The organism is Streptomyces malachitofuscus, from assembly GCF_055571035.1.
In genome coordinates, this window is record NZ_JBVIGA010000017.1 from 39,378 (window position 1) to 152,364 (window position 112,987).

The window sequence follows — 112,987 nt, forward strand, 5'->3', positions numbered from 1 at the left end:
GACGGTCCGACGGCTCCGCGCGGCGACCGCGGGGACGCGGACCGTGGAACCGCTCCGCGCGACGCGGACCGCACCGCGTCCCTCCTCCGCAAGGAGCCCGCGGACACCCCGCGCGGCGCCGCCACGGCTTCCCCTGACGAGGACGCGTCCTCCCCGCGCGACGCCGCGGACGTCGCGGCCCCCCGCGGTGAGCGGGTGTCGGGCCCGTGGAACACGAGCCGGTCCGCGCTGTCCCGCGGTGAGCAGGTGGACGGTCCGACGGCTCCGCGCGGCGACCGCGGGGACGCGGACCGTGGAACCGCTCCGCGCGACGCGGACCGCACCGCGTCCCTCCTCCGCAAGGAGGCCGCGGACGCACCGCGCGGTGAGCGGGCGTCCGGTGTGCGTGACGCGGGCCCGGCCGCCAAGTCGCCGGACGGGGAGCAGACCACGGTGCTGCGCAGCCCCCGTGCCGGTGCCGGGGCGAAGAGCCCCTGGCCCGCTTCGTCCGCGGGCGCCGCCGCCGGGGCCACCGTCCGGGACCCGTGGCAGGAGGAGGAGCCCTCCGGCGAGGCCGTCGCGGTCACGCACGATCCGCACGAGGTGACCGTCCAGCTCGACGCCGTGCAGTTCGGGGACGGTGTGCTGCGCCGGGCGCCCGCCCGTCCGAAGGCGGGTCAGGAAGGCTCCGACGGGCCCGTGTTCGTCGACGAGTCCGGCCGCCGCAGCCGCAGGTACCGCCGTATCGGCATGACCATCGGTCTGGTCTGCGCGGGCTACGCCGTCGTCATCGTCGCCACGCTGCTGTCCGGCAAGTCCGACGCCCCCTGGCTGCCCGTGCCCGGACAGCAGCAGGAGCAGCAGCCCGCGGGGAAGGTGGAGACCACCCCGAAGCCCGGGGAGACGGACGCCACCCCCGGCGCCGGCACCAGCCTCCTCCCGGGCGGCTCCCCGAGCCCGGGCGCCCCCACCCTGCCCGAGCCCGGCGCCAGCATCGCCGCCCCCGGCACGACCGCCGACCCGGACGAGCCCGGCGCGACCGCCGACCCGAAGCCCTCCCAGACCGGGAAGACCCAGAAGCCGGGCACCGGATCCGACGACGGCCCCGCGTCGGAAGCCCCCGTGGAGACGCCGACCACCGCGCCGGCCGACCCGCCGCCGCCCGTCGACGACCCCGCCCCGGAGACGACCGCCCCCACGGACGGCGGTGCGGGCGGCACCGACGCCACCGGTGTCGACACCAACGCCGACGCCCCCGCCGCCGCCCGCCCTCTCGCCGCCGAGAGCCCCGACGCCGAGCCGGAGCCCTCCGCCCCGCCCGCCGCACCGTCCCCGGAGTACGTCCTCTGATGGCATCCCGAACCCGCCGTCGCCGGCTGCCCTTGCGGCTGCTGCTGCCGGTGCTCTTCCTCGTCGCCCTGATGGCGATGCTCATGCTGCGCGGCTACGTGCACAGCGAGATCCTCGCCGACCACCGCGTCCAGTCACCGGCAGCGTCCGACCAGGTGCCGGAGAAGGTCCTGGAGGGCGGCCCGGTCATGGACACCCGCGGCGGCCGCGCGGAGACCCTGCGCGTGCCCGACCGTCATGTCGTGCTCACCTTCGACGACGGCCCCGACCCGGTCTGGACCCCCAAGGTCCTGGACGTCCTGAAGGAGCACGACGCGCACGCCGTCTTCTTCGTCACCGGCACGATGGCCTCCCGCTACCCCGACCTGGTCCGCCGCATGGTCGACGAGGGCCACGAGATCGGTCTGCACACCTTCAACCACCCCGATCTCGCCCTGCAGTCGAGGGACCGCATCGACTGGGAGCTGTCCCAGACCCAGCTCGCCATAACGGGAGCCGCGGGCATCCGCACCTCCCTGTTCCGGCCGCCGTACTCCTCCCAGGCCGGCGCCATGGACAACAACTCCTGGCCGGTCACCCAGTACATCGGCGAACGCGGCTACATCACCGTCGTCAACACCCACGACAGCGAGGACTGGCGCAAGCCGGGCGTCGCCGAGATCATCCGCCGCTCCACGCCCCAGGACGGCAAGGGCGGGGTCGTCCTGATGCACGACTCCGGTGGCGACCGCCACCAGACCGTCCAGGCGCTCGACCGGATGCTGCCCGACCTGAAGGACAAGGGCTACGCGTTCGACAACCTCACCGAGGCCCTCGACGCGCCCAGCGCGCACTCCCCGGTGACCGGCGTCGAGCTGTGGAAGGGCAAGGCCTGGGTCTTCCTCGTCCAGGCCTCCGACAACATCACCGGCGTCCTCGTGGTCGGCCTCGCCGTCATCGGCGGCCTGGTCATCGCGCGCTTCGTGCTCATGCTCGTGCTGTCCGCCGTCCATGCGCGCAAGGTGCGCCGCAAGGGCTTCGCCTGGGGACCGCCGATCACCGAACCGGTGTCGGTGCTGGTGCCGGCGTACAACGAGGCCAAGTGCATCGAGAACACGGTGCGTTCCCTTGTGGCGAGCGACCACCCCATCGAGGTCGTCGTCGTCGACGACGGCTCCAGCGACGGCACCGCGCGGATCGTGGAGTCCCTGGGTCTGCCGGGCGTCCGGGTGGTCCGTCAGCTCAACGCGGGCAAGCCCGCCGCCCTCAACCGCGGTGTGGCCAACGCCCGTCACGACATCATCGTGATGATGGACGGCGACACGGTCTTCGAGCCGACCACCGTCCGCGAACTGGTGCAGCCCTTCGGCGACCCGCGCGTCGGTGCCGTCGCGGGCAACGCCAAGGTCGGCAACAAGGACAAGCTGATCGGCGCCTGGCAGCACATCGAGTACGTGATGGGCTTCAACCTCGACCGCCGGATGTACGACGTCCTGGGGTGCATGCCCACCATCCCCGGCGCCGTCGGTGCCTTCCGCCGCTCCGCGCTGGAGCGGGTCGGCGGCATGAGCGACGACACCCTCGCCGAGGACACCGACATCACCATGGCCATCCACCGCGACGGCTGGAAGGTCGTCTACGCGGAGAACGCCCGCGCCTGGACCGAGGCACCCGAGTCGGTGCAGCAGCTGTGGTCCCAGCGCTACCGCTGGTCCTACGGCACCATGCAGGCGATCTGGAAGCACCGCCGCGCCCTGATCGAACGGGGCCCCTCGGGCCGCTTCGGCCGCGTCGGACTGCCGCTGGTCTCGCTGTTCATGGTCCTCGCCCCGCTGCTGGCCCCGCTGATCGACGTGTTCCTCATCTACGGCCTGATCTTCGGCCCGACCGGCAAGACGATCCTGGCCTGGTTCGCCGTCCTCGCCCTCCAGGCGGCCTGCGCGGCCTACTCCTTCGTCCTCGACAAGGAGAAGTTCACCCCGCTGCTCTCCCTGCCCCTGCAGCAGATCCTCTACCGGCAGCTGATGTACGTCGTGCTGCTGCAGTCCTGGATCACGGCCCTCACCGGCGGCCGGCTGCGCTGGCAGAAGCTGCGGCGCAAGGGCGGCGTCTCCGCCCCGCCCGGAGCCTCCGCCCAGCAGCCGCAGGCCCTGGACGGCAGCCCGGTGGCGTAGACCGCCCCGCCCGCTCACTCCCGCCTGTCCGGCGGCGCACCAGGAAGACCCACGCACGTGACCGCACCCCTCCTGCCGGCACCCGACACGGACGGAACGGACGGAACGGATCATGCGGGCGGCCGGGACGGGTCGAACGACCCGTCCCGCCCCGTACCGTCCGGACCGGCCGTGCGCCCGCCCGCCCGTGACCGCTACTTCGACCTGCTCCGCGCGGTCGCCCTGTTCCGCGTCGTCCTCTACCACCTGATGGGCTGGGCCTGGCTGCCCGTCGTCTTCCCGTCCATGGGCGTGATGTTCGCCCTGGCCGGCCATCTCATGGCCCGCTCCCTGAAGCGGCCCGCCGTCCAGGTCGTACGGGGCAGGATGCGCCGGCTGCTGCCCCCGCTGTGGCTGCTCGGCGCGATCGGTGTGACGGGCATGCTGGCGCAGGGCTGGAGCCCCGACGACGAGGGCCACCCCGGCTGGTGGTTCCTCCACCTGACCTTCTGGGTGCTGCCGCTGAGCGACCCGCCCTACGCCGAGGGCGTCGCCGGGATCCAGGGCGTGCTCGGTGAGGACTGGGCCTCGGAACTCGCGGGCCCGCTCTGGTACATCCGCGCCTACCTCTGGTTCGTCCTGCTCTCCCCGTTGCTGCTGAAGCTGCTGCGGGCCCTGCCGTGGCCGGTGATCGTCGCGCCCCTCGCGCTGTCGGCCGTCCTGGGGTTCGGCTGGCTCTCCCTCCCCAGCGAGCGGATCGACTCGGCGCTCACCGACTTCAGCACCTTCGGTGCCTGCTGGATCCTCGGCATGGCCCACCAGCAGGGCGTGCTCAAACGCCTCCCGCAGTACGTCGTGCCCTCCCTGGCGCCGCTCGTCGCGGCCTTCGGCCTCTGGTACGCCTTCCGGCAGGGCTTCGGGACCGGCCACGACCTCGACTCCATCCCCTTCGCCCAGGCCGTGTGGTCGTTCGCGACCGTACTTCTGCTGCTGCACATCAGCCCCTCGTGGACCGAGTGGCCGCACCGGCTGCGCCGCTGGGACCGGCTGATCACCCTGCTCAACTCCCGCGCGGTGACGATCTACCTGTGGCACAACGTGTGCATCCTGGTCGCCGCCACCCTCTACGACCGGCTGTGGGGCTTCCGGACACTGGAGCTCAACGTGCCGTGGCTGCTGGAGAGCTCCTGGCCGGTGCTGGCCCTGGCGTGGATCCTGATCTCGGGCTGCGTGCTGGCCTTCGGCTGGGCGGAGGACCTGGCGGCCAGACGCAGGCCCCGGCTGTGGCCGGACGGCCGGGCGGGCCGCGGCGGCGGAGGCCGGCGGGCCCGGAAGCGGGCGCGGGTCTGACCCGGCGGGGGCGGGCGGCGACGAGCGGCCCGCCCGCCAGTACCGCGCGGGCGTACACCCGTGCGAGACTGCCCCGGTTGCGAAGGTGAACCGGGCGGCCGGTGACACGGTGGGGAGCGGGTGCGCATGAGCAAGCGGCAGACGCGGAAGATGCTGGGGCTGATGGCGAGCGGGGAGCCGGTCGAGCTCGTCAGCCCGATGGCGTCCGTGAAGAAGCTCGCCCGACTCGCCTTCATCGCCCAGCAGTTCGGCTACGAGTACGCCGACGTACGGCAGGGCGGCGGGAACAACAGCCAGCTCAAGATGGTGATCGTGCCCGACCCCGGCCCGCAGGCGCGGGCCCGGGCCGCGCAGAACTGGGCCCAGTACCCGAACGCGGGCGACGGGATGTCCCTGCCGCCACTCGTGCCGGACGCCGTGGAACTTCTCAAGGCGCGTATCAACTTCGACCTCACCGGCAAGAGCGCCGAGAAGCGGATGGGCTACGGGGCCCTCGGTGTCTCCATCGGCTGCGTGATCCTGGCCTACCGGCTCGGAGGCACGTCCACGGACTTCGTGATCTCGGGCGGGATCTGGCTCGCCCTCATGGCGGTCTTCGGCATCGGTCTCGTCGTCAACCGCAAACGCAACGCGAAGTTCGCGGCCCGGCTCCAGGCGGCCGGGTTCGCGCCGGTGACGGACGAGACCGGCCGGGTGCGCTACCTGCCCCCGGGCGGACAGATGCCGGGCCACGGCAACCCCTTCGGCGGCGTCCCCTACGGCGCCCCGGCACCCGGTTACGGACACCAGCCGCAGCCGCCGGGCCACGGTCACCAGCCGCAGCCCCCGATGCCGTATGCCCAGCCCGCCCCGGGCCCGTACGCCCAGCCTTCCTACGGCACCCCGCCCGCCCCGTACGGCACCCCGCCCGCCCCCGCCCCGTACGGCACCCCGCCTCAGCCTCCCCACCCCCAGCAGAACCCCCACTGGCAGCCCCCGCGCCGCTGACCTCACGGCACCGCCCGTGACCGGTGTCCGACATCTCTCACCCCGCCCCCGGGAGGGGTGAGAGCAACGTTCCCTGCCGGTCACTGTGCGGCACAGTCCGGAAACGCTGCCTCCCTACCTTCGGGACCATCCCCGCGCGGCACCCGTCCGCGCCCCGGAGCACAGTGGAGGCCCCATGACAGCCCCCAGCGGTCGCTGGATCCAGCAGTGGGACCCGGAGGACGAGACCTTCTGGAACCGGACCGGAGAACCGATCGCCCGCCGCAACCTCGTCTTCTCCGTACTGTCCGAGCACATCGGGTTCTCCGTCTGGACGATGTGGTCGGTGCTGGTGCTCTTCATGGGCCCGGAGTACGGGCTCACCCCGGCCGACAAGTTCCTGCTGACGTCGATGGTCACGCTCGTCGGCGCCGTCGTCCGGATCCCGTACACCTTCGCCGTCGCCGTCTTCGGCGGCCGGAACTGGACGGTGATCAGCGCCGCGTTGCTGCTGGTCCCGACCGTCGCCGCGTTCGCCGTGATGGAGCCGGGCACGTCCTTCTCCACGTTCCTGCTGGTCGGGCTGCTGGCCGGGATCGGCGGCGGCAACTTCGCCTCCTCGATGACCAACATCAACGCCTTCTTCCCGATGCGGCAGAAGGGCTGGGCGCTCGGACTGAACGCCGGCGGCGGCAACATCGGCGTCCCGGTGATCCAGCTCGCCGCCCTCGCCATCATCGGCGCGAGCGGCGGACCACGGGTCCTGCTCGGCATCTACATCCCGCTGATCGTCGTGGCCGCCGTGCTCGCCGCCCGCCACATGGACAACCTCGCCTCGGTGCGCAATGACACCGGTGCCGCGAAGGACGCCATGCGGGACGCGCACACCTGGATCATGTCGTTCCTCTACATCGGCACCTTCGGCTCGTTCATCGGCTACAGCTTCGCCTTCGGGATGGTGCTCCAGACCCAGTTCGGCCGTACGCCGCTCCAGGCCGCGTACGTCACCTTCATCGGCCCGCTGCTCGGTTCCCTGATCCGCCCGGTGGGCGGCAGGCTCGCCGACCGGTACGGCGGCTCGCGGATCACCCTGTGGAACTTCGTCGCCATGGGCGCGGCGACCGCCGTGCTGATCGCCGCCTCCATGCAGGCGTCGCTGACGCTCTTCACCGTCGCCTTCGTGGTGCTGTTCGTGCTGACGGGCCTCGGAAACGGGTCGACGTACAAGATGATCCCCGGCATCTTCCACGCGAAGGCGCTGGCACGCGGGCTGGAGGGCGAGGAGGCGGCCGCGTACGGGCGGCGGCTGTCCGGGGCGGCCATGGGTCTGATCGGCGCGGTGGGGGCCCTCGGCGGGGTCGGCATCAACCTGGCCTTCCGCCAGTCCTTCCTCTCCTACGGCTCGGGCACCGGCGCGTTCGTCGCGTTCCTCGCCTGTTACGCGGTCTGCTTCGCGGTCACCTGGGCGGTATACCTTCGCCGCCCCGCGGCCCGCCCGGGTGACACGAGCCCGGCCCCGGAGGAGAAGTCGCAGCTCAGCTACGCCCAGGTGTGACGTAACACTGGTGACATGAAGCCGAACCGAGCCTGTCATGGACCGTTGACAGGCTCGCTCGGCATGGAGGTGGAGCCGCACCTCCATGCGGTACGCCGACTCGAGCGCGGGACGAGAGCCATGTACGACGAACAAGAGCAGCCGGACCACGGGCCCCTGGCCGGGTTCACCGTGGGTGTGACGGCGGCGCGCCGTGCCGACGAACTGGGCACACTGCTGCAGCGGCGCGGCGCCGCCGTGCTGCACGCCCCTGCCCTGCGGATCGTGCCGCTCGCCGACGACAGCGAACTGCTGGCCGCTACCAAGGACATCATCGGGCAGGCCCCTGACATCGCGGTCGCCACCACCGCCATCGGCTTCCGGGGCTGGGTGGAGGCCGCCGACGGCTGGGGGCTGGGCGAGGACCTGCTGGCGCGGCTGCGCGGGGTGCGGATCCTGGCGCGCGGGCCGAAGGTGAAGGGCGCGATCCGGGCCGCCGGGCTGACGGAGGAGTGGTCGCCGGCGTCGGAGTCGATGGCGGAGGTGCTGGACCGGCTCCTGGAGGAGGGAGTCGACGGACTGCGGATCGCCGTACAGCTGCACGGTGAACCGCTGCCCGGGTTCGTGGAGTCGCTGCGGGCCGGGGGAGCGGAGGTGGTGGGCGTGCCGGTCTACCGGTGGCTGCCGCCGGAGGACCTCGGCCCGGTCGATCGCCTCGTCGACGCTGTTGTCGCCCGCACCCTGGACGCGGTGACCTTCACCAGCGCGCCCGCCGCCGTGTCCCTGCTGTCCCGCGCGGAGGACCGCGGGCTGCTCGACGACCTGCTCGCCGCCCTCGGCCACGACGTGCTGACCGCCTGCGTCGGGCCGGTCACCGCGCTGCCGTTGCAGGCCCGCGGCATCGCCACCGTGCAGCCCGAACGCTTCCGGCTCGGCCCGCTGGTCCAGCTGCTCTGCCAGGAACTGCCCGCGCGAGCCCGCGCGTTGCCCGTCGCCGGCCACCGGATGGAGATCCGGGGGCACGCGGTCCTGGTGGACGGCGTGCTCAAGCCCGTGCCGCCGGCCGGGATGTCCCTGCTGCGGGCGCTGGCCCGGCGGCCCGGCTGGGTCGTCTCCCGCGCGGAGCTGCTGCGCGCCCTGCCGGGAGCGGGCCGCGACGAGCACGCGGTGGAGACGGCGATGGCCCGCCTGCGCTCCGCCCTCGGCACACCGAAGCTGATCCAGACGGTCGTCAAGCGCGGCTACCGCCTCGCCCTGGACCCGGCGGCGGAGTCGAAGTACGGGGAGGGCTGACCGCGGCCCGAGGGGTTCCGGGCGCCGGTGCGGGCGGGCACTGTGGGGGGAGAACGGTTTCCCGGATCGCTCACCGGCCCGCGCGCGGGGCCAAGCTAGGCGGTGGCAGGAACATGGCACTGGGTACGGTCACGGCGCCCTACGAGCTGAGGTTCGACACCGGGCGGGTCTGCCTGGATCTGCTCGCGACCACCCATCCCGAGGAACGGCTCGACTCCGTGGCGGTGCTGCGGGCCTGGATCACCGGCTCCGGTCTCGTGCCCGAGGGCACCGCGCTGGCCCACGCGGACCCCTCCTGGCTGGTGGCGTTCCGTGAACTGCGCGGCCGGATCGCCCCCTTGGTGCGCGGCCGCCCGGCGCCCGGCGTCCGCTCCTACGATCTGGCGCTCGCCCGGGTGAACGAGCTCGCCCGCGCGGCGCCCCCGGCCCCCCGCGCGGTGCCCGGCGAGGACGGCTCGCTGGTGCGCCGGCTCGACGGGCCGCCCGGCCGGGCCGCGCTGCTCGCGGCGGTCGCGCGGGACACGGTGGATCTGCTGACCGACCCGGTCGCCCGCGCGAGTCTGCGTCAGTGCGAGGGCGACAACTGCCCCATCGTGTACGTCGACACCTCCCGCGGGCGCAGGCGGCGCTGGTGCTCCAGCGAGGTGTGCGGCAACCGCGAACGCGTGGCCCGCCACCGCCGCCGCGCGGCCCTCGCCCGCGCCTGAGGGGCTGTCCGACTCAACCGCCTTGCTCCCTATGCGGCTTCTGCGCGCCGCCGCGGCCGAAAAATTCCGAAGTGACGTCGGTTACACCCTCGTTCGCCCTCCGCGCGGCGCGAGCGGGCCGGCCGGTCGTGGCGGTGTGTCGGAAATGTAAAGAAGTGGCGGGGGGAATGTGACCTCATGTCCCGGTCGTCGCCTCGTCCCGCAGAAAACTGTCACCTCGCGTTGAACACCCAACCCCTGCCGTCCGTACCGGTTGTCGAGCGACCGACTGGGGGATCCCCCGGACACCGGAGGTGGGCGTGCGCAAGGATGCGGCCGTGGCCAATGAACGTGGAGCGAGGGCCCGACATCGCATGTCCTCACAGCCCTCGGAACCAGACGAGGAGCTGATGCGTGCGCTGTATCGCGAGCACGCCGGGCCTCTGCTGGCCTACGTCCTGCGCCTGGTCGCCGGAGACCGGCAGCGCGCCGAGGACGTCGTGCAGGAGACGCTCATCCGTGCCTGGAAGAACGCCGGTCAGCTCAATCGGGCGACCGGTTCGGTACGCCCCTGGCTGGTGACGGTCGCCCGGCGCATCGTCATCGACGGCCACCGCAGCCGGCAGGCCCGGCCGCAGGAGGTCGATCCGTCGCCGCTGGAGGTCATCCCCGCGGAGGACGAGATCGACAAGGCGCTGTGGCTGATGACGCTGTCGGACGCGCTCGACGACCTGACCCCGGCCCACCGGGAGGTCCTCGTCGAGACGTACTTCAAGGGGCGTACCGTCAATGAGGCGGCACAGACTCTCGGCATACCGAGCGGCACCGTCCGCTCCCGGGTCTTCTACGCCCTGCGGTCGATGAAGCTGGCTCTGGAGGAGCGGGGGGTGACGGCGTGATGAGTGTGTACGGGGGAAACCAGGGATTCGGCACGGGCGGTACGGGTATGTCTGGTGCCATGGAGGGATCACCGGTGCCGAACGAACACGAGACCGTCGGTGCCTACGCCCTCGGCATCCTCGACGACGCCGAGGCGACCGCCTTCGAGGCGCACCTCGCGACCTGCGAGTGGTGCGCCCAGCAGCTCGACGAACTCGCCGGCATGGAACCGATGCTGGCCGCGCTCGCGGACCTTCCCGGCACCGGGACGCCCGCGCTGGGCGAGTCGCTGTCCGCCAAGCCCTCACCGCGCGTGGTGGAGAAGCTGGTCGACGAGGTCGCCGAGCGCCGCGCGCGCAAGCGCCGCCGCAACTTCTACATGGTGGCCGCCGCGGGCGCGCTCATCGTCAGCGGGCCGTTCGTGGCCGTCGCGGCGAGCGGCGGGGACGGCGGAGGGAGCGGCGGGAGCGGTACCAACCGGACGCTCGCGGCCAACCCCGCGAAGGAGGCGTTCGACAAGAGCTCCGAGAAGATCATGGCGACCGACCCCGGCAGCCAGGTGACCGCGACCGTGGCCCTGGAGAAGAAGCTCTGGGGCACCGAGATCGTCACGGAACTGAAGAACGTCAAGGGCGAACAGAAGTGCTCGCTGATCGCCGTCGGCAAGAACGGCGAGCGCGAGACGGTGAACTCCTGGTCCGTGCCCGGCGAGGGCTACGGCCTGCCCGACGCCAAGACGGACAAGGCCAAGCAGCCCCTGTACGTCCAGGGCGGCGCCGCCTTCGCGCCCAACGAGATCGACCACTTCGAGGTCATGACCTTCGAAGGCGACCTGCTGGTCCAGGTCGACGCGTAGCCTCAACGGGCCCCCTTCGCGTACGGTTGACGGCTGCCCAGCACGTCAGAAGGGGGCCCGGTGGCCGCTCAGGCTCAACAGGAAACCGCGGTCGAAGCGGTTCACGACTCCGTTCGGGACCGGGAGATCCGAGTCGAACAGGAACACCTGGACCGGGTGTACCGGCGCCTCGACGAGAAGATCGACGAAGCGGAGTTCCTCATGCGCGACGCCGCCCGGCGCGGCCACGTCGGCACGCCCGGCGCCCTCGCCGAGCGGGACGCCCAGGTCTTCCGGGCCGGCATCCACCTCAACCGGCTGAACAACGAGTACGAGGACTTCCTCTTCGGCCGGATCGACCTGCTGCGGGGAAAGGACGGCAAGAAGGGTCCCGACGGCGCGTACACCGCCGTGGAGCCCGCCGAGGGGGTGATCCGCCCCGACAACACCGCCGACATCGCCGAGACCCTGCACATCGGCCGGATCGGCGTCCTCGACAAGGACTACGCTCCGCTGGTCATCGACTGGCGGGCTCCCGCGGCCGCCCCCTTCTACCGGTCCACCCCGGTCGACCCGGGGCGCGTGGTGCGGCGCCGCGTCATCCGCTCCAAGGGCCGCCGGGTGAGAAGCGTCGAGGACGACCTGATGCGCCCCGAGCTGACCGCGTTCCTCGACGGACGCGAGCTGCCGGTGATCGGCGACGGCGCCCTGATGGCCGCGCTGGGCCAGGCCCGTACGCACACCATGCGGGACATCGTCGCGTCCATCCAGGCCGAGCAGGACCTGGTGATCCGCGCCCCCGCCGCCTCCGTGACCTATGTCGAGGGCGGCCCCGGCACCGGCAAGACCGCCGTCGCCCTGCACCGCGCGGCCTACCTCCTCTACCAGGACCGGCGCCGGTACGCCGGAGGCATCCTGATCGTCTCGCCCACCCCGCTGCTCGTCGCCTACACCGAGGGCGTGCTGCCCTCCCTCGGTGAGGAGGGCCAGGTCGCCGTCCGCGCCGTCGGCTCGCTGGTCGACGGCGCCGAGGCCACGCTGTACGACTCCCCGTCGGTGGCCCGCGTCAAGGGCTCGTACCGCATGCTCAAGGTGCTGCGGAAGGCCGCGCGCGGAGCACTGGAGCTGAACGATTCACCGCAGCGGCTGAGGGTCGTCGCGTTCGGCCGGCGCCTGGAACTGGAGGCGCAGGAGCTCGCGGACGTCCGCCGCACCGCCCTCGGCGGCACCGCCCCGGTCAACCTGCTGCGCCCCCGCGCCCGCAAGCTGCTCCTCGACGCCCTGTGGGAGCGCTCCGGCGCCGGCCACCGGCACACCGACCCGGAGCTGGCCGCCGAGCTGCGCGCCTCCTTCGACGAGGACATCACCGCCGAGGACGACTTCATCGACTTCCTCGACGCCTGGTGGCCGGAGCTGGCCCCGACCGCCGTCCTGGACGCCATGGCGGACGAGAAGCGCCTGGGCCGCTGGGCCCGCCGCGTCCTCAACCCCGGCGAGGTCCGCAAGGTCGCCCGCTCGCTGAAACGGGACGGCCGCTCCGTGCACGACATCGCGATGCTCGACGAGCTCCAGGCCGTCCTCGGCGCCCCCGCCCGGCCCCGCAGGAAGCGCGAGCTCGACCCGCTGGACCAGCTCACCGGCCTGGAGGAGCTGATGCCGGTGCGCGAGGAGACCCAGCGGGAGCGGGCCGAGCGGCTCGCCCAGGAGCGCGTCGAGTACGCGCACGTCATCGTCGACGAGGCACAGGACCTCACGCCGATGCAGTGGCGCATGGTCGGCCGCCGCGGCCGGCACGCCACCTGGACGGTCGTCGGCGACCCGGCCCAGTCCTCCTGGTCCGACCCCGACGAGGCCGCGCAGGCCCGCGACGAGGCCCTCGGCACCCGCCCGCGCCGCCGCTTCGAGCTCACCGTGAACTACCGCAACCCCGCGGAGATCGCCGAGCTGGCGTCCAAGGTGCTCGCCCTCGCCATGCCCGGCTCCGAGGCCCCGAAGGCGGTGCGCTCCACCGGCGTCGAGCCGCGCTTCGCCGTCGCCGGGGACGGGCTGGGGGACACCGTGCGCGCCGAGGCCGCCCGGCTGCTGGACCGCGTGGACGGCACCGTCGGTGTCGTCGTCGCCATGCAGCGCCGCGAGGAGGCCCGGCGCTGGCTCGCCGGGCTCGGCGACCGCGTGGTGGCGCTCGGCAGCCTGGAGGCCAAGGGCCTGGAGTACGACGCGACGATCGTCGTCTCCCCGGCGGAGATCGCCGACGAGTCCCCGGCCGGGCTGCGCGTGCTCTACGTGGCCCTCACCCGGGCCACGCAGCAGCTCACGGTGGTCTCCGCGGACCGCGACGAACCGGACGCGGACGGGGTGCCCGATCTGCTGAGGGACTGAGGATCCCTGGGGGGACAAGGCGTCCGGAAAAAGGGCTTGTGCCACGGGAATGGTCTTACGGGATCCGTTTGTTAGCCTGGACGTGGCACCGGCCCGATCCAAGCCCCCGGGCCCAACCTTCGTCGCTACGAGCGACCACTTGCCGCGAGGCGAGCATGGCGGGTCGGTGTCATGAGCGTGTGAGAGGCCCACGTCACTTCCGAAGTGACGTGGGCCTCTTTCGTTGCCGCATCCACTCTCGTATGGTGGAAACTGTTTTCCGAAACTCGTCACGCCCCGGTGAACAAAACGTCCGCAATCCAAGGCGGCTACCACGTACCCAGGGGTAGGTGCGACGATCGGACGGCACCACTCGCGACACGGTAAAAGCAGAGGAAGTCGGCCATGGCAACGGCGCCCAGCGTCTCCTACTCGATGACCATCCGGCTGGAGGTGCCCGCGGGAGGAACCGCGGTCTCCCAGCTCACCGGGGCTGTCGAGTCCCACGGAGGCTCGGTGACCGGCCTCGACGTCACGGCCTCCGGCCATGAGCGGCTCCGTATCGACGTCACCATCGCGGCCACCTCCACCGCCCACGCCGACGAGATCGTCGAGCAGCTGCGCGGCATCGAGGGCGTCACCCTGGGCAAGGTCTCCGACCGTACGTTCCTGATGCACCTCGGCGGCAAGATCGAGATGGCGTCGAAGCATCCCATCCGCAACCGTGACGACCTCTCCATGGTCTACACGCCGGGCGTGGCCCGGGTCTGCATGGCCATCGCCGAGAACCCCGAGGACGCCCGCCGCCTCACCATCAAGCGCAACTCCGTTGCGGTCGTGACCGACGGCTCCGCCGTGCTGGGCCTGGGCAACATCGGCCCCAAGGCCGCGCTGCCCGTCATGGAGGGCAAGGCCGCCCTGTTCAAGCGGTTCGCCGGCATCGACGCCTGGCCGCTGTGCCTGGACACCCAGGACACGGACGCGATCGTCGAGATCGTCAAGGCCATCGCCCCGGGCTTCGCCGGCATCAATCTGGAGGACATCTCCGCGCCGCGCTGCTTCGAGATCGAGGCCCGGCTGCGCGAGGCCCTCGACATCCCCGTCTTCCACGACGACCAGCACGGCACCGCCATCGTCGTCCTGGCCGCGCTGACCAACGCGCTGCGGGTCACCGGCAAGTCGATCGACACCATCCGCGTGGTGATGTCCGGCGCCGGCGCCGCGGGCACGGCCATCCTCAAGCTGCTGATCGCCGCGGGCGTGAAGAACGCCGTGGTGGCCGACATCCACGGAGTCGTCCACGCGGGCCGCGAGGACCTGGTGGACGCCGCCCCCGGCTCCGCCCTGTGCTGGATCGCCGACAACACCAACCCCGAGAACCTCACCGGCACTCTGAAGGAGGCCGTGCGCGGCGCGGACGTCTTCATCGGCGTCTCCGCCCCGAACGTGCTCGACGGCGAGGACGTCGCCGCGATGGCCGAGGGCGGGATCGTGTTCGCGCTCGCGAACCCGGACCCCGAGGTCGACCCGGCAATCGCCCGCCAGACGGCGGCCGTTGTGGCCACCGGCCGCTCCGACTTCCCCAACCAGATCAACAACGTGCTGGTGTTCCCGGGCGTCTTCCGCGGTCTGCTGGACGCCCAGTCCCGCACCGTCAACACCGAGATGATGCTGGCCGCCGCGAAGGCGCTGGCCGATGTGGTCACCGAGGACGAGCTCAACCCGAACTACATCATCCCCAGCGTCTTCAACGACAAGGTCGCGGGCGCGGTCGCCGGCGCCGTGCGCGACGCGGCGAAGGCCGTGGGGGCGACTGCCCCGTAGGACGCCCGGCGTCAAGAGGGCTGTGAGGATCACCACGACCGGTGTGGAAACGGCGCGTCGCGGGACCCGGAGATCTGACAGCCCTCTATCGTGGCGGCCGGGCCGTGGCGCTCTTCGTGTGACTCCCTGGGGTGTTCTCACGACTCCTGCGGGTGCCGGATTGGCTTTACCGCCGCAGGTAGAGGCAGGATGCGTCCCTGGGCGCGAGGGTCCGACGACGGACCCGGGTCCGGGGACTCACCGAGGAACCTGGCAGCATCGGCTTGGCCGTGCCCAACATGCGGCTCCGCCGCGTGGCACGCCTCAACGGCAAGAAGAACACGGGAGTAAGAACATGAACCGCAGTGAGCTGGTGGCCGCGCTGGCCGACCGCGCCGAGGTGACCCGCAAGGACGCCGACGCCGTGCTGGCCGCGTTCGCCGAGGTCGTCGGCGACATCGTCTCCAAGGGCGACGAGAAGGTCACCGTCCCCGGCTTCCTGACCTTCGAGCGCACGCACCGTGCCGCTCGCACGGCGCGCAACCCGCAGACGGGTGAGCCGATCCAGATCCCCGCGGGGTACTCCGTGAAGGTGTCGGCCGGCTCGAAGCTGAAGGAAGCCGCCAAGGGCAAGTAAGGCCGCGTAAGCGCCGCAACGCCGATGGGGCGGTCACCCGAACCGGGTGACCGCCCCATCGGCGTTCGTGCGAAAGGCCCTAGGCCAGTGCCTTGCCCGGCAGCTCGACCTTGGCACCCAGGTCCGAGAGCTTCTCCATGAAGTTCTCGTAGCCGCGGTTGATCAGGCCGATGCCGTGGACCCGCGAGGGTCCCTGGGCGGCGAGGGCGGCGATGAGGTAGGAGAAACCGCCGCGCAGGTCCGGGATGACCAGGTCGGAGCCCTGCAGACGGGTGGGGCCCGAGACGACCGCTGAGTGCAGGAAGTTGCGCTGGCCGAAGCGGCAGTCCGAGCCGCCCAGGCACTCGCGGTACAGCTGGATGTGGGCGCCCATCTGGTTGAGCGCGGAGGTGAAGCCGAGGCGGGACTCGTAGACCGTCTCGTGGACGATGGACAGGCCCGTCGCCTGGGTCAGCGCGACCACCAGCGGCTGCTGCCAGTCGGTCTGGAAGCCGGGGTGCACGTCCGTCTCCAGCGCGATGGACTTCAACTGCCCGCCGGGGTGCCAGAAGCGGATGCCGTCGTCATCGATCTCGAAGGCGCCGCCGACCTTCCGGAAGGTGTTCAGGAACGTCATCATCGAGCGCTGCTGGGCGCCCCGGACGTAGACGTTGCCCTCGGTCGCCAGCGCGGCGGACGCCCAGGAGGCGGCCTCCAGGCGGTCCGGGACGGCGCGGTGGGTGTAGCCGCCGAGTTTGTCCACACCGGTGATGCGGATCGTCCGGTCGGTGTCCATCGCGATGATCGCGCCCATCTTCTGCAGGACGCAGATCAGGTCCTCGATCTCCGGCTCCACCGCCGCGTTGGACAGGACGGTGACGCCCTCCGCGAGCACCGCCGTCAGCAGCACCTGCTCGGTGGCGCCGACGGACGGGTACGGCAGCCGGATCTTGGTGCCGCGCAGCCGCTGCGGGGCCTCCAGGTACTGGCCGTCCGCCCGCTTCTCGATGGTCGCGCCGAACTGCCGCAGCACGTCGAAGTGGAAGTCGATGGGCCGGCCGCCGATGTCGCAGCCGCCGAGACCCGGGATGAACGCGTGCCCGAGCCGGTGCAGCAGCGGGCCGCAGAACAGGATCGGGATCCGCGAGGAGCCGGCATGGGCATCGATGTCAGCGACGTTCGCGCTCTCCACGGAGGTGGGATCGAGCACCAGTTCGCCCGGTTCCTCCCCCGGACGGACCGTCACGCCGTGCAGCTGCAGCAGGCCCCGAACGACCCGCACGTCGCGGATGTCCGGAACGTTGCCCAGGCGGCTCGGTGCGCTGCCCAGCAGCGCGGCGACCATGGCCTTCGGTACGAGGTTCTTCGCACCGCGGACACGGATCTCGCCCTCCAGCGGGGTTCCGCCGTGGACAAGCAGTACGTCATCAGCGCCGTTGACGGTCATGGATCTCGCGTTCCGTGGGGGAGTGGAGCAGGGCCAGGAAGGAAAGGGTAGTCGCCCCCGGCCCCCCTTCTGTAAGCCCGAGGAGGCTCCGGGAACGTCATGGGTCTGTCACAACACGAACCGTTTCCCGGCGGCCACATGCGGTCACCGCGACCCGTGTGCGCCGGGCGTGCTCTCGTCCGCCCTCGCGTCTCCCACCACCACCCTCAACCGAGGCCTTACCAGGCCGCTCCTTCAATTCATGGCTGCATTCACCCCCATACCCCCATTGCCTCCCCGCGCGGAGGGAAGATGCGGGATCATGTCTGGCATGACCGAGGTGTCCTCGCTCACAGGGCGGCTGCTCGTGGCCACTCCCGCTCTGGCGGACCCGAACTTCGACCGCGCGGTGGTGCTCCTTCTCGACCACGACGAGGAGGGTTCTCTCGGTGTGGTCCTCAACCGTCCGACGCCCGTGGACGTCGGCGACATCCTGGAGGGGTGGGCGGACCTCACCGGCGAACCAGGGGTCGTCTTCCAGGGCGGTCCGGTGTCACTGGACTCGGCGCTCGGTGTCGCCGTCGTCCCGGGTGGGGCGGCCGGGGAGACCGCGCCCCTGGGCTGGCGGCGGGTGCACGGCGCCATCGGGCTGGTCGATCTCGAGGCGCCGCCCGAACTGCTCGCCACGGTCCTCGGCTCGCTGCGCATCTTCGCCGGTTACGCCGGCTGGGGCCCCGGCCAGCTGGAGGACGAGCTGGTGGACGGCGCCTGGTACGTCGTGGAGTCCGAGCCCGGTGACGTCTCCTCCCCGGCCCCTGAGCGGCTCTGGCGCGAGGTGCTGCGCCGCCAGCGCAACGAGCTCGCGATGGTGGCCACGTATCCGGACGACCCGTCGCTCAACTGATGCGTGTGAGCTTCAGTACCCTTGGCTGTTATGAGCACTCTTGAGCCCGAGCGCGGGACTGGTACGGGGACCCTCGTCGAGCCGACGCCGCAGACCTCCCACGGCGACGGTGACCACGAGCGCTTCGCCCACTACGTCCAGAAGGACAAGATCATGGCGAGTGCCCTCGACGGCACTCCCGTCGTGGCGCTGTGCGGCAAGGTCTGGGTGCCCGGCCGTGATCCGAAGAAGTACCCGGTCTGCCCCATGTGCAAGGAGATCTACGAGTCCATGGGCGCCGGCGGCGACGACAAGGGCAAGGGCGACAAGTAGTCCGCCCGGCCCGGCCGCGTCGGCCGGTCACGTCCGTCCTCCGCTGAGGCCCCCGGGGTGCGTTTTGCGCGCCCTGGGGGCCTTTGTGCTGTCCGTGCGTTGCGCAGGGTGCGTCTGCCGGTCACAGAGTGGTTGAGACCTCTTGTGGCGCGGTTCACCCAGTCCTTAGCCTCCGGTGTGTTGTGCACAGCGAAACCGCCATTGCATATGCTGCAACGCGTTCGGAGGAGCAACTCCATGAAGCTGTCCGCCCGCATGGTCGCCGTCGCGGCCGTCCTCGCCACCGCCGCCTGCGCGCCCCAGACCTCCGACAACTCCTCCTCCGACAAGGACGAGAAGACCGGCACCCTGCGCGTCTGGCTCTTCCAGGAGGTCAACAACGGACCCAAGGAACAGGTCGTCGACTCCGTCCTCGCCGGGTTCGAGAAGGCGCACAAGGACACCGAGGTCACCGTCGAGTACATACCCGTCGAGACCCGCGCCCAGCGCATCAAGGCCGCCTTCAACGATCCCGCCTCGGCGCCCGACCTCATCGAGTACGGCAACACCGACACCGCGGGCTATGTGAAGGACGGCGGACTCGCCGACGTCACCGCGGAGTTCAACGCCTGGAAGGAGGCGAAGGACACCGACCCCACCGCCAGACAGTCGGTCACCGTCGACGGCAGGATCTACGGGGCCCCGTACTTCGTCGGCGTCCGCGCCCTGTACTACCGCACCGACGTCTTCGACGACCTCGGCCTCGACGTCCCGAGGACCCAGGCCGAGTTGATCTCCACCGCCAAGGAGATCCGCGACGCCAGGCCCGAGATGTACGGCATCGCGGTCGGCGGTGCCTACACCTACGGCGCGATGCCCTTCATCTGGGCCCACGGCGGTGAACTCGCCACCGGCAAGGGGGGCTCGTACGCCTCCGCCATCGACAGCCCCGAGTCCCGCAAGGGCATCGAGGCGTACACCTCGCTCTTCGGTGACGACAACTGCCCGGCCGCCAAGTGCGCGGGCATGGGCGGCAACGACACGGTGACCGCGTTCGCCTCGGGCAAGGCGGCCATGGCGATCGGCGGCGACTTCAGCCACGCGGCCGTCGAGGCCGGCAAGGTCAAGGGCAAGTACGCCGTGGTGCCGCTGCCGGGCGTCGAGGCGGGCTCCATCGCCCCCGCGTTCGCCGGCGGGAACAACCTCGGCGTGCTGAAGTCCACCTCGCACCGCACCCTCGCCGTCGACCTGATGAAGCGGCTCGCGTCGAAGGAGGCGCAGGGCGCCCTGTTCGAGGGCATGGGCTTCCTGCCGACCTTCTCCGACGTGCGGGAGCAGGTGGCCGCGAAGGAGGCCTTCGTGAAGCCGTTCGTCGAGACGCTCGCCGCCGACACGACGTTCGTGCCGGCATCGCCGGCGTGGGCGCAGATCGACTCGTCCCAGGTGCTGCCGACGATGTTCCAGGAGATCGTCTCCGGTAAGAAGGACGTGGCGAGTGCCTCGGGCGATGCGGCGAAGAAGATGAACGAGGCGTTTGGCTCCGCCGGATGACGGTGCCTACGAGCTCGGGGACCCTGGAGCGTCGGCGGGTGCGGGTGGATCGTGGTCACTCGCGCCGTTCCCCGCGCCCTTTCCGGGGCTCCGGCATCCCCTGGCTTTATCTCGCGCCCGCTCTTGTGGTCCTTGGGGGGTTGCTGGCCTACCCGATCTATCAGCTCGGGCTGATTTCTCTCTTCCACTACACCCAGGCGCAAGTCAGTGGGGGTGAGCCGACCACCTTCGAGGGGTTCGGGAACTATGCCGAGCTCTTCGGGGACGAGCAGTTCTGGCAGGTGCTGCTGGCCACCGTGGTGTTCGCGGCGGCCTGTGTGGTCAGCACGCTGGCCGTGGGGTGTGCGCTCGCCGTGCTGCTCACCCGCGTGCGGGCCGTGCCGCGGCTGGCGCTGATGCTGGCCGCGCTCGGCGCCTGGGCGACCCCGGCGATCACCGGGTCCACGGTGTGGCTGTTCCTGTTCGACGCCGACTTCGGGCCGGTCAACCGGGTGCTGGGTCTCGGGGACCACTCGTGGACGTACGGGCGGTTCAGCGCCTTCTTCCTGGTGCTGCTCGAAGTGGTGTGGTGCTCCTTCCCGTTCGTGATGGTGACGGTCTACGCCGGCATCCGCTCCGTACCGTCCGAGGTGCTGGAGGCCGCCTCCCTGGACGGGGCCTCGCAGTGGCGCATCTGGCGCTCCGTGCTCGCGCCGATGCTCCGGCCGATCCTGGTCGTCGTGACCATCCAGTCCGTCATCTGGGACTTCAAGGTCTTCACCCAGATCTACGTCATGACCAACGGCGGCGGCATCGCGGGCCAGAACATGGTCCTGAACGTCTACGCCTACCAGCAGGCGTTCGCGTCCTCGCAGTACAGCCTCGGCGCGGCGATCGGCGTGGTGATGCTGCTCATCCTGCTCGCCGTCACGCTGGTCTATCTGCGGCTGCTGCGCCGCCAGGGGGAGGAACTGTGACGATCGTGAGCCAGGACCGGGGGCCCCGGGTGAAACCTGTGCGCCGGTTCGTCCGGCGTCCGGGGCGGCTGGCGGCCGAGACGGCGGCGCTGCTGGTCGCCGCCGTGGTGGCCTTCCCGCTGTACTGGATGGTGCTGAGCGCCTTCAAACCGGCCGGGGAGATCGAGTCCACCGAGCCGCGCCCCTGGACGCTCGCCCCCACGCTGGACTCCTTCCGGCGGGTGTTCGGGCAGCAGGAATTCGGCCGGTACTTCCTCAACAGCGTGGTCGTCGCGGTCGCCGTGGTGGTCGCCTCCGCGCTGATCGCCTTTCTCGCCGCGACCGCCGTCACGCGTTTCCGCTTCCGTATGCGGACCACCCTTCTGATCATGTTTCTGGTGGCCCAGATGGTGCCCGTGGAGGCGCTGACGATCCCCCTGTTCTTCGTCATGCGGGACTTCGGTCAGCTGAACACGCTGTGGTCGCTGATCCTGCCGCACATCGCGTTCTCCCTGCCGTTCGCGATCTGGATGCTCAGGGGGTTCGTGAAGGCCGTTCCGGAGGCGCTGGAGGAGGCCGCGTACATCGACGGGGCGAGCCGCGCCCGCTTTCTCTGGCAGATCCTTTTCCCGCTCGTGCTGCCGGGTCTCGTCGCCACCAGCGTGTTTTCCTTCATCTCCACCTGGAACGACTTCCTGTTCGCCAAGTCCTTCATCATCAGCGACATCTCGCAGTCGACCCTGCCGATGGCGCTGCTGGTCTTCTACAAACCCGACGACCCGGACTGGGGCGGGGTCATGGCCGCGTCCACGGTGATGACGATTCCGGTACTGGTCTTCTTCGTACTCGTACAGCGGCGTCTGGTCTCCGGACTGGGCGGCGCGGTAAAGGACTGACGTGACCGAACTGATTCCAGCGCCCCGCAGCGTCGTCGCCGGCACCGGCGAGGTGCGGCTGACGGCCCACTCCCGGCTCCACGCCGGTGAGGGGACCCAGGGCGTGGCCCATTGGCTGCGCACCGTCCTCCGGCAGGCGACCGGACTGCCGCTGCACGAGGGGCGGGAACCCGATGCCGTCGCCGGGGACGGCATCGCGCTCGCGCTCGGCCCCGGGCTCGGTCCCGAGGAGTACCGCCTCGTCAGCGGTCCGACGGGGGTGCGCATCGAGGGAGGTGGCGCGGCCGGTGTCTTCCAGGGCGCCCAGACGCTGCGGCAACTCCTCGGCCCCGACGCCTTCCGCCGGGCCCCGGTCCGCCGCGACGGGGTGTGGGCGGTCCCGTACGTGACGATCGAGGACGCCCCCCGCTTCCGCTGGCGCGGGCTGATGCTGGACGTCGCACGGCACTTCATGCCGAAGGACGGGGTGCTTCGCTACATCGATCTGATGGCGGCGCACAAACTCAACGTCCTGCATCTCCATCTGACGGACGACCAGGGCTGGCGCGTCGAGATCCAGCGGTATCCGAAGCTCACCGAGATCGGCTCCTGGCGCGCGCGGACGAAAGTCGGCCACCGCGCCTCACCGCTGTGGGACGACAAGCCGCACGGCGGTCACTACACCCAGGACGACATCCGCGAGATCGTCGCCTATGCCGCCGAACGGCATATCGGCGTCGTCCCCGAAATCGACGTCCCCGGGCACTCGCAGGCCGCCATCGCGGCGTATCCGGAACTCGGCAACTCCGATGTCGTCGACACCGCCTCCCTGACCGTCTGGGACACCTGGGGGATCAATCCGAACGTCCTCGCCCCCACGGACGACACCCTGCGCTTCTACGAGGGGGTGCTCGAGGAGGTCCTGGACCTGTTCCCCGCGGACGCCGGGCCGTTCTCGTCGTTCGTGCACATCGGCGGCGACGAATGCCTCAAGGACCAGTGGCGCGAGTCGGACACCGCGCAGAAGCAGATCGGCAACCTCGGGCTCGCGGACGAGGACGCCCTTCAGGCCTGGTTCATCGGGCACTTCGACGGCTGGCTCGCCGCGCGGGGACGCCGGCTGATCGGCTGGGACGAGATCCTCGAGGGCGGACTGGCTCCCGGCGCCGCGGTGTCGTCCTGGCGCGGCTACGCGGGCGGGGTCACCGCGGCCCGCGCGGGGCACGACGTGGTCATGTGCCCCGAGCAGCAGGTGTACCTGGACCACCGTCAGGACGCCGGCGCCGACGAGCCGGTGCCGATCGGGTACGTGCGCACCCTGGAGGACGTCTACCGGTTCGAGCCCGTGCCGGCGGAGCTGACGCCGCAGGAGAGCGCACGGGTGCTGGGCACCCAGGCCAACGTGTGGACCGAGGTGATGGAGGACCAGGGGCGCGTCGACTACCAGACGTTCCCCCGGCTCGCCGCGCTCGCCGAGGTCGCCTGGAGCGACCTGCCCGCCCCCGCCGACCGGGACTTCGCCGGGTTCGAGCGGCGGATGGCCGCCCACTACCGGCGCCTGGACGCCCTCGGGGTCGGCTACCGTCCGCCCACCGGCCCGCTGCCCTGGCAGCGGCGCCCGGGCGTGCTGGGACGCCCGATCGACGGTCCGCCGCCGAACCGGTAGCCCGCCGCCCCCGCCCGGCCCGCGGTCCCGGGGCCGCCCGCCCCGGGACGCCGAACGGGTCCCGCGCGGCCGCGCGCCCCGGCCCGAACAGGCCGTGCGATACGGGTACAGGCATCACCGAAGGGTGCCAATCCTCGGCAGACCGGTGATGCCGGGCGAAATCCGCCATGCCCGGGGTGAGGTGGGCGAATGCCTCCTAGCGGACCCCCGTCTTCGGCGCCTGCCAAGATGTGCCAGAGTTGCCACGTCCGCCCTGTGAGCACGTACCGTACGGCGCACGGGTGGGACCAGGTGGGGCAGCGGGAAGGGGCAGCCGGTTTTGAGCACGCACGCACCGCAGGCGGCGCAGGCCGTGACGCTGCCCACGACCCTGGACGAGGCCGTGGCCGCGCTCACGGCCATGCCCGCCGCCGTGCCCGTCGCGGGCGGCACGGACCTGATGGCCGCCGTCAACTCCGGGCAGCTCAGGCCCGCCGCACTGGTCGGCCTCGGCAGGATCAGCGAGATCCGCGGCTGGCAGTACCTGGACGGACACGCGCTGCTCGGCGCCGGACTCACCCACGCGCGCATGGGCCGCCCCGACTTCGCCGCCCTCATCCCGGCGCTCGCCGCCTCCGCGCGGGCCGCCGGACCGCCGCACATCCGCAACGCCGGCACCCTCGGCGGTAACATCGCCTCCGCCGCCCCCACCGGGGACGCGCTGCCCGTGCTGGCCGCGCTGGAGGCGACGCTGGTCGTCGCCGGCCCGGGCGGGGCCCGCCGCGAGGTCCCGGTGTCGCACCTGCTGGCCGGAATGGACCTGCTGCGCCCCGGCGAGCTCATCGGCTACGTGCGCGTGCCGCTGCTGCACGCCCCCCAGGTCTTCCTCAAGGCGACCGGACGCACCGGACCCGGCCGGGCGGTCGCCTCCGTCGCCCTCGTGCTCGACCCCGCGCGGCGCGGGGTGCGCTGCGCGGTGGGCGCCATCGCGCCGATGCCGCTGCGGCCCCTGGACGCCGAGCAGTGGGTCGCGCAGCTCATCGACTGGGACAACAACCGCGCGATCGTGCCCGAGGCACTGACCGCGTTCGGGGAGTACGTCGCCGCGGCCTGCATCCCCGACGCCGCTCCGGGCGAGGACGGCACCGTCCCACCGCTTCCGCCCGCGGTACTGCACCTGCGGCGCACCGTCGCCGCGCTGGCCCGACGAGCACTGGGGAGGGCACTGTCGTGACCGACGACCAGCACGGAGAGGGCACGCCCCCCGGTGGCAGCCGCTGGGACCCGCTGCCCCAGGGCGACTACGACGACGGCGCCACGGCCTTCGTGAACCTCCCCGAGGGGGGCATCGACGCCCTGCTCGACTCCATGGAGAGCCCGCTCGCCGCGCCCGGCCACGGCTATGTGCCGCCGCAGATAACGGTCGCCCCCGCGACCACCGCGGGCACCGACCCGGCGGCCACCGGAAGCTGGGCCGCGCCCGGCGCGCCCGTCGACGGCGCGCAGTGGCACGAGCCGGAGGCCCCCGAGGGGGACGCGGCGCCGGGGGACCGGTTCGCGTACCACCCGGGCGCCACCGGGCAGTGGAACTTCGAGGAGGCCGCGGCCGCGGAGAACCCCGCGCCGGGGCAGGACGTCACCGGCCAGTGGTCCATCCCGGTCGCCGACGGCGACCTGCCGGACGAATCGGGCGAGTTCACCACGTCCTCCCTGGTCGAGCAGTGGGGCGGGGGCACGCCTCCGGCCACCCTCCCGGGCGGTGCCTCGGCCCCCTGGGCCACCACCGAGTCCATCGGCCGGCCGTGGGGCCCCGGCGTGCCCGGTGTCCCGCAGGACCCGGAGCAGCAGGGCGAGCACGACCCCGCGCGGGAGCCGCAGGACGCCGCGACACGGCCGCACGGCGAGCCCGGCGGCGGCGCGGGCCCCCACGCGCCCGGCGATGGTCCCGGCCGGCCCTCGCACGCCGCGGGGCCGTACGGCGGATCCGGCCGGGGTGAGGACCTCGCCGCCCCGCGGCGCTCCGACGGCCCCGGGTACGACGGCCGGCGGCCCGGACCCGCTGAGGGGTGGCCGGACGCGGAGGCACCCGGTACGCCGGACCACGGTCCCGGGCAGCCCGCGCACCCCGACGCGGCCTGGGACCCGGGTCCGGCCGACGGTCCGGCCCACGCCGGACCCCGGTCGTCCGGCACGCCCCGGCCACTGCCCGCCGACGACCAGGCCGAGCCCCGGTGGCGCCCCGGCGCGGAGGCCGCCGACGGTGCCCCCGCCGAGCCCCGGGAACCCGGCCTCCGGGAGCACCCGCGCCCCGGCGCCCAGGACGCCGTACAGGCCGGTTCCGAGGCCGGTGAGGCCTCCGGGACGCCCGAGGGTGCCGACGAGGTCTCCGAGGCCGCCGGAAGCCCGTCAGAGCCCTCCGCCGACCACGCCGGGGACGCCCGGGCGGAGGCCGGGGCGGCCCCCGACGACGGCGCGCCCGCGGAGGACGCCGGCAACACCGGGACGGAGCCTGACACTTCGGGCGAACCGGACGCCGCAGCCGAACCGGCGACGGTGAGCTCCCCGCACGACGACCACCCCCTCGCCTCCTACGTGCTCCGCGTCAACGGCACCGACCGGCCCGTCACCGACGCCTGGATCGGTGAGTCGCTGCTCTACGTGCTGCGCGAGCGGCTCGGCCTGGCCGGTGCCAAGGACGGCTGCTCGCAGGGCGAGTGCGGTGCCTGCAACGTGCAGGTCGACGGGCGGCTCGTGGCGTCCTGCCTGGTCCCGGCCGTCACGGCGGCCGGCAGTGAGGTCCGCACCGTCGAGGGACTGGCCCAGGACGGCCGGCCCTCGGACGTGCAGCGGGCGCTCGCGCGGTGCGGCGCCGTCCAGTGCGGCTTCTGCGTACCGGGCATGGCGATGACCGTGCACGACCTCCTGGAGGGCAACCCGGCGCCCACCGACCTGGAGACCCGCCAGGCCCTGTGCGGCAATCTGTGCCGCTGCTCCGGCTACCGGGGCGTGGTGCAGGCCGTCAAGGAGGTCGTCGCCGAACGCGAGGCGCACGCCGACGACGCCGAGTCCGGCTCCGACGGCGACACCGACGCGCCCCGCATCCCGCACCAGGCGGGCCCCGGCGCGGGCGGCGTCAACCCGACGGCCTTCGGCGGCCCGGGACCCCTTGAACAACCCCATGACCAGCCCTACGGCCAGGACGGAGGCCAGGCGTGAGCAACGAAGCAGCCACCGCACCGGCCGCGCAGGCCGCCGAGGCCGCCCCCGAGCCGGAGCCGCTCCCGCACGGACTCGGCGCCTCCCTCCCGGCCGCCGACGCCCGCGCCAAGACCGAGGGCACCTTCCCGTACGCCGCCGACCTGTGGGCCGAGGGCCTGCTGTGGGCGGCCGTGCTGCGTTCCCCGCACCCGCACGCGCGCATCGTCTCCATCGACACCACCCACGCGCGGGAGATGCCCGGCGTCCGCGCGGTCGTCACCCACGAGGACATCCCCGGCGCCCCGGTGCACGGCCGCGGCAAGGCCGACCGCCCGGTCTTCGCCTCCGAGGTCGTGCGCCATCACGGCGAGCCCATCGCCGCCGTCGCCGCCGACCACCCCGACACCGCGCGGATGGCCGCCGCAGCCGTGATCGTCGAGTACGAGGTGCTCGACCCGGTGACCGACCCCGAGCAGGCCTTCGAGGCCGAACCGCTGCACCCCGACGGCAACCTGATCCGGCACATCCCGCTGCGCCACGGCGACCCCGACGCGGCCGGCGACATCGTCGTGGAGGGCCTGTACCGCATCGGCCGCCAGGACCCGGCCCCCATAGGGGCCGAGGCCGGTCTCGCCGTGCCCCGCCCGGACGGCGGCGTCGAGCTGTACCTGGCGTCCACCGACCCGCACGGCGACCGGGACACCGCCGCCGCCGCGTTCGGCCTGGAACCCGACCGGGTGAAGATCGTCGTCACCGGGGTGCCCGGCGCCACCGCCGACCGCGAGGACCAGAGCTTCCAGCTCCCCCTGGGGCTGCTCGCGCTGAGGACCGGCTGCCCGGTGAAACTCGCCGCCACGCGCGAGGAGTCCTTCCTCGGCCACACCCACCGCCACCCCACCCTGCTGCGCTACCGCCACCACGCCGACGCCGAGGGCCGGCTGGTCAAGGTCGAGGCGCAGATCCTGCTCGACGCGGGCGCCTACGCCGACACCTCCTCCGACGCCCTGGCCGCCGCCGTCGCCTTCGCCTGCGGCCCGTACGTCGTCCCCAACGCCTTCATCGAGGGCTGGGCCGTGCGCACCAACAACCCGCCCTCCGGCCATGTGCGCGGCGAGGGCGCCCTGCAGGTGTGCGCCGCCTACGAGGCGCAGATGGACAAGCTGGCCAAGAAGCTCGGCGTCGACCCGGCGGAACTGCGCCTGCGCAACGTCATGGCCACCGGCGATGTCCTGCCCACCGGCCAGACGGTCACCTGCCCGGCACCGGTCGCCGAACTCCTCCAGGCCGTGCGGGACTTCCCGCTGCCGCCGCTGCCCAAGGACACCCCCGAGGACGAGTGGCTGCTGCCCGGCGGCCCCGAGGGCGCGGGCGAACCGGGCGCGGTGCGCCGGGGCGTCGGCTACGGCCTGGGCATGGTGCACATGCTCGGCGCGGAGGGCGCGGACGAGGTGTCCACGGCCACCGTGCGGGTCCAGGGCGGCGTGGCGACCGTGCTGTGCGCGGCCGTGGAGACCGGACAGGGCTTCTCCACCCTGGCCCGGCAGATCGTCCAGGAGACCCTCGGCATCGACGAGGTGCACGTGGTGCCCGTGGACACCGACCAGCCCCCGGCAGGACCGGGCTGCCGCGGCCGGCACACCTGGGTCTCGGGCGGCGCCGTGGAACGCGCGGCGAAGATGGTCCGCACCCAGCTCCTCCAGCCGCTCGCGCACAAGTTCGGCATGTCCACCGAGCTGCTCCAGATCACCGACGGCAAGATCACCTCGTACGACGGTGTGCTGTCCACGACCGTCACGGAGGCGATGGAGGGCAAGGAACTGTGGGCCACCGCCCAGTGCCGTCCGCATCCGACGGAGCCGCTGGACGAGTCCGGCCAGGGTGACGCCTTCGTCGGCATGTCCTTCTGCGCGATCCGCGCGGTGGTCGACGTCGACATCGAGCTCGGCTCGGTCCGGGTCGTCGAACTGGCGGTCGCCCAGGACGTGGGCCGGGTGCTGAACCCGGCGCAGCTGAACGCCCGGATCGAGGCGGGCGTGACCCAGGGCCTGGGCGCCGCGCTCACCGAGAACCTGCGCACACCGCGCGGCCTCGTCCGCCACCCCGACCTGACCGGCTACGCCCTGCCGACCGCGCTGGACGCGCCGGACATCCACATCGTGAAGCTGGTCGAGGAGCGGGACGTGGTCGCGCCGTTCGGCGCGAAGGCGGTCAGCGCGGTGCCGGTGGTGACCTCGCCGGCGGCCATCGCCTCCGCCGTCCGGGCCGCCACCGGCCGCCCGGTGAACCGGCTGCCGATCCGTCCGCAGGCCGCGGTGGTCACCGGGAACTGAGACCCGTCCGGTCGTTTTCCGGGAGGAAGGCGACTGTTTCCCGCGGGAAAGGCAACGCAAGCGGTTGCCGGCGCGTCTTGTGTGGTGAGGGGCGCCGGATGCGGCGCGCCCTCGGACCGGGGGCGTTGTCAGTGGTGGCGCGTAGTGTTCCGGTCAGTGGGGACGGCCGTCGGGTCCGCAAGGGCAGGCCGTCCAGCCCGGGGCGGGGCGTTCGCGGGCCCGGGACCGAGCACACGTATCGCGGGGGAATCATGAGCAGGACCGACACCGTTGTCGCAGGGGCGATCACACTCGCCGACGCCGACCTCGATCCCTTCATCACGCACGCGTCCACGCGCAGCTGGCTGACGGGCCCCGGACTGCCCGCGGACAGCGGCCTGTTCAGCTTCGCGGAGCTCGCACGGGGCGGCCCGCACACCGTGGCCGACTCGACGGGCGATGCCGACGGCCGGCTCCCGGCCGGGCTGCGGGACCAGCTGGTCATCGGCGGACTGCTCGGCCCCGGGGGCCTGGAGACGGAGTCCGTGCTGCTCGACGGCGCGACCGGCGAGGTCTCGACGACGTACTTCTTCCACGACCGGCCCGATCTGATGGACCGTCGCCCGCTGGCCCCGTCCCTGCCGACACTGGTGCGGTTCGCCGCGGCGACGGACGAGCTGGCCGGGCTGCGCGGCCAGTTCGCCGCCTACGCGGGCCGGTACGGCACCAAGGCGGTCGCGGAGGCCTCCCGGCAGCTGCTGGCGATCTTCGAGGAGGGCGTGGACGGGGCGCCGGCGCCGTTCTGGCGGATGGCCGCGCTGATCCGCCCGCTGGCCCTGGTGGCCGGCCCCGGCACGGCCTCGGGCCTCTCCCTCGACCTCCCCGTCCGCCTCCTGGACGACGCGTTCGGCCGGGGCGCGGTGGTCCGCTTCGAGGAGGTCGACTTCCCCGCGACGCTCACGCACGAGCCGACCCGGCGCTTCCTGCGCGAGACGGGCCTGCCGGAGGACGGCTTCCTCTTCTCCCTGGACACGGACCTGCCGCTGCGCACGCTCGCGGAGTACTACGCCGACGACTGCCGGGGCGCGCTGCCCGCCGGCCTGCCCCCCGCCCGGGCCGACCGCCTGATACGCCTGGGGCACCTGGTCGACGACCACAGCCTGCTCGTCGACGGCACCACCGGCGCGGTGTTCAGCTGGAACGAGCCGGACGCGGTGCTCCACCCCCTGAACACGGACATCTCCACGCTCGCCTTCACGCTCTGGCTGCTGCACCGCGAGCGCTCCATCGACGAGGAGTCGGGCCACACGCTGACCACCGACACCTACGACCAGCTGGCGCTGACGATGATCCAGGTCCTGTCCTCCATCGACCCCACGGGCACGACGGCCGACGCGGACTGGCACTACTGGACCGAGCTCTTCCAGGACGAGGCGGGCGGGGTGCTCTAGCGACCGGGCGGACCCGGTCCTACGACCAAGGTCCCGGTACCGGTCACGACCCCCGACAGGGGTCAAACCATGCCGTGGCCCTTACGCTGGCGAGCATGACCACCCCGAACCCGCGCGACACCGATGTCGCCGAGCCCGCCGACGCCCTCGCCCCGGCCGGCGCCGCCCCCGACGAGACCGTACTGAGCCGCCCCTACCGGGCGCTGAGCATCGGGGTCGTCTCCGTGGTGCTGCTGATCGCCTTCGAGGCGACGGCCGTCGGCACGGCGATGCCGGTGGCGGCGCGGGAGCTGGACGGGGTGGCGCTGTACGCGTTCGCGTTCTCGGGGTACTTCACGACCAGCCTGTTCGGCATGGTGCTGTCCGGCCAGTGGTCCGACCGGCGGGGCCCGCTCGCGCCGCTCACCTGGGGCATCGCCTCCTTCGCGGCCGGACTGCTGCTCGCCGGGACGGCGGGCGCGATGTGGCTGTTCATCCTGGGGCGGGCGGTGCAGGGGCTCGGCGGCGGGCTGGTGATCGTCGCGCTGTACGTCGTCGTCGGGCGCGCCTACCCGGAGCGGCTGCGGCCGGCCATCATGGCGGCGTTCGCGGCGAGCTGGGTGGTGCCGTCGATCGTCGGCCCGCTCGCGTCCGGCGCGGTGACGGAGCACATCGGCTGGCGCTGGGTGTTCCTCGGCATACCGGTGCTCGTGGTGTTCCCGCTGGCGCTCGCGCTGCCCCAGATACGGCGCCTGGCGTCCGGCCCGGTCGACCAGGACCCGGGCGACGCCCCGGCCTCCTTCGACCGCCGCCGCATCCGGCTGGCCCTGGCGATCTCCTTCGGCGCCGGGCTCCTCCAGTACGCGGCGCAGGACCTGCGCTGGGTGTCGCTGCTGCCTGGCGCACTGGGTGCGGCCCTGCTCGTCCCGGCCGTCCTCGGCCTCCTCCCGCGCGGCACGTACCGGGCGGCGCGCGGACTGCCCTCTGTCGTGCTGCTGCGCGGCGTGGCCGCCGGCTCCTTCATCGCGGCCGAGTCCTTCGTCCCGCTGATGCTGGTCACCCAGCGAGGCCTCAGCCCCACCCTCGCCGGCTTCTCGCTCGCGGCGGGCGGCGGCACCTGGGCGCTGGGCTCCTGGGTGCAGTCCCGGCCCCGGCTGGAGCCGTACCGCGAACGCCTGATGACCCTCGGCATGGTGCTGGTGGCGGCGTCCATCGCCGCCGCGCCCAGCGTGCTGATCGACGCCGTGCCGGCCTGGACGGTGGCGGTCGCCTGGGCCTTCGGCTGCTTCGGCATGGGCCTGGTGATCTCCTCCACCAGCGTCCTGCTGCTCCAGCTCTCCGCCCCCGCGGAGGCCGGCACCAACTCCGCCGCCCTGCAGATCTCCGACGGCCTCTCCAACGTGCTGCTGCTGGCCGCCGGGGGAGCGGCCTTCGCGGCCCTGGGCGGCGGCACGGTCAGCCATGCCGCCACGGAGGCCACGGGCTCCCACCCGGCCGCCTTCGTCGCGGTGTTCCTGCCGATGGCGGCGGTGGCCCTGGCGGGGGCGTGGGTGGCGGCGCGGGTGCGGGAGCGTGAGGTGTAAACCGTTCGTAGCCGTGGGGGCGCGGACAGTAGCATTCCGGCATGTCCGAACTCGTCATCCGCCTCGACCCTGCCGTACGGCAGGCTCTCCACGACCTTGCCGACGCGCAGGACCGCGGTCCGGAGGAGGTCGTGCAGGAAGCGCTGCGCCGCCACCTGCACGCCGAGGGCACATGGGTGCGTGCCGTCGCCGAGCACATCGCGCGGGAGCACGCCGAGTTGCTGAGGAGGCTCGGCGCATGACTCGGCACCTCACCGTCGACGAGGTCACCGCGATCGCCGAGGTCGCCTTCGGCGGGCAGCCGCCCGAGACACGGGCGCCGGGCCTGCTGGCCTCGGCCGTGCACCGGCCGCGAGCCCGTATGTTCGGCACCTCGGCGTACGAGGACCGGTACGAGCAGGCTGCCGCCCTGCTCCACGCCATCGCGACGAACCACCCGTTCGTCGACGGCAACAAGCGCACCGCGTGGCTGGCCACCGCCACGTTCCTCGCCGTGAACGGCGTCGACCTCGTCACCGCCGACCAGGACACCGCGTACGCGCTGGTCGTCGACGTGGCCTCCGGTACGGAGGGTGAGGTGCCGAAGATCGCGGAGCGGCTGAGACGGTTGTGATGTGGGTCCCACCCTCGGGCGAGGCGGCCCCGTACCGGCGTTGACACCGCCGGGCCATCGGTAGGGTGGCCCGGTTGTCATACGCACCGCGCCGCCCGACCACCCCACGGAGATCGTGACTACCACCGCCAGCTCCGCGTCCCACTCGCACCACCTCTCCCCGGCCTTTCCCGGACGTGCCCCCTGGGGTACCGCCGGCAAGCTGCGCGCCTGGCAGCAGGGGGCGATGGACAAGTACATCCAGGCGCAGCCCCGGGACTTCCTGGCGGTGGCCACGCCCGGCGCCGGCAAGACGACCTTCGCGCTGACGCTGGCGTCCTGGCTGCTGCACCACCACGTCGTGCAGCAGGTGACGGTCGTCGCGCCCACCGAGCATCTGAAGAAGCAGTGGGCCGAGGCCGCCGCGCGGATAGGCATCAAGCTCGACCCCGAGTACAGCGCGGGCCCGCTCGGCAAGGAGTACGACGGGATCGCCGTGACGTACGCCGGTGTCGGCGTGCGCCCCATGCTGCACCGCAACCGCGTCGAGCAGCGCAAGACCCTCGTCATCCTCGACGAGATCCACCACGCCGGTGACTCCAAGTCCTGGGGCGAGGCCTGTCTGGAGGCGTTCGAGCCGGCCACGCGACGGCTCGCGCTGACCGGTACGCCGTTCCGGTCCGACACCAACCCCATCCCCTTCGTGACGTACGAGGAGGGCGACGACGGCATCCGGCGGTCGTCCGCCGACTACACCTACGGGTACGGCTCCGCGCTCGCGGACGGCGTCGTGCGTCCCGTGATCTTCATGTCGTACAGCGGCAACATGCGCTGGCGCACCAAGGCCGGCGACGAGATCGCGGCCCGCCTCGGTGAGCCCATGACCAAGGACGCCGTCAGCCAGGCCTGGCGCACCGCGCTCGACCCGCGCGGCGAGTGGATGCCGGCCGTGCTGCGCGCCGCCGACCAGCGACTCACCGAGGTCCGCAAGGCCATCCCGGACGCCGGCGCCCTCGTCATCGCCGCCGACCAGGACTCCGCGCGGGCCTACGCCAAGCTGATTCGCGAGATCACCGGTCACAGTGCCACCGTCGTCCTGTCCGACGACACCGGCGCCTCGAAGCGGATCGACGACTTCAGCGGCAGCGACGACCGCTGGATGGTCGCCGTCCGCATGGTGTCCGAGGGGGTCGACGTACCGCGCCTCGCGGTCGGCGTGTACGCCACCACCATCTCCACGCCGCTGTTCTTCGCCCAGGCCGTCGGCCGTTTCGTACGGTCCCGGCGGCGCGGCGAGACCGCGTCCGTGTTCCTGCCGACCATCCCGGACCTGCTCGGCTTCGCGGGCGAGATGGAGCGCGAACGCGACCACGTCCTCGACAAGCCCAAGAAGGAGGGCGAGGAGGACCCGTACGCCGAGTCCGAGAAGGAGATGGAGGAGGCGAACCGGGAGCAGGACGAGGACACCGGCGAGCAGGACATGCTGCCCTTCGAGGCGCTGGAGTCCGACGCCGTCTTCGACCGGGTGACGTACAACGGCGCCGACTTCGGCATGCAGGCCCACCCCGGCAGCGAGGAGGAGCAGGACTACCTGGGCATCCCGGGACTCCTCGAACCCGACCAGGTGCAACTGCTGCTGCAGAAGCGGCAGGCCCGGCAGATCGCGCACAGCCGCAAGAAGCCCGCCGAGGAGGCCGACCTCCTCGAACTGCCCGCCGAGCGGCGGCCGGTGGTCTCCCACAAGGAGATGATGGAGCTGCGCAAGCGGCTCAACAATCTCGTCGGTGCCTACGTCCACCAGAGCGGCAAGCCGCACGGCGTCATCCACACCGAGCTGCGCCGGGTCTGCGGCGGCCCGCCCTCGGCGGAGGCCACGGCGGGACAGCTGCGCCAGCGGATCGAAAAGGTGCAGGAGTGGGCCACGCGCATGCGGTGATCCCGGGTGTGCGTATGGGGACAAACGGAACCACTTCTCGGCGAGAGTGCCCGGATTCTGGACGGAGCCTTCCGCTCACCGAACCGGATCGCTACTGTCCCCGCTACGCACACGCCCCGTGGCAGCGCCGCCGCGGAGCGCAGCCGTGAAGCGACTGTGCCCGGGAGACTGCCGGGCCGCCGGCCGATCGGCGGCCTCTGAAGCGCGTGACCGACGGGACTCGGTGACGCATCCGCCGCGAGAGGGCCGCCGACCTCACCACTAAGGAGTGGGCGTCGTGACCGCGGAGACCTCCCAGACGCTCGACAGAGGACTACGGGTCCTCAAACTGCTCGCCGACACGGATCACGGGCTGACCGTCACCGAGCTTTCCCACAAACTGGGCGTCAACCGGACCGTTGTGTACCGGTTGCTCGCCACGCTGGAACAGCATGCCCTCGTACGCCGTGATCTGGGCGGACGGGCCCGTGTCGGGCTCGGTGTGCTCAGGTTGGGGCGTCAGGTGCACCCGTTGGTGCGGGAGGCGGCGATGCCGGCGCTGCGGTCGCTGGCGGAGGACATCGGCGCGACCGCGCACCTGACGCTGGTGGACGGGGCGGAGGCGCTGGCCGTGGCCGTGGTGGAGCCGTCCTGGACGGACTACCACGTGGCGTACCGGGCGGGGTTCCGGCATCCGCTGGACCGGGGGGCCGCGGGCAAGGCGATCCTGTCCGCCCGTCAGCACACGGCCGACGACCCCGGGTACACGCTGACGCACGGGGAGTTGGAGGCGGGCGCGTGCGGCGCGGCCGCGCCGCTGCTGGGGGTGACGGGGGTCGAGGGCAGCGTCGGCGTCGTCATGCTGGCGGACGTCGTACCGGAGCGGGTGGGAACGCGCGTCATGGACGCGGCCAGAGAAGTAGCCGAAGCCCTCCGCTGACCGCCCCCGCAGCTGCAGGCAGCCGGTGCCACCACCCGCCGCCGCCCTCCCGCGATCCGCGGGCAGTCGTGCCGCTGGGGCGGCACGGGTGGGCGCGACGGCACCCCGTCGGCGCCGGGCTGCGCCACCTCCCCCCGGGTACATCAGCACCGGTGCGCTGCTCGGCCGGGGGTGAGCCTCGCTCGCCGGCGCTTGCCGGATGCCGCTGCGCCCACCCGTGCCGCCCTGCGGCACGACTGCCCGCAGCGGCGGCGGCGCCGCGGTGTGGGGGTCCGCGGCACGACTGCCCGCAGCGGCGGCGTCCGAGCGGCACGACTGCCCGCAGCGGCGGCGGCGCTGCGGTGTGGGGGTCCGCGGCACGACTGCCCGCAGCGGCGGCAGGTTAGATTGGCACCGTGTTCTCTCGTCTCACGCGTCCCCAGAAGGTCGCCGCCCTCGCCGCCCCCGTCGTGGCCCTCCTCGCCACCGCCGGCTTCGCGCCGCTGCCCTTCTCCGTGGCGCAGCCCGGGATGACCGCGGACGTCCTCGGTGAGAACAAGGGGGAGCAGGTCATCACCATCTCCGGCGCACCCGTGCGGGAGACCACCGGGCAGCTGCGGATGACCACCATCGAGGCGACCTCCCCGGACACCCGCGTCGACCTCCCGGACGTGATCGACAGCTGGTTCAGCACCGACCAGGCGGTCATGCCCCGTGACTCGGTCTACCCCAGCGGCGACAGCGTCGAGGAGATCGAGCAGTTCAACCGGAAGCAGATGAAGGAGTCCCAGGACGAGGCGACCCGGGCCGCGCTGAACCACCTGAACCTCGAGGACGAGGACATCGAGGTCACCCTGAGGCTCGCCGACGTCGGCGGCCCCAGCGCCGGCCTGCTGTTCTCCCTCGGCATCGTCGACAAGCTGAACGGCGACGGCAGCGGCGGCGACCTCACCGGCGGCCGGGTCGTCGCCGGCACCGGCACCATCGACGAGGACGGCACCGTCGGCCCCGTGGGCGGCGTCCCCCTGAAGACACAGGCGGCCAAGCGGGACGGCGCCACCGTCTTCCTGGTGCCGAAGGCCGAGTGCGCCGACGCCAAGGCGGAACTCCCCGAGGGTCTGCGCCTCATCCCGGTCACCACCCTCAAGGGCGCCGTCGACGCCCTGATGGCCCTGGAGCAGGGCACCGGCAAGGTCCCCGGCTGCTAGCCGGCCGCCGCCCGCTGGCTAGCCCTCCTTGACGAACCCTTCCTCCACCATCCAGTCCAGCGCCACCTGGTGCGGGTCCTCCCCGTCGACATCCACCTTGGCGTTCAGGGTCTGCGCCACGTTGTTGTCCAGCTTCGCCGTGACCGGGGCGAGGACGTCGGCGATGGCCGGCCATTCCTCGAAGGTGTCGGTGTTGACCGTGGGCGCCGCGTTGTAGTTGGGGAAGAACTTCTTGTCGTCCTCCATGACCACGAGGTTCATGGACCTGATGCGCCCGTCGGTGGTGAACACCTCGCCGTACGTGCAGGCGCCCTCGGCCGTCTGGGTGTAGATGATCCCGGTGTCCATCTGCGTGACGTTGCCCGCCGGGATGTCCATGCCGTACGCCTTCTCCATGCCCGGCAGCCCGTCCGCGCGGTTGGCGAACTCGCCCTCCACGCACAGCGTCACCGCACCCGGGTCGGTCCTCGCCAGCTCGGCCACCTCGGAGAGGGTCCGCGTGCCGTACCTCTCGAAGTTGGCCTGGTTCATGGCCAGGGCGTAGGTGTTGTTCAGCTCCGACGGCTCCAGCCAGGTCACCCCGTTCTTCGCGTCCGCCTCCCGCACCGCCAGCCACTGCTCGCGCGGATCGGGGATCGGCCTGCTGTTGCCCTGGTACGTGATCCACGCCGTGCCCGTGTACTCGAAGCCGGCGTCCGCCTCGCCCTTGACGACGGCCTCGCGGGAGCCGACCGAGCCCTGGATGCCGGTGCGGTCGACGACCTCCGCGCCCGCCGCCTGGAAGGCGATGCCCATGATCGCCCCGAGGATCAGCTGCTCGGTGAACTCCTTGGAGGTCACGGTGAGTTTCGCGCCCTCCAGGGGTTTGCCCTGCCCGATCGAGCCCGGCTCGACGTCGTCGACCATGGGGGACCCGCTGGTCAGGCCGCAGCCCGCGGCGAGCACGAGCAGGGCGGCGACGGCCGGGAAGAGGCGGACTCGTCTCATGGCCCCGCCTCCAGACCCCGCGGCCGCAGCAGCAGTTCCGCCAGGGAGGCCAGCCAGTCCACCAGCAGGGCGAGCGCCACGGTGAGGATCGAGCCCACCATCAGCACCGGCATCCGCTGGCTGGTGATCCCGGTGGTGATCAGCACGCCCAGACCGCCGCCCCCGCCGAAGGTCGCGAGCGTCGCCGTGCCGACGTTCAGGACGAGCGCGGTCCGCACCCCGGCGAGGATCAGCGGGACGGCGAGCGGCAGCTCCACCCGGGTGAGCACCCCCAGCGGGGACATGCCGATGCCGCGCGCCGCCTCCAGCAGGGTCGGGTCGTTGGCCCGCAGACCGGCGATGGTGTTGGACAGCACCGGCAGCACGGCGTAGGCGATGATGCCGATCAGCGCGGCCCTGCGGCCGATGCCCAGCCAGATCACCAGCAGCGCCAGCAGACCGATCGCGGGGGTGGCCTGCCCCATGTTGGCGAACGCCATCGCGGCCGGGGTGGCCCGGCGGAACATGCGCCGGGTCAGCAGGATGCCCAGCGGGATCGCGATGATCAGCACGAAGAACGTGGAGATCGCGGTGAGCTCGATGTGCTGCCACAGCGCCTTGGACACCTGACCGTCCGACAGGGCGTTCCGGGTGAGCGCGTCGAGCTCCGCCTGCTCGAACCACAGCCAGGTCGCGAGCAGCACGGCGATCAGCACCACCGGCAGGAAGGTCAGCTTCTGCCAGGTCACCCGGGGGCGCCGCGCGGCCGCCGGCGGGGGAGTGTCCTGCTCCTCGTCGGACTGTCCGCCGCTGTCGTCCCGGAAGATGAGTCCCCGCACCTCGTGCTCGCCCTCGGGCCGCCGCCCGGAGGAGCCGGCAGATCCGGAAGTGGAGCCCTTCACGCCTTCGCCTCCCCGCCGAAGCCCTCCTGCTCCGCGTGGGTCTGCGCGGCCCGCTGCTCCTGGAGGTCGTGCTGGGCGTCCATCGCTTCGAGACGGTCGGCTTCCAGCAGCTCGTGCACGGAGTTCATCAGCGTCTCCACGTCCACGACGCCCTCGTACGCGCCGCGCCGCCCGGTGACCGGGACGCGGCCGGTGTTGTCGGTGAGGACGGCCTCCAGTGCGTCCCGCAGGGTCGCGTCCCGGGTCACCGTGTCGTGCACCAGCTGACCCGCGCGGGCCAGCGAGCCCTTGGCGCGCATCATGTCGCCGCGCCGCAGCCACTTGTAGGGCCGGCCCCGCTTGTCGAGCACGAGCACCTCGTTGACGCCGCCGGAGCGGAGCTTGGTGAAGATCTCCTGGAGCGGGTCGTCGACGCTCACCGTCGGATAGTCGGTGATCCCCACGTCCCGCACCCGGGTGAGGTTGAGCCGCTTCAGGGCCGCCCCGGCGCCGACGAAGCCCGACACGAAGTCGTCGGCGGGGTTGGTGAGGATCGCCTCCGGGGTGTCGAACTGCGCGATGTGGGACCGTTCGCGCAGCACCGCGATACGGTCGCCGATCTTGATGGCCTCGTCGAAGTCGTGGGTGACGAAGACGATCGTCTTGTGCAGCTCCCGCTGGAGCCGGATCAGCTCGTCCTGGAGGTGGTCCCGGGTGATCGGGTCCACCGCGCCGAACGGCTCGTCCATCAGCAGCACCGGCGGATCCGCCGCCAGCGCCCGCGCCACGCCCACCCGCTGCTGCTGGCCGCCGGAGAGCTGACGCGGATAGCGGCCGTGGAACTCACCGGGGTCGAGTCCGACCAGGTCCAGCATCTCCTCCACCCGCGCCCGCACCCGGGCCGCCGGCCAGCGCAGCATCTTCGGCACCAGCGCGATGTTCTGCGCCACCGTCATGTGCGGGAACAGCCCGCTCGCCTGGATCGCGTACCCGATCTTGCGGCGCAGCCGGACCGGGTCCATGTCGGTGACGTCCTCGCCGCCGATGCGGATACGGCCGGCGGTCGGCTCGATCAACCGGTTGATCATCTTCAGGAGGGTGGACTTCCCGCAGCCCGAGGGGCCGACGAGGATCACCGTCTCGCCCTCCGCGATGTCCATGGTGACGTTGTCGACGGCCGGCAGCGCACCGCCCGGGTACCGCTTGGTCAGCCCCTCCAGCTCGATGGTCGCCCCGACCGAACGGGGCTCCGTCCCGGACGGATCCGGACCGGGCGCGGAATCGGCGACAGAACTAGGCACGGATCCCCCTGGGAATGGTCAGCCGCCCGATCAGGACGTACGCGGCGTCGAACAGCAGGGCGAGGACGATGATCCCGAGGGTGCCGGCGAGCACCTGGTTCAGCGCGTTCTTGCTGCCCAGCGAGGCGATCCCGCGGAAGATCAGGTTGCCCAGGCCCGGCCCGGAGGCGTACGCGGCGATGGCGGCGATGCCCATCAGCATCTGCGTGGAGACCCGGATGCCGGTCAGGATGGGCGGCCAGGCCAGCGGCAGCTCCACCCGCGCCAGCCGGGCGGTGCGCGACATGCCGATGCCCGTGGCCGCGTCCACCAGCGACGGATCGACCCCGCGCAGGCCCACGATCGCGTTCCGCACGATCGGCAGCAGCCCGTAGAGCGTCAGCGCGATCACGGTCGGCGGCACGCCGAGCCCCACGATCGGGATCAGCAGACCGATCATGGCCAGCGCCGGAATGGTCAGCAGGGTGGCGGTCGCGGTCGTGGCGAGGTTGCCCGCCCACTCACTGCGGTAGGTGACCACCCCGATCAGCACACCGAGCACGGTCGCCACCACCATGCACTGGAAGACGACGCTGGCGTGCTGGTAGGCGTCGATGAGCAGTTGCTGGTGCCGGCTCTCCAGGTACTCCCAGAAGTTCACACGTGCTCACCCCAGCTCGGCCAGGTCGGGTCACTCGCCGAGCGCTGCCTGCTCCACCAGCGGGATGATCCGCAGCGGAACGGGATTCTCCATGACGATCGCCGTGGAGGCCCGGACGATGCCATCAAAACCGACGACGCGGTCGATCACCCGTTGAAGATCGGCGTTGGAGCGAGCCACCAGCCGGCACATCATGTCCCCGGTACCGGTGGTGGTGTGCAGCTCCAGCACCTCCGGCACGGTCGCCAAGTGGGCCCGTACGTCCGCCCCTTGACCCTGCCGGATCTGCAGCGTGGCGAACGCCGTGACCGGGTATCCGAGGGCCGCCGGATCCACCTCGGGGCCGAATCCGCGGATGACTCCGTTCGACTGAAGCCGGTCCAGCCGGGCCTGCACGGTTCCGCGCGCCACGCCCAGCCGCCGGGACATCTCCAGCACCCCGATGCGCGGCTCCCGCGCCAGCAGCACGATGATCCGGCCGTCCAGATGATCGATCGCCATACCGCCCTCCCCGATGGTCATCCTGCACAGAAAGCCCGCGTCCACGGGCATCCGACTGGACACATTGCCCAGCGAACGGGAGAAGTATTGCGCACCTTGCAGGGCTGGCCCACCCTGCACCTATGACGCAGACCACAGACCACACTCCCGCAGCGACCACCCGGCAGGCCGACCCCTTCCCGGTCAAGGGAATGGACGCGGTCGTCTTCGCCGTGGGCAACGCCAAGCAGGCGGCGCACTACTACTCCACCGCCTTCGGCATGAAGCTGGTCGCCTACTCCGGACCGGAGAACGGCAGCCGCGAGACCGCCTCCTACGTCCTGGAGAGCGGCTCGGCCCGCTTCGTCCTCACCTCGGTGATCAAGCAGTCCACCGAGTGGGGCGCCTTCCTCGCCGACCACGTGGCCGCGCACGGCGACGGCGTCGTCGACCTCGCCATCGAGGTCCCGGACGCGCGCGCCGCGTACGAGTACGCCATCGAGCACGGCGCCCGCTCCGTCGCCGAGCCGTACGAGCTGAAGGACGAGCACGGCACGGTCGTGCTGGCGGCCATCGCCACCTACGGGAAGACCCGCCACACGCTGGTCGAGCGCAGCGGCTACGACGGCCCCTACCTGCCCGGCTACGTCGCCGCCGCGCCGATCGTCGAGCCGCCGGCGCAGCGCTCCTTCCAGGCGATCGACCACTGCGTCGGCAACGTCGAGCTCGGCCGGATGAACGAGTGGGTCGAGTTCTACAACAAGGTCATGGGCTTCACGAACATGAAGGAGTTCGTGGGCGACGACATCGCCACCGAGTACAGCGCGCTGATGTCGAAGGTCGTGGCCGACGGCACGCTCAAGGTCAAGTTCCCGATCAACGAGCCCGCCATCGCCAAGAAGAAGTCCCAGATCGACGAGTACCTGGAGTTCTACGGCGGTGCCGGCGTCCAGCACATCGCGCTGAACACCAACGACATCGTGCAGACCGTGCGCCAGATGCGGGCGTCCGGGGTCCAGTTCCTGGACACCCCCGACTCGTACTACGACACCCTCGGCGAGTGGGCGGGCGAGACGCGGGTGCCGGTGGAAACCCTGCGCGAGCTGAAGATCCTCGTCGACCGCGACGAGGACGGCTATCTGCTGCAGATCTTCACCAAGCCGGTCCAGGACCGGCCGACGGTCTTCTTCGAACTCATCGAACGCCACGGCTCGATGGGCTTCGGTAAGGGCAACTTCAAGGCCCTCTTCGAGGCCATCGAACGAGAGCAGGCCAAGCGCGGCAACCTGTAACCCACCCACAGCCACGACTCCCCACGGCCGGCCGCCGCAGCAACCCCGCCCGGCCACCGCCGCGATCCGCGGGCAGTCGTGCCGCCCTGGGGGCACCTCCCAGGCCTTCAAGGCACTGGGGGAGGCACGACTGCCCGCAGCTGCGCTGGTGGCGTCGCGTCGCGGGGGCCTAGTCGGACTCCGGGCCGGCCTGGACGGAGGGTTCGCCCAGCCGGTTCAGGGCGGCCTTCGCCTGCGGCACCCGCAGCGGGGAGAACCACGGGTTGATCTGCAGGGCCTCCTTCAGGTGCCGGCGGGCCGGTCCGTACCGTTCCAGGGAACGTTCGATCATGCCCCGGTGGAACACGTACAGCGCACTGCGTACGCCGCCTCCCTGCGTCCCCTCGGTCGCCCGCACGGCGAACGGGAGGGCCTCCTCGTCGTCGCCGGCCCGGTGCAGCGCCCACCCCAGCGCGTCCGCCACCTCCGTCGACGGCTGCCGCTTCCACTCCGCCCGGAGCCGCCGCACGGCAGCCTCCGCATCCCCGTGGTCCGCTTCGTAGCGGCCCAGCACCACCTCCTCGTCCGCCCCGTGCGCGGCCGCCGCCCGCACCCGCTCCCGCAGCACCCCGTACTGGACCCGCGCCGCCTGCTTCAGCCCCAGCGACTCGTACAGCTCGCCCAGCTCCAGCGCGTACTCCGGCCGCGGATGCTTCGCCAGCGCCACCCGGTACGCGCTCAGCGCCTCCGTCATCCGCCCCAGTGACGCCAGCGCCCTGCCCTGCCCCGCCTGGGCCGCCCGCTGCTCGGGGTCGATCCGCACCGCCTCCTGGAACTGCCGCAGCGCGTCCTCCCGGTCACCGCGTTCCCAGGCGAGCTGCCCGGCCCGTTCCAGATACGCCGCCCGTTCGGCGGGCTCCCCGGCGGCCGACACCGCGTCCGCGAGCTTCGCCGCCGCGTCCTCCCGCCAGCCCTTGTCCCGGTACACCGCCGCCGCCCGCGCCATCACCGCGGGACCGGAGCGCAGCTCCTTCAGCTTCTCCAGCAGCTTCCCGGCCTCCTCGTCGTCCCCGAGCCCGGCGGACGCCTCGATCAGCAGCGGATACGTCGTCCACCGCCCCGGCTCCAGTTTCCGCGCCGCCTCCCCCCACTCGCGCGCCTCGGCGAAGTCCCGCCGCGCGTTCGCCAGCGCCGCCAGCCCGCGCAGCGCCGGGGCGTTGCTCTTCGGCCGCACCTTCAGCGAGGTGCGCAGCGCCTTCTCGGCCCGCGACCAGTACGCCGGGTCCGCGAGCCGCAGCCCCTGCTCCACCCGGGCCGCCCCGAGCACCGCCCAGGCCCGGGCGTCCTTCGGCTGCCGTTTCAGATGCCGTTCGCGCTCCTCGACCAGCGCCGCCAGATCCGGGAGCGCGGCCGGCACCCCGCTGGTGACCGCCGCCAGCGCCCGTGCCTCCGGAGTCGGCGCGGGCGGTGCTTCCTCCTCCCACGGCAGGAGGACAAGCACCCCGCCCAGCACGGCGCACCCGGCGGCCGAGGCGATCAGCGCGCGGCCGCGCACCCTCCGCCGGGGCTCACGCGGCTTGTCGTCCATGGCGCACACAGTCATGGCGCACACTGTGCGTCACGCACCGCGTACGTACGATCATCACACCCCGGTGTGACGCGGCTGCCCGCGTGGGGTTCACACCGATGGCCCCGGGTGCGACGCTGTGATCATGAGCCGTATCGAAGCGCGACGCGACGAAGGCACGGTGGCGGCCGGCCCTCTCGTCGACCGGCTGCTCGGCGGACTGCCCCCCGAGGCCGTCCTCACCGACCCCGACGTCACGGTCTCCTACGCCAACGACATGGCGAGCTTCTGCCCGGCCGGCAGCCCCGCCGTGGTCGTCCTGCCGCAGACGGTCGAACACGTCCAGCACGTCATGCGCACCGCCACCGAGCTGCGCGTCCCCGTCGTCCCGCAGGGCGCCCGCACCGGCCTGTCCGGCGCGGCCAACGCCACCGACGGCTGCATCGTGCTCTCCCTGACGAAGATGGACCGCATCCTGGAGATCAGCCCAGTCGACCGGATCGCCGTCGTCGAACCCGGCGTCGTCAACGCCACCCTCTCCCGCGCCGTCGGCGAGCACGGTCTCGCCTACCCGCCGGACCCCTCCAGCTGGGAGATGTGCACCATCGGAGGCAACATCGGCACCGCCTCCGGCGGGCTGTGCTGTGTGAAGTACGGGGTGACGGCCGAGTACGTCCTCGGGCTCGACGTCGTGCTCGCCGACGGGCGTCTGATGTCCACCGGCCGCCGCACCGCCAAGGGTGTCGCCGGGTATGACCTGACCCGTCTGTTCGTCGGATCCGAGGGCTCCCTCGGCATCGTCGTCCGCGCGGTCCTCGCGCTGCGGCCGAAGCCGCCCGAGCAGCTGGTGCTGGCCGCCGAGTTCTCCTCCGGCGCCGCCGCCTGCGACGCCGTGTGCCGCATCATGGCCGGCGGCCACGTCCCCTCACTCCTCGAACTCATGGACCGCACGACGGTCAAGGCCGTCAACGACATGGCCCGCATGGGGCTCCCGGAGACCACCGAGGCGCTGCTGCTGGCCGCCTTCGACACCACCGACCCGGCGGCGGACCTGGCCGCCGTCGGCGCGCTGTGCGAGGCGGCCGGCGCCACCCAGGTCGTCCCGGCCGAGGACGCGACCGAGTCCGAGATGCTGCTCCAGGCCCGGCGGTTGTCCCTGGTCGCGCTGGAGGCGGTCAAGGGCACCACGATGATCGACGACGTGTGCGTGCCCCGCTCGAAACTCGGCGAGCTCATCGACGGAGTCGAGCGGATCGCCGAGAAGCACCGGCTCACCATCGGTGTCGTCGCGCACGCGGGCGACGGCAACACCCACCCGACGGTCTGCTTCGACGCCGCCGACCCGGAGGAGTCGCAGCGGGCCCGGGAGTCCTTCGACGAGATCATGGCGCTCGGTCTGGAACTCGGCGGCACCATCACCGGCGAGCACGGGGTGGGCGTACTGAAGAAGGAGTGGCTGGCGCGCGAACTCGGTCCGGTCGGACTGGAGATGCAGCGGGCCGTCAAGAAGGCCTTCGACCCGCTCGGCATTCTGAACCCCGGCAAGCTCTTCTGACCGCGAAGGTGCCCGAAAGGGGTGGGGTCCGGCCGGACGGGCGGTCAGGTCCCCGCTCGTCTGATAGATGTGGTTCCCCCCGACCCACCCCTCGAGCAGATACGGGACGACGGAATGAGTGCCCCTACCCCGGCCCCCGGTGACGACAGGCCCCGCGAAGGGTACTACCCGGACCCGTCCATTCCCGGATATGTCCGGTACTGGAACGGTGCCTCCTGGGTCCCGGGCACGAGCCGTCCGGCCCCCGAGGACGGCGAGCCGCTCGCGCCGCCGCCCGGCGCGGGTCCGGCGCGGCCCTCCGTCGAGGAGACCGGCCCGCACTTCTTCGACGAGGACCCGGTCGACGAACCGTCCCCGGCCGCCCAGGCGCCCGCGCCGTCCCCGGCTCCGTCGCCGTCCCCGGCTCCGTCCCCGGCCGAGTCCCAGCACGGCAGCCGGCCCGAACCCGCCTCGGCCTGGGGCGCCGACCGCTCCCGCCAGTCCGGCTTCGGCGGCGACCAGGACCGCAAGGTCTCCTGGGGCGCCGACCCGCGGGTGCCGCACACGCCCGCGGCGCCCGCACCGGAGACCGCGGCCGCGGGCGCCTCCAGCGCCCCCGACCCGGCCCCGGCCGCCGACGGCACCTTCGTCTTCCGCAGGCCCGCGGGCGCGGCCGGCCAGGCGGCCGACGCCGGTGGCGAGGACGAGGGCACGATGACCTTCCGCGCCGTCACCCGCACGGGACAGCAGGACGGCTCCGCCACCGGACGGCCCGGGTTCGGCGCGGGCAAGGCGGCCGCCGCTCGTGCCGCGGCCGCCTCCGCCCCGGCCGCCTCCGCCCCGGCCCCGTCCGGCCCCCAGCAGGCGACCGCCCCGGCCGTGCCGCCGCAGACCCCCGCCCCGGCCCGGCCCGCCGCGCCCGCGGCGTCCGCCTCCGCCGCCCCTGCGCCCGCCTCCGCAGCTGCCGGCTCCGCCCCCCTGACGAGCGGCCCCGGCGGTGGGCAGTCCTCCTGGGCGCAGCAGGTGCACCGGCTCGCCGGCGGGGAGGAGCCGCCCGTCGCGCCGTGGAAGCCGCCGGTCGACGACCCGTTCCAGGCCGCCGCCCGCCGCCAGGCAGCCGCCCGCCCCGCCCCGCTCGGCAAGCGGCTGGCCGCCCGGCTGCTGGACACCGTCGTCCTCGGTGCCGTCACCGCCACGGCCGGTGTACCGCTCGGCATCAAGGCCATGGACCACATCGACGCGAAGATCGAGGCGGCCAAACTCTCCGGCGAGACCGTCACGGTGTGGCTGCTCGACGGCACCACCTCGGTCCACCTCGGCATCGTCCTGGCCGTCTTCCTCCTGGCCGGCGTCCTCTACGAGGTGCTGCCGACCGTCAAGTGGGGCCGCACCCTGGGCAAGAAGCTGCTCGGTCTGGACGTGCGGGACATCGAGGGGCACGAGGCGCCGGGCTTCGGCGCGGCGCTGCGCCGCTGGCTGGTCTACAGCGTCCCCGGACTGCTCGTCGTCGGTGTGGTCGGCGTCCTGTGGTGCCTGTTCGACAAGCCGTGGCGCCAGTGCTGGCACGACAAGGCCGCGCACACGTTCGTCGCCGGCTGAGCCCGGGCCCGGCCGCACGTCCGGTGCGTGCGGGGCCGGTACCGCGCACGCCCGGTACTCCGGACGGCCGCTCGCCGGATGCGGCCCCGGGGCGTTCACGGTCGACTCGGGGGCATGACCACCGAACCGCCCCCCGGCTCCGGTCGGCAGCCGCCGGACGACGACCCGTTCAAGAAGCAACCCCCACCGGGCGGCCCCGGAGCCCCGGGGCCGGGCTCCCCGTACGACACCCCCGGCCAGGGCCCGTACGGAGGAGGCGGCGAGCCCTACGGCGGGGGAGGCCCGTACGGAGGGACCCCCGGGGCCTCCGATCCGCTCGCCGGCATGCCCCCGCTCGCCGACAGCGGCAGACGCACGCTGGCCCGCATCATCGACATGGTCCTCGTCGGCGCCGTCGTGGTGCTGCTCACGCTGCCGTTCGGGGTCGCCGAGTACACCGTCGACGGAAACGACGTCAACGTCGGCAACGGCTTCGCGCAGTCCGTCATCGCCGCCGTGCTCTTCATCGCCTACGACACCTTCATGACCGCCCGCTCCGGCCAGACCCTCGGCAAGAAGTGGCTGCGCATGCGGGTGGCCGACCTCGCCGACGGCTCGAACCCCTCCATGCAGACCGCGCTGACCCGCGCGGCCGTGCTGTGGCTGCCGTTCGCGTTCTGCTGCGCCTGCATCTGGACCGCGATCGCGGGCGGCTGGAGCTTCTTCGACCGGCCCTACAAACAGGGGCTGCACGACAAGGCGGCCCGGACCGTGGTGGTCAGCACCGGATGAGGCGGGAGGCGACCGGAGCCGTCAGGACGCGGCCCGTTCGTGCACCGGCTCCCGCACCTTCTCCCGGACCGGGGAGGGGACGGTCGCCCGGACCGGCGCCGGCGCGGCCGCGGGCCGTTGCACCGCGACGGGCCGCCGCCGGGGTGCGAGGAGCGGAGCCGTCATGGCCACCAGAAGTCCGAGGGCGAGTGCCGAGACGGCGATCACCGCGATGGCCAGGGGCGATGTCGCCCCGGACAACAACAGCATGGCGAACGTCGCGAAGATCACGGCGCACGAACCGTAAGCGAGCTGAGCGACAGTAGGACGGGGCATGGCCATCGTGTCCTCGGAAGTCGGGGGCTGTCGGCCTGGCTTTCCACCGGTTCAAGGGCTTTCCGCCAAGCGACTCTAACCGCGAGCGTGCCCGAGGGGAACGGACAGTAAGCGTGACCTAACCGACAGGGCCGGTGCACAGGGGGCGCACGGAGTCATGGCGTCCATCAAGTGGACGGTTGCACGCGCCCGCCGGGGTTTCGCGCGGATGTGTCCGGAAAGCGAACCAGGGCTCCGCATAGTGCAGTTGAACTGTCCAAGTCAAGGTCTGTTTTTTCTGCCGAACCTCTAGTCAAATGTCGTCACTTGACTACACGCGTTGATCACGTGCGCGCGGGACCTTCCATTAGGGGAACCTCCTTCGTCCGCGCGTACGCACGCGGGAGGGGATCTCAAGTGACCAGTAGACCCTGGACGTTCAGAGCGGCCGCGACAGGTGTTGCGCTCGCGGCGGTTACCGCCACCTGCTCTGCGTTCACCGTGGCCCAGGCGGACACGGCTGACAAGGCCGACCGTCCCGGTGCCGTGGAACGGCACGACCCGGCCGAGCACAACCACGTCGAGCACGACCTCGAGGGCCCGCTGTCCAAGACGCAGGAGGCCCAGCGCGAGGAAGCCCTCAACCAGGTCATATCCGGTAAGACGAAGGTCAAGGACCGTGAGGGCTCGAAGGTCGTCCAGCTGAAGAGCAAGAAGGGCGACGCCAAGTACGTCGAGCTCGGCCGCGAGAAGACCGACAAGATCTTCACGATCCTGGTCGAGTTCGGCGACGAGATCGACAGCCGCTACGGCGGCACCCCGGGCCCGTTGCACAACCAGATAGCCAAGCCGGACCGCAAGGTCGACAACTCCACGGCCTGGCAGGAGGACTACGACCAGCAGCACTTCGAGGATCTGTACTTCGGTTCCGGCAAGGGCGTCGACTCGGTCAAGACCTACTACGAGAAGCAGTCCTCCGGCCGTTACTCGGTCGAGGGCGAGGTCTCCGACTGGGTCAAGGTCCCCTACAACGAGGCCCGTTACGGCAACAACGCCTGCGGCGACAGCAACTGCCCCAGCGTGTGGAACGTCGTCAGCGACGGCCTGAACGCCTACGTCGCCCAGCAGAAGGCGGCCGGCCGCACCGACGCGCAGATCAAGGCGGACGTCGCCCGCTTCGACGAGTGGGACCGCTACGACTTCGACGGCGACGGCGACTTCAACGAGTCCGACGGCTACATCGACCACTTCCAGATCGTGCACGCCGGTGAGGACGAGTCCGCCGGCGGCGGCGCCCAGGGCGAGGACGCGATCTGGGCCCACCGCTGGTACGCCTTCGGCACCGACGCCGGCGCCACCGGCCCCGAGCAGAACAAGCTCGGCGGCACCCAGATCGGCTCCACCGGCATCTGGGTCGGCGACTACACGATCCAGCCGGAGAACGGCGGACTCGGCGTCTTCGCCCACGAGTACGGCCACGACCTCGGTCTGCCGGACCTCTACGACACCGCCGGCGGCGAGAACTCCACCGGCTACTGGACGCTGATGTCCTCCGGTTCCTGGCTCGGCACCGGGAAGAAGGAGATCGGCGACCTGCCCGGCGACATGACCGCCTGGGACAAGCTCCAGCTCGGCTGGCTGAACTACGACACGGCCAAGGCCGGCGTCAACTCCTGGCACAAGCTGGGTGTTGCCGAGTACAACACCAAGCACAAGCAGGCGCTGGTCGTCGAGCTGCCGAAGAAGGCCGTCACGACCGAGATCATCGAGCCGGCCGAGGGCGAGACCCAGTGGTGGAGCGGCAGCGGTGACGACCTCCGCAACACGCTGACGCGTTCGGTCGACCTGACCGGCACGTCGTCCGCCGAGCTCACCTTCGACGGCTGGTACGACATCGAGGCCAACTACGACTACCTCTACACCGAGGTGTCCACCGACGGCGGTGCCAACTGGACCGCCGTGGACGGTACGGTCGACGGCCGGCCGATCCCGCGCGACGGCAGCGACAAGCCCGCCCTGCACGGCACGCTCGACGGCTACGAGAAGTTCGCGTACTCCCTCGACGCGTACGCCGGCAAGAAGGTCGACCTGCGCTTCCGCTACCAGACCGACGGCGGCGTGGCCCAGAAGGGCTTCACGGCCGACGCGATCACGGTGACGGCGGACGGCGCCCCGGTCTTCTCCGACAACGTCGAGACCGCGGACGACGCCTGGACGGCGAACGGCTTCACCCGCCAGGGCGCGTCCTTCACCAAGGACTACGCGCAGTACTACATCGCCGAGAACCGCCAGTACGTGTCGTACGACAAGACCCTCGAGGTCGGCCCGTACAACTTCGGCTTCACGTCCCGTCCGGACTGGGTCGAGCACTTCGCGTACCAGAACGGTCTGCTGATCTGGAAGTGGGACACCTCCCAGGCGGACAACAACACCAGCCAGCACCCGGGCACGGGTCTGATCCTTCCGATCGACTCGCACCCGACCGCCCTCAAGTGGGCCGACGGCACGGTGATGCGCAACCGCATCCAGACCTACGACGCCACGTTCAGCAAGTTCCGCACCGAGGGCATGACCCTGCACAAGGCGGACGTCGCCAAGTGGATCCCCTCGTCGAAGGGTGTGTCGGTCTTCAACGACCGCACCAACACCTACTACGACGAGCAGAACCCCGGCGGCAGCGTCAAGATCACTGACACCAACACGAAGATCAAGATCCTGAAGGAGGCCCGGGACGGCTCGACGATCGAGCTCGAGGTCCGTCCGGCCGGCAGGTAAATAGCATCTTCGCAGGTCAGAGCGTGATCGGCGGTGACCCCCTGGCGGGTCACCGCCGATCCGTGTTTAGGTGCCTCCTGTGACTCTCTTATTGACACCGGCTGACACGGGGGTATGAGCGCATGGCCGCAGGAGGTTTCTGCAAGCTGCCGAACGGCACGGTGGTGGTGGCGCTGAACCTGCCCAGCCCCGCCGCCGACGCACCCGCCGGAGTCCGCGTCCTCGTCCACGCCCACAACCGCGCACGAGCCCTGACCAGGCTCCGCAACCTGGGCCTGCGAGCGATCTACCTGCGGGGCAACACGGCGCCGCCCACGCCGGACGAGATCACCGCCGTTCTCCACCATCCCGACGGCCTCATATGGCGCACCACCCCCGACCCCACCACGCTGACGGTAGAACTCTGGCACCCCATAAAAGCCCTGCTCAGACGCCCGGCCGCCTAGCTGTGCGCGGACGCAGCCGCGGGCAGTCGTGCCTCCCCCCAGTGCCTTGAAGGCCTGGGAGGTACCCCCCCGCTCGAGCGGAGTCGAGAGTGGGGGAGGCACCGGCAAGCGCCGCGAGCTGAAACCCCGCCCGGTCACCAACGGCAGAGCTCAGTGCACGACCGGCTTCCCGGTCAGCTCCACCCCGGCCCCCCGCAGCTCCTCCAGCGCACGCTCCGTGGTCTCCCGGGCCACCCCCGCCGTCAGGTCCAGCAGCACCCGCGTCCGGAAGCCCTCCTTCACCGCATCCAGCGCGGTGGCCCGCACACAGTGATCCGTGGCGATCCCCACCACGTCCACCTCGGTCACCCCTCGCTCCCGCAGCCACTCCGCCAGCGGCGTCCCGTTCTCGTCCGCCCCCTCGAACCCGCTGTACGCGGCCGAGTACGCCCCCTTGTCGAACACGGCGTCGACCGCCCCCGACGTCACCGCGGGCGCGAAGTTCGGGTGGAACCCGACCCCCTCCGTCCCGGCGACACAGTGCGCCGGCCAGGAGCGTACGAAGTCGGGGTTGTCGGCGAAGTGGCCCCCGGGCGCGATGTGGTGATCGCGGGTGGCCGCCACGTGCTGGTAGCCGCCGGCCGAGGCGGCCTGGCCGATCAGCTCGGTGACGGCGGCAGCCACATCCGCACCGCCGGTCACGGCGAGGCTGCCGCCCTCGCAGAAGTCGTTCTGCACGTCGACGACGATCAGTGCGCGGCGCATGGTCGGTGTCCTTCGGCTCTGGGTCGGACGGTGGCAGGCCCGGCCGGGTGAACCTCCGAGCCTATTGAATTGAGGGCGACACGGACAGTGGCACGGAAGGACCGCGCCCGCAGCTTGCTTCTAGCTACCCGACGGCCCCTGCGCGTACTCCGTCGGAAGAACGGGTTCCCCCCGGGAGAGCTGTGTCGCGGACAGCGGCAGACCGGCACGCGCCGCCGCGTGCCGGTCGCGGACCACGTCGAGCGGCTCGCGGACGAGCACCTCGCCGCCCCGGACCAGTGGCACCAGCAGCTGCCGTTCGGCCAGCTCCGCCGGCACCTCGCCGGTGCCGATCACCTCGGCCTCGGCGACGCCGTACTCGTCCGGCCGCCGCGCGGCCCACTTGCGCCCGCCGACGGAGGTCTTGCCGCCGGTGGACTTCTTCGCCACCGGCACCAGCGGCGCCGCGGGGTCGGCGGACTCGGCGCGGGCGACCAGCTTGTAGACCATGGAGGCCGTCGGGTGTCCCGAGCCGGTCACCAGCTGCGTCCCCACCCCGTAGGCGTCCACGGGCGCGGCGGCCAGCGAGGCGATGGCGTACTCGTCCAGGTCCGAGGTCACGATGATCTTCGTGGCGGTGGCGCCCAGCTCGTCCAGCTGCTGCCGCACCCGGTGCGCCACCAGCAGCAGGTCACCGGAGTCGATCCGCACGGCGCCCAGCTCCGGCCCGGCGATGTCGACGGCCGTGCGGACGGCCTCGGCCACGTCGTAGGTGTCCACCAGGAGCGTCGTACCGCCGCCGAGGGAGTCGACCTGGGCCCGGAAGGCGTCCCGCTCGCTGTCGTGCAGCAGGGTGAAGGCGTGGGCGGAGGTGCCCACGGTCGGGATGTCGTAGCGGAAGCCGGCGGCGAGGTCGGAGGTGGAGGCGAAGCCGCCGATGTAGGCGGCCCGGGAGGCGGCCACCGCGGCCAGCTCGTGGGTGCGCCGGGCGCCCATCTCGATCAGCGGCCGCCCGCCGGCGGCGGACGCCATCCGGGACGCGGCGGCGGCGATCGCCGAGTCGTGGTTGAGGATCGACAGGATCACCGTCTCCAGCAGCACGCACTCCGCGAAACTGCCCTCGACCCGCATGATCGGCGAGCCCGGGAAGTACACCTCGCCCTCGGGGTAGCCCCAGATGTCCCCCGAGAAGCGGTAGCCGGCCAGCCAGTCCAGGGTCGTCCCGTCGACGATGTCCTTCTCGCGCAGGAAGGCGAGGACGTCCGGGTCGAAGCGGAAGTTCTCCACCGCGTCCAGCACCCGCCCGGTGCCGGCCACCACGCCGTAGCGGCGGCCGTTCGGCAGCCGCCGGGTGAAGACCTCGAACACGCTGCGCCGGCCGGCCGTGCCGGCCTTCAGCGCGGCCTGCAGCATCGTCAGCTCGTACTGGTCGGTGAAGAGCGCCGTCGAGGGAACGCCCACCCGTCGTCCACGCCCAAGGTCCGCTGTGTTCATGGCAGGGATGCTACCCCCATTTCGTCAGTTTGACGATTTGGGTCCGGGCACCGGAACAGCGGGCCGGTTTGTGCGACCACCCCCCTGCGGTGGCAGCATGGGCTGTGTGACGTCACCCGCACCCCTGGAGATCGAACGCACCGAGTCGGCGGAGGAGGTCTTCGCCGTACCCGAGCCCGACGTCCCGTGGGTCACCATCGTCCACAACGACCCGGTCAATCTCATGAGCTATGTGACGTACGTCTTCCAGTCGTACTTCGGCTACTCCAAGGACAAGGCGACCAAGCTCATGCTCGACGTCCATCACAAGGGCCGGGCGGTCGTCTCCAGCGGTACGCGCGAGGAGATGGAACGCGACGTCCAGGCCATGCACGGCTACGGACTGTGGGCCACCCTCCAGCACGACCGGAAGTGACCGAGCCGGACATGACCCGACCCCGCCCGCTGGACCGGAAGTAGCGATCGCCTCCATGCCAGGAACCTTCGAACCGCTCCCCGGCGGCGGCGCGGCCGTCGCCCTCGACGACGTCGAGATCTCCATCATCCGGTCCCTGGCCGTGCAGATGATGGAGCTCATCGGTCCCGGACCGGCGGAGGAGGCCTCCGGCGACCCGCTCGCCGAACTCTTCGCCGAGGGGCCGAGCGAGCCGCCCTCCGACCCCGTGCTGCGCCGCCTCTTCCCGGACGCCTACGGCGACCCCGAGGCCGCCCCGCAGGGCAAGGAGGCCGAGGAGCAGCGGGCGCACTCCGCCGAGTTCCGCCGCTACACCGAGAACGACCTGCGGGCCGGCAAGCGCGACAACGCCCTCATGGTGATCCGTTCGCTGGATTCGCTCGCCTCGGAGGGCGAGGGCGGCGCGGTGCTGAAGCTGTCGCCGGACGAGTCCCGGCAGTGGCTGGGCGCGCTGAACGACCTGCGTCTGGCGATCGGCTCCCGGCTGGAGATCAACAACGAGGACGACAGCGATCTGCTCTTCCATCTCCCCGACGAGGACCCGCGCAAGCCGATGGTGATGGCGTACCTGTGGCTCGGCGGCCTCCAGGAGACGCTCGTCTCGACACTGATGCCGTGAAGATGCCCTATACATCTACACATATCCGCTGAAGTGTTCGCTCAGGAAAACCTCAAGTCCGGATAACGATCGCGTCACCGCCCCTGCGGATTCACCCCGTTGGGGCGGTTTACTGTGACCTGCCTCACTCGATGTTCGGTAAACGGCGTGGTAAAAATCGGCAACTCGCTTGCGGCCCACCCCTGGCTGTGAGCAAGGAAGCCGGTCACCGCCGGTGTGTCCGACCAGCACGACACCAGGCCGCCGGTCCCCGTACACGGACCGCCGCCCCAACGCCGTCGCCGAACGGGACGTGGGCCCCCCGCCCACATCGCCCCCGCTCTGCTGCGCACGCCAGCACGTCCCCGCGCCATCTGAGGAAGTTCGATGTCACTCGACTCCATCACGCAAAACATCGACGACGCCGTAAGTGATTTCTTCGACCCTGTCGCGACCACCGTCGGCGACATCGTCTTCTACACCGTCCCTGTCGGTGACGCCGAGCTGCCGCTCATCGTCGCCTGGCTCGTGATCGCCGGCCTCGTCTTCACCGGATGGTTCGGACTGGTCCAGGCACGCAAGATCAAGCTCGCCTTCGACGTCGTACGCGGCAAGTACGACGAGAGCGACGCACCCGGCGAGGTCAACCACTTCCAGGCCCTGACCGCCGCCGTCTCCGGCACCGTCGGTCTCGGCAACATCGCCGGTGTGGCCGTCGCCGTCTCCATCGGCGGCCCCGGCGCCACCTTCTGGATGATCCTCTGCGGTCTGCTCGGCATGGCCACCAAGTTCGTCGAGGTCACCCTCGGCGTGAAGTACCGCGAGGAGCACCCGGACGGCACCGTCTCCGGCGGCCCCATGCACTACCTGCCCAAGGGGCTCGCCGAGCGCTTCGGCCGCGGCGGCGCCAAGCTCGGCAAGGTGCTCGCCGTTCTGGCCTCCGCCATGATCCTCTTCTTCGGTCTGTTCGGCGGCAACCTGTTCCAGACCAACCAGAGCTACGCGCAGATCTCCTCCACCTTCGGCGGTGAGGACGGCTTCCTGGCCAGCTCCGCGGGCGCCGTGCTGTTCGGTCTCGTGGTGGCCGCCCTGGTCGGCCTCGTGCTGCTCGGCGGCATCCGCTCCATCGCCTCCGTCACCAGCCGTCTGGTCCCCTCTATGGCGATCATGTACGTGGCGGCCTGTCTGATCGTCATCCTGTTCAACATCACCGCCGTGCCCGACGCGATCGGTGACATCCTCCAGGGAGCGTTCCAGGCCGAAGGTGTCGCGGGCGGCATCATCGGTGCCCTGATCGTCGGTTTCCAGCGCGCCGCCTTCTCCAACGAGGCCGGTATCGGCTCCGCGCCCATCGCCCACTCCGCGGTCAAGACCAAGCACCCCGCCAGCGAGGGCCTGGTCGCCCTGCTCGAGCCCTTCATCGACACGGTCATCGTCTGCACCATGACCGCGCTGACCATCGTCATCGCGGCCCCCGACAGCTGGAACGAGGCCCGCCAGGGCGAGAGCATCGGCGGCGTCACCATCACCTCCGACGCCTTCGAGACCGTCCTGCCCTGGTTCCCGCACCTGCTGACCGTCGCGGTGCTGCTCTTCGCCTTCTCCACGATCCTGACCTGGGGTTACTACGGCCTCAAGTCCTGGACGTACCTCTTCGGCCGGAGCAAGGTCAGCGAGATGACGTTCAAGGTGACCTGGAGCGTGTTCGTCATCGCGGGCTCCCTGCTCTCCCTCGACTCGCTGATCAGCCTGGCCGACTCCGCGCTCTTCCTGCTCGCGGTCTTCAACATCATCGGCCTGTACCTGCTGGCCCCCGTGGTCAAGCGCGAGCTCAACTCCTTCCTCGAGTTCGTCCGCACCCGCCGGTCCGGAGCCGGCACCGAAGCGGAGAGCGCCAAGGCCGCGGCCACCGACGCGCCGTAGCGGCACCGTCCGCACCCCAGGGGCCCGTCCGTACCGTCACCGGTACGGACGGGCCCCTTCCCTGGTGTGTTCCCTCCGCAACTTGTGTGATCCGCGTCTCCTCGGGCCCGGCGGCCCGGCCGCCTGCCTGCCTTCCCCTTCCCCGCAGGTCACACAGCGCGACGCGAGCCGGTTCGAGAAGGTGGGCCGACCTCCACCCGGGACGCCGGACGCAGGGAGTACTCGTGGCACCCCCTGCGGCCATCCGCTCAAGGCGTCCGGCATACGGGCTGTTCCGTACCACCCCTCGGTACGGAACAGCCCGTCTGCTTATCCTGAGCCCCATGCTGACCATCACCAAGGCCCTGTACGACCAGATCGTGGCCCACGCCCGCGAGGACCACCCGGACGAGGCGTGCGGCGTGGTGGCGGGCCCGGCGGGCTCCGGCCGCCCCGAGCGCTTCATCCCCATGCTGAACGCGGCGCGCTCGCCCACGTTCTACGAGTTCGACTCCCAGGACCTGCTGAAGCTGTACCGGGAGATGGACGACCGGGACGAGGAGCCGGTGGTCATCTACCACTCCCACACCGCGACCGAGGCCTACCCCTCCCGCACCGACATCACCTACGCCAACGAGCCCGGCGCCCACTACGTCCTGGTCTCCACCGCCGACACCGACGGCGCCGGTGAGTTCCAGTTCCGTTCGTTCCGCATCCTGGACGGCGAGATCACCGAGGAGGAGGTCGAGGTCGTCGAGGCGTACTGACCCGCCGAAAGGACCCGATCCCACATCGTGGAAGACGAGTGTCCGGCATGTGAGATCACACTCCGGGAGTCCGCACGGGAATCGATACGATGACCCCATGGTTCTTCTCGACGTGAGCGAAACAGCGCCGGGCGCACTGCTCGTGGCGCGGCTGCACGTCGACCTGTGCCGGCTGAACAGCGCCATCTGTTGATTCTCCGCTGCCGCCGTACGGCCGAGAGCCGCGGCGGGCTGCCGCGTGCCGCCGCGCGCCCTTCCCGAACCCACGACAGACACTTCCGACAGGAGCCCTCAGCCATGGCCATCGAGGTCCGCATCCCGACCATCCTCCGCCAGTACACCGACGGTCAGAAGGCGGTGGAGGGCAACGGGAACACCCTCGCCGAGCTCTTCGCCGACCTCGAGACCCGGCACGCCGGCATCCAGGCCCGCATCGTGGACGGCGCGCAGCTGCGCCGCTTCGTCAACGTCTACCTCAACGACGAGGACGTCCGCTTCCTCGACGGCATCGACACCAAGCTGAGCGACGGCGACAACGTCACGATCCTGCCGGCCGTCGCCGGCGGTATGGCCTGATAGCCGATGCGTTACGACTCCCCGCTGGCCGCGGTGGGCAACACCCCTCTGGTGCGCCTGCCGCGGCTGTCGCCGTCCGCCGACGTCCGGATCTGGGCGAAGCTGGAGGACCGCAACCCCACCGGCTCGATCAAGGACCGCCCGGCCCTGTTCATGATCGAGCAGGCGGAGAAGGACGGCCGCCTCACCCCGGGCTGCACGATCCTCGAGCCGACCTCCGGCAACACCGGCATCTCCCTGGCGATGGCCGCCAAGCTCAAGGGCTACCGCATGGTCTGCGTGATGCCCGAGAACACCTCGCAGGAACGCCGTGACCTGCTCGGCATGTGGGGCGCGGAGATCATCTCCTCCCCGGCCGCGGGCGGCTCCAACACCGCCGTGCGCGTCGCCAAGGAACTGGCCGCCGAGCACCCCGACTGGGTGATGCTCTACCAGTACGGCAACCCGGACAACGCCGGCGCGCACTACGCGACCACCGGCCCGGAGATCCTCGCCGACCTGCCGTCCATCACCCACTTCGTGGCCGGCCTCGGCACCACCGGCACCCTCATGGGCGTCGGCCGCTACCTGCGCGAGAACAAGCCCGACGTCCGGATCGTCGCCGCCGAGCCGCGCTACGACGACCTCGTCTACGGCCTGCGCAACCTCGACGAGGGTTTCGTCCCCGAGCTCTACGACGCCTCCGTCCTCACCACCCGCTTCTCCGTGGGCTCCGCCGACGCCGTCACCCGCACCCGGGAACTCCTCCAGCAGGAGGGCATCTTCGCCGGCGTCTCCACCGGCGCCGCCCTGCACGCGGCGATCGGCGTCGCGAACAAGGCACTCAAGGCCGGCGAGAGCGCCGACGTGGTCTTCGTCGTCGCCGACGGCGGCTGGAAGTACCTGTCCACCGGCGTGTACACGGCCGAGACGACCGAGGCGGCCATCGACACCCTCCAGGGCCAGCTCTGGGCGTGACGCCGCACCGTACGGACGTACGACGAGGGGCCGAAGACCATGTCTTCGGCCCCTCACCCGTTCCCACCGGTCATTCCCGCGGGCCGCCGCGCCGTCCCCATCCGCGCCGCCGCCGGTGTCCCCGCCCCCACCCGTCGACGAGCGCGGTGACGAACGCGAGCAGCACCACCGCCGCGAGCGCGAGCCACCAAGCCGTGTCCATGCCCAGACCGTACCGGCGCGCGCGCCACCGCGCGCCCCTCCCGTCACCGGCACGCGCCGCTTCCAGCCGAACCGGTGACAGCACAGGTGAGTTCGCCCACAACGGCCCCTGGTGGAGGAGCGACCACCGGTTTTGCGCCTTACGCTCGACAAACCGCACGACCCCCGTCTCTCCACACCCGCCAGCGGAGGTTTCTGCTTCATGAAGCTCACCGTCGTCGGCTGCTCGGGGTCGTTCCCGTCCGCGGAATCGGCCTGCTCGAGCTACCTCGTCGAGGCCGACGGCTTCCGGCTGCTTCTCGACATGGGCAACGGCGCCCTGGGCGAGCTGCAGCGCCACTGCGGTCTCTACGACCTCGACGCGATCTTCCTCAGCCACCTGCACGCCGACCACTGCATCGACATGTGCGCCTACTTCGTGGCGCGCTACTACCGGCACGACGGCGGCCGCTGCGCCCCGCTGCCGGTCTACGGACCCGAGGGCACCGAGCACCGGCTGACCACCGCCTACGCCGACACGCCCTCGGCCTCCTCCATGAGCGAGGTCTTCGACTTCCACACGGTCAAGCCGTCCACCTTCGAGATCGGCCCGTTCCTCGTGCACACCGAGCGCGTCGCGCACCCGGTCGAGGCGTACGGCATCCGCATCGAACACGGCGGGAAGACGCTCACCTACTCCGGCGACACGGGAGTCAGCCCCGCGCTCGACGACCTGGCCCGCGACGCCGACCTCTTCCTGTGCGAGGCCGCCTTCACGCACGGCAAGGAGAACATCCCCGACCTGCACCTCAACGGCCGTGAGGCGGGTGAGACGGCGGCCCGGGCGGGCGCCCGCCGCCTGATCCTCACCCACATCCCCCCGTGGACCGACCCGCAGATCAACCTCACCGACGCCCGCACGGTGTACGACGGCCCGGTGGGGCTGGCGGCGCCGGGGACGACGTACGAGATCTGACGCACCAACGGCCGGGGCCCCCGGAAGCCGCTCGGCTTCCGGGGGCCCCGGCGTCATGTCCGGCGAGGACGGATCACGCCTTCGTGGTGTCCTCGAGCTCCTCCTCGGGCTCGCGCCCCGGAGTCGGCAGGTTGAACTTGGTGATGGCGAAGCGGAACACCACGTAGTAGATGGCCGCGAACACCAGACCGATCGGGATGATCAGCCATGGCTTGGTCGCCAGGTTCCAGTTGAGCCCGTAGTCGATGGCCCCCGCGGAGAACGTGAAGCCCGCGTGCACCCCGAGCGCCCAGGTGATCGCCATGGACAGGGCGGTGAGCACCGCGTGGATCACGTACAGCAGCGGCGCGATGAACATGAACGAGAACTCGATCGGCTCGGTCACACCGGTCACGAACGACGTCAGCGCGAGCGAGACCATCATGCCCATCACGGCCTTGCGGCGCTCCGGGCGGGCGGCGTGCGCGATGGCGATCGCGGCGGCCGGGAGGCCGAACATCATGATCGGGAAGAAGCCCGACATGAACAGACCGGCGTCCGGGTCACCGGCGAAGAAGCGGTTCAGGTCACCGTGGACGACCTCGCCGGCGGCGTTGGTGAAGTCACCGATCTGGAACCAGGAGACGGTGTTGACGAACTGGTGCATGCCGATCGGGATCAGCGCACGGTTGATCAGACCGAACAGACCGGCGCCCGCGGCACCGAGACCGGTGATCCACTCACCGGCGTCCGAGATGACCTCGCCGATCGGCTCCCAGACCAGGCCGAAGAAGACGCCCATGAGGGTGCCCACGAAGGCCATGATGATCGGGACGAGACGGCGGCCGTTGAAGAAGCCCAGCCAGTCCACGAGCTTCTTGCGGTGGTAGCGCTGCCACAGCACCGCCGCCAGCAGACCCATGATGATGCCGCCGAGGACACCGGGGTTGTTGTAGGTCGCGGCTATGTCCGCGCCGTCCTGCACCTTCGCCTCGGTGACCGGGAAGGCCTTCAGGACGTTGCTGTAGACCAGGAAGCCGACGAGCGCGGCGAGCGCGGTGGAGCCGTCCGCCTTCTTGGCGAAGCCGATGGCGACACCGATGCAGAACAGCATCGGCAGATTGTCGAAGATCGCGCCACCGGCGGTGGCGAAGACGGCGGCGACCTTGTCCCAGCCGAAGCCGTCCGCGCCGAACACGTCCGGCTGACCGAGCCGGAGCAGGATGCCCGCCGCCGGAAGGACGGCGATCGGGAGCTGAAGGCTGCGGCCCACCTTCTGCAGGCCCTGGAACAGGCCGGATCCCCGCTTCTTTGCGGGGGCCGCCGAGTCGGTGGCGGTGCTCATGGTTCCTCCATCGGTGGTGGTCTACACCACTAGTGGTGTAGACCTGTTGTACACGATGAAGGCCACATAAAGGAACCCGTCAATCCCGCGACCGCGAAGCTACGCACCGTGCCCGCCGCGCACCGCCAAACGGAACCGCCGCCGGGCACGCCGAAAAGCCCCCGGACCACAAGATCCGAGGGCTCGAACAGCCGCCTCCAGCCTACGAGATCACGGCTTCGTGGCGTCCTCCACCTCCTCCTCCGGCTCCCGCCCCGGCGTCTTCAGATCGAACCGCGTGATCGCGAAGCGGAAGATGACGTAGTACAGCGCCGCGAAGCACAGCCCGATCGGAATGATCAGCCACGGCCGGGTCGCGAGATTCCAGTTGATGACGTAGTCGATCAGCCCCGCCGAGAAACTGAACCCGTCGTGCACCCCGAGCGCCCACGTCACCGCCATCGAGACGCCCGTCAGCACCGCATGCACCACGTACAACAGCGGCGCGATGAACAGGAACGAGTACTCGATCGGCTCCGTGATGCCCGTGACGAACGACGTCAGCGCCACCGACAGCATCAGCCCGCCGACCTCCTTGCGCCGGCTCGGCCTCGCGCAGTGCGTGATCGCCAGAGCCGCCGCCGGCAGCGCGAACATCATGATCGGGAAGAACCCGGACAGGAACTGCCCCGCCTCCGGATCACCCGCCAGGAACATGTTGATGTCACCGTGCACCACCGTCCCGTCCGGCTTCGTGTACGAGCCGAACTGGAACCAGATCGGCACGTTCAGGAACTGGTGCAGCCCCACCACCAGCAGCGCCCGGTTCGCGACACCGAACACACCCGCACCCCACGCGCCCAGACCGCTCATCCAGTCGCTGAAACTCTCCAGCGCGTCACCGATCGGCGGCCACACCCACAGACACAGCGCCGCGAACACGATCGCCGCGAACGCCATGATGATCGGCACCAGTCGGCGCCCGTTGAAGAAGCCCAGCCAGTCCACCAGCTTCGTCCGGTGGAACCGCTGCCAGAAATACGCCGCCATCAGCCCGATGACGATGCCGCCGAACACCCCCGGATTCTGGAAGGTGAACGCGGTCACCGTCCCCGACCCGTCGGTGACCCGACACCCGACCTGCGGCACCGCCTCCGACCCCTCCGGACAGTCCTCCGGGAACTGACGCAGCACATTGAAATAGACGAGGAACCCCGCCACCGCCGCCAACGCCGTCGAACCGTCCGCCTTCTTCGCCATCCCGATGGCCACACCCACGCAGAACAGCAGCGGCAGCCCCAGCGAACCGTCCAGCAGAGCACCGCCCGCGCCCGCCATCACCTTCGAGACGTTCGTCCAGCCCAGACCGTCGTCCCCGAACACATCCGGCTGCCCCAGCCGGTTGAGGATGCCCGCCGCCGGCAGCACCGCGATCGGCAACTGCAGACTCCGCCCCATCTTCTGCAGACCCTGGAACAACCGGTTCCAGCGTTCACGGGCGGGACTCACCGTAGGCTCGGCATCGGCAGGACGGTCGGTGCTCACATCCGGCCCCTTCGCGGAGAGCGGTCACGACGGGTTTGGCGGCAGTCCACCCGGTGGTGTAGACCAGTGAGGCAGGACGGTTCCGCTGTCGTGACGCCATCCTTCGGCACCCACGACATGACCGCTCGCAAAGATGGGCCAACTGTGGGTTACTGCGACAAAGCGGTTCGGATCAGGGAGAACGAACATGGCCACCAAGGCTGAGAAGATCGTCGCCGGACTCGGCGGCATCGACAACATCGACGAGATCGAAGGCTGCATCACCCGCCTCCGCACCGAAGTCGTGGACCCCGCCAAGGTCGACGAAGCCGCTCTCAAGGCCGCCGGCGCCCACGGCGTCGTCAAGATGGGCAGCGCCATCCAGGTCGTCATCGGCACCGACGCCGACCCCATCGCCGCCGAAATCGAAGACATGATGTGAACCACCCCCGAAACCGGGCGTGAACCACACCTTCAGGGCCCCTCCCCACCACCGCGGAAGGGGCCCTTCCCACAGCTACGACTAGGCTCACCGCCATGTCTCGAATCGACGGCCGCACCCCCGAACAACTCCGCCCGGTCACCATCGAACGCGGCTGGAGCAAGCACGCCGAAGGCTCCGTCCTCGTCTCCTTCGGCGACACCAAAGTCCTCTGCACCGCCTCCCTCACCGAAGGCGTCCCCCGCTGGCGCAAAGGCAGCGGCGAGGGCTGGGTCACCGCCGAATACTCGATGCTGCCCCGCGCCACCAACACCCGCGGCGACCGCGAATCCGTCCGCGGCCGCATCGGCGGCCGCACCCACGAGATCAGCCGCCTCATCGGCCGCTCCCTGCGCGCCGTCATCGACTACAAGGCCCTCGGCGAGAACACCATCGTCCTCGACTGCGACGTCCTCCAGGCCGACGGCGGCACCCGCACCGCCGCCATCACCGGCGCCTACGTCGCCCTCGCCGACGCCGTCACCTGGGCCCAGACCAAGAAGCTCGTCAAACCCGGACGCCGGCCCCTCACCGGCACCGTCAGCGCCGTCTCCGTCGGCATCGTCGCCGGCGTTCCCCTCCTCGACCTCCGCTACGAGGAAGACGTCAAGGCCGACACCGACATGAACGTCGTCTGCACCGGCGACGGCCGCTTCGTCGAAGTCCAGGGCACCGCCGAAGCCGAACCCTTCGCCCGCGACGAACTCAACGCCCTCCTCGACCTCGCCGTCACCGGCTGCACCGAACTCGCCGCCGCACAACGCGCCGCGCTCGACACCGTCCTCGAAAGGTAAAGGACGCCCCAAAACAGGTGGCCGACGCGGAGCAACCGCGCCGGCCACCGCCGCGTCTGAACGAGTACGGGCGCACGGCTCAACCCCGGGCGCCCGGCCGACGATCCGGGCCGCACCGGCCCGACGAGGGAGGGAACGTTCCATGGCCGCGAGCCGCCGACGCCGCACCACAGCCGTCGCCGCCACCCTGGCGGCCGTCGCGCTGACCGCCGGACTCACCACCGGCTGCGACGCCGTCGACAAGGCACTGGACTGCGTCCAGACCGCCGACGCCATCGCCGACAGCGTCACCGACATGCAGCAGGCCGTCGAGAACGCCGGCAACGACGTCACCCAGCTCGAGGAATCCCTCGACTCGATAGACAAGAACCTCACCGAGATCGGCGACAAGACCGACAACGCCGACGTCTCCAAGGCCGTCGAGGACCTCAACAAGGCCGTCGACAACGTCCGCACCTCCATCCGGAACGGCGACGAAACCCCCGACATCAGCCCCGTCACCGACGCGGCAGGCGAACTCACCAAGGTCTGCACCCCGTAACGAAGCAGCGCCCATGGGCCCGGGGATACTGGGCCCATGACCCGCCTGATCCTCGCCACCCGCAACGCCGGAAAGATCGCCGAGCTGCACTCGATCCTCGCCGACGCGGGCCTGCCCCACGACCTCGTCGGCGCCGACGCCTACCCCGACATCCCCGACGTCAAGGAAACCGGCGTCACCTTCGCCGAGAACGCCCTGCTCAAGGCCCACACCCTGGCCCAGGCCACCGGCCTCCCCGCCGTCGCCGACGACTCCGGCCTCTGCGTCGACGTCCTGGGCGGCGCCCCCGGCATCTTCTCCGCCCGCTGGTCCGGCACCCACGGCGACGACCAGGCCAACCTCGACCTGCTCCTGGCCCAGCTCTCCGACATCGCCGACGAACACCGCGGAGCCCACTTCGCCTGCGCGGCGGCCCTCGCACTGCCGGACGGCACGGAGCGGGTCGTCGAGGGCCGCCTGACCGGCACCCTCCGCCACACCCCGGCCGGCACGAACGGCTTCGGCTACGACCCGATCCTCCAGCCGGACGGCGAAACCCGCACCTGCGCGCAGCTGACCCCGCCCGAGAAGAACGCGATCAGCCACCGCGGGAAGGCGTTCAGGGCGCTGGTACCGGTGGTCCGAGAACTGCTGGGCTGAGGGTACGGCAGAGGCTCGGCACCTTCGATGTGAAGGGACCGAGCCTCTTCTTCCTGTGGGCCCGGTGGGACTCGAACCCACGACACACCGGACCTAAACCGGCGCCCTCTTGGCCAGCTGGGGTACGGGCCCGCAGCGGTGCCTACTCTACTGGGCGCTGAGACGGGTACGTCGGCCTCCTCTGCACCACGTCATTGTGACCGCGTGACAGTTCGGACACGGCAACCGGAGATTCTCGCGCCGGTCGTCGCTCCAGTCCCCGTTGATGTGATCGATCTCCAGGGTCATCGGCTTGCCGAGCCACTGCGGTGCAACTCCGCACCCGGCGCACTCCTCGGGGACACCAACATCGCGAAGCGCGCGACGCAGCAGAGTGGTCTTTGTTCGGCGCGTGCCGTCGTGCCGAATCAGGATGTCTTCGGCACGTTTGGCTGTCGGACTTGTTCTGCCGCGCTGGTGTGCCTGTCCGAGGAAGTGCGACGTGTCGATGCCGTCTTCTGCCACCCATTGACGAAACAGCGCGCGCAGTCGGCCATTGCTGGGTCTGCCCAAGGCATCCAGCGCGCCTGCGATGGAGACGGTTCCCGCGACGGCGCTCCGCAGCTCGTCAGCGGTTGGTCTCGGGGGAAAGATTGGCCCCCGCCGTTGGAGCCACACCGGCTCGATTCCGCAGAGTGCGCAGCGCTCCTCCATGCCGAGTTCTTGCATCGCCCTTTTCAGTCGGCTCCCTGGGATGCGTCTGGCGTGATTGGAGGTGTCGTGCACGAGAATTTCCGCAGCGGTCCGGCGGCGCTGGTTGTACCGCTGTCGCTCCGTGCGAGCGGCTGGTGTGAAGTGCGAGGTGTCGATGCCGTAGGTCTTGATCCGACGGGAGATGTTCGTGTGGTGCCCACCGACCGGGTCGAGGCCCAGTCGGCGGAGCACCTGGTTGACGCTCGTCGATACCGCGACCACAGGCTCAAGGATCTCCCTCGTCCACTTTGCTCCCTCACGCTCGAAGTGCGAGACATCCACTCCCAGCTTCCTCATCCGGTCGAAGACATACCGCCGTTTCCAGCTCTTCGGAGCCACCCCCAACCGCTCCAACGCCTCTGTCAACGTCCGTGCCCCCCGAGCCGCCTCTTCCAGCCGCTCCTTGGTGTACGCACTGGCCCCCAGCGAACACCCTCCGTTCCCCAGCCACCTGTTCGTGGCCTCGTACGGAGTAACGAACCGGATATCGGACGGTCACGTACGGAAAGCGGAACGGCCCGTACCGGAATCCCGGTACGGGCCGCTCGGCGGGCTCGGCGAGCTCAGATGCCGAGATCCTTGATGATCTTGGCCACGTGGCCCGTCGCGCGGACGTTGTAGAGGGCGCGTTCGACCCTGCCCTCCTCGTCGACCACGATCGTGGAGCGGATGACGCCCATGTAGGTCCGGCCGTAGTTCTTCTTCTCGCCGTAGGCGCCGTACGCCTCGAGGACCTTCTTGTCCTCGTCGGCGAGGAGGGTGACCTTCAGCGACTCGGCCTCGCGGAACTTGGCGAGCTTCGCCGGCTTGTCGGGGCTGATGCCGATCACGTCGTAGCCGGCGCCCGCGAGCAGCTCGAGGTTGTCGGTGAAGTCGCAGGCCTGCTTCGTGCAGCCGGGGGTGAGGGCGGCCGGGTAGAAGTAGACGATGACCTTGCGGCCCTCGTGGTCGGCCAGGGACACCTCGTTGCCGTCGGCGTCGGGCAGGGTGAAGGCGGGGGCCTCGTCCCCGGGCTGGAGGCGTTCGCTCATCGGTCTGGTCTCCTCGTACGTACGCGCTGCGTGGATCGGGTGCCGGGATCGAGGGTAACCGGGGGTCCTGACGGTGCGCGGCGGCGTGGAGCTGACAGACTGTCCGGCACAGGTACACAGGTATCAGTGGATTTCGGAGGCGGCACGGTGGCGGACACGGCGGACACCAGAACCCCGGCGCAGATCGAGGCGGACATCGAGCGCCGCCGTGCGGTGCTGGCCGAGACCCTGGACGAGATCGGGGTGCGCGTGCACCCGAAGACGATCATGGGGGACGCGAAGGCCAGGGTCGTGTCCAACGTGGACCACACGCTGGGGCGGGCGTACGTCCGCGTGAACAGCGTGGTGAGTGACGTCAAGGGCCAGTTCGTGGACGAGGAGGGCTCGCCCCGGCTGGAGCGGGTCGTGCCGGTGGCGGTGCTGGTGGTGGGCGTCGTGGGGCTGTTGGCCCTGGGGGCGCGGCGGCGTCGGCGTTGACCCCTCCCGCGTGCGTGCGTGGTGAAGACAGGTAGGTTTCAGGACGTGAGCGCCAAGAGACTCGAGAACAGTTCCCACGACAAGCTGCCCATCCGGATGCTGCACGACCGCGTGCTCGTGCGGCAGGACACCAGTGAGGGTGAGCGGCGTTCCGGGGGCGGCATTCTCATTCCCGCGACGGCCGCGGTGGGCCGTCGGCTGGCCTGGGCCGAGGTGGTGGCGGTGGGGCAGAACGTGCGGACCGTGGAGCCGGGCGACCGGGTGCTGTTCGATCCGGAGGACCGGGCGGAGGTCGAGGTGCGCGGTACTGCCTATGTGCTGATGCGGGAGCGTGATCTGCATGCGGTCGCCGCGGACCGCTTCGAGGGTTCTGAGGATTCGACCGGCCTGTACCTGTAGTTCTGAGGTCTGGAGGGGCTGGTGACCATGGTCACCAGCCCCTTCTCCTGTTTTCGGCTACGGTGGAAGCACCCTTGTGGGCCCCGACGAGACGCGCCGTACCGGGGTGAAGGCAAAGACGACGCACCCCCGTTTCCGTTCGTGTCCCGGAGGTGTCTGTCATGGCCTGGGTTCTGCTGGTGGTCGCCGGTCTGCTGGAGGTGGGCTGGGCGGTCGGGATGAAGTACACCGAGGGCTTCACCCGCCTGGTGCCGAGTGTGCTGACCGGCGCCGGCATCGTCGCGAGCATGCTGCTGCTGTCGTACGCGTCCCGCACTCTGCCGATCGGTACGGCCTACGGTGTGTGGGTGGGGATCGGCGCGGCCGGTGCGGCCGTGCTCGGCATGGTGGTGCTGGGGGAGCCGGTGACCGCCGCCCGGATCTTCTTCATCAGCCTGCTGCTGGTCGCCGTGGTGGGGCTGAAGGCGACCTCGGGCCACTGAGGGGGCGCGGGCGGCTCACCAGACCCGGCGGGCGTTTTGGGTGATGGTGCCGGTGAGGCTCCCGGGGCGGGTCTCGTCGTCGCCGTTGGAGTCGCCGTCGCCGGTGCCGTCGCTGCCCGTCCCGGTGCCGCCGTCGGCCGTTCCGTCGTCGCCGCCGGTGCCGCTGTCGCCCGTGGGGTCGCCGGTGGTGGTGCCCTCGTCCTGGCCGCCGGTCGGTCCGTCCTGTGTCGGTTCCTCGGTGTCGTCAGGAGTGCGGTCGCCGGTGTCGTCGTCGTCCGGTGCCGTGCTGCCGTCGTCGGTCGGGTCGCCGGTGCGGGACGGGCCGGTGCCGGCGTCGGAGGGCGGCTGGCTCTCCCAGGCGCCCGGCTGGAGCCGCAGGCTGAACGCCTGGGCGGGCGTGCCTTTCAGGGCCTCGCGGGTGTACTGGCCCCAGATCTCCGCGGGTGCGCCGCCGCCGTTCATGCGGGGCAGGCCGAGGGCGCCGTAGAGGGATTTGTGACCTGCGGTGACGGGGTCCTGGCCCATGACGGCGACGACGGTGGCGAGGTCGGGGGTGTAGCCGGCGAACCAGGCGGCGGTGTCCTCTTCCGCGGTGCCGGTCTTGCCGGCGGCGGGGCGGCCGGCGGTCTGGGCGGCGGTGGCGGTGCCGTTCTCGACGACGCCCTTGAGGACGGCGGTGGTGGTGTCGGCGGCCTGGCGGCTGACGGCCTGGCGGGTGTGGCGTTCGGGCAGTTCGACGGTCTCCTGGCCGTGGGTGACCTTCTCGACCAGTGTGTAGGCGGCGTGCTTGCCGTGGTTGGCGAGGGTGGCGTACGCCTTGGCCATGTCGAGGACGCTGGCGGTGGCGACGCCGAGGGCGATGGAGGGTCCGGCGTCGTCGAGGCTGGGGGTGTCCTTGGACAGGCCCAGGTCGATGGCGGTCTGCCGGACCTTGTCGGGGCCGACGTCGACGGCCATCTGTGCGTACACGGCGTTGACGGACTTGTCGGTGGCTTCGCGGACTGTGATGTCGCCGTAGTCGCGGTGGTCCTCGTTCTCCGGGGCGTAGCGGTCGCCTGGCCAGCCCTGGACGGGGCGTTCGCTGGTGCCGTCGTAGTGGGTGTTGGGTGTGATGCGGCGGCCGTCGTGGGTGCGGGACTTGTTCTCGACGGCGGAGGTGAACACGAACGGTTTGAACGAGGAGCCGACCTGGAAGTCCCGGCGGGTGGCGTTGGGGGTGTACTGCTTGACGTAGTCGATGCCGTTGTACATCGCGACGATCTTGCCGGTCTTGGGTTCGACGGAGGCGCCGCCGGCCCGGACGTAGGTGTCGACCTTGCGGTTCTCGGTGTCGAGCCGGTCCATCAGTTTGTCGTTGACGGCGTCGACGAAGGCGTCCTGCTTGTCCTTCTGGAGGGTGGTGGTGATGCGGTAGCCGCCGGCGTCGAGGGTGGCCTCGTCTACGATGTCGTGGTCGGTCAGGTACTTCTTGACGATGTTCACGATGTAGCCGCGCTGCCCGGACATGCTGGTGGAGAGGGTGGTCTCCTTGGGCATCGGGAACGTCATGCCGGCGCGTTCGCCCTCGCTCAGCCAGCCCTCGTCGACCATGCCGTCCAGGACGTAGTTCCAGCGGTCCTCGACGGTGCCGCGGTTCTCGGGGTGGGTGATGACGTCGTACTGGCTGGGCGCGTTGACGAGGGCGGCGAGGTAGGCGGCGCGGCCGGCGTCGAGTTCGGAGGCGTCCATGTCGTAGTAGGCGTGGGCGGCGGCCTGGATGCCGTAGGCGCCGCGGCCGAAGAAGCTGGTGTTGAGGTAGCCCTCGAGGATCTGGTCCTTGCTCTGGTTCCGGTCGAGCTTGATGGCGATGAAGAACTCCTTCACCTTGCGGGTGACGGTCTGTTCCTGGCGGAGGTAGTAGTTCTTCACGTACTGCTGGGTGATGGTGGAGCCGGACTGTTTGCCCTTGCCGGTGAGGGTGTTCCAGGCGCCGCGGACCATGGCCTGGGGGTCGACGGCGGACTCGGTGTAGAAGTCGCGGTCCTCGGCGGCGAGGACGGCGTGCTGGGCGTCCTTCGAGATCTGGGAGAGGGTGACGTTCTCCCGGTTGACCTCGCCGTCGCGGGCGATGACGGAGCCGTCGGCGTAGAGGTAGACGTTGGCCTGCTGGGTGGCGAGGGTGTTGGCGGCGGGGATCTGCACGACGTGGTAGCCGAGGAAGAAGCCGCCGACGACGAGGAGGCCGGTGACGAGGAAGGCGACGGTCACCATGCGCCAGGTGGGGATCAGCCGGCGCCATCCGGTGCGTTTCGCCCTGCCCTTGCCTCCCGCGCTGCTTCCCGCGCTGCCTTCCGTCTCCCCCTCGGGGGTGTCCGCCGCCTGAGGGTCTCTCGGTGCCCAGCCCGGCTGGGGCCGCTGCGGCTGCGGGTCGTCGCTCATGTCGTGCACGGACTCCTGTTTCGCCTCGTTCGTTCCCGTACGCCGGGTGCGTTCCTCTTATTCAAGACTGTCCCATCCGGCGGCGCCTTCCGCGGCCGCGGCGCGCGTCGCGCACACTTGCGGCTTCTCACACGCATGGCCCTGACGGGCGGCTGTCACACCCGCCCCGGGGGCGGGAAATCGCGTGGCGGGGGGACTCGCGCGCGCACTAGGCTCCTGCGCTTCGGTGCCGGGTGCGGGAGGAAGGGGCGGGCGTGGGCTCGTGGCGGGTGTACCCGGCCGTCGCGGCGGGGGGCTTCCGGCGGTACGCGACCTACCGGGTGGCCACGGCCGCCGGGGTGTTCACCAACACCGTCTTCGGCCTGATCCTGGTCTACACGTATCTCGCGCTGTGGGAGGCCCGGCCGGGTCTCGGCGGGTACGACCAGGCGCAGGCCGTCACCTATGTGTGGCTGGGGCAGGCGCTGTTCGCGATGCTCGCCGTCCAGGGAGGCGGGTTCGAGGTCGAGCTGATGGAACGCATCCGTACGGGTGAGATCGCGGTCGATCTGTACCGGCCGGTCGATCTGCAGTTGTGGTGGCTGGCGAACGACGTGGGGCGGGCGGTGTTCCAGCTGCTGGGGCGGGGCGTGGTCCCGTTCGTCTTCGGCGCGTTGCTCTTCCCGAGCGCGCTGCCCGCGGAGGCCGCGGTGTGGGCCGCGTTCCTGCTCGCGCTGCTGCTGGCGATGCTCGTCAGTTTCGCCATCCGCTATCTGTTCGCGCTGAGCGCGTTCTGGCTGCTGGACGGCCAGGGTGTCGCGCAGGCCCTGATGGTGACGGGACTCTTCTGTTCGGGCATGACGCTGCCGCTGAACGCCTTTCCCGGTTCGCTCGGCGAGGTCGTGCAGGCGCTGCCGTGGGCGGCGCAGCTCCAGGTGCCGGCGGACGTGCTGATGGGGGAGACCGCTCTCCTGGGGGCGTACGTCTTCCAGGCGGCGTGGGCGGTGGCGCTGCTGGCGGCGGGCCGGCTGCTGCAGTCGGCGGCGACGCGGCGGGTGGTGGTGCAGGGTGGCTGAGGCGCCGCCGCACAAGCCTTTTCCGGAGCGCTCCCGGGTGGTGGAGGGGCTGCGGGCGTACCGGATGATCGCCGGGATGTGGATCCGCTCCACCCTGGCCTATCGGGCCTCCTTCGTCCTCACGGTGTGCGGCAACCTGGTGCTGACGGGTCTGGACTTCGTGGCGATCCTGCTGATGTTCTCGCAGGTCGATGCGCTCGGCGGCTGGACGCTGCCCGACGTGGCCCTGCTGTACGGCCTCTCCGCCACCTCGTTCGGGGCCGCCCAGCTGGTGTTCGGTTCGGTGGGCTCCCTGGGGGGCCGGGTGCGGGACGGCTCGTTCGACACGCTGCTGGTGCGGCCCGCACCGGTGCTCGCCCAGGTCGCCGCGGACCGCTTCGCGCTGCGCCGTCTGGGCCGGGGCGTCCAGGGGGCGGCGGTGCTGGGCTGGGCGCTGGTGGCGGCCGATGTCGACTGGACCGTGGTGAAGGTGCTGCTGGTCCCGGTGACACTGGTCTGCGGCGCGGTGATCTTCGGTTCGCTGTTCGTGGCGGGCGGCGCCTTCCAGTTCCTGGCGCAGGACGCCGCGGAGGTGCAGAACGCGTTCACGTACGGCGGCACGACGCTGCTGCAGTATCCGCCGACGGTGTTCGGCCGGGACCTGGTGCGCGGGGTGACGTTCGTGCTGCCGCTGGCCTTCGTCAACTGGGTGCCGGCGGCCCATCTGCTGGGGCGCCCGTACCCGCTGGGGCTGCCGGACGGGTCGGCCTTCGTGGCGCCGCTGGTGGCGGTGGTGTGTGCGGCGCTGGCGGGCGTGGCGTGGCGGGCCGGGCTGAGGTCGTATCGGAGCACGGGGAGTTAGGGGCGGGCATGGCGGACGCGTTCATCGAACTGGACCGTGTCGAGAAGGTCTTCGAGGTGCGCAGGAGGACCGGTTTCCTGAAGCGGGAGCGGCGGCAGGTGCGCGCGGTGGACGCGCTCTCCTTCACGGTGGCGCGCGGGGAGATGGTCGGCTACATCGGCCCCAACGGCGCGGGCAAGTCGACGACGATCAAGATGCTCACCGGGATCCTCACGCCCAGCGCGGGCCGGCTGAGGGTGGCGGGGATCGACCCCTCGCGGGAGCGGACGCGGCTCGCGCACCGCATGGGGGTGGTGTTCGGGCAGCGTACGACGCTGTGGTGGGACCTGCCCCTCATCGACTCCTACCGGCTGATGCACCGCATGTACCGCATCCCCGACGCGCGGTACCGCGAGAACCTTCGGCGGCTGGTCGAACTCCTCGACCTGGGTGAGCTGCTGGACGTGCCGGTACGGCAGCTCTCCCTCGGCCAGCGGATGCGCGGGGACATCGCGGCGGCGCTGCTGCACGACCCGGAGGTGCTGTACCTCGACGAGCCGACGATCGGTCTGGACGTCATCTCCAAGACCAAGGTGCGGGACTTCCTGCGGCAGTTGAACGCCGACCGCGCCACCACGGTGCTGCTGACGACGCACGACCTGCAGGACATCGAACAGTTGTGCTCGCGGGTGATGGTCATCGACCACGGCCGGCTGGTGTACGACGGTGCCCTCGCCGGGCTGCACGAGGCGGGGGAGAGCGAGCGGACCCTGGTGGTCGACCTGGAGCGGGAACTCCCGCCGATCGAGGCGCCGGCCCCCGCGCGGGTGGTACGGGTGGAGGGCCCGCGGCAGTGGCTGGCGTTCCCGGCGTCGGAGTCGGCGGCGGGGCTGGTGGCCCAGGTCGCCGCCCGGTACCCGCTGGTGGACCTGTCGGTCCGGGAGCCGGACATCGAGGCGGTGATCGCGAGGATGTACACCGACCGCGGCGGGATGCCCGTCTCCGAGCCCTCATAGCGGTGTGACGGAGACAACTCGTAGGCTGCTGGGTATGACCGACGACGCAGCCGCACCGGACCTTCGTGCATCGGACGCCGACCGTGAACGGGTCGCCGACATCCTGCGGGACGCCCTGGCGGAGGGCCGCCTGGACATGGAGGAGTTCGGGGAGCGGCTGGACGCGACCTACGCCGCGCGCACGTACGGGGAGCTGGCGCCGATCACCCGTGACCTGCCGGGCCCGGGGACGGCCGTCGCGCCCTCCGTCTCGCTGACGAAGGACCCGCAGCCGGCCGGCGACTGGGCGGGCCGGATCGTCGGCGACGGCGACGCGGGGACGTCGACGTGGGCGGTGGCCGTGATGTCGGGCTTCCAGCGCAAGGGCCACTGGACGGCCCCGCGCCGCTTCAACTGCTTCGCCTTCTGGGGCGGCGGCGAGATCGATCTGCGCGAGGCGTACTTCGCGGACCGGGAGATCGTGATCAACGCGGTCGCGATCATGGGCGGGGTGGACATCATCGTCCCGCCGGGCGTCGAGGTCGTCGTGCGCGGCGTCGGCATCATGGGCGGCTTCGACCATCGCGAGGAGGGCGTCCCCGGCGAGCCCGGCGCGCCCAGGGTGATCGTCACGGGCCTGGCCTTCTGGGGCGGCGTGGGCGTCCAGCGCAAACTCCCCCGCGCGGAGAAGCAGCGCCTGCGCGAGGAACGCCGCCAGGAGAAGCTGGAACGCAAGGAAGAACGCCGCCGCGAACTGGAGTCGTCCCGCCGGGACCACCTGAACCTCCACGACGACCTGCACAGACAGCGCGCCCCGCGCAGCCAGGAAGACCGCTGAGCCCCTCCGCCACACCCCGTCGTGCCCGCCCACCCAGGCCGTCCCGGGCATCCCGTCGTGCCCGCCCACCCAGGCCGTCCCGGGCATCCCGGCGTGCCCGCCCACCCAGGCTGTCCCGGGCATCCCGTCGTGCCCGCCCACCCAGGTAGTCCCGCGCATCATGGCGTTCCCGCCGACCTCGGGCTTTCCGCCCACCCCAGCCTTCCCGCCCATCCCCCGAGTCCGGCACAATCCAGCCCCTCCGGCGTTTGAGGAGCGGGGGTCCGGGGGCAGCGCCCCCGGGGACGGGACGGGAAGGGGCGGCGGGGGCGAAAAGAGCCCAGCCTCACAGCCGCGCCGGAGCCCCGCCCTTCAGCGCGTCCAGGTCGAAGGCCTCAGCCATCCGCGTGTACCCGCGGTCACTCGGATGCAGATGATCCCCGGAGTCGTACACCGCCCGGAACCGCCGCGGATCGTACGGATCCCGCACCGCCGCGTCGAAGTCGACGACCGCGTCGAAGACACCCCCCGCCCGGATCTCCGCGTTGATCCGCTGCCGCACGGCCTCCCGCGCCTCCGTATATCCCCGATGCCCCCCGAACGGCATCAGCGTCGCCCCGACCACCTTCAGCCCTCGCGCATGCGCCCGCGCCACCAGTGTCTCCAGCCCCGTCAGGACCCGCTCCGGAGGAATGGCGCCCGGCGTCCGCAGGATGTCGTTGATGCCGAGCACGATCACCACGGCCTTGACGTTCGTGCGCCCCAGCACGTCCCGCTCGAAACGGTGCAGCCCGCTGGGGTTCTCGGCCGGCCGCCCGAGCCCGTCGGTCAGCACCTGGTTCCCGCTGATCCCCTCGTTGACGACGCTGTACCGCGGCACGTCCCGCCCGGCCGCCTGCGCCGACCGCAGTCGGTCGGACAGCACGTCCGGCCAGCGGTTGTTCGCCCCGGCCGTCGAGGTGATCCCGTCGGTCAGCGAGTCGCCGAGGACGACGACCGTCCCGTCCGCCTCGTCGCTCAGCACGTCCAGCGCGGTCACGTACCGCCAGACCGAGCTCCGCCCGGTGTACGCCGCCCCGCTCACGTCCCGGGTGTGCTCGCCCTCGGCGACGTACGAGATCTGCCGCGCGTGCGGGTGGTAGGTGACGGGCCCGGACCCGGTGGGGGAGTAGGTGGTGATCAGCACGTCCCCGTCGTGCGGCACCCGGATGCGCACGACGTCGCTCATCACCTGTCCCCCGGCGGGGACGACGACCGACGGGCGCCCGCCGAACACCAGCGGCCGCATGCTCTCCGTGACCGCCGCCGCGGTGCCCGGCCCGGCGGAGACGGCGATCGAGGCGCGGGAGACGGTCAGCGGCGACTGCCCGTAGAGGTTGGACAGCGTGACACGGGCACTCGTACCGCCGGCGCTGGTGTGCACGACGTTGCGCACGGAGCGGCCCGCGAGCCCCTTCAGCTCGGTGCCGGGCTCGCCGCCGACCGGGGAGGTCGCCCAGGAGGCGACCCAGGTGCCGGTGGAGGCGGGTGCCGCAGGGTTGTTCCGGGCGCCGCCCGCGCCGGCGAGGGTGTCGCGGTTCTTCGTACCGTCGTCGGCGGCGACACCGACGTAGATGGCGGCGGAGACCGCCATGATCGCGGCGACGATCGCGGCGAGCAGGGCGCGCTGCCTGGCGGGAGGCGTCACCGCGCCCCCGTCACGACGACGGGTCATGCTGTTCTGCTCTCCTCGGGAGACGGGAGTTCGATGCTCCGATCCGATGAACCCATGATGAGCCATGGGCCGGGAAGACCGACGGGAGGGATCCCTTAGGTGATCCCCCGGGACAATCCCCCTCCGGACAGACGCCGGGAACTCCTGTTCCGTTCCAGGAGTCGGTCAGGAAGGGACAATGTGTGAGGGATCACCGAGCGGGTGGAGCGGATGGAACGGGCTGAAACGGAACATACGTCACAAAAGACGGGAGCGGCGGGACCGGCCGGCACCGCGGACCGGACCGCCGAAGGGCAGGATGCCCGCCCCGCCGCGTTCACCAACCGCGCGATGAACACGTTCAGCCCCGCGGACGAGGAGAAGCGGCGCGGAGTGCGCCGGATGAAGCTCACCGCCACCGGTCTGCTGCTGTTCGTCGCCCTGGTCTACGTCCTCGCCAAGTGGGCCTCCCATCAGGGCGCCGGCGCCTGGGCGGGTTATGTCGCCGCCGCGGCCGAGGCGGGCATGGTCGGCGCGCTCGCCGACTGGTTCGCCGTCACCGCCCTCTTCCGCCACCCCCTCGGCCTGCGCATCCCGCACACCGCGATCATCCCCACCAAGAAGGACCAGCTCGGCGTCTCCCTCGGCGAGTTCGTCGGCGAGAACTTCCTCTCCGAGGACGTCGTACGGCAGCGGCTGCGCGCCGTCGGCATCGGCAGCCGGCTCGGCGCCTGGCTCGCCGTCCCCGAACACGCCGACCGGGTCACCGCCGAGCTGTCGACCGCCCTGCGCGGCGCGCTGACCGTGCTGCGCGACTCCGACGTCCAGGCGGTGGTCGGCGAGGCCATCACCCGCCGCGCCGACGCCCAGGAGATCGCCCCCGGCATGGGCAAGATGCTGGAGCGGATCGTCGCCGACGGCGGCCACAAACGCGCCGTCGACGTCATCGTCGCCCGCGCGCACGACTGGCTGGTGCTGCACAGCGACACCGTGATGGACGCCGTCCACGGCGGCGCCCCCGGCTGGACGCCCAAGTTCGTGGACCGCAAGGTCGGCGAGCGTGTCTACAAGGAACTGCTGCGCTTCGTCACCGAGATGCGCGACATGCCCACCCACCCCGCGCGCGGCGCCCTCGACCGCTTCCTCACCGACTTCGCCACCGACCTCCAGTCCGACAGCGACACCCGCGCCCGGGTCGAACGCCTCAAGGGCGACATCCTCGGCCGCGGTGAGGTGCAGGACCTGATCGCCTCCGCGTGGACCGCCGTACGGTCCATGATCGTCTCTGCGGCGGAGGACGAGCGCAGCGAGCTGCGGCTGCGCCTGCGGGCCTCGCTGCTCTCCCTCGGCGCGCGCATGTCGCTCGACCCGAAGATCCAGGGCAAGGTCGACGGCTGGCTGGAGAGCGCGGCGGTGTACGTGGTGACCACGTACCGCAAGGAGATCACGTCCCTGATCACGGACACGGTGGCGAGCTGGGACGCCGAGCACACGACGAAGAAGATCGAGGCGAACATCGGCCGTGACCTCCAGTTCATCCGCATCAACGGCACGGTGGTCGGCTCGCTCGCCGGTCTGCTGATCTACACGGTGTCACGGGCCCTGGGGGCGTAGCGCGTCGCCCAGGTGCGGGCCCGCTGTGGCCGATCGCGCAGTTCCCCGCGCCCCTGGCGAGTCACAGCGAACGGTGACGACAACACCCCCAAAGGGCCGCGGAGAACCACGCGCTCACGCCCCCAGGGGCGCGGGGAACTGCGCGCCCAGCCCCCACGCTCCCGCACAAGCCCTCGGCGTCCCGCCCCCCCCCAGGGGCGCGGGGAACTGCGCGACCAACCACGACGCACCGTCAGAACACCACACACCGCAACCCGGGGTTGTAAGGCGGGTGGGCGTGAGAACGCCCACCCGGGGGCACACGACGGAGGTTCGCTTCGCCAGGGAGGGAGCCCATGACCACCGCGCAGGTCGAGTCCGGCCGCACCATCACCACCAGCATCCCCGCCCGCCTGGACCGCCTGCCGTGGTCCCGCTGGCACTGGTCGATCGTCATCGGCCTCGGCACCGTGTGGATCCTCGACGGCCTGGAGGTCACGGTCGTCGGCAACATTGCCAGCCGTCTGTCCGAACCCGGCAGCGGACTGCCCATCACCTCCGGCGAGGTCACCGGCATCGCCGCCGCCCTCTATGTCGCCGGAGCCTGCTCGGGCGCCCTCTTCTGGGGCCGCCTGACCGACATCTGGGGCCGCAAGAAACTCTTCATGATCACGCTCGCGGTGTACCTCGGCGCCACCGCCCTCACCGCGATCGCCTTCGACACCTGGTGGTTCTTCGCCTTCCGCTTCCTCACCGGCTTCGGCATCGGCGGCGAATACGCGGCCATCAACTCCGCGATCGACGAACTGATCCCGGCGAAGTACCGGGGCCGCGTCGACCTCCTCATCAACGGCAGCTTCTGGCTGGGCGCGGTCGGCGGTTCCCTGCTGTCGATCGTCGCCCTCGACACGTCGCTCTTCCCGGCGAACGTCGGCTGGCGGCTGACCTTCGCCCTCGGCGCCGTACTCGCCCTGGTCATCCTCCTGGTGCGCCGTCATGTGCCCGAGAGCCCGCGCTGGCTGCTGATCCACGGCCGCGAGGAGGAGGCGGAACGCATCGTCGGCGACATCGAGCGACGCGTCGAGGCCGAGCGCAAGGAGCCGCTGCCGCGCCCTGAGGGCGAGCTGACCATCAATCAGCGCAGGCGGACCACGTTCACGGAGATCGCCCGCACGGTCTTCGCCAAGTACCGCAAGCGCTCGGCCCTCGGCTTCTCCCTCTTCATCGGCCAGGCGTTCCTCTACAACGCGATCACCTTCGGCTTCGGCGCCATCCTGACCACGTTCTTCGACGTCCCCTCCGGCAACTCCGGCTACTACTTCGCCGTCATCGCACTGGGCAACTTCATGGGCCCGCTGCTGCTGGGCAAGCTGTTCGACACCGTCGGCCGCCGCGTGATGATCTCCGGCACCTATCTGCTCTCCGGCCTGCTCCTCTTCGGCACGGCCTGGCTGTTCGACCGCGGCTCGCTCGACGCCGCCACGATGACGGCCTGCTGGTGCGCGGTGCTCTTCTTCGCCTCGGCGGGCGCGAGCAGCGCGTACCTGACGGTCTCCGAGGTCTTCCCCATGGAGACCCGCGCGATGTCCATCGCCTTCTTCTACGCCATCGGCACCGCCGCCGGCGGCATCAGCGGCCCGCTGCTGTTCGCCGAGCTCACCAGCACCGGCAAGGTCGGCGACACGGTCCTGGCGTTCCAGATCGGCGCCGGCCTGATGTGCGCGGCGGGCATCGTGGCCGCGCTCCTGGCGGTGAAGGCGGAACGCCGTTCCCTGGAGGACATCGCCACTCCGCTGTCGGTGACGGGAGCGAAGCCGGTGACTGCGGTGAAGTGACGGGGCGGTAGGCGCATGTCGGCCAGCGGCTGATGAGATTGGGCCAGAGGCCATTGAAAGTGCAACTACACCCTTGTTGTGGTGTGTCACGTGCGTGAGGCTCATTGACGGCGACCGGCCCCGGAGTGTTCGGGTCGGCCGGCATGTCGCATCACCTCACGAATCACGCACTTGACCTGGAGGTAACGATGACAGCACGCCGACGTGGGGCCGGAATGCTCCTCGGCCTGTCCTCCGCCCTGACGCTCTCCTTCCTCGGCGCGTCCCCGGCGTCCGCATCGAGCGCGACGTGGACTCTGGAAGCGCAGGGGCAGGAGATATGCGTCCCCGGCGCGTATGGCTGGACGGGCGTCCCGGCTCCGGTGGCCGGAAGCTGGTCGAGCGACATCAAGGTCGGCATCCGCGACCTGCCGGGTGAGAACTCTCAGATGCTGGCCGGCTCCACCATCGCTCCGGGGGTGAACGAGCGTGACGCCGACGGCAACCTGGCCCGTAACGGCATGGTCTTCATGTCTCTGCTGCCCGCTCCGCTCGGTGAGTACACCGCCGAGATCTACGCCACCGACGGCACCCACACCGAGACCGACACGCTGAAGATCGTCTACAGGGCACGCTGCTGACAGGCCCCCGAAGGGCCGTGAGCAGGGGTGCCCGTGTGCGTCCGGCGCACATGGGCACCCTTTTTGTGCCTCTTTTGTGTGCGTCGACTTGAGTCGGGGCTTGTCAAGTTTCCTCCTCCGGGTTATATAAGAAGGCACAGGGCATCGCACCGATGACACCGCAGAGAGGAGTGGACTGTGATGCTCATGCGTACCGACCCCTTCCGCGAATTCGACCGGCTCGCGCAGCAGGTCCTCGGCTCCACCGCCGCCACCTCCCGCGCCTCGGCGATGCCGATGGACGCCTACCGGTCGGGGGACGACTTCCTCGTCCACTTCGACCTTCCCGGCATCGACCCGGAGACCATCGAGCTGGACGTCGAGCGCAACGTCCTCAACGTGCGCGCCGAGCGCCGTTCCCCGGCCCCCGAGGGCGCGGAGACCGTGGTCGCCGAACGTCCCACCGGCACCTTCACCCGCCAGCTGTTCCTCGGGGAGACGCTGGACACGGAACGCATCGACGCGTCGTACGAGGCCGGCGTTCTCACCCTGCGCATCCCCGTGGCCGAGCAGGCCAAGCCGCGCCGCATCCAGATCAGCGGCGGCGACAGCCGCAAGCAGATCGGCACCTGACCGCAGCACCCCCCGCAACGCGTCCCGCGAGCACCGGCAGCACCCCGCGGCCGGGCCGCGGGACGCGCCCACGCCCGTCCGCGCCGGTGCGCGACCAAGGCCCCGCAGAAGGAGAGGAGCCGCACACCATGACCACCCTGACCCCGCACAGCCCCGCCCTCACGAGCCCGGAAGCGGTGATCCCCGCCCCGCGCCGCGACCACCCTGCCCGCGACGACGGCTGGCGTGAACTCGTCGACGCGGTGCGGGAGTCGGGCCAGTACCCGACGAGGACGGAGGCCGAGAGCGTCACCCGGACCGTCCTGTCCGCCCTGGGCGGCCACGTCGTCGGCGACGAACGCGTGGACCTGGCCCGGGCCCTGCCCGAGCAGGCGGCGCGGGTGGTGGCGTCCCAGATCCCGGCGACCCGCAGGCTCACGGCGGCGGAGTTCGTCGACTCCGTGGCGCGCCGCATCGAGGGCGCGACCCCGGCCACGGCCCGCTGGGACGTCAGTTCGGTCCTGAGCGTTCTGCCCGCGCTGGTGGGCGACGCCCTGGTGACCCGCATCCTCGCCCAGCTGCCCCCGGGCTACGCGCTCCTCTTCGGCCGGGCGGAACTGGCCCCGGCGGAGTGACCGGCCCCGCGGACGGGCGTCCGGCGGGGGCGCGGCCTGCCGCCGGACGCCCGAACCGGAAACCGTTCGACGGCCACCCTCCCCGTACGCGATGCTGCGAGCCGGAAATCGCGGCAACGCACCGTCCACGGAGGACCGTTGAGTCAGCTGAACCCCACCATCCGCCACATCACCTTCGACTGCACCGGCGACCCGTACGACCTCGCCCGGTTCTGGAGCGAACTGCTGGGCAGGCCCGTGTCCGACGACGACAAGCCGGGTGACCCGGAGGCCCTGATCGAGGATCCGGACGGCGGACCCGGGCTGCTCTTCGTCCGGGTGGGGGAGGGCAAGGTCACCAAGAACCGCCTGCACTTCGACCTGCGGCCCACGGGCCGCACCCGCGCCGAGGAGGTGGCCCGCGCCATCGGCCTCGGCGCCCGCCAACTGGCCGACCACATCCGCCCCGACGGCAAGGGCTGGGTCACCCTGGCCGACCCCGAAGGCAACGAGTTCTGCGTGGAACGGGGTGAACTGGACTGACCGCCGCGCGCAGACACGAGGGAGCTACTCGATGACCATCCGCAGGATCATGCCCGACGTCCAGGTCGCCTCCCAGGAGGCCATGGACGCCAGCAAGTCCTTCTACGGCCTGCTCGGATTCGAGGAGGCCATGGACATGGGCTGGGTGGTCACCCTGGCCTCCCCGGCCAACCCCACCGCCCAGATCAGCTTCTTCACCGAGGAGCGCACCGCACCGGTGGTCCCCGACCTCAGCGTGGAGGTCGAGGACGTCGACGCGGTGTACGAACAGGTACGGGCGTCCGGCGCGGAGATCGTCCGGGATGTGAGGGACGAGGAGTGGGGCGTACGACGGTTCTTCGTGCGCGACCCGAACGGCCGCGTCGTGAACGTCCTGACCCACCACGCGCGATGAGCGGGGCCCGCACCCGCGGGCACGCTCAGCCGCGCCGGTCGGCCACCGCCCACGAGGCGAGGGCCACGGCCCCCGCGACCCCGAAGACCGCGGGCCAGGCCCCGACCTTCTTCGCCAGCGGATGCGACCCCGCGAACGCGGCGACGTACGCCACCGACAGCGCTCCCGCGGCCTTCCCGCCGGCCCGTTCCCGCCACTGCTGCGCGGCGGCGGCCCCGGCGGCGGCGAGGACGACGCCGCCCAGCTGCCGCTTCCGGGTCCAGCGGGCCACGCCGTACCCGCCGACGAGTCCGCCCGCGGCCACCACCGAACTGGGAATCTTCGCCATGCCTGCCTGCCTCCTGCCACGACGCCCGCAAGGGCGGTCTCTCACCGACGTCCGAGGCTAACGCCCCGCCGGATGCCCGCCGCACCGGGCCACCGCACCCGTCGGCACCCGCTTGAGCGTACGATCGTACGCATGCCGACGGACGACTACTTCGCGAACGATCCGCGCACGAACCTGGAGCGCATGCTCGCGGGCGACCTCTACATCGCCGACGACCCGGAGATCGCCCGCCGGCAGCGGCAGGCGATGCGGCTCGCGGCCCGCTACCAGGCCGCGTACCTCGAGGACGGAGCCGAGGCCCGGCGGATCCTCGCCGAACTCCTCGGCTCCGCCGGGGACGACATCGACGTACGCCCGCCCCTGTACGTCGACTACGGCAGCAACATCACCATCGGCGCCCGTACCTTCGTCAACTACCACCTGACCGCGCTGGACGTCGCCCGCATCACCATCGGCGAGGACTGCCAGATCGGGCCCGACGTCCAGCTCCTCACCCCCACGCACCCCGTCGAACCGGGACCCCGCCGCGACAAGCTGGAGGCCGCGCTGCCCATCACCATCGGCGACAACGTCTGGCTCGGCGGCGGAGTCATCGTCTGCCCCGGGGTGACCATCGGCGACAACTCCGTCATCGGCGCCGGCGCGGTGGTCACCAAGGACATCCCCGCCGACGTCGTGGCCGTGGGCAACCCCGCCCGCCCCGTCCGCACGCTCTGACGGCCCCCGCCCGCCATGGCCACCGGACACACGGACCCGCAGCGCCGCGACCGCATCCTCGCCGCCACCCTCGACCTCATCACCGAGGTAGGCGTCGCCGGCGTCTCCCACCGCAAGATCGCCGCCCGCGCGCAGGTGCCCCTGGGCTCGATGACGTACCACTTCACCGGCATCGACGACGTGCTGCTGGCGGCGTTCACCGGCTACGCCGACCACGTGGTCACCGTCTTCGAGCAGCACCTCGCCGACGTCACCACCCCCGACCAGGCCCGGGAAGCGGTCACCGACCTCATCCACACCCTCTCCGAGGGCCCCGGCCGCGACCTGATCCTCACCCAGGAGCTCTACACCCTGGCCGCCCGCCACGAGCCCTACCGCGCCCTGTGCCGGCGGTGGATGCGGCGCAGCCGCGACCTCCTGGAACACCACTTCGACCCGCCCACGGCCCGCCGGCTCGACGCCCTCATCGAGGGCCTCACCCTCCACCGGGCCCTGGACGACGACCCGCCCGACCGGAACCTGACCCGCGACGCGGTGCGGCTGATCACCGGCCCATGCGGCCAGGCGGCGGAAAAAAATTCCGGCGGAGATGTCGAGAACCCTCGTCCGGCTCCGTCCCCGGGGTGAACGCGACCACAATGGCCGCACCGCACCGAGGAGACACACCATGGCCAAGTACCTGCTGCTGAAGCACTACCGCGGCGCCCCGACCGCGGTGAACGACGTGCCCATGGACCAGTGGACGCCGGAGGAGATCTCGGCCCACATCCAGTACATGAACGACTTCGCGGCCCGGCTGGAGAAGACGGGCGAGTACGTCGACGGCCAGGCGCTCGCCCCCGAGGGCACCTGGGTCCGGTACGACGGCGAGGGCCGCCCGCCGGTCACCGACGGCCCCTTCGCCGAGACCAAGGACCTCATCGCCGGCTGGATGGTGATCGACGTCGACACCTACGAACGCGCCGTCGAGCTGGCCGGGGAACTGTCGGCGGCCCCCGGGGCGGGCGGCAAGCCCATCCACGAGTGGCTCGAACTGCGCCCGTTCTACGGCGTGTCGCCCACCATCACCGAGTGACGCCCCTCATGGACGAGGCCCTGCTCCGCCGCCTCACCCCGAGCGTCCTCGCCGTCCTCTGCCGCCGTGGAGCCGACTTCGCGGCGGCCGAGGACGCCGTACAGGACGCGCTGGTCGAGGCGGTCCGCGTCTGGCCCGCCGACCCGCCGCGGGACCCCAAGGGCTGGCTGATCACCACGGCCTGGCGCAAGTTCCTCGACGCGACCCGCGCGGACACCGCCCGCCGCCGCCGCGAGGACCGCGTCGAGGAGGAACCGGCACCCGGCCCCGCGCCCGGCGTGGACGACACCCTCCAGCTCTACTTCCTGTGCGCCCACCCCTCGCTCACACCCTCCTCCGCCGTCGCCCTCACCCTGCGCGCCGTGGGAGGGCTCACCACCCGCCAGATCGCCCGCGCCTACCTGGTGCCCGAGGCGACGATGGCGCAGCGCATCAGCCGCGCCAAACGCACCGTCTCCGGCGTCCGCTTCGACCGGCCCGGCGACGTCGCCACCGTGCTGCGCGTCCTCTACCTGGTCTTCAACGAGGGCTACTCCGGCGACGTCGACCTCGCCGCCGAGGCCATCCGGCTCACCCGGCAGCTCGCCGCCGCGATCGACCACCCCGAGGTGGCCGGGCTGCTCGCCCTCATGCTGCTCCACCACGCCCGGCGCGCCGCCCGGACCGCCCCCGACGGCAGCCTCGTACCGCTCGCCGAGCAGGACCGCAGCCGGTGGGACACGCGCATGATCGCCGAGGGCGTCACGATCCTCCAGGCGGCCCTCGCCCGCGACCGCCTGGGCGAGTACCAGGCCCAGGCCGCCGTCGCGGCCCTGCACGCCGACGCGCCCACCGCCGAGGAGACCGACTGGGTCCAGATCGTCGAGTGGTACGACGAACTCCTGCGCCTGAACGACAGCCCCGTCGTCCGGCTCAACCGCGCGGTCGCCGTGGGCGAGGCCGACGGGCCGCGCGCCGGCCTGGCCGCGCTCGCGGAACTGGACGACTCCCTGCCCCGCCACACCGCGGCGGCCGCCTACCTCCACGAACGCGACGGCGACCTGGCGACGGCGGCACGCCTCTACGCCGAGGCCGCCCACAAGGCCCCCGACCTCGCCGAACGCGACCACCTGACCCGCCGTGCCGCCCGCCTGAACACGCGCCTGCGCAGCTGACGGACGACCCGGCGGGAATTCCCCTCACCCACCGCCGTGTTGATCACGGCATGACTCAGCGACCAGGCCCGCGCCCCCTCTCCGACGAAGCCCTCTCCGACCTCCTCGCCGCCCGGCAGTTCGGCACGCTCGCCACCGTCAAGCGCAGTGGCCACCCCCATCTGACCACCATGGCGTACAGCTGGGACCCCGAGGCCCGCGTGCTGCGGTTCTCGACGACGGCGGACCGGGTCAAGGTCGTACACCTGCGGAACAACCCGCGCGCGGCGCTGCATGTGCAGGCCGGCGACCCGTGGTCGTTCGCCGTCGCCGAGGGCGAGGCGGAGGTCTCCGCGCCCACGACGGCCCCCGGCGACACGGTCGGCCGCGAACTCCTCGCCACCGTGCCGCAGTCCGCGAGGCCGGAGGACGAGCAGGCGTTCCTCGAGCAACTGGTCGCCGAACGGCGGGTGGTCGTCCGCCTGAAGGTGGACCGCCTGTACGGGACGGCGCTCGACATCGAGGGCTAGGACGGCATCCCGGTCCTGCGGGCCGAGCTCTACGACGACGTGGTCAACGGTTCCCGGGCCGACAGCCGCCCCTGGCGGCCGATCACACCAGTGCCTACTCCTCGCGAGCTCCGTCATCCGGCGTCACAGCGACGATCGCCACCGTCGGAGGTGGTGGCGACGGCGTGTACACACACGCCACGGCCAACCCGGGCATGTTGTCCCGGGGTTCGATTCTCGTCTTGCGCACCTCTGCGCCGTCCCGACGCGGAGGCCCGAGACGCACCCCGAGGCGCGGCGCTTGTTCGAGCTCCTGCCGCAGGGCGTCCAGCGCCTGTTCGGCTCCCAACTCCTTCGCCCGCTGAGCAGCCCGCACGGTGACTGCAGCGATCACACCGCTCACACGCGCGGATCCTCCTGCTTCAGCTGGGCGGACAGGTCGAGGCCTTCCTGTATGGCGAGCTCGAAGTCGGGGTCCTGGTAGAGGCGAATCCGGCCTCGGTAGTCGACGATCACTGTCGCGACAGCGTTGAGATCGGTCTCGGACGAGGCCTCCAGCGCACGCTGCAGATCCGCCTCAAAGGCCTCCTGATCTCCCGGAAAACCCTGACCGGACCGAAGAGCAGCCCTGATGTCGCCAATGGTTCTCAACGGCAGCGGTGCGGTGATCGGCGTCTCTGCGTGCTCTGCGCTCACGGTCTCGCACTCCTAGATCCTTCTGTCCTACGCAGAGTGTCCTACATGTCCGCATGCTGTGCAGCTGTCGCTGAAAACAGAGGGCGGAAGTCTCCTGCTCGAGGTCCCCTGCTCGGCAGGGTCGAGCCGGGCGTGTGGCCGAAGGTGCGGCGGAAGACGTCGATGAAGGTGCTGGCGGACGACCAGCCGCACCGGTGGGCGACCGCGGTGACGGAGGCGCCGTCGGCCAGGAGGACCAGCGCGTGGTGCAGCCGGATCTGGGTGCGCCACTGCGGGTAGGTGAGGCCGAGGTCGTCGCGCAGGCGGCGGGAGAGCGTGCGGGCGCTCGCGCCGACCTCCCGGCCGAGCTCCTCGAGGGAACGGCTGTCCGCCGGGTCGGCGCGCAGGACGTCGTACAGATCCCGCAGCACGGGGCTGGTCGGAGTCGGCAGGTGCAGCGGCTGCTCCGGGGACGCCTCGAGCTGGTCGAGCAGGACGGCACGCAGCCGCAGCCGGGCCGGACTGTCGTCCTCGGGGGCACGCGTGTACGCCACGATGAGCTCGCGCAGGAGAGGGCTGACGGCGAGGACGGCCGGCTCGTCGAGACCGAGCGGGTTCACCTCGGCGGGCAGGCCGACGAGATGAAGGTCCAGTTCGCCGTGCGCGGTGTGGCGGTGGACGGTGCCCGCCGGAATCCAGATCGCGCGGGTGGCGGGCGCGACCCAGGAACCGGCGCCGGTGGTGACGGCGATGGTTCCCCGGCCCGCGTAGACGATCTGGTGGTCGTCATGACGGTGGGCGTCGATCTCACCGCCGGACGCGAGACGCTGCGTCCGCGTCGGCGCGACCGGCGTATGGCGGATTTCCTGCATCACTTGGCAATCTACCGAAAGCGGGACACCGGTCACGCCTCCAGCATGGACCGGGTGCGAAAGAACACACCGATCCTCCTGCTGGCCGTGGGCCACGCCTGCGTGGACGTCTACCAGGGCGCCGTGGCGGCGCTGATCCCGTTCTTCGTGGCCGAACGCGACTACACCTACGCCGTCGCCTCCGGCATCGTGCTGGCCGCGTCGCTGCTGTCGTCGGTGGCCCAGCCGGTGTTCGGCGTACTCACCGACCGCTGGGCGATGCCGTGGCTGCTGCCGGTCAGCACCCTGCTGAGCGGCGTGGGCATCGCCCTGAGCGGCCTGACCGGCTCCTACGGACTCACCCTGGCCTTCGTCGCCGTCTCCGGCATCGGCGTGGCCGCCTACCACCCCGAGTCCGCCCGCGTGGCCCGGCAGGCCGGCCGGGGCAGCCACACCGCGATGAGCTGGTTCTCCCTCGGCGGCAACATCGGCTTCGCCCTCGCCCCGATCCTGGTGTCGCTCACGGTCGGACAGGGCTCGCTGCGCTGGACACCGGTGCTGGTGCTGCCCGCGCTCGCCGGAGTCGCCCTGTGCGTGCCGGTCCTCCGGATCCTCGGCCGGCACCCGGCCGGGACCCCCGGCAGGAACGCAGCCCCGGTCGCCGACGACGTGCCCGCGTTCGTGAAGCTGTCCCTGGCCGTGATCTTCCGCTCCATCGTCTTCACCGGCCTGAGCACGTTCATCTCCCTCTACGCCCAGCAGCGCATGCACGGCAGCACCGCCGCGGGAACCGGCGCCCTGTTCCTGCTGTTCCTGGGCGGCGCCGTCGGCTCGGTGCTGGGCGGCTCCCTGGCCGACCGCTACGACCGCGTCCGCGTCTCCCGCTGGTCCTACCTGCTCTCGGTCGTCGCCGTCGCCGGAGTGATCCACACACCGGGCCCGACCATGTTCCTCTTCGTGGCCCTCACGTCCGTCGGCCTGTACGTCCCCTTCTCCCTCCAGGTCACCCTCGCCCAGGACTACCTGCCCTCCCGCATCGGCACCGCCGGCGGCGTCACCCTCGGCCTCACCGTCAGCGTCGGCGGCCTGGTCAGCCCCCTGCTGGGCCGCCTGGCCGACGCCACGTCCCTGCACACGGCCCTGACACCCCTGATCGCCATGCCCGCCCTGAGCTGGCTGCTCTTCCTCGCCCTGCCGGAGCCCCCGGACGTCCACAAGCCGGGGCCCGAGCCGGAGGCGACGACACCGAAGCGGGCCGGTGACACCCCGCCGGAACGGGCAGTGCGCCCGGATCCTCGATGACCGTCCCGGAGTGTCAGACCGCCCAGATCTCGGCCTCCTCGGCCGGGACGGTGGAGGTCGGCTGGGCAGGGACGCCGACGTCCCCGCGCACCGGGCTCAAGCCCGCAGGCGCATCAGGAACCCTGGCCGGCGGTCGACGCCGTGTCGGCCGCGACCTCGCGGACGGCCGGCTCCGTTGCAGCGGGCGGCGTGCGGTAGGCGCGGAGGGGCGCGTTGGCCGCGGCCACGACGGCAATCGCCAGGACGGCGGACAGTCCGCCGAAGACCAGGGAGAAGGAGGCGGAGGTGGCCGACGCCAACACGCCACCACGGAAGTTGCCGAGTTCGGGGCCCGCGACACCGATCACGTGTTCCACCGAGGAGACCCGGCCCCGGTACGCGTCCGGGGTCTCCAACTGGACCAAGGCACCGCGGGTGACGACGGACGCGGTGTCGGCGGCCCCCGCCACGGCCAGGCACCCGAGCGCCAGCCACAACGGCCCCGCCAGTCCGAAGCAGGCCAGCGCCAGGCCCCAGACCGCGGCCGCGGACAGCTGGACCAGGCCGCCACGGCGCCGGCGCGTCACCGTGCCGGAGAGCAGACCGGCCGTGATCCCCCCGACCGCGACGGCCGAGAGGAACAGGCCGAGGGTCTGCGGGTTTCCCTCGAAGCGGATCTCGTTGACCAGCGGGAAGAGCGCGACGGGCATGGCGAGCAGCGTTGCGGACAGGTCGGTGGCCATCGACCCCCACAGCGTCGGGCGGCGCAGGACGATCCGCCAACCGCCGCGCTCCGGCCGGCGCCAACCGCCACGCTCCGGCCGGCGCCTGCCGCCGGCCGCGTCGGCGCCTTCGGGCCGCATGGCAGGCAGGCGGGTCAGCGTGAGCATGGAGACCGCCGTGGCCACGGCCTGGGCCGCGTATGCGGCACCGAGGCCCCACCTTGCGATGATCAGCCCGGCCAGCGCGGGCCCGGCCAGCATCGCCGCCTGGAAGGAGACGTTGGTCAGCGCGAGACCGGCCGCGACCTGGTCGCCCGGCAACAGTCTGACGGGGAGGGTGCGCCGGGCAGGAGCGCCGAGAGCGCCGCAGCTCGTCCCCACGGCCACCAGGACGAGCAGCAGCAGCACGTTGCGGTTGTCCGCCACGGCCTGGGCATACAGCCCTGCGGCGGCCAGCAGTTGGCCCGCGGTCGCGGCCCGTACCACCGCACGGCGGTCGAAGGCGTCGGCCAACGTGCCGCCGAACAGCCCGAACAGCACCATCGGCAGGCCGGTGGCGAGCCCGATGGCACCGGTGCCCACCGGGCTGCCGGTCAGGTCCCAGACCTGGGCCAGCACCGCCACGTTGGCCATCTGTCCACCGACTTGGGAGAACGAGGTGCCGATCCACAGGTCGCGAAACGGCTGACTGCCGCGCAGCGGGCGGGTGTCGAGGAACCGGACGCGGACGCGCCCTCTCATCGCGGTGGCTCGACGAGGTGGTGGAGGATCCGCTGCCGCATCGACCGGCGTTCCAGCGCCCGCCGCACCTCCTCCACAACGGTGGTCATCGCGTAAGGGACCTCGCGGTCCAGCTCGGCGACCGTCTCGTGCGTGGCGCGCCACTCCGCCTCCAGGAACGGCACCAGCGACCGGCCGCGCTCGGTCAGGTCGATCCGCCGGGTGCGGGCGTCGGGCCCCGGCTCGGACGTGACCAGCCCCTCCTTGCGCATGGCGGCGACGGTCTGGCTGATCGCGGAGTGCGAGCGGCCGAGGGACTTCGCAAGCTCGCGAATGGTCAGTGGCCCGGTGTGGGCGAGCCGGATCAGCGGATAGGCGAACCGGGGCCGCACCCCCTCGATGCCGCGCTCGACGTAGACCTGCTCGATCTCGGCGTCCATGGCTGCCAGGAGCTCGTGCAGGGCATGCCAGGGATCGGGCAGCGCTGTGGGATCCGAATTTGTCACAGCGCTAATATAACAGCCCTGCGATAATCGGGGATGCAGCTCAGGTCAGGAGCAGCCCGACGCCGATCATGAGGGCGGTACCGGCCAGCACAGCGACGACCAGGACGGTGCGCTTGCCTGCACCGCGAAGACGCAGGGCGAGGGCCGACGGGCCGATCGGAGCGGTCCTGTTGTCGTTCATATCCGTCTCCCTGATGATCCAAATGCTCTTGATTCGGGTGACTCGGTTGTTCAGGAGGCGTCTTGCCGCAGGGCGTCCCGCAGTCGCAGTAGTTCGAGGCGGCGGTGCCGCGCCCGTACCAGGGTGAGCATCGCGGCGGCGATGAGGACGACCCCGCCCGTGGCGGTGGCCACCAGGTCGGCGGTGCTGCCTCGGACGGCGGCCAGCGCCACCCCGGCCAGGGCGGTCACCACGGCCGCCGCCAGTGCGATCCGGGCGGACAGCACCCGGTCCCGGGCGAACAGCGGCCGACGTCTGCTCAGCACCCAGCCGGCGAAAACGGCCCAGACCAGCCCGATCGCGATCAGTCCGGCGAAGGCGGCCTGCGTACGCGGCGGCGGCGCCTGCGGCTCGGTGGCCCACAGCACCGCGATCACGGCCGCGCCGCATCCCCCGGCCAGGCCCACCGCCACGTGGCGCAGCCGGGACCGCAGTGACACCTCCGCGGCCAGCACGCGCTCCAGTTCCTCGGGCACCGCCCGCTGCGCCGCGCGGTTCTGCTCGCTCATGCCTCGTGTCCCTTCTCGGCCAGGTGGTCGCGCAGCATGCGCCGGGCACGGTGCAGCCTGCTCTTGACCGTGCCGGCCGGTACGCCGAGCACCTCCGCGCAGGAAGCCAGCGGCAGGTCCTGAAGGTGGAAGAGGATCAGCACCTCGCGCTCCAAGGGCGGCAGCGCGGCAAGACCCGCCTCGATCCGCATCGTGGTGAGCACGTCGCTGAGCTCGTCGTCGGCGACGACAGCCGTGGCGTCCTCCATGGCAGTCTCCGGCGCCTTGTACGTCTGCCGCAGATGGTCGGTGACCGTGCGCCGGGCGATGGTGAACAGCCAGGGGGCGAACCGCTCCGGCTGCCGCAGCCGCGGCAGGCCGCGCACCACGGCGACCCACGCCTCCTGCGCGAGATCGTCCGCGAGGTGCGAAGAGCCGACCATGCCCCGGACATAACGCCACAGCGGGGGGTGCCACACCGCCACCAGCTCGCGGAACGCCTCCCGCTCCCCGAGCCGGCAGCGCACCACCAGCAACTCGTTGTTGCCCACCACACCTCCCTGCGCCGCACCGTCCGTCCCCCAGACAGTCGGCGTCCCGGGCGGAAAGGTTCACAGAATCCTGCACATCCGGTCGACGCACCGGTCGGAAGCGGACAGGGCCCTATCGGACAGGGCCCTGTCGGACAGGGCCTAGAAGAGCGCGGCCGCCCAGTCCTGCGTGAGTGCCTCCCGGACCGTGCGCATCCACGGGCTCCGAACGCCCGGCAGCCGGACCAACGTGTGCTGGAACGTGCCCCGGTCGGGCCGGAACAGGCAGTTCGGGCGCGGCGGAAGCGGGTCGTCGCGGAGAACGTCCTCGGGCAGGCCGCCGGACGCGGGCATGGCCAACTGCGGCTGCGGAGAGACCAGCCACAGCCACACGCCCAGCGGCAGGGGCACCGGATACGCGGACGCGGCCGGGCCGCCCGCCGTCCACACCCGTCCCGTCCGGGGATGGACGGGTACGAGGACGATGTCGACGCCGGTGTCGGGGACGGGCCGTCCCGGTCCGGCCAGGGCGGCGCGCCGCGCGGACGGGCCCGCGGGCAGCAGGGCGTCGAGCGCGCGCTGGAACACGTCCGAGGCCGGACCGTCGGGCACCTTGACCGGCCGCCCTTCCGAGGCCACCAGCAGGTGGGCGAGCGCCTGTCCGGCCGCCGCCTCCCACCGGGGGCTCCACGACCAGTAAGCACTCGTCCCGGCCCGCCCTCCCCACGTGGCGATCGGCTCGAACGGGGGCGTCCTCTCGCCCTTCTCCACCAGCTCCGCCCAGGACGGCGGCGCGGCGTGGGAACCGTCGACGAGCAGTCGGCGCACGGCATCCGAACCGAGCCGCACGGCCTGCCAGAGCGAGCAGTCGTCCACCCTGGTCGCCACGGGCAGCCCGCACGCCTCGCACACCAGATTGGGCCCGTCGGCCCCGTCCAGGCCACAGCAGGCACCGTCGCGCTTCTCGAGGATCAGCCGGGTACCGCGGACATCACCGGGCGCGATGACGTACGCCCCGGCCGTGCTGTCGGACAGGGCGTGGACGGGCGCGTAGATGCCACGCGCTTCCGCCGCGCCCGGATCGACCTCGTCCCACAACCGCCACGGACCTCCCCACGGATCCGGATCCACGGCGAACGTCCCCGCCTCCATGAGCACCGGGAGCTGAACACCGTTCCCGTACACGTGCATGGGGCGGAAGGACGACCTCGGACAGGGGCACGGTCAACTCGGCCCCGCACCCGGCACACACGAAGACGAACACGGGTCCCTTCCTGTGGGAAACAGGCGCATCGTCGCAGCTCGGCGGCAGGTGAGGCCAACGTGTTTTCTCGCCCGCTCAGGCAACGGCACCGCCCACCGTCGTGGAGCGTCCATGCCGCCGCTGTACGACGAGCGGAAGGATGGATCGGTTGGGAGCTCCTCAAACCGACCGCAACGGGTCCCGCATCATCGCGGCGAACACCGGTGAATCGGCGAAGGGCTGCTGTTCGCCGATCTTCTCGTATCCCGGCCAGGTGGCCTGGCGCGGCATCGACCACAAATGCGGCGAACAAGTCATGCTGACTGAGCAGTGCGGCGAAGGCTTCCTGGCAATGCCTGAGCCAAGGGCCGGCAGGCACGTCTCTGGGCGTAGTCCAAGGTTGCGTCGGGCACGTCAGCGACAGCTGGCGCATTCGGGCGAGTTCTCCGGCATCGGCGACCACCGCTCGTCGCACGGTTACGCTCACGGCAGGTTCTCCCCTCCACGAGTGAGTTTCTTGATTGCCACCGCCGCGACACGCTCCGTATTCTGCTGGCAACGCGTTGAGGGAGACGAGTAGCCACGGATCACCTGAGCAGAGAGAGCTGCCGGAAGCTGGGAAGGCGGTCTCAGGCCCCGAGGTGAAGACCCTCCTGAGCGCGGGGAGGAACGACCCCGTCTGGTGGTCCAATGCCCCGCCGGCCGGCCCCCGTCACCGGGCCTGAACGAGGTCGCCACTCTGTGGCGGCGAAAGTGCGGTGGCACCGCGAGTTGCCCTTCTCGCCCGCACTCCCAAGGGATCATGACGATGTCCTTCGGAGGACCGCAATGATCCGTAGCCGCGTACACGTCTCCGACCTGCGAGAACACGTCGGCCGTACCGTTTCCGTTTGCGGATGGGTGAACACCCTCCGCCTGCAGCGCAGAATGCAGTTCGTCATTGTGCGGGACAGCACCGGCATGGTGCAGGTGACCCACAAGCGTGACGACGGTCCGCTGGAAGCCCGGCTCGAGGCTCTCACACCCGAGTCCGCCGTAAGGATCACCGGCCGCGTCGTCGACGCGGCCCAGGTCAAGCTCGGCGCCCTGGAGATCATTCCCGAATCGGTAGAGGTCCTGAACCTGGCCGCCGCACCGCTGCCGATCGACGCCCACACCGGCTTGGAGCAGCGGTTGGACTGGCGTTTCCTGGATGTGCGCCGCCGTCCCGCCACCCAGCTGATGTTCGCCGCGCAGACCACCTTGGAACAGGGCATGCGCGAGTACGCCTATTCACAGGGCGCCACCGAAATGCACACCCCCAAGCTCATGGGAACCGCCTCGGAGTCCGGTGCTGAGGTCTTCAAGCTCGGCTACTTCGACCGGAGCGCCTACCTGGCACAGTCGCCGCAGTTCTTCAAGCAGATGGCGATCGCGGCGGGCATCGACAAGGTCTTCGAGATCGGGCCGGTTTTCCGCGCCGAGCCGTCGTTCACCTCCCGGCACGCCACCGAGTTCACCGGTGTCGACGTGGAGCTGGCCTGGATCGACGGCGTTGAGGACGTGATGGCATTCGAGGAGCGCATGCTCGCCCACGCGATCGCAAAGGTCGCCGACGCACATGGTGAGGCGATCACCGAGCACTTCGGCGTCGAGGTCACCGTGCCCGCAGTGCCCTTCCCTCGCATCACCATGGCAGAGGTCCACGAAATCCTGCGCAAGGGTGGCTGGGACCCCGCAGGGGTCAAGGAAGACCTGGACCCTGAGGGCGAGCGGAGCATCTCGGCTCACATCAACGAGGCGACCGGGCATGAGTTCGTGTTCATCACGCACTACCCGGTCAGTATCCGGCCCTTCTACCACATGCGTCCGGCCGAGGACCCGAGTGTGACCTTGAGCTTCGACCTGCTGTGGAAGGGCCTGGAGGTCACCACGGGCGCGCAGCGCGAGCACCGGTATGACGTGCTGCTGAAGCAGGCCGTCGAAAAGGGCATGAGCACCGCGCCGATGCAGGACTACCTGAACGCTTTCCGGTACGGGTGTCCGCCGCACGGGGGCCTGGGCATGGGTCTCGGGCGGGTGCTGATGGTCATGCTCGGTCTGGAGTCGATCCGCGAGGCGACCTTCCTGTTCCGCGGGCCGAACCGGCTTACTCCGTAGCCGGCCGGGGGAGCGTCCCACAACACGGGCAAGCGCCTTGTGTCGTGGGACGCCGACGCCGTCTCAGTAGCGGACATTGCCCAAGTCGTGAGTCCACGCCTCTGCGGGGTTCCTGTCCCAGTAGGACCGCAGCGCCAATTCCCGCTCGGAGAAACGCCCCTGGTGGCACAGACCACCGTGAGAGAGGGTGATGCTCATGGCGAGCTCCGACTCGGTGGTGACCCAGTGGGGTGTCAGAGCGTGGCTCCACAACTGATCTCCGGGCCGCATGGTGACGGAGTGGCGATCGGCCGCGTCGTGCTCGGGCGGTTCCTCACCGGTCGTCTCGCCGATGACAGCGGCGTGCGCCGACAGGTGCTTGTCGGGGTCGAGGTAGCTGTGGAACGTCTTGGTGCCGTGTATCTGCCAGACCAGTCCGTGCGAGTTGTCATTGTGGTACGTCGAGGACGCGCCGTCCGTGGACAGAAACAGGATGGGTGCCAGGCGCTGCCAGGTGAAACCTCGGGCCGACAGGTGGGTACGCCAGGGAACCATGACCTCTTCCTGGAAGCCGTACAGCGCGTTGTCGTAGAAGCGACTGGGATTGAAATGCACAAGCCGGAACGGCCAGGTCACGATTTCATCGAGTGGGGCGGTGCGGAACGCGGCCGTGCGGTCCATGCGCACGCGCCAGTCTTCGTCCCCGAGGATCGTGAACCGAACCTCCGCGTCCTTGCGGACGTGGTCCAGGATGTCGGCGGCGGGCAGGAACGCGTAGGTGAAGGGAACGTCCAGCGGGAAATTCGGCGGCTGACGCCACCGGTAGGTGAAGTCGTCAGGTGTCGTGAGCCTCATGCAACAGTCCATGGAGTCGTGTGGCGGAATGCCGCCCTCACACCTGCGTAGCGCACGACGTACTGCGTTCGTCGGACGTGATGGCAGAGCGGCAGATCGCAGCGCAGTCCGGGGTCACCTGGTCCTGCGGCGGAGTGGTCAGGAACTGTTTGATCTCGGCACGGGGTGCGTGGACGCTGACCGACGCTCGGCCGTAGGGACAGCGCCGTATGCGCCCGTCAGCGGACACGTAGGCGGTGCCTGAGCGGCACGACCAGCGCGCACCCCTTGTGGCAGGCAGCTGAAGATCCCGCAGCTCGTCGAGGTACTCCCGGTACCTCCTGGACAGATTGAAGTAGCGGCCCAGCACGTCGGCGTCGAGATGGTGCTGGACCAGATACTGGGCCACCGACATGCCACTGCGGCGCAGCGCGCGCTCATCGAGGACCACCGGGCTGAACTGGACCCCTACTCCTGCTTCAGTCGCGAGACCGGCCAGCTCCCGGCACTCGCTGTCGCTCAGGTCCCAGCAGGTGACGTGCAGGATCTTCGTGTCAGTACCGATCGCGCGCAGCGTGTCGATGCCCGAAGCCGCAGTGCGAGTAGTGCGCCCCAGCAGCATCGCGGCTTGTGAGTCGGCGGAGACGGTCACGTTGGCCATCAAATGCGCCACCATGGAGAGGGCGACGACCTCTGCCACGGTCCGAGCCGAGGTGACCATCGACACCGACAAACCGAATTGGCGGGGTAGCCGTACGAGCTGCTTGAGCTGTGGGTGATGGGTCGGTTCGCCGCCCGTCAGGCATACCCCGTGAACGCCCGTCTCTTTCAGCCGCGACAGTGTGCGGGTGTAGGTCGCGATGTCGAGGAAGCCGTGAGCGCGGTCAGCGCGGAAACAAAAGCCGCAGGCTACCTTGCAGTGCCCTGCCGTGGAGATCAGCGCGGTGCGGACGTGTGCGCTCATTGCACCCCCGTGTTGTCCCAAATCGCGATCTCCACAGTGCTCGTGTAGAAGGCGCACATCTCGGGGTCCGGGGTATCGCCACCAATGAGGGCTTGCTCGTTGCGGGAAGGGCCGCCACAGACGGCGAGGGCCGGACAGTTCCCGCACTCGGTGATCGGGGCGACCTTCTTGGCCACGCCCGTCAGGCTGTCTGTATCGGCTCGCACCTCGTCGAGGGTGCGCTGGAATGACGGCTCGGTGAAGTTGATGTCGCACAGGCTGACCCGGTTGCCAGGCAGCAAGGCGGCGTTCAGACTTCGGTCACTCTGCATGTGGTCGAACAGCATCGGCCGGCGGGTATCCAGAGCCTGGAAGGCGCGGTCCAGGACGGAGAACAGCATCCCGCCGCGTGCCAGGGCGGCAAGCCGGGCCTCGTACAATTCACTTGCCAGCTCGGTGCCCTTGACTTGCCAGCGGCCCGCTGTAGGGATGGGCGTGTTGACGTAGATGAACTTCAGCCCGAGCTCTTCGGTGATCCACCGAACGGTTTCGGCGAGACGTCCGATGTTCGCGGCCGTCGGGGTGAGGTTGCAGCCCACGTGGAGTCCACCGGCCTCGATGAACCGGGCGATGTTGTGGCGAATCCGATCGTCTGCGGGCCGGCCACCGAGCAGCCGGCGGTGCGCGGAGTTGATACCGGGAGGGCCATCGATGGAGATGCCGACTCCGTACCCGTAGGCAGTGAAATGGTCGAGAGCATCGTCGGTCAAGCGGGCACCGTTGGTGACGACTGTGCGCCGCACCCTCGCCACGCCGTAGCGGTCGGCGAGCGTGTCGGCGAGCTGGTCGCCGTACTGCATGAGGTCGAAGCGGATGGTCGGCTCGCCGCCGAACCACTGGATGGACACCTCCTCCTGCCCGGCGTTCCGCTCAAACAGGAACTCCAGCCCTCTTGAGAGCTCATCCTTCGTCATGTCCGGCTTACCGGTGTTCGTGTCGACGAAGCAGTAGGTGCAGGCCATATTGCAGCGGTCGGTGAGGACCACGCGCAGGCCGCTGATGCGGGAGGGAGCGGCATCGAGGCCGAGCAACCGAAGCCGGTCACGGAGTGCTTCACGCCGGTCGGCCCCGGGGCCATCGGGGGTGAAGCCGAGCCCTGCGAGGGCTTGATGGGTCGCAGTCGGGGGGACCCCAGCGAGGTCATGGACCTCGCCGGAGTTGATGAACACACTGTCCAGCGTGACCGGATCGAGGAGAACCGCTTCCCCGTCCCGCTCGTACTGGAAGTATTTCCCCCACAGCATCCGGGGGGCAGCCATGTGGTCAGGCCGCCGTTTCCTCTTCGGCGATTCCGAGCTCGCCCATGACCTCACGGACCTTCGCCTCGGCGGCGGCCTGGAGCTTCGCGGATGCGGCCGGTGAGCCACCGTCGGCGAGGACGATTACACCGGGCAGCGTCGGATTCGGCGCGATGACCGTGATCCCGGCGGGGTTGGTGCCAATGACCATAATCGCGTTCCTCAGGTCGACCCAGTCGGTGCGCTCCCTGAGCGCCTCGATGATGCGGCCCTGCTTCTCCTCGAAGGAAGCGCGTTCCCCCATCCACACGCCTGCCTTGGACTTGGAGTCCACGACGTCCGCGTAGATCAGGTGGTCCTTCTTCTCTCTCCTGGCTTGAGGCATGGGTGATCCTTCCGATGGGCTGGATGTACTCGATCAACCTCCGGAGTCCGGCGGGTACCGGTCTCGCTCGGGGAGTAAGGGTGAGACAGCGCTGGTAGCTGCTTCGCAGTGATGTGGTGACATCATGCTGACTCGTGAAGCCCTGTACGAGGACTCTGACAGGACGTCAAGAGGACAACACCGAGCCCTTGTTGACACCCCAGGGGCACGTTTGCGCCACTATGAGGACTTCAAATGCCGTTCCCTGGCGAGAGCTCGTCCTGGAGGAGATCCATGGTGCGTCCCGCGGGCAACATCAGGCTGAAGGCTGCTCGTCTGGCTGCCGGATACAGTTCGCAGCAAGCTTTGGCCGATGCCATCACCAAGGCCGCGCCAAGCCTGGGCGTCAGGGGACTGGCTGTCGGCGTCCGGCAGATCCGGCGCTGGGAATCCGCTTCACCGCCCTGGCCGCAGCCCGATGTGCACCGGGTGTTGGCTCACCTTCTGGGGCAGAGCATGGAAGACCTCGGATTTACACCTCCGTGGGCAAACATGCGAACTCGGCCCAGCGCCGCACCCGACGCCGTGTCTCGTGTACCCCTGATCGGAGCCAGGCTGGCTTCCGTCCCTGTTCAAGGTGGAGTCACAACCCAGCCGACGACGGTCGGCAGGGATTTCGAGAAGGTCACCCGTGCGCATCGGCACATGTACTGGTCAGTCGCTCCTGCCGTGCTGCATCCGGCGATCCTGGAGCATGCCCGCCTGGGGTGCGCCCTCCTTCCGGAGACGGCGAACCCTGCCCGTCAGACCATCGCCGCCGCACTGGCCGAGTCCTACCTGCTGGCCGGCCGTATCGAATTCTTCGACCTGCAACAACCGGGACAGGCTTCAGAGACCCTCCTGCGTGCTCTGCAGGCGGCCGGGGAAGCGGATGATCCGCTCCTCGGAGCGGCCATCCTCGCGCACATGGCCTTTGTCCCCGGCTGGGCGGACGACCGGGCGGCGGCGGCGGAACGCATGCTGGCCGCCCGTACCTACGCCCGCCGAGCGCACGCATCGGCGGAGTTCTGGGCGTGGCTGGACGCCGTCGAGGCAGAATGTGAGACCCGCTGCGGAGATCCTCACGCAGCTCTGCGCTTGATCCGCCGCGCCGAAGGCACCCTCGCCGAGAGCTCTGAACATGCCATGCCCGAGTGGGCGGACTGGTTCAGTCCAGTCCGCCTGTCCGCGTTCAAGGGCAACACTCAGTTGAAGGCCGGCCACTTGCCGCAGGCCCGCCAGACGCTTCTCGACGTACTCGACGGCCTGCCGTCCGAGTCGGACAAACAGCGCACTGTGGTCCTTGGTGATCTAGCCGCGGTCGAAGCCGCAGACGGACTACCGGAGAAGGCATGCGGATACGCCATCATGGCCCTCGATCAGTTGGCCATCACCTGGTACGCCACCGGGATGGACCGCATCCGTGAGGTCCGGCGCATGCTCGTTCCCTGGCAGAACGAGCAGTGCGTCCGGAACCTCGATGACCGTCTCTACGACTGGGGGACCACGGTCAGCGCTCTTCAGCGTTGAACTTCGTGATCCTCTCCAACAGTTCCGCCAGTGAATCAACGCGCATGGTCGTAATGGCATCCGCATCCGGATCCCGCTGCTGAATGGTGCCCCAGGGGCCGCGCCGGATCAGAGCGGTCAGGAGTCCTGCTTGCACGGCAGGGCGGATGTCGTTGTCGAGACGGTCACCGACGTAAAGGATCTCGCCGGGCTCAGCAGGTGTCGTCTCGATGACACGCTCGAAAAACCTTACGTCCGGTTTCGATGCCCCCCAGTCGTCACTGGTGGCGATCATGTCGCAAGGTAGTTCCAGTCCACGCAGCAGGGCGCCGGCTCGCACGGTCTGATTCCCGGCGATGCCAACCCACAGCCCCGCTTCACGCAGGGAGGCCAGGGTGGGCCGGACATCCGGGTAGAGGTCATCCTCACCGAACCACTCCGGCTGCCCCGCAGCCGCGCGCTTCTCCCGCTCCTCAGTCAGGTCGAACCCCGGCCGGAACTCCTGGAACGTCTCGCGGTAGTCACGCCCTTGCGCGATGACCGCCCCGAACATCGCCGCAAAGGTGTGCCGTGGCACTCCCAGCCAGTCCGCCCACGTCCCGTACTCCCGGGTCTCGTCAACAAGGCACTCGCCAACATCGAATACGACCGCACGAATCATGCTCCGCAGGTTAGACGGTTCAGCGTGACGATCGAAGCGGGCTTTGGGGGGCAGTGGTGTCGACCGGTGGGAAGGCCGACTGCTTCCGCTTCAACCCCTTCACGAAACGGTGCCATGCAGCGGCGTCAACCGAGACCACAGAGCCGTCCGTGTCCTTGGAGTCACGTATCAGCGTGCCGCTGGTGACGTGGGCGCACTCCACGCACTCGCCCCCGGCGCCATTGCTGTAGGACGACCTGAACCAGAGGGGAGCGCGGCCTGTCGGCGTTGCGGTGCTCACTTCGCGTACTCCTTCACGACCGATTTGATGAGCTGGGCGGAGCGCTGAGGGCTCAGGGCTGCGGCGCGCAAGCCGTCGAACGCCCGGGTGTATTCGCGCACATGCGACTCGCCCTCCAGGTAGACGGCGTCCGTGATGCCGTCGCGGTAGACCAGATCCGGGTCCTCCGGAGCGGGAAAGCCCAGCATGGTGAAGGAACCGACGGCCGGGTAGGTGCCGGAATCGAAAGCAAGGACCTGGAGGGTCACGTTCGGCAGGGCGGCCGACTCGAGGAGCCGTTCGAGCTGCTCTCGCATCAACTCCCGATCGCCGATGACGTTGCGCACGGACCCCTCGTTGACGATGAACCAGGCTTCAGGAGAGTCCGGGCGGGTCAGCATCTCCTGACGCTCAAGTCGTACGCGCACCGCGCGGTCGATGTCCTCGGCGGACATGTGCGCGCCGATCGTGTGCAGTTCCCGGGCATACGCCTCGGTCTGCATGAGTCCCGGCAGCAATTCGCACTGGTACTGGCGAAGGGTGGAGGCGTCCTGCTCCAAGCCGATGTAGATGTTGAACCACTCGGGCACGCCCGCGCCGTGCACCTGCCACCAGCCGCGCGTCTTCGCCTCCCGCGCCAACGACTTGAGGAACTCGCGCAGCTCGTCGCTCGTGCCGTAGAAGCGGCACAGTGCGTCGACGTCCGAGGGCTGGACCCTGCCGCTGCCCGTCTCCATGCGATTGACCTTGGAGCCGCTCCAGTCCAGCGCTTGACCTACCTGGGCGCAGGTCAACGTGCTCTGCTCCCGGAGCTTCTTCAGCTCGATCGACAGACGCCGACGGCGAGCCGTCGGTGAACCGGCCATCTGGATCTCCTCAACCACCCGGCGTGTAACGAAAGTTCAGTCTCATGCCAAGAGGGCCGCTTGCCAATCACACGGAAGTGGGAATCCCTTTGTGCACATTGCACGACGGGATGTGCCGGCTCCATGCTGTGAGCCGGTAGCGACACAGAGTGCTCGCGAGGTGACGAGGGGAGTGCCCGTGATTCAGCAAGCGTGCAGGCGGCGACAGACGTGGGACGTGGGATTCACCGCCCGTCCCGAAGAGGTGGGGGTACTGAGACGCCTCGTGAGGCATCGTCTGGCGCACTGGGGTCTTCACGAGCTCGTCGACATGGCTCAACTGTGCGTCAGTGAGCTGGTGTCCAACGTCGTCACGCATGTCGGTCTCGGCACCCCGGGCTCGCTCTCGGTCTCCGTGAACGGCACGCATCTGCGCATCGAGGTCCACGACCCCGACGCGCGAGCTCTGCCCACTCTCGTCGCCGCGGACGTCGATGCCGAGGGTGGGCGGGGTATGGCACTGGTCGAGGCCCTCGCCGACCGCTGGGGTGTCCAGCTCCACGAGGACCGCAAGGTGACGTGGTGCGAGCTGGCCACCGGGCCCGTGTCGCCGGCCGGCCGTGCGGACGATCCGTCGGTGACGCGGGCCGAGGCGCTACTGGACATGTACGCAACCCTGAAGGCGCCGGTCTGCTCCTACGACCGCGAGTCCGGCAGGGTGAGCCGGCTGGTGGCGGAGGAGTCCGTGATCGACGTCATCACGGACTTCCTCCGCTGGCTCCAGGCACGCGGCTGCGATGCGGACGAGGTCCTCGACCGTGCACAGAGCCGCTGCGAAGCCGCTCCGGCCGGCAGCGAGAGGTGAGGCTCGTTTCAGCTCGCCAGTATGTGAGCGAAGAACCCCACGGACGGGTCATCCCGGGTGCCGATCAGCAGTGCCCGATCGAGCAGGATGTTGTTGTGCTCGCAACTCGTCTCCGGCAGCATGACGCAGGCGTGGCACGCGGCGAGATTGGTGCCGGTGGCGGACACCTCGGTCTCCATGCAGAGCGGGTCGGAGGAACACCACTCGGCGCGGCGGACGGCCGAGCGCACCGTGCGGTCGAGAAGATCCGGTTCGCCCTGGGCGACGAGACCGCCGAGGCTGCCCGCCGAGTCACTCGTTGCCGTGTAGATGAGTACTCCGGCCATGTCGTCGGCGGCGTACAGGCGCTCGCGCAGGGACGCTGCCGGATACCCCGCCTCCAGGCTCCACTCGGTGATGAGAACGTGGGCCAAGGTGTGCAGCAGCACCATCCGGGGGGTGGCCGGAGACGGAACAGCTCGGCTCGGATCACCGGCCCGCTGATCCAGCACCCGCTGGTGGGCAGTCCGCATCCGTTCCACCCGGGCCGCCACGGCGATCGTCTTCTCCCAGGTGCCCAGCCGTTCCTCGTCCAGGCGGAGGAAAACTCCCTCCCCGCGAACCTCCATAGCCGGAAGCCAGCGCAGAGGATTCTCGGAGAGCGGCATCTCCTTCGCGTCGGTCGTCGACTCGGCGTCGACGAGCCGGGTGAACGCCTTCAGCGCACGCACCTCGCGGAGCTTCTTGACCAGCATCGGGCCGGTGACGCCGAGCGGATCGAGCACGCTCCGGTCGCCCAGCGGCGTCTCGCAGACGAACTGCTCGTCGCGGGAGTGCTCGCTCTCGTCGTTGCCGGAGCGCAGACGCTCGTACTCCTTGTTGCGCAGGGCGCGGTAGCGATGGTCGAAGGTGGCGGGTTCCCCGTCCGAAGGATCCTCCTCGCGTTCCGCGGCGAGCAGCGTCATCACCTCGTCCAGGGAGAGGGGCCACGCTCCCTCGGTGAAGACTGCATCGAGATAGATCTCGACGGCCTCGCGGGTCTCGTACTTCCTGAGCTTTTCCCAGTGGCCGGCCAGCGGATCCTCACGTCTGTTGCTCCACGGCGGGATGGACAGCGCCGACTTCAGTACCGGTTGCCACACCGACGAGGAACCGCGCTGGAGCGTCCGCAGGGGCAGTCCGCACTCCTTGTCCGGCGCGGAGGTACCGAGCCACGGTCGGTGGCCCCGGCACTTCAATCCCAGGTCCTTGAGCGCGTTCTTGCGGAAGGAGCCCTCCATCGACACCTCGGGCGCCCGCCCGCAGGTGCAGGAGACGAGGATGGAGCGGAGGGAGGAGGTACGTCCGGAAGTGCGCAGCCTGAGCTTCCCCCCGCACTTTCCGAGGGGCGTGGAACCACGGTCGGACGAACGGTGCACCCACTGCCAGTACGGGAACTCACCGAGGTGCCCGTCCTCGCAGGCGACCACGAATCGGGAGGGAACGAGGTCCGCCTCGCAGGTGCCGCAGACACTGCGACCGGCGGGCGGGTTGAAGTCGCGATGGTGCTGCAGCTCGCTGCACTCGGGGCACGAGTGCATCAAGGGGAAGCGACGGACCCGGAGGCCGTCCTTGCTGGTGTCGTCGGAGGCCGGTGGCAGCCGGAAATGGTCGACATCGAGAAGCCTGGCCAGGCGTCGTTCGTGGATCCGCGGCGACTCGTCGGGACGCCAGCTGCGGTCGGCCTCATCCAGGCCCGAGACGACGAAGGACTCGTGGTCGACGGCGATGAGCGAGCCGACGCCGTACGTGGTGATCGCCTGGGCGCGGCGGATCTCACCGCGTCGCGGAAAGGAGTGGGCGGGCGTGGCGCCGTTCGCTCCGGGCCGGCGGCGACGAGGGGGCGGGGTCATCGTGTTCCCTCCATGAACAGGGCGGACTCGGCGTCGACGTCGCGCAGGCTCCACAGCGTGGGCCATGCCTCGGCGCCCTCGGACTCGTCGTCGTACGCCTTCAGGAGCGAGGGGGCGCGATCACCCCGCGTCGGTTCGAAGAGCAGGCGATTGTGGGTGCTGGCTTCGTCGCGCCACCACTCGACGAACTCTTCGAAGTCGTCGGAGACGGCATCGGCCTCGGCCTCGGTGACGGCGTGTACCCGCTCCATCAGCAAGGGCTTGACGCGGTCCTGAAGGACGTCCACGTAGGACTCGACGTCGCCGGCCCCTTCGTTGGGCCGCGCGGCCGGGATCAGGATGCGTGCCAGGGCGACGATCACCGCGTGCAGGCCCCGCTCGCGGGCACGGGCGGAGAACGGTGTCACCGAGGTGGACTCGACCTCGCGGTAGAGGGCGGAGTGGAAGTGCTGGAAGCTCTCGTAGTGGGAGCGGTCGCGAGCGCGCGTGGAGTTGAGCATGACCGCGACCAGACCGGGGTGGGCGCGGCCGACCCGGCTCGTGGCCTGGATGTACTCGGCGGTCGTCTGCGGCTGACCCATCACGGCCATCAACCCCAACCGGTCCACGTCGACGCCCACCGCGATCATGTTGGTGGCGAGCAGGACGTCCACGGTGTCCTCGTCGGGGAACCTCTTCTCGATGCCTTTGAGCCGGGTGGGGATCTCGCTCGCGTCGATCCTGCTCGTCAGCTCCGAGTAGTTGGCGACCGAGCGCACGGGGACGCCCTCACGCTCCGCCAGCAGCTCCAGGTAGGCCACCACGTCGTCGTGGACCTGGAGTTCGGCTGCGGAGAGCAGTCGCAGGCTGTTGAAGTAGCCGACGAGGCTCCAGTACGCGTCGCGCACCTCGTCCTTCGTCTCCGCCTGCATGGCCCGGTGCAGCAAGGTGGCGTACGTGCGGATGAGCAGGGTGGATTGACTGGTGCCGGGGGCCAGGAGGCCGACGTAACGGCGGCTCGCCTTCTCCTCACGCGGCGTCTCCACCGCGAACCACGAGTCGCGGGAGTCCAGACCCGCGGGCGGGAACTGCCGGATCTCGCGCGCGAAGAGGTGGAGGCCCTGGTCGGCGGCGCGACGGATGGTCGCCGTGGAGGCGATCACCTTGGGACGGCCGGCCAGCGCGTCCACGGCGGTCTCGTAGAGGCCGGTGAGGGTTCCCAACGGGCCCGAAATCAGATGGAGCTCGTCCTGGACGATGAGCTCCGGGGGAGGCGTGCCGTCGTCGGGGTCGTCGCGATTGAAGAGCGCGGAGGTCGCCGGACGCCACGGCATCGAGGCGAACTTGTCGACCGTGGCGATCACCAGCGTCGGGCGTGCGTCGTACACCGCCTCGTCGATCAGGTGGACGGGGAGGCCGTCCGCGAAGTCGCAGTCGCTGCCCGGGCAGCGGACGTACATCCGCTTGGCGTCCTCGTCGGCCTCGTAGTCCCGGGCGTCGAGGCGCGTTCCGCACCAGGGGCAGGTGTGCAACTGGACGGGGTTCTCGGTGGCGAGCCGCTTGTCCAGGTGCGCTCGCAGCTCGTCGAGCTTGGCGCCCGCCTCGGCCAGCGTGTTGGGGGTGGCCGAGCGGCCCACCCACATGCCGACGGAGAACTCCTCCCGACCCAGCTCGGGCGTCCGGCGCCGCATGTTCTCCATGGCGCAGAGCAGGATCGCGGCGCGTTCGAACTGCTGAAGGGTGAGCAGCCGCAGCGTGTAGCGCATGATGACGGTGACCCCACCGCCGTCCACGCCGTTGCGGATGCGGCGCAGGAAGGAGGTGAGGGCGATCAGTCCCAGGTAGGCCTCCGTCTTGCCACCACCGGTGGGGAACCAGAGCAGGTCGGAGATCTTCCGGTCGTTGTGCTTCGGGTCCTCGATGCCCGCCAGGCAGAGCAGTACGAAGGCGATCTGGAAGGGGCGCCACTTGCCGGCGGCCGGATCGGGGGTGCCGACGCGTCCGCCCTTCACCCAGGCGCTGCGGGCGCGCTGGTCGGCCATGGCACGGTTGGCGAGGCGGAAAGCCTTCATCAGGTCCGGCTTCTCCCGCAACAACTCGATGCCCTCGCGGATCCGGCCGAGCGCCTCTCGACAGGCCTTCACCTGGATCCGCGCCGGTTCCCCGTGGGCGTCACCGGCCAGGGCGTCCGCCTCATCCTGCTTGCGGGCGATCCAGTGCTCGTATCCCTTGGCGAGCCCTTCCAGGGCGCCCAGCACCTCCGCGTCGGGCTTCTCGGCCAGCCCGAGCATGGACAGCGTCGAGTCGTCGATCTCCGGATTGGAGTCGGTGAGCAGGACCTCGACGCTGGGTACGAAGTCGCTGCGCACCTCGGGAACGCCGGCCTTCTCGGTGTCGGTCACGCCGATCGGTGAGGGATTCCAGTCCCACGTGGCGGCGCAGCCGTGCCCGACGGCGAAGGTCGGGGCGTGCCGGTGCAGAAGCCGACTGGTGGCGATCTCCGGGTCGTGGGCGGCGGACGGGGCGGGGCGTTCGACGAACGCGGTGGAGCCGTTGGCGGCCCGGACCGTCAGGCCGCACTGGAACAGGGAGAAGGCGTCCTGGAGATCCCACTCACCGACCTTCTGGGTGTTGATCAGCGTGACGGTGATCGTGACCGTGCCGGTGGTCGGGTCGGGACGTCGGACGATGACGTGCAACGCCACCTTGTCGGGGACGAGTTCGATCGGTTCGGCGGGAGCAGGTGCCGTCACCACGATGGACCGGTCCGGGATCTCCAGCACCCTGCGCCGCCACCGTTCCCGCTGTTCGGAGGTGGTGCGGGCCTCGGCCCGGCGGGCCTCGACGGGCTTGCCCTCGGCGTCGGTGGGCTCGTAGACGGCCGCACTGGCCGAGACCACGATCGTGTCACTTATGGTCGGATCGACCGCGAAGGTGAGCCCCATGGACGAGGGGCGCCTGTCTCCGGATGCCGTGATCTCCTGCGCCGGTCCGGGCTCCTCGATGTCCTCACGCGGGAGCACGGGCGGGGCGTCCAGGCCGTCCTGTTCGGCGGCGATCTCGGCCTTCCGCTCCTTGGACGCCCTCGGATACAGCACGCCGGTCAGGTAGCGGTCGATCGGCGCGTCCTGGGTGAGGACCTCGTCCCGGTCCTCCGGCGCGGCGTCCTCGGCGGGGCCGAAGAGTTCGCGGCGGAGCCCCACGAGCAGTTCCTCGTCCCGCACCCGGTAGTGCTCGGAGTGCCGGCCTGCCACGTGCGTCATGCTCGCTGCTCCTCGTTGTCGTCGGCTCTGCGGAACCGGCCGATGCCGGTGATCCGCGGGACGGTCCAGACACCGCGATCACCAAGTCCGGCGTTGGCGCCGGCTGCGGTGCTGCCCGTCACGGTCTCCAAGGTGTCGATCCACAGATCGTGGATCTCGTCGGGCCACCAGGGGTCCCAGGTACGGTTCACCTTCTGCACCTGGAAGAGGGCCTCGCGGAACTTCTGGGAGGCCTCGCCGATCTCCCGCCCGTCGTGCAGCAGCGCGTAGGGCGGGCTCTGTGTCTCGCCCATCGGCAGGTCGTGGCGGCGGCGCAGCACCACCTTCTGGCCGGGGCGGACGTGGGCCAGGAGGTACGCCTGGGTGGCGACGGCGTCCGTCTCGTGACCGGGAGGGTTGTCCCGGCACACGTCGCCTGCTTCGGCGACGATGCCGTACCGGTCGTAGGACCGCCACGATCCGATGTAGCGGCGGCCGTCGCGCCGATGTCCTGCCCTTCTGAAAAGGGGAAGCTCGGGGCGGGGCGCGTGATACAGGTCCTGGCGGACACGCGTCATCGCCACGTACAGGGCCCGCGCCTCTGCGGGCAGGTCGAGTTCGTCCCGGTACCGCTTGTGCAACTCCGCGACGGTCGGCGGGACCAGGACGATCACCCGGTCGAACTCCAGGCCCTTGGCCCGGTGCACGGTCGAGACGACGATCCGTGCGGTTTCCGGGTCGGACGCCTCGTCGGGGAACCGGCCGTCGGCGACCGCGCGCCGCAGCCGGTCCAGGTCGAGCACCCCACGGCCGGGTCCCCGCGCGACCCGGCGCAGCACCGTCCACAGGGCGTCGGCGTTCGGTTCGTAGGGCAGCGGGATGCCCGCGAGGAGGGAGCGGAACCGGTCCTCGGAGAGGCCGGACGCTTCGGTGCCGCGCAGCAGTTCGGCCACCCAGTAGGGCACGGGACGTTCTTCCAGCGGGCGCCGCAGCCGGTGTTCCACGCCGTGTGCGTGCAGCAGGCCGGAGACGACAAGCGCCTCCTGGTTGTCGCGGGTGAGTATCGCGCAGGTGTCGGTGAGATCCCGCAGACCGTTCAGGGTGAACTCGTCGCCGAGGTCTCCCGTCGCATTCGTCGGGTCCAGAAGAAGGTCGCGCAGTTCGTCGTAGAGCGTCGAGGCCTCGTCCGGGTCGGTGAGCTGCTGGAGACGCGGACCGTGCGCGAGCGCGACCCGGGCTTCCTCGGTGCCGGCCCGGAAGTTGCGGGTGAGGTTCAGTTCCACGAGGTCGTCGGGGTACGAGCAGCGCAGCCAGTCGAAGAACCTGCCGGTCTCGTCGGCGCGCTCGCCCGGGTCCGCGATCTGGAAGCCGTAGACGGATTGAGCGGCGTCTCCGACGACGGTGAAACCACAGGATTCCTGGTACCGGTCGAGTAGCGTCTCGACCAACTCGCGTCGCCCGCCCAGTAGGTCCTGCACCTCGTCGATCACGATGTGCGCGGGCGGGACGGCGTCTCCGACCTCGAGCGCTCCCTTCTCGATGGCACGGGTGGCGGCCGCGATCCGCTCGTCGAAGCCGACCGCGCCCCACTCCCCGTCCGGATGCGCCTGAAGGAGCACCTCGTAGGCCCACGCGTCGAAGGTGCGCGCCCGTACCCGCTGGGCGCGCTCCCCGTGGCGCGAGATCCGCTCGCGCAGCTCACGGGCGGCGGCCCGGGAGAACGTGAGCACCAGGATCTCGGCGGCCTCCAGCGCCTCGTCCGGGTCCTCGTGCCCGCACAGCGCATCGAGTCGGCGCACCAGGGTGTGCGTCTTGCCCGCGCCCGCCCCGGCGGTGACCAGGACGCGCGCGTCCCAGGGCTGCTCGACCACGGCCCGCTGCTCGTCCGTGAGCGGAGGGCTGTCGAGATACGCGTCGGTCACTTTCTGCTCCAGAGGTGCTCGAACTGGGTGAAGGCGAGTTTGGTGTCGAAGTTGGCGATGTTGTCGTCTACGTTGAGAATCAGGCAGGTCTGCTTGCCGCCGTTCTTCGGCCCGCGCAGACCACGGCCGATCATCTGCTGGTACACGTTGGTGCTGTAGACCGGGCGGGCCACCACCACGACCCGGGTGGCGGGAGCGTCGAATCCCTGAGTCAGAACACCGTAGTTGGTGAGGACAAGGATGCGTCCCGCGCGGAAGTCCTCGATCCGCCGGCGACGGTCCTGGGCGCTGGTGGTGGAGTCCACCGCCGCGGCCCGGATGCCCCGGTCGTTGAGCATGGCCGCCAGATACTTGGCGTGATCCACGGAGGTCGCGAACAGCAGCGTCGGCCAGTCCTTCGGAAGGCTCGCCACCTCGTCGACGATGCGACGGCTGCGCGCGTGGTCGTCGGCGAGCCGCTGCTCGGCGGCACGGGAGAGCATCGCCATGCGCTCGGCGTGCGTCCTCTCGTCCCGGGTCAGCTCGATCCGGCCACCGGTGAGGGTACGGTGCTCGACCTGGGCGAGCATCCCCCACTCCTGGAGGTCCCGGTAGGGATCGCCGGACGGGAACACGCCCTCGTCGAGCCGCCGGTTGCCGAAGCGTGTGACGAGGCGACGGGTCTCGTCCTCGTTGGTGTTGCGGAACGGGGTGGCCGTCAGGCCGAGCAGGTGTCGTCCGGTCTCGTACTGGGTGAGTCCCAACAGGCTCAGGATCTCGGTGTAGCGCTTGGAGATGGCGGTGTGGGCCTCGTCCACGACGACCAGCGCGGCCTGCCGCAGCCAGGCGTACTGGTCGGTTCCGAGACACCGCTCCAGCTTGGCGTCGGTGGCGACCACCAGGTGGGGGTTCTCGACCACGTTCCCCACTTCGTGGCTGCTCCAGAGCCGGCTGATGGTGAGAGGCCGCTCGGCGCCGACCTTGTTCCAGACGAACTTCCAGCTCTGCACCGCCTGTTCGCACAGCTCCTCGGTCTGGGCGATCCACAGCAGCGGACCGCCCAGGTCACCGACGCGCTTCACCCAGCGGATCACGGCCTCGGAGGTGACCCGTGTCTTTCCCGCTCCGGTGGGCAAGGACAGCATGGCGCGCTGCGGGGCGAGCCGGTCGAGCAGGGTGGTGATGTTGCGGACCAGCTCATCCTGGTAGTCGTGGAGCCGAGGGAAGTCCCGGGGGCCGTCCACCGTCTCGAAGGCCGGCGGCGTCGGAGTCCTGGAACCGGCGAAGACCATCGGCAACCTGAGGTCCGACACGAAGGTGACGGCGGCCGACGAACCTCCGTAGGACACCGGCGCGTTCGGGAAGCGGGCCTGGATGTCGCGGGCGTGGTGCTGGAGCACGCCGTCGCCGTGCGCGTTGAAGGCCATCTGCGCGATCCGGTGACCGGAGGGTTCCGTGCCACCGGTCTCCTGCAGTTCGGCCTCCATCAGCCCGTCGGGCAGTCCGGCGCGCAGCGCCTCGGCGCCGATCAGCGCCTCGATCTTGGTGACGACGTCCTCGGCGTCGCGGACGGCCTCCACCGCTGCCTTGATCTCGCTGTCCCGGGCCATGCGCTCCTGGTGCTCGAGCACCGCCCGGCAACCCGCGGCGCCGAGCCCGAGGCCCAGCTCCCGGTCGATCAGCCGCAGCATCGGCTCGGAGGCCAGGGGAACGCGCACCTTGATCGTGTCGCCCTGACGCACGGCGTCCAGGGGGCGGGCCTTCGTGCCGTTCTCGGTCCGGGTCACCTCTTCCAACTCGCTGCACCGCTGGACCACGGTGCTGCGGTTGCCGCCGCTCAGCCGCTGGCGCAGCGCCGGGTACAGCTCCACGAGGGCGATCGGATCCCCGTCGACGACCTCGCGGGTCTCCTTGGAGATGGCTTCGGCGAAGCGCTTCATGGCCCACCTCTCCACCATCAGCTCGGCGTCCTCCGGAGTCGCCACCAGCAGGGCGGGAAGCTGCTCCGCGCGCAGAGCCCGGTACTCGGTGGTGCCGACCGCGACGGTGATCTCCTCGTCGGGGCGGCTGCCCCAGGCGTCCCCGATCCGGCAACGGGTCAGCGAGTCGTCGGGGAACTCCGCGCCGAAGCGGGTCAGCATCACGTAGGTGTTGCCGACGAAGGCGTCGTCCTCGCTTCGCGCCACCTCCGAGAGGAGCGTTTCCCAGCGTTCCGCCGGAACTTCGTCGACCGTGGTCGGCAACCGTAGCTTCCGTGCCTTCTCCGGGGAGATGTCGGCGACCGGGAGGACGTCCCGGTAGGCGGCGAGCTGCGGCCCCACGGCTTCCCGCAGCGGTTTGATCCCCTTGGAGGTCGCAACGGTCCCGTGCTTCTTGAGCATCCAACGGATCGGCGACACCACGGTCCGACGCGTACTGGTCTGGGCGCCGACCTGGCGTGTCCAGTTGTCCACCACGGCCTCGTCCGGAAGCGCCTTCAGGAAGGCCGCGCGGGACTCCGGGGAGAGCGACCGGAAGAAGTGCAGCGGGCCGCCGATCGGCGACCCCTCCACCTTCATCCTGTTGAGGGCCGGACGTGGGGTGCCGGGGCTCAGGGTGCGCAGCAAGGACGCGTGGACGGCCTCCCGGTACTCCTCGAACCAGGCCTCGCCCTCCGGACGCATCGAGGCCGAGGGCCGCTCCCGCAGGCCGATGTCCCGGAAGAAGGCGAGATCGTCGGAGTGGAACTTCGTGTCGACGGCGATGTTCGGTTCGCGCTCCGCGTCGACCACGGCACCCGGCAGCATGCAGTCGCGCACCGGGCGGAACCTGCCGTCCGCCGTCCGGACGCGCAGCGTCTCCCGGGCGTCGGGCACGTGCTGGAGGACCGTGTGGGTCAGACGGCGGCCACCGGCCATGCGGAAGAGGTCCCAGAAGCGTTCCCACTCGGCGTCCGCCCAGCCCGTGAAGCCCTGGTCGAGGACGCTGATGAACCGGCCCTCGGCGTCCGCCTCACGGATGCCGAGGACGTTGAGCGCGGAGGCGAGCGCGGGGTCCTGACCGATCTCACCGACCACGTACTTCAGGGACTCCCGCAGCCCGCCCTCGTCGGAACGACGGAAGACCTGGCCGGGCACGGGGGCGACGAGACCGTGCTCCTCGGTGAGAACGATTTTC

105 protein-coding genes, 1 tRNA gene, 3 pseudogenes and 1 riboswitch (1 of these 110 running past the window's edge) are annotated in these 112,987 nt (G+C 70.8%); of the genes and pseudogenes, 70 read left to right on the forward strand and 39 right to left on the reverse strand.

Annotation, left to right across the window (positions count from 1 at the left end; genetic code table 11):
- The 12 genes from ACZ44S_RS23985 to ACZ44S_RS24040 form a co-directional block, all read left to right on the forward strand.
- Positions 1-1,329: hypothetical protein (locus tag ACZ44S_RS23985; RefSeq protein ID WP_466932297.1), on the forward strand; the 1,329-nt coding region annotated here is incomplete at its 5' end.
- Entirely contained in the window at positions 1,329-3,482 is a 2,154-nt protein-coding gene (locus tag ACZ44S_RS23990) for a polysaccharide deacetylase family protein (protein WP_466932299.1), read from the forward strand. The genes ACZ44S_RS23985 and ACZ44S_RS23990, both read left to right, overlap by 1 nt.
- 171 nt (positions 3,483-3,653) lie before the next feature.
- Positions 3,654-4,811 carry an acyltransferase family protein gene (locus ACZ44S_RS23995; protein WP_466932556.1) on the forward strand — a complete coding sequence of 386 codons (1,158 nt, stop codon included), beginning with the start codon at positions 3,654-3,656 and terminating at the stop codon, positions 4,809-4,811.
- Positions 4,812-4,937: 126 nt separating this feature from the next.
- A complete protein-coding gene (locus tag ACZ44S_RS24000; RefSeq protein WP_466932302.1) occupies positions 4,938-5,798 on the forward strand; it encodes a single stranded DNA-binding domain-containing protein in 861 nt (286 codons plus the stop codon).
- Between the two features lie 175 nt (positions 5,799-5,973).
- A complete protein-coding gene (locus ACZ44S_RS24005) occupies positions 5,974-7,332 on the forward strand; it encodes a nitrate/nitrite transporter (RefSeq protein ID WP_466932304.1) in 1,359 nt (452 codons plus the stop codon).
- A gap of 120 nt (positions 7,333-7,452) precedes the next feature.
- Positions 7,453-8,604, forward strand: a complete 1,152-nt coding sequence (locus ACZ44S_RS24010; RefSeq protein WP_466932306.1) for a uroporphyrinogen-III synthase — start codon at positions 7,453-7,455, stop codon at positions 8,602-8,604.
- Positions 8,605-8,717: 113 nt separating this feature from the next.
- Positions 8,718-9,311 (forward strand): CGNR zinc finger domain-containing protein, encoded by a 594-nt coding sequence (locus ACZ44S_RS24015; protein WP_466932308.1) that lies wholly within the window; start codon positions 8,718-8,720, stop codon positions 9,309-9,311.
- Positions 9,312-9,604: 293 nt separating this feature from the next.
- Positions 9,605-10,189 carry a sigma-70 family RNA polymerase sigma factor gene (locus tag ACZ44S_RS24020; protein WP_004930798.1) on the forward strand — a complete coding sequence of 195 codons (585 nt, stop codon included), beginning with the start codon at positions 9,605-9,607 and terminating at the stop codon, positions 10,187-10,189.
- A 74-nt stretch (positions 10,190-10,263) separates the two neighbouring features.
- On the forward strand, positions 10,264-11,025 hold the full coding sequence (locus tag ACZ44S_RS24025; RefSeq protein WP_466932310.1) for an anti-sigma factor family protein: 762 nt from the start codon (positions 10,264-10,266) through the stop codon (positions 11,023-11,025).
- Positions 11,026-11,085: 60 nt separating this feature from the next.
- Positions 11,086-13,383: a HelD family protein gene (locus tag ACZ44S_RS24030; protein ID WP_466932312.1), complete on the forward strand. Its 2,298-nt coding sequence runs from the start codon at positions 11,086-11,088 to the stop codon at positions 13,381-13,383.
- Between the two features lie 384 nt (positions 13,384-13,767).
- Positions 13,768-15,186 carry an NAD-dependent malic enzyme gene (locus ACZ44S_RS24035; protein WP_466932314.1) on the forward strand — a complete coding sequence of 473 codons (1,419 nt, stop codon included), beginning with the start codon at positions 13,768-13,770 and terminating at the stop codon, positions 15,184-15,186.
- A gap of 334 nt (positions 15,187-15,520) precedes the next feature.
- Positions 15,521-15,802: an HU family DNA-binding protein gene (locus tag ACZ44S_RS24040; protein ID WP_004987462.1), complete on the forward strand. Its 282-nt coding sequence runs from the start codon at positions 15,521-15,523 to the stop codon at positions 15,800-15,802.
- A 79-nt stretch (positions 15,803-15,881) separates the two neighbouring features.
- Here ACZ44S_RS24040 and murA read toward each other — a convergent pair whose 3' ends face one another.
- On the reverse strand, positions 15,882-17,228 hold the full coding sequence (gene murA / locus ACZ44S_RS24045) for a UDP-N-acetylglucosamine 1-carboxyvinyltransferase (protein ID WP_466932317.1): 1,347 nt from the start codon (positions 17,226-17,228) through the stop codon (positions 15,882-15,884).
- 310 nt (positions 17,229-17,538) lie between these two features.
- On the opposite strand from murA, the gene ACZ44S_RS24050 reads away from it, so the two are divergent.
- From ACZ44S_RS24050 to ACZ44S_RS24125, 16 genes are all read left to right on the forward strand, one after another.
- Entirely contained in the window at positions 17,539-18,111 is a 573-nt protein-coding gene (locus tag ACZ44S_RS24050; protein WP_190164152.1) for a YqgE/AlgH family protein, read from the forward strand.
- Between the two features lie 30 nt (positions 18,112-18,141).
- The gene (locus tag ACZ44S_RS24055; protein ID WP_073931595.1) at positions 18,142-18,423 is read left to right on the forward strand and encodes a DUF3039 domain-containing protein; all 282 of its coding nucleotides are present in this window, start codon (positions 18,142-18,144) and stop codon (positions 18,421-18,423) included.
- Positions 18,424-18,660: 237 nt separating this feature from the next.
- On the forward strand, positions 18,661-19,953 hold the full coding sequence (locus ACZ44S_RS24060; protein ID WP_466932321.1) for an extracellular solute-binding protein: 1,293 nt from the start codon (positions 18,661-18,663) through the stop codon (positions 19,951-19,953).
- Positions 19,950-20,909 (forward strand): carbohydrate ABC transporter permease, encoded by a 960-nt coding sequence (locus ACZ44S_RS24065; RefSeq protein WP_466932323.1) that lies wholly within the window; start codon positions 19,950-19,952, stop codon positions 20,907-20,909. The genes ACZ44S_RS24060 and ACZ44S_RS24065 overlap by 4 nt, the downstream gene beginning before the upstream one ends.
- Positions 20,910-20,938: 29 nt before the next feature.
- The gene (locus tag ACZ44S_RS24070) at positions 20,939-21,784 is read left to right on the forward strand and encodes a carbohydrate ABC transporter permease (protein ID WP_466932558.1); all 846 of its coding nucleotides are present in this window, start codon (positions 20,939-20,941) and stop codon (positions 21,782-21,784) included.
- 1 nt (position 21,785) lies between these two features.
- Positions 21,786-23,429, forward strand: a complete 1,644-nt coding sequence (locus ACZ44S_RS24075) for a beta-N-acetylhexosaminidase (protein WP_466932325.1) — start codon at positions 21,786-21,788, stop codon at positions 23,427-23,429.
- Between the two features lie 319 nt (positions 23,430-23,748).
- Positions 23,749-24,642 (forward strand): FAD binding domain-containing protein, encoded by an 894-nt coding sequence (locus ACZ44S_RS24080; RefSeq protein ID WP_466932327.1) that lies wholly within the window; start codon positions 23,749-23,751, stop codon positions 24,640-24,642.
- The gene (locus ACZ44S_RS24085; RefSeq protein ID WP_466932329.1) at positions 24,639-26,624 is read left to right on the forward strand and encodes a 2Fe-2S iron-sulfur cluster-binding protein; all 1,986 of its coding nucleotides are present in this window, start codon (positions 24,639-24,641) and stop codon (positions 26,622-26,624) included. Before ACZ44S_RS24080 ends, ACZ44S_RS24085 begins: the two co-directional genes overlap by 4 nt.
- Positions 26,621-28,936 (forward strand): xanthine dehydrogenase family protein molybdopterin-binding subunit, encoded by a 2,316-nt coding sequence (locus ACZ44S_RS24090; protein ID WP_466932331.1) that lies wholly within the window; start codon positions 26,621-26,623, stop codon positions 28,934-28,936. Before ACZ44S_RS24085 ends, ACZ44S_RS24090 begins: the two co-directional genes overlap by 4 nt.
- A gap of 251 nt (positions 28,937-29,187) precedes the next feature.
- On the forward strand, positions 29,188-30,366 hold the full coding sequence (locus ACZ44S_RS24095; RefSeq protein ID WP_466932333.1) for an SUKH-4 family immunity protein: 1,179 nt from the start codon (positions 29,188-29,190) through the stop codon (positions 30,364-30,366).
- Positions 30,367-30,461: 95 nt separating this feature from the next.
- On the forward strand, positions 30,462-31,928 hold the full coding sequence (locus ACZ44S_RS24100) for an MFS transporter (protein ID WP_466932335.1): 1,467 nt from the start codon (positions 30,462-30,464) through the stop codon (positions 31,926-31,928).
- Positions 31,929-31,969: 41 nt separating this feature from the next.
- The gene (locus tag ACZ44S_RS24105) at positions 31,970-32,170 is read left to right on the forward strand and encodes a hypothetical protein (protein WP_466932337.1); all 201 of its coding nucleotides are present in this window, start codon (positions 31,970-31,972) and stop codon (positions 32,168-32,170) included.
- A complete protein-coding gene (locus ACZ44S_RS24110) occupies positions 32,167-32,541 on the forward strand; it encodes a type II toxin-antitoxin system death-on-curing family toxin (protein ID WP_466932339.1) in 375 nt (124 codons plus the stop codon). Before ACZ44S_RS24105 ends, ACZ44S_RS24110 begins: the two co-directional genes overlap by 4 nt.
- A 115-nt stretch (positions 32,542-32,656) precedes the next feature.
- Positions 32,657-34,456: a DEAD/DEAH box helicase gene (locus ACZ44S_RS24115; RefSeq protein ID WP_466932341.1), complete on the forward strand. Its 1,800-nt coding sequence runs from the start codon at positions 32,657-32,659 to the stop codon at positions 34,454-34,456.
- Positions 34,457-34,733: 277 nt separating this feature from the next.
- Complete coding sequence (locus ACZ44S_RS24120) at positions 34,734-35,375, forward strand: IclR family transcriptional regulator (protein ID WP_190164163.1); 642 nt, start codon at positions 34,734-34,736, stop codon at positions 35,373-35,375.
- Between the two features lie 395 nt (positions 35,376-35,770).
- Positions 35,771-36,562, forward strand: coding sequence for a S16 family serine protease (locus tag ACZ44S_RS24125; protein WP_466932343.1), 792 nt, complete (start codon positions 35,771-35,773; stop codon positions 36,560-36,562).
- Positions 36,563-36,580: 18 nt separating this feature from the next.
- On the opposite strand, the gene ACZ44S_RS24130 is transcribed toward ACZ44S_RS24125, so the two are convergent.
- The 5 genes from ACZ44S_RS24130 to ACZ44S_RS24150 are packed head-to-tail and all read right to left on the reverse strand — an operon-like array spanning position 36,581 to position 40,851.
- On the reverse strand, positions 36,581-37,549 hold the full coding sequence (locus ACZ44S_RS24130) for a glycine betaine ABC transporter substrate-binding protein (RefSeq protein WP_466932345.1): 969 nt from the start codon (positions 37,547-37,549) through the stop codon (positions 36,581-36,583).
- Positions 37,546-38,430 (reverse strand): ABC transporter permease, encoded by an 885-nt coding sequence (locus ACZ44S_RS24135; protein ID WP_466932347.1) that lies wholly within the window; start codon positions 38,428-38,430, stop codon positions 37,546-37,548. Before ACZ44S_RS24135 ends, ACZ44S_RS24130 begins: the two co-directional genes overlap by 4 nt.
- The gene (locus ACZ44S_RS24140; RefSeq protein ID WP_466932349.1) at positions 38,427-39,710 is read right to left on the reverse strand and encodes a betaine/proline/choline family ABC transporter ATP-binding protein; all 1,284 of its coding nucleotides are present in this window, start codon (positions 39,708-39,710) and stop codon (positions 38,427-38,429) included. Before ACZ44S_RS24140 ends, ACZ44S_RS24135 begins: the two co-directional genes overlap by 4 nt.
- Positions 39,703-40,350, reverse strand: coding sequence for an ABC transporter permease (locus tag ACZ44S_RS24145; protein ID WP_466932351.1), 648 nt, complete (start codon positions 40,348-40,350; stop codon positions 39,703-39,705). Before ACZ44S_RS24145 ends, ACZ44S_RS24140 begins: the two co-directional genes overlap by 8 nt.
- A 30-nt stretch (positions 40,351-40,380) precedes the next feature.
- On the reverse strand, positions 40,381-40,851 hold the full coding sequence (locus ACZ44S_RS24150) for an Lrp/AsnC family transcriptional regulator (protein WP_030825456.1): 471 nt from the start codon (positions 40,849-40,851) through the stop codon (positions 40,381-40,383).
- Positions 40,852-40,973: 122 nt separating this feature from the next.
- Between ACZ44S_RS24150 and hppD the strand changes: the two genes are divergently transcribed.
- Positions 40,974-42,122, forward strand: a complete 1,149-nt coding sequence (gene hppD / locus ACZ44S_RS24155; protein ID WP_466932354.1) for a 4-hydroxyphenylpyruvate dioxygenase — start codon at positions 40,974-40,976, stop codon at positions 42,120-42,122.
- A gap of 169 nt (positions 42,123-42,291) precedes the next feature.
- Here the strand turns inward: hppD and ACZ44S_RS24160 are convergent, their stop codons facing one another.
- Positions 42,292-43,704, reverse strand: coding sequence for a tetratricopeptide repeat protein (locus ACZ44S_RS24160; protein WP_466932356.1), 1,413 nt, complete (start codon positions 43,702-43,704; stop codon positions 42,292-42,294).
- Positions 43,705-43,807: 103 nt separating this feature from the next.
- On the opposite strand from ACZ44S_RS24160, the gene ACZ44S_RS24165 reads away from it, so the two are divergent.
- From ACZ44S_RS24165 to ACZ44S_RS24175, 3 genes are all read left to right on the forward strand, one after another.
- Positions 43,808-45,223 carry an FAD-binding oxidoreductase gene (locus ACZ44S_RS24165; protein ID WP_466932359.1) on the forward strand — a complete coding sequence of 472 codons (1,416 nt, stop codon included), beginning with the start codon at positions 43,808-43,810 and terminating at the stop codon, positions 45,221-45,223.
- A gap of 114 nt (positions 45,224-45,337) precedes the next feature.
- Entirely contained in the window at positions 45,338-46,801 is a 1,464-nt protein-coding gene (locus tag ACZ44S_RS24170; RefSeq protein WP_466932362.1) for an RDD family protein, read from the forward strand.
- 114 nt (positions 46,802-46,915) lie between these two features.
- The gene (locus ACZ44S_RS24175; RefSeq protein ID WP_466932364.1) at positions 46,916-47,572 is read left to right on the forward strand and encodes an RDD family protein; all 657 of its coding nucleotides are present in this window, start codon (positions 46,916-46,918) and stop codon (positions 47,570-47,572) included.
- A 21-nt stretch (positions 47,573-47,593) separates the two neighbouring features.
- On the opposite strand, the gene ACZ44S_RS24180 is transcribed toward ACZ44S_RS24175, so the two are convergent.
- Positions 47,594-47,893 (reverse strand): hypothetical protein, encoded by a 300-nt coding sequence (locus ACZ44S_RS24180; protein ID WP_466932366.1) that lies wholly within the window; start codon positions 47,891-47,893, stop codon positions 47,594-47,596.
- Positions 47,894-48,283: 390 nt separating this feature from the next.
- Here ACZ44S_RS24180 and ACZ44S_RS24185 point away from each other — a divergent pair, with 390 nt between their 5' ends.
- A complete protein-coding gene (locus tag ACZ44S_RS24185) occupies positions 48,284-50,641 on the forward strand; it encodes an immune inhibitor A domain-containing protein (protein WP_466932368.1) in 2,358 nt (785 codons plus the stop codon).
- A 122-nt stretch (positions 50,642-50,763) separates the two neighbouring features.
- Positions 50,764-51,087: a hypothetical protein gene (locus tag ACZ44S_RS24190; RefSeq protein WP_466932370.1), complete on the forward strand. Its 324-nt coding sequence runs from the start codon at positions 50,764-50,766 to the stop codon at positions 51,085-51,087.
- Positions 51,088-51,237: 150 nt separating this feature from the next.
- On the opposite strand, the gene ACZ44S_RS24195 is transcribed toward ACZ44S_RS24190, so the two are convergent.
- Entirely contained in the window at positions 51,238-51,831 is a 594-nt protein-coding gene (locus ACZ44S_RS24195) for a nicotinamidase (RefSeq protein ID WP_466932372.1), read from the reverse strand.
- A gap of 120 nt (positions 51,832-51,951) precedes the next feature.
- Complete coding sequence (locus ACZ44S_RS24200) at positions 51,952-53,304, reverse strand: nicotinate phosphoribosyltransferase (RefSeq protein WP_466932374.1); 1,353 nt, start codon at positions 53,302-53,304, stop codon at positions 51,952-51,954.
- A gap of 97 nt (positions 53,305-53,401) precedes the next feature.
- Here ACZ44S_RS24200 and clpS point away from each other — a divergent pair, with 97 nt between their 5' ends.
- The 7 genes from clpS (at position 53,402) to ACZ44S_RS24235 (ending at position 58,558) form a co-directional block, all read left to right on the forward strand.
- Positions 53,402-53,719 carry an ATP-dependent Clp protease adapter ClpS gene (clpS, locus tag ACZ44S_RS24205; RefSeq protein ID WP_190164178.1) on the forward strand — a complete coding sequence of 106 codons (318 nt, stop codon included), beginning with the start codon at positions 53,402-53,404 and terminating at the stop codon, positions 53,717-53,719.
- Positions 53,720-53,774: 55 nt separating this feature from the next.
- Positions 53,775-54,377 (forward strand): DUF2017 domain-containing protein, encoded by a 603-nt coding sequence (locus ACZ44S_RS24210; protein ID WP_466932376.1) that lies wholly within the window; start codon positions 53,775-53,777, stop codon positions 54,375-54,377.
- 366 nt (positions 54,378-54,743) lie between these two features.
- Positions 54,744-56,279: an alanine/glycine:cation symporter family protein gene (locus tag ACZ44S_RS24215; RefSeq protein ID WP_466932378.1), complete on the forward strand. Its 1,536-nt coding sequence runs from the start codon at positions 54,744-54,746 to the stop codon at positions 56,277-56,279.
- Between the two features lie 323 nt (positions 56,280-56,602).
- Positions 56,603-57,025 (forward strand): M67 family metallopeptidase, encoded by a 423-nt coding sequence (locus tag ACZ44S_RS24220; protein ID WP_466932380.1) that lies wholly within the window; start codon positions 56,603-56,605, stop codon positions 57,023-57,025.
- A 97-nt stretch (positions 57,026-57,122) separates the two neighbouring features.
- Entirely contained in the window at positions 57,123-57,218 is a 96-nt protein-coding gene (locus ACZ44S_RS24225; RefSeq protein WP_312847494.1) for a putative leader peptide, read from the forward strand.
- Between the two features lie 104 nt (positions 57,219-57,322).
- Entirely contained in the window at positions 57,323-57,601 is a 279-nt protein-coding gene (locus ACZ44S_RS24230) for a MoaD/ThiS family protein (RefSeq protein WP_190164183.1), read from the forward strand.
- Positions 57,602-57,607: 6 nt separating this feature from the next.
- On the forward strand, positions 57,608-58,558 hold the full coding sequence (locus ACZ44S_RS24235; RefSeq protein ID WP_466932384.1) for a PLP-dependent cysteine synthase family protein: 951 nt from the start codon (positions 57,608-57,610) through the stop codon (positions 58,556-58,558).
- Between the two features lie 70 nt (positions 58,559-58,628).
- Here ACZ44S_RS24235 and ACZ44S_RS24240 read toward each other — a convergent pair whose 3' ends face one another.
- Positions 58,629-58,760, reverse strand: coding sequence for a hypothetical protein (locus ACZ44S_RS24240; protein WP_466932386.1), 132 nt, complete (start codon positions 58,758-58,760; stop codon positions 58,629-58,631).
- A gap of 201 nt (positions 58,761-58,961) precedes the next feature.
- On the opposite strand from ACZ44S_RS24240, the gene ACZ44S_RS24245 reads away from it, so the two are divergent.
- Positions 58,962-59,714, forward strand: coding sequence for an MBL fold metallo-hydrolase (locus tag ACZ44S_RS24245; RefSeq protein ID WP_466932388.1), 753 nt, complete (start codon positions 58,962-58,964; stop codon positions 59,712-59,714).
- 73 nt (positions 59,715-59,787) lie between these two features.
- On the opposite strand, the gene ACZ44S_RS24250 is transcribed toward ACZ44S_RS24245, so the two are convergent.
- Both ACZ44S_RS24250 and ACZ44S_RS24255 read right to left on the reverse strand, forming a co-directional pair.
- Positions 59,788-61,038 (reverse strand): PTS transporter subunit EIIC, encoded by a 1,251-nt coding sequence (locus ACZ44S_RS24250; protein WP_466932390.1) that lies wholly within the window; start codon positions 61,036-61,038, stop codon positions 59,788-59,790.
- Positions 61,039-61,248: 210 nt separating this feature from the next.
- Positions 61,249-62,562, reverse strand: coding sequence for a PTS transporter subunit EIIC (locus tag ACZ44S_RS24255; RefSeq protein WP_466932392.1), 1,314 nt, complete (start codon positions 62,560-62,562; stop codon positions 61,249-61,251).
- Between the two features lie 187 nt (positions 62,563-62,749).
- Between ACZ44S_RS24255 and ACZ44S_RS24260 the strand changes: the two genes are divergently transcribed.
- From ACZ44S_RS24260 to rdgB, 4 genes are all read left to right on the forward strand, one after another.
- Positions 62,750-62,983 (forward strand): PTS sugar transporter subunit IIB, encoded by a 234-nt coding sequence (locus ACZ44S_RS24260; RefSeq protein WP_037931958.1) that lies wholly within the window; start codon positions 62,750-62,752, stop codon positions 62,981-62,983.
- 95 nt (positions 62,984-63,078) lie between these two features.
- Positions 63,079-63,816: a ribonuclease PH gene (rph, locus tag ACZ44S_RS24265; protein ID WP_466932394.1), complete on the forward strand. Its 738-nt coding sequence runs from the start codon at positions 63,079-63,081 to the stop codon at positions 63,814-63,816.
- Positions 63,817-63,958: 142 nt separating this feature from the next.
- Positions 63,959-64,357 (forward strand): hypothetical protein, encoded by a 399-nt coding sequence (locus ACZ44S_RS24270; protein WP_466932396.1) that lies wholly within the window; start codon positions 63,959-63,961, stop codon positions 64,355-64,357.
- Between the two features lie 36 nt (positions 64,358-64,393).
- A complete protein-coding gene (gene rdgB, locus ACZ44S_RS24275; RefSeq protein ID WP_466932398.1) occupies positions 64,394-64,996 on the forward strand; it encodes an RdgB/HAM1 family non-canonical purine NTP pyrophosphatase in 603 nt (200 codons plus the stop codon).
- Positions 64,997-65,052: 56 nt separating this feature from the next.
- Here rdgB and ACZ44S_RS24280 read toward each other — a convergent pair.
- The 4 genes and pseudogenes from ACZ44S_RS24280 to bcp form a co-directional block, all read right to left on the reverse strand.
- A tRNA-Leu gene (locus ACZ44S_RS24280) sits at positions 65,053-65,128 on the reverse strand.
- A gap of 15 nt (positions 65,129-65,143) precedes the next feature.
- The gene (locus tag ACZ44S_RS24285; RefSeq protein ID WP_466932560.1) at positions 65,144-65,653 is read right to left on the reverse strand and encodes an HNH endonuclease signature motif containing protein; all 510 of its coding nucleotides are present in this window, start codon (positions 65,651-65,653) and stop codon (positions 65,144-65,146) included.
- Positions 65,627-66,154 (reverse strand): annotated as a pseudogene (locus ACZ44S_RS24290) (HNH endonuclease); the annotation flags it as partial. The gene ACZ44S_RS24285 and the pseudogene ACZ44S_RS24290, both read right to left, overlap by 27 nt.
- 137 nt (positions 66,155-66,291) lie before the next feature.
- Positions 66,292-66,759, reverse strand: a complete 468-nt coding sequence (gene bcp / locus ACZ44S_RS24295) for a thioredoxin-dependent thiol peroxidase (RefSeq protein WP_466932400.1) — start codon at positions 66,757-66,759, stop codon at positions 66,292-66,294.
- A 147-nt stretch (positions 66,760-66,906) separates the two neighbouring features.
- Between bcp and ACZ44S_RS24300 the strand changes: the two genes are divergently transcribed.
- The 3 genes from ACZ44S_RS24300 (at position 66,907) to ACZ44S_RS24310 (ending at position 68,117) form a co-directional block, all read left to right on the forward strand.
- The gene (locus ACZ44S_RS24300) at positions 66,907-67,236 is read left to right on the forward strand and encodes a DUF3618 domain-containing protein (protein WP_466932562.1); all 330 of its coding nucleotides are present in this window, start codon (positions 66,907-66,909) and stop codon (positions 67,234-67,236) included.
- A 96-nt stretch (positions 67,237-67,332) separates the two neighbouring features.
- Positions 67,333-67,635: a GroES family chaperonin gene (locus ACZ44S_RS24305; protein ID WP_199293027.1), complete on the forward strand. Its 303-nt coding sequence runs from the start codon at positions 67,333-67,335 to the stop codon at positions 67,633-67,635.
- 66 nt (positions 67,636-67,701) lie between these two features.
- A riboswitch (guanidine-III (ykkC-III) riboswitch) is annotated at positions 67,702-67,763 on the forward strand.
- Between the two features lie 33 nt (positions 67,764-67,796).
- The gene (locus ACZ44S_RS24310; protein WP_466932403.1) at positions 67,797-68,117 is read left to right on the forward strand and encodes a DMT family transporter; all 321 of its coding nucleotides are present in this window, start codon (positions 67,797-67,799) and stop codon (positions 68,115-68,117) included.
- 15 nt (positions 68,118-68,132) lie between these two features.
- On the opposite strand, the gene ACZ44S_RS24315 is transcribed toward ACZ44S_RS24310, so the two are convergent.
- On the reverse strand, positions 68,133-70,535 hold the full coding sequence (locus ACZ44S_RS24315; RefSeq protein WP_466932405.1) for a transglycosylase domain-containing protein: 2,403 nt from the start codon (positions 70,533-70,535) through the stop codon (positions 68,133-68,135).
- A 254-nt stretch (positions 70,536-70,789) separates the two neighbouring features.
- Here ACZ44S_RS24315 and ACZ44S_RS24320 point away from each other — a divergent pair, with 254 nt between their 5' ends.
- The 4 genes from ACZ44S_RS24320 to ACZ44S_RS24335 all read left to right on the forward strand — a co-directional run bounded on the left by ACZ44S_RS24320 (position 70,790) and on the right by ACZ44S_RS24335 (position 74,243).
- Complete coding sequence (locus ACZ44S_RS24320) at positions 70,790-71,590, forward strand: ABC transporter permease (RefSeq protein WP_466932407.1); 801 nt, start codon at positions 70,790-70,792, stop codon at positions 71,588-71,590.
- A 64-nt stretch (positions 71,591-71,654) separates the two neighbouring features.
- Complete coding sequence (locus ACZ44S_RS24325; RefSeq protein WP_466932564.1) at positions 71,655-72,431, forward strand: ABC transporter permease; 777 nt, start codon at positions 71,655-71,657, stop codon at positions 72,429-72,431.
- An 8-nt stretch (positions 72,432-72,439) separates the two neighbouring features.
- Positions 72,440-73,426 carry an ABC transporter ATP-binding protein gene (locus tag ACZ44S_RS24330; protein WP_466932409.1) on the forward strand — a complete coding sequence of 329 codons (987 nt, stop codon included), beginning with the start codon at positions 72,440-72,442 and terminating at the stop codon, positions 73,424-73,426.
- A 34-nt stretch (positions 73,427-73,460) separates the two neighbouring features.
- The gene (locus ACZ44S_RS24335; protein ID WP_466932411.1) at positions 73,461-74,243 is read left to right on the forward strand and encodes a DUF1707 SHOCT-like domain-containing protein; all 783 of its coding nucleotides are present in this window, start codon (positions 73,461-73,463) and stop codon (positions 74,241-74,243) included.
- A 325-nt stretch (positions 74,244-74,568) separates the two neighbouring features.
- On the opposite strand, the gene ACZ44S_RS24340 is transcribed toward ACZ44S_RS24335, so the two are convergent.
- Positions 74,569-75,936 carry an SGNH/GDSL hydrolase family protein gene (locus ACZ44S_RS24340; RefSeq protein WP_466932413.1) on the reverse strand — a complete coding sequence of 456 codons (1,368 nt, stop codon included), beginning with the start codon at positions 75,934-75,936 and terminating at the stop codon, positions 74,569-74,571.
- Between the two features lie 201 nt (positions 75,937-76,137).
- On the opposite strand from ACZ44S_RS24340, the gene ACZ44S_RS24345 reads away from it, so the two are divergent.
- The 7 genes from ACZ44S_RS24345 to ACZ44S_RS24375 all read left to right on the forward strand — a co-directional run bounded on the left by ACZ44S_RS24345 (position 76,138) and on the right by ACZ44S_RS24375 (position 82,105).
- Positions 76,138-77,529: a DUF445 domain-containing protein gene (locus ACZ44S_RS24345; RefSeq protein WP_466932415.1), complete on the forward strand. Its 1,392-nt coding sequence runs from the start codon at positions 76,138-76,140 to the stop codon at positions 77,527-77,529.
- A gap of 335 nt (positions 77,530-77,864) precedes the next feature.
- Entirely contained in the window at positions 77,865-79,343 is a 1,479-nt protein-coding gene (locus ACZ44S_RS24350) for an MFS transporter (RefSeq protein WP_466932417.1), read from the forward strand.
- Between the two features lie 188 nt (positions 79,344-79,531).
- The gene (locus ACZ44S_RS24355; RefSeq protein WP_466932419.1) at positions 79,532-79,963 is read left to right on the forward strand and encodes a DUF5980 family protein; all 432 of its coding nucleotides are present in this window, start codon (positions 79,532-79,534) and stop codon (positions 79,961-79,963) included.
- Between the two features lie 180 nt (positions 79,964-80,143).
- On the forward strand, positions 80,144-80,575 hold the full coding sequence (locus tag ACZ44S_RS24360) for an Hsp20/alpha crystallin family protein (protein ID WP_466932421.1): 432 nt from the start codon (positions 80,144-80,146) through the stop codon (positions 80,573-80,575).
- A 128-nt stretch (positions 80,576-80,703) separates the two neighbouring features.
- On the forward strand, positions 80,704-81,189 hold the full coding sequence (locus ACZ44S_RS24365) for a DUF2267 domain-containing protein (RefSeq protein WP_466932422.1): 486 nt from the start codon (positions 80,704-80,706) through the stop codon (positions 81,187-81,189).
- Positions 81,190-81,336: 147 nt separating this feature from the next.
- Positions 81,337-81,711, forward strand: coding sequence for a VOC family protein (locus tag ACZ44S_RS24370; protein WP_466932566.1), 375 nt, complete (start codon positions 81,337-81,339; stop codon positions 81,709-81,711).
- 31 nt (positions 81,712-81,742) lie between these two features.
- Positions 81,743-82,105 (forward strand): VOC family protein, encoded by a 363-nt coding sequence (locus ACZ44S_RS24375; RefSeq protein WP_466932424.1) that lies wholly within the window; start codon positions 81,743-81,745, stop codon positions 82,103-82,105.
- Between the two features lie 25 nt (positions 82,106-82,130).
- Here the strand turns inward: ACZ44S_RS24375 and ACZ44S_RS24380 are convergent, their stop codons facing one another.
- A complete protein-coding gene (locus tag ACZ44S_RS24380) occupies positions 82,131-82,433 on the reverse strand; it encodes a hypothetical protein (protein ID WP_466932426.1) in 303 nt (100 codons plus the stop codon).
- A 132-nt stretch (positions 82,434-82,565) separates the two neighbouring features.
- Between ACZ44S_RS24380 and ACZ44S_RS24385 the strand changes: the two genes are divergently transcribed.
- The 6 genes and pseudogenes from ACZ44S_RS24385 to ACZ44S_RS24410 form a co-directional block, all read left to right on the forward strand.
- Positions 82,566-83,150, forward strand: a complete 585-nt coding sequence (locus ACZ44S_RS24385) for a sugar O-acetyltransferase (protein WP_466932428.1) — start codon at positions 82,566-82,568, stop codon at positions 83,148-83,150.
- A gap of 15 nt (positions 83,151-83,165) precedes the next feature.
- On the forward strand, positions 83,166-83,777 hold the full coding sequence (locus ACZ44S_RS24390) for a TetR/AcrR family transcriptional regulator (protein ID WP_466932430.1): 612 nt from the start codon (positions 83,166-83,168) through the stop codon (positions 83,775-83,777).
- A gap of 40 nt (positions 83,778-83,817) precedes the next feature.
- On the forward strand, positions 83,818-84,225 hold the full coding sequence (locus tag ACZ44S_RS24395) for a YciI family protein (protein WP_466932432.1): 408 nt from the start codon (positions 83,818-83,820) through the stop codon (positions 84,223-84,225).
- An 8-nt stretch (positions 84,226-84,233) separates the two neighbouring features.
- Positions 84,234-85,379, forward strand: coding sequence for an RNA polymerase sigma factor (locus ACZ44S_RS24400; RefSeq protein ID WP_466932568.1), 1,146 nt, complete (start codon positions 84,234-84,236; stop codon positions 85,377-85,379).
- A gap of 50 nt (positions 85,380-85,429) precedes the next feature.
- A complete protein-coding gene (locus ACZ44S_RS24405) occupies positions 85,430-85,888 on the forward strand; it encodes a PPOX class F420-dependent oxidoreductase (protein WP_466932434.1) in 459 nt (152 codons plus the stop codon).
- 6 nt (positions 85,889-85,894) lie between these two features.
- A pseudogene (locus ACZ44S_RS24410) lies at positions 85,895-85,978 on the forward strand (GNAT family N-acetyltransferase); the annotation flags it as partial.
- Positions 85,979-86,266: 288 nt separating this feature from the next.
- Here the strand turns inward: ACZ44S_RS24410 and ACZ44S_RS24415 are convergent.
- The gene (locus ACZ44S_RS24415) at positions 86,267-86,563 is read right to left on the reverse strand and encodes a DUF6247 family protein (RefSeq protein WP_466932436.1); all 297 of its coding nucleotides are present in this window, start codon (positions 86,561-86,563) and stop codon (positions 86,267-86,269) included.
- Positions 86,564-86,604: 41 nt separating this feature from the next.
- Positions 86,605-87,414 carry an AraC family transcriptional regulator gene (locus ACZ44S_RS24420; RefSeq protein WP_466932438.1) on the reverse strand — a complete coding sequence of 270 codons (810 nt, stop codon included), beginning with the start codon at positions 87,412-87,414 and terminating at the stop codon, positions 86,605-86,607.
- Positions 87,415-87,468: 54 nt separating this feature from the next.
- On the opposite strand from ACZ44S_RS24420, the gene ACZ44S_RS24425 reads away from it, so the two are divergent.
- The gene (locus ACZ44S_RS24425; RefSeq protein ID WP_466932570.1) at positions 87,469-88,695 is read left to right on the forward strand and encodes an MFS transporter; all 1,227 of its coding nucleotides are present in this window, start codon (positions 87,469-87,471) and stop codon (positions 88,693-88,695) included.
- Positions 88,696-88,808: 113 nt separating this feature from the next.
- Here the strand turns inward: ACZ44S_RS24425 and ACZ44S_RS24430 are convergent, their stop codons facing one another.
- From ACZ44S_RS24430 to ACZ44S_RS24455, 6 genes and pseudogenes are all read right to left on the reverse strand, one after another.
- Positions 88,809-90,137: an MFS transporter gene (locus ACZ44S_RS24430; RefSeq protein WP_466932440.1), complete on the reverse strand. Its 1,329-nt coding sequence runs from the start codon at positions 90,135-90,137 to the stop codon at positions 88,809-88,811.
- A complete protein-coding gene (locus ACZ44S_RS24435) occupies positions 90,134-90,622 on the reverse strand; it encodes a MarR family winged helix-turn-helix transcriptional regulator (RefSeq protein WP_466932442.1) in 489 nt (162 codons plus the stop codon). The genes ACZ44S_RS24430 and ACZ44S_RS24435 overlap by 4 nt, the downstream gene beginning before the upstream one ends.
- Positions 90,623-90,662: 40 nt before the next feature.
- Positions 90,663-90,803, reverse strand: a complete 141-nt coding sequence (locus ACZ44S_RS24440) for a hypothetical protein (RefSeq protein WP_466932444.1) — start codon at positions 90,801-90,803, stop codon at positions 90,663-90,665.
- Positions 90,804-90,853: 50 nt separating this feature from the next.
- Positions 90,854-91,351 carry a transmembrane transport protein gene (locus ACZ44S_RS24445; RefSeq protein ID WP_466932446.1) on the reverse strand — a complete coding sequence of 166 codons (498 nt, stop codon included), beginning with the start codon at positions 91,349-91,351 and terminating at the stop codon, positions 90,854-90,856.
- Positions 91,348-91,881 carry an RNA polymerase sigma factor gene (locus ACZ44S_RS24450; protein ID WP_466932448.1) on the reverse strand — a complete coding sequence of 178 codons (534 nt, stop codon included), beginning with the start codon at positions 91,879-91,881 and terminating at the stop codon, positions 91,348-91,350. The genes ACZ44S_RS24445 and ACZ44S_RS24450 overlap by 4 nt, the downstream gene beginning before the upstream one ends.
- A 141-nt stretch (positions 91,882-92,022) precedes the next feature.
- Positions 92,023-93,124: pseudogene (locus tag ACZ44S_RS24455) on the reverse strand (hypothetical protein).
- 807 nt (positions 93,125-93,931) lie between these two features.
- On the opposite strand from ACZ44S_RS24455, the gene aspS reads away from it, so the two are divergent.
- Complete coding sequence (aspS, locus tag ACZ44S_RS24460) at positions 93,932-95,242, forward strand: aspartate--tRNA(Asn) ligase (RefSeq protein ID WP_466932572.1); 1,311 nt, start codon at positions 93,932-93,934, stop codon at positions 95,240-95,242.
- Positions 95,243-95,305: 63 nt separating this feature from the next.
- On the opposite strand, the gene ACZ44S_RS24465 is transcribed toward aspS, so the two are convergent.
- The 4 genes from ACZ44S_RS24465 to ACZ44S_RS24480 are packed head-to-tail and all read right to left on the reverse strand — an operon-like array spanning position 95,306 to position 98,681.
- Complete coding sequence (locus tag ACZ44S_RS24465; protein WP_466932450.1) at positions 95,306-96,076, reverse strand: hypothetical protein; 771 nt, start codon at positions 96,074-96,076, stop codon at positions 95,306-95,308.
- A 37-nt stretch (positions 96,077-96,113) separates the two neighbouring features.
- A complete protein-coding gene (locus tag ACZ44S_RS24470; RefSeq protein WP_466932452.1) occupies positions 96,114-97,019 on the reverse strand; it encodes a radical SAM protein in 906 nt (301 codons plus the stop codon).
- Positions 97,016-98,317 carry a radical SAM protein gene (locus tag ACZ44S_RS24475; RefSeq protein WP_466932454.1) on the reverse strand — a complete coding sequence of 434 codons (1,302 nt, stop codon included), beginning with the start codon at positions 98,315-98,317 and terminating at the stop codon, positions 97,016-97,018. The genes ACZ44S_RS24470 and ACZ44S_RS24475 overlap by 4 nt, the downstream gene beginning before the upstream one ends.
- 4 nt (positions 98,318-98,321) lie before the next feature.
- Entirely contained in the window at positions 98,322-98,681 is a 360-nt protein-coding gene (locus ACZ44S_RS24480) for a hypothetical protein (protein ID WP_466932456.1), read from the reverse strand.
- Positions 98,682-98,954: 273 nt separating this feature from the next.
- On the opposite strand from ACZ44S_RS24480, the gene ACZ44S_RS24485 reads away from it, so the two are divergent.
- Positions 98,955-100,229 carry a transcriptional regulator gene (locus ACZ44S_RS24485; protein ID WP_466932458.1) on the forward strand — a complete coding sequence of 425 codons (1,275 nt, stop codon included), beginning with the start codon at positions 98,955-98,957 and terminating at the stop codon, positions 100,227-100,229.
- Here ACZ44S_RS24485 and ACZ44S_RS24490 read toward each other — a convergent pair.
- From ACZ44S_RS24490 to ACZ44S_RS24500, 3 genes are read right to left on the reverse strand one after another with little or no spacing between them, the layout of a single operon-like run.
- A complete protein-coding gene (locus tag ACZ44S_RS24490) occupies positions 100,210-100,869 on the reverse strand; it encodes an HAD family hydrolase (protein ID WP_466932460.1) in 660 nt (219 codons plus the stop codon). The genes ACZ44S_RS24485 and ACZ44S_RS24490 overlap by 20 nt on opposite strands.
- Positions 100,870-100,888: 19 nt before the next feature.
- Entirely contained in the window at positions 100,889-101,149 is a 261-nt protein-coding gene (locus ACZ44S_RS24495; protein WP_466932462.1) for a DUF397 domain-containing protein, read from the reverse strand.
- Positions 101,146-101,994, reverse strand: a complete 849-nt coding sequence (locus tag ACZ44S_RS24500) for a helix-turn-helix domain-containing protein (protein ID WP_466932464.1) — start codon at positions 101,992-101,994, stop codon at positions 101,146-101,148. The genes ACZ44S_RS24495 and ACZ44S_RS24500 overlap by 4 nt, the downstream gene beginning before the upstream one ends.
- Before the next feature lie 217 nt (positions 101,995-102,211).
- On the opposite strand from ACZ44S_RS24500, the gene ACZ44S_RS24505 reads away from it, so the two are divergent.
- The gene (locus ACZ44S_RS24505; RefSeq protein WP_466932466.1) at positions 102,212-102,838 is read left to right on the forward strand and encodes an ATP-binding protein; all 627 of its coding nucleotides are present in this window, start codon (positions 102,212-102,214) and stop codon (positions 102,836-102,838) included.
- A gap of 8 nt (positions 102,839-102,846) precedes the next feature.
- On the opposite strand, the gene drmB is transcribed toward ACZ44S_RS24505, so the two are convergent.
- The 4 genes in view from drmB to ACZ44S_RS24525 are tightly spaced (each overlapping or abutting the next) and all read right to left on the reverse strand, a layout consistent with a single transcriptional unit that may run on beyond the window.
- On the reverse strand, positions 102,847-104,709 hold the full coding sequence (drmB, locus tag ACZ44S_RS24510; protein ID WP_466932468.1) for a DrmB family protein: 1,863 nt from the start codon (positions 104,707-104,709) through the stop codon (positions 102,847-102,849).
- Positions 104,706-107,951 (reverse strand): helicase-related protein, encoded by a 3,246-nt coding sequence (locus ACZ44S_RS24515; protein ID WP_466932470.1) that lies wholly within the window; start codon positions 107,949-107,951, stop codon positions 104,706-104,708. The genes drmB and ACZ44S_RS24515 overlap by 4 nt, the downstream gene beginning before the upstream one ends.
- On the reverse strand, positions 107,948-109,852 hold the full coding sequence (locus ACZ44S_RS24520) for a UvrD-helicase domain-containing protein (protein ID WP_466932472.1): 1,905 nt from the start codon (positions 109,850-109,852) through the stop codon (positions 107,948-107,950). The genes ACZ44S_RS24515 and ACZ44S_RS24520 overlap by 4 nt, the downstream gene beginning before the upstream one ends.
- A protein-coding gene (locus ACZ44S_RS24525; RefSeq protein WP_466932474.1) for a DEAD/DEAH box helicase crosses the window boundary here: on the reverse strand, positions 109,849-112,987 show its 3' portion. The gene runs 1,610 nt beyond the window's last position; only the last 3,139 of its 4,749 coding nucleotides appear in the window; its start codon lies beyond the right edge, outside the window — the gene reads right to left on this strand; the stop codon is at positions 109,849-109,851. Before ACZ44S_RS24525 ends, ACZ44S_RS24520 begins: the two co-directional genes overlap by 4 nt.

Excerpts from the sequence above, each read along its gene's own strand:
- ACZ44S_RS23990 (WP_466932299.1), top strand. The coding sequence starts at position 1,329 with ATGGCATCCCGAACCCGCCGTCGCCGGCTGCCCTTGCGGCTGCTGCTG.
- ACZ44S_RS24000 (WP_466932302.1), top strand. The coding sequence starts at position 4,938 with ATGAGCAAGCGGCAGACGCGGAAGATGCTGGGGCTGATGGCGAGCGGG.
- ACZ44S_RS24005 (WP_466932304.1), top strand. The coding sequence starts at position 5,974 with ATGACAGCCCCCAGCGGTCGCTGGATCCAGCAGTGGGACCCGGAGGAC.
- ACZ44S_RS24010 (WP_466932306.1), top strand. The coding sequence starts at position 7,453 with ATGTACGACGAACAAGAGCAGCCGGACCACGGGCCCCTGGCCGGGTTC.
- ACZ44S_RS24015 (WP_466932308.1), top strand. The coding sequence starts at position 8,718 with ATGGCACTGGGTACGGTCACGGCGCCCTACGAGCTGAGGTTCGACACC.
- ACZ44S_RS24035 (WP_466932314.1), top strand. The coding sequence starts at position 13,768 with ATGGCAACGGCGCCCAGCGTCTCCTACTCGATGACCATCCGGCTGGAG.
- ACZ44S_RS24040 (WP_004987462.1), top strand. The coding sequence starts at position 15,521 with ATGAACCGCAGTGAGCTGGTGGCCGCGCTGGCCGACCGCGCCGAGGTG.
- murA (WP_466932317.1), bottom strand. The coding sequence starts at position 17,228 with ATGACCGTCAACGGCGCTGATGACGTACTGCTTGTCCACGGCGGAACC.
- ACZ44S_RS24050 (WP_190164152.1), top strand. The coding sequence starts at position 17,539 with ATGACCGAGGTGTCCTCGCTCACAGGGCGGCTGCTCGTGGCCACTCCC.
- ACZ44S_RS24055 (WP_073931595.1), top strand. The coding sequence starts at position 18,142 with ATGAGCACTCTTGAGCCCGAGCGCGGGACTGGTACGGGGACCCTCGTC.
- ACZ44S_RS24060 (WP_466932321.1), top strand. The coding sequence starts at position 18,661 with ATGAAGCTGTCCGCCCGCATGGTCGCCGTCGCGGCCGTCCTCGCCACC.
- ACZ44S_RS24065 (WP_466932323.1), top strand. The coding sequence starts at position 19,950 with ATGACGGTGCCTACGAGCTCGGGGACCCTGGAGCGTCGGCGGGTGCGG.
- ACZ44S_RS24095 (WP_466932333.1), top strand. The coding sequence starts at position 29,188 with ATGAGCAGGACCGACACCGTTGTCGCAGGGGCGATCACACTCGCCGAC.
- ACZ44S_RS24100 (WP_466932335.1), top strand. The coding sequence starts at position 30,462 with ATGACCACCCCGAACCCGCGCGACACCGATGTCGCCGAGCCCGCCGAC.
- ACZ44S_RS24105 (WP_466932337.1), top strand. The coding sequence starts at position 31,970 with ATGTCCGAACTCGTCATCCGCCTCGACCCTGCCGTACGGCAGGCTCTC.
- ACZ44S_RS24110 (WP_466932339.1), top strand. The coding sequence starts at position 32,167 with ATGACTCGGCACCTCACCGTCGACGAGGTCACCGCGATCGCCGAGGTC.
- ACZ44S_RS24130 (WP_466932345.1), bottom strand. The coding sequence starts at position 37,549 with ATGAGACGAGTCCGCCTCTTCCCGGCCGTCGCCGCCCTGCTCGTGCTC.
- ACZ44S_RS24150 (WP_030825456.1), bottom strand. The coding sequence starts at position 40,851 with ATGGCGATCGATCATCTGGACGGCCGGATCATCGTGCTGCTGGCGCGG.
- hppD (WP_466932354.1), top strand. The coding sequence starts at position 40,974 with ATGACGCAGACCACAGACCACACTCCCGCAGCGACCACCCGGCAGGCC.
- ACZ44S_RS24160 (WP_466932356.1), bottom strand. The coding sequence starts at position 43,704 with ATGACTGTGTGCGCCATGGACGACAAGCCGCGTGAGCCCCGGCGGAGG.
- ACZ44S_RS24170 (WP_466932362.1), top strand. The coding sequence starts at position 45,338 with ATGAGTGCCCCTACCCCGGCCCCCGGTGACGACAGGCCCCGCGAAGGG.
- ACZ44S_RS24175 (WP_466932364.1), top strand. The coding sequence starts at position 46,916 with ATGACCACCGAACCGCCCCCCGGCTCCGGTCGGCAGCCGCCGGACGAC.
- ACZ44S_RS24180 (WP_466932366.1), bottom strand. The coding sequence starts at position 47,893 with ATGGCCATGCCCCGTCCTACTGTCGCTCAGCTCGCTTACGGTTCGTGC.
- ACZ44S_RS24190 (WP_466932370.1), top strand. The coding sequence starts at position 50,764 with ATGGCCGCAGGAGGTTTCTGCAAGCTGCCGAACGGCACGGTGGTGGTG.
- ACZ44S_RS24195 (WP_466932372.1), bottom strand. The coding sequence starts at position 51,831 with ATGCGCCGCGCACTGATCGTCGTCGACGTGCAGAACGACTTCTGCGAG.
- ACZ44S_RS24200 (WP_466932374.1), bottom strand. The coding sequence starts at position 53,304 with ATGAACACAGCGGACCTTGGGCGTGGACGACGGGTGGGCGTTCCCTCG.
- clpS (WP_190164178.1), top strand. The coding sequence starts at position 53,402 with ATGGGCTGTGTGACGTCACCCGCACCCCTGGAGATCGAACGCACCGAG.
- ACZ44S_RS24210 (WP_466932376.1), top strand. The coding sequence starts at position 53,775 with ATGCCAGGAACCTTCGAACCGCTCCCCGGCGGCGGCGCGGCCGTCGCC.
- ACZ44S_RS24215 (WP_466932378.1), top strand. The coding sequence starts at position 54,744 with ATGTCACTCGACTCCATCACGCAAAACATCGACGACGCCGTAAGTGAT.
- ACZ44S_RS24220 (WP_466932380.1), top strand. The coding sequence starts at position 56,603 with ATGCTGACCATCACCAAGGCCCTGTACGACCAGATCGTGGCCCACGCC.
- ACZ44S_RS24225 (WP_312847494.1), top strand. The coding sequence starts at position 57,123 with ATGGTTCTTCTCGACGTGAGCGAAACAGCGCCGGGCGCACTGCTCGTG.
- ACZ44S_RS24230 (WP_190164183.1), top strand. The coding sequence starts at position 57,323 with ATGGCCATCGAGGTCCGCATCCCGACCATCCTCCGCCAGTACACCGAC.
- ACZ44S_RS24235 (WP_466932384.1), top strand. The coding sequence starts at position 57,608 with ATGCGTTACGACTCCCCGCTGGCCGCGGTGGGCAACACCCCTCTGGTG.
- ACZ44S_RS24240 (WP_466932386.1), bottom strand. The coding sequence starts at position 58,760 with ATGGACACGGCTTGGTGGCTCGCGCTCGCGGCGGTGGTGCTGCTCGCG.
- ACZ44S_RS24245 (WP_466932388.1), top strand. The coding sequence starts at position 58,962 with ATGAAGCTCACCGTCGTCGGCTGCTCGGGGTCGTTCCCGTCCGCGGAA.
- ACZ44S_RS24250 (WP_466932390.1), bottom strand. The coding sequence starts at position 61,038 with ATGAGCACCGCCACCGACTCGGCGGCCCCCGCAAAGAAGCGGGGATCC.
- ACZ44S_RS24260 (WP_037931958.1), top strand. The coding sequence starts at position 62,750 with ATGGCCACCAAGGCTGAGAAGATCGTCGCCGGACTCGGCGGCATCGAC.
- rph (WP_466932394.1), top strand. The coding sequence starts at position 63,079 with ATGTCTCGAATCGACGGCCGCACCCCCGAACAACTCCGCCCGGTCACC.
- ACZ44S_RS24270 (WP_466932396.1), top strand. The coding sequence starts at position 63,959 with ATGGCCGCGAGCCGCCGACGCCGCACCACAGCCGTCGCCGCCACCCTG.
- rdgB (WP_466932398.1), top strand. The coding sequence starts at position 64,394 with ATGACCCGCCTGATCCTCGCCACCCGCAACGCCGGAAAGATCGCCGAG.
- bcp (WP_466932400.1), bottom strand. The coding sequence starts at position 66,759 with ATGAGCGAACGCCTCCAGCCCGGGGACGAGGCCCCCGCCTTCACCCTG.
- ACZ44S_RS24305 (WP_199293027.1), top strand. The coding sequence starts at position 67,333 with ATGCTGCACGACCGCGTGCTCGTGCGGCAGGACACCAGTGAGGGTGAG.
- ACZ44S_RS24310 (WP_466932403.1), top strand. The coding sequence starts at position 67,797 with ATGGCCTGGGTTCTGCTGGTGGTCGCCGGTCTGCTGGAGGTGGGCTGG.
- ACZ44S_RS24315 (WP_466932405.1), bottom strand. The coding sequence starts at position 70,535 with ATGAGCGACGACCCGCAGCCGCAGCGGCCCCAGCCGGGCTGGGCACCG.
- ACZ44S_RS24325 (WP_466932564.1), top strand. The coding sequence starts at position 71,655 with ATGATCGCCGGGATGTGGATCCGCTCCACCCTGGCCTATCGGGCCTCC.
- ACZ44S_RS24330 (WP_466932409.1), top strand. The coding sequence starts at position 72,440 with ATGGCGGACGCGTTCATCGAACTGGACCGTGTCGAGAAGGTCTTCGAG.
- ACZ44S_RS24335 (WP_466932411.1), top strand. The coding sequence starts at position 73,461 with ATGACCGACGACGCAGCCGCACCGGACCTTCGTGCATCGGACGCCGAC.
- ACZ44S_RS24340 (WP_466932413.1), bottom strand. The coding sequence starts at position 75,936 with ATGACCCGTCGTCGTGACGGGGGCGCGGTGACGCCTCCCGCCAGGCAG.
- ACZ44S_RS24350 (WP_466932417.1), top strand. The coding sequence starts at position 77,865 with ATGACCACCGCGCAGGTCGAGTCCGGCCGCACCATCACCACCAGCATC.
- ACZ44S_RS24355 (WP_466932419.1), top strand. The coding sequence starts at position 79,532 with ATGACAGCACGCCGACGTGGGGCCGGAATGCTCCTCGGCCTGTCCTCC.
- ACZ44S_RS24360 (WP_466932421.1), top strand. The coding sequence starts at position 80,144 with ATGCTCATGCGTACCGACCCCTTCCGCGAATTCGACCGGCTCGCGCAG.
- ACZ44S_RS24365 (WP_466932422.1), top strand. The coding sequence starts at position 80,704 with ATGACCACCCTGACCCCGCACAGCCCCGCCCTCACGAGCCCGGAAGCG.
- ACZ44S_RS24375 (WP_466932424.1), top strand. The coding sequence starts at position 81,743 with ATGACCATCCGCAGGATCATGCCCGACGTCCAGGTCGCCTCCCAGGAG.
- ACZ44S_RS24380 (WP_466932426.1), bottom strand. The coding sequence starts at position 82,433 with ATGGCGAAGATTCCCAGTTCGGTGGTGGCCGCGGGCGGACTCGTCGGC.
- ACZ44S_RS24385 (WP_466932428.1), top strand. The coding sequence starts at position 82,566 with ATGCCGACGGACGACTACTTCGCGAACGATCCGCGCACGAACCTGGAG.
- ACZ44S_RS24390 (WP_466932430.1), top strand. The coding sequence starts at position 83,166 with ATGGCCACCGGACACACGGACCCGCAGCGCCGCGACCGCATCCTCGCC.
- ACZ44S_RS24395 (WP_466932432.1), top strand. The coding sequence starts at position 83,818 with ATGGCCAAGTACCTGCTGCTGAAGCACTACCGCGGCGCCCCGACCGCG.
- ACZ44S_RS24400 (WP_466932568.1), top strand. The coding sequence starts at position 84,234 with ATGGACGAGGCCCTGCTCCGCCGCCTCACCCCGAGCGTCCTCGCCGTC.
- ACZ44S_RS24405 (WP_466932434.1), top strand. The coding sequence starts at position 85,430 with ATGACTCAGCGACCAGGCCCGCGCCCCCTCTCCGACGAAGCCCTCTCC.
- ACZ44S_RS24420 (WP_466932438.1), bottom strand. The coding sequence starts at position 87,414 with ATGCAGGAAATCCGCCATACGCCGGTCGCGCCGACGCGGACGCAGCGT.
- ACZ44S_RS24430 (WP_466932440.1), bottom strand. The coding sequence starts at position 90,137 with ATGAGAGGGCGCGTCCGCGTCCGGTTCCTCGACACCCGCCCGCTGCGC.
- ACZ44S_RS24440 (WP_466932444.1), bottom strand. The coding sequence starts at position 90,803 with ATGAACGACAACAGGACCGCTCCGATCGGCCCGTCGGCCCTCGCCCTG.
- ACZ44S_RS24445 (WP_466932446.1), bottom strand. The coding sequence starts at position 91,351 with ATGAGCGAGCAGAACCGCGCGGCGCAGCGGGCGGTGCCCGAGGAACTG.
- aspS (WP_466932572.1), top strand. The coding sequence starts at position 93,932 with ATGATCCGTAGCCGCGTACACGTCTCCGACCTGCGAGAACACGTCGGC.
- ACZ44S_RS24465 (WP_466932450.1), bottom strand. The coding sequence starts at position 96,076 with ATGAGGCTCACGACACCTGACGACTTCACCTACCGGTGGCGTCAGCCG.
- ACZ44S_RS24470 (WP_466932452.1), bottom strand. The coding sequence starts at position 97,019 with ATGAGCGCACACGTCCGCACCGCGCTGATCTCCACGGCAGGGCACTGC.
- ACZ44S_RS24475 (WP_466932454.1), bottom strand. The coding sequence starts at position 98,317 with ATGGCTGCCCCCCGGATGCTGTGGGGGAAATACTTCCAGTACGAGCGG.
- ACZ44S_RS24480 (WP_466932456.1), bottom strand. The coding sequence starts at position 98,681 with ATGCCTCAAGCCAGGAGAGAGAAGAAGGACCACCTGATCTACGCGGAC.
- ACZ44S_RS24485 (WP_466932458.1), top strand. The coding sequence starts at position 98,955 with ATGGTGCGTCCCGCGGGCAACATCAGGCTGAAGGCTGCTCGTCTGGCT.
- ACZ44S_RS24490 (WP_466932460.1), bottom strand. The coding sequence starts at position 100,869 with ATGATTCGTGCGGTCGTATTCGATGTTGGCGAGTGCCTTGTTGACGAG.
- ACZ44S_RS24500 (WP_466932464.1), bottom strand. The coding sequence starts at position 101,994 with ATGGCCGGTTCACCGACGGCTCGCCGTCGGCGTCTGTCGATCGAGCTG.
- drmB (WP_466932468.1), bottom strand. The coding sequence starts at position 104,709 with ATGACCCCGCCCCCTCGTCGCCGCCGGCCCGGAGCGAACGGCGCCACG.
- ACZ44S_RS24515 (WP_466932470.1), bottom strand. The coding sequence starts at position 107,951 with ATGACGCACGTGGCAGGCCGGCACTCCGAGCACTACCGGGTGCGGGAC.